The organism is Shewanella sp. Shew256, assembly GCF_002196695.1.
Taxonomy (GTDB): Bacteria; Pseudomonadota; Gammaproteobacteria; order Enterobacterales; family Shewanellaceae; genus Shewanella; species Shewanella mangrovisoli.
Window position 1 is genome coordinate 57,672 of sequence record NZ_NAJR01000003.1, and the last position, 115,343, is coordinate 173,014.

Consider the following 115,343-nt stretch of genomic DNA (forward strand, 5'->3'; position numbering starts at 1 on the left):
AACACCAGCTCACCTTACTCGATAGCTACGCCAATCACAGACTACTGATAGACACAGTAGCGGCAAGCTATCAGCGCTGTAAACAAATTGAAGCCGAACTCAAACAATTAGAAGCCTCACAGCAGGAACGTATCGCCCGTAAACAACTGGTGCAATATCAAGTTGAAGAGTTAGATGAGTTTGATCTCAAGGTCGGTGAATTTGAAGAGATTGAACAGGAACACAAACGCCTAGCAAACGGCACCGAGTTGGTTGATAGCTGCCAAGCCAGCCTGTTTTTGCTCACCGATGGCGAAGAAAGCAATATCGAGTCACTACTGAATAAAGCCGTTGGCCTTGCAGAGAATTTGCAAAGCTATGATCCCGCATTAACCAATGTCAGCACCATGCTGAACGAAGCGCTAATTCAAGTGCAAGAGAGCGCTGGCGAATTGCAGCACTACCTAAGTAAACTTGAACTCGACCCCGCGCATTTTGCCTATTTAGAGGAAAGGCTCTCTAAAGCCATGCAACTGGCCCGTAAGCACCATGTTAGCCCAGACAAATTAGCCGAGCATCATCTCGCCCTCAAGTCAGAACTCACCACACTCGATGATGATGAAAATAAGCTAGAAGATATCCAACGCCAAGTGGAGGCCAGTAAAGTGGCCTACCTCACTAACGCGCAAAAGCTGAGTCAGAGCCGCGCCCGTTATGCGAAAGAGTTGGATAAGTTGGTGACTCAATCCATTCACGAACTCAATATGCCTAAGGGGAAGTTCACCATTGAAGTGAATTTCAACCCAGAAATCATGTCGATGAATGGCAGCGATAATATAGAGTTTATGGTCACCACCAACCCAGGCCAGCCGTTACAACCTATATCTAGGGTTGCCTCAGGCGGCGAATTGTCACGTATTGGCCTTGGTATTCAAGTCATTACCGCGAAAAAGGTTGCCACTCCGACACTCATTTTCGACGAGGTGGATGTTGGGATCTCAGGTCCCACAGCAGCTGTGGTTGGACGTATGCTACGTAGCCTTGGCGAATCGACCCAAGTGCTGTGCGTGACCCATTTACCGCAAGTTGCTGGTAATGGCCATCAACATATGTTTGTGAATAAATTCAACAAGGCGGGAAGTACTGAAACCACTATGACGCCTTTAGATAGGGAACAACGTATCCAAGAGCTCGCCAGATTACTCGGTGGCGATACGATTACCACCAACACCTTAGCCAATGCACGGGAGTTATTACAGTAGTCATTCGCTTAATCCTGTAAATAAAGATGTACACATAATGAAGGTTCTGAGAGAGCCTTCATTTTTATTGTGCAGAATAATTATCCAAGCTAAAGCATAAATAATATTGATTTTAGAATACGTTAGAATATTCAAACAACCTAATATCTAAATACTAGAGACCAAATACCCTATGATGATAAAAATCACCCTTAGTGAAGGGTGAATGAATAAATTTTTATATAAATAGGCATGATTATAAAAAAATATTCGAAAACACTATCGTGGATTAAGGTAACTACATGATATTTAATTATTAACTTTAGTTAGATTATTATCGGCTAGATTGCAAATTTAATAGCGATAATTAATATTACCGTATGAGCCCTATTTTCCTAGACTTAATTACCTCTCAGGTCAATAGGAGTTTTAGCATGCCTTTCCAGCATATTCTCGCGGCGGTGGATGAATCAGTTCCCCCCAACGCGGTTCTAAAAAAGTCCGTCGTATTGGCCAGGAAATGCCACGCATCGTTAACTATCCTAAAAGTGAAACGAACCCACAATTTTAATCTTAATCTGTTATTTCATAGAGATAAGTCTAAGATAATGCCTGATGACAGGCGAAAGCCTATCTTGGCCTATCCCGATAAACAATATCCAATCCGTATAAAGGAATGCCTTTCCCATTCAATTCATAATGCAATCGTCAATGAATGTAGCCAGTTAGATTACGACCTCATCATCGTCAGTCATAAATTCTATCCACCTTTCTTCAGTGAATTTTTAATTGCAGATGAATGGCAATTACTGAGATTGCCTAATATTCCGGTGATGTTTGTCGATCTTGAAGATTGGCACGAAAATGGTCACGTACTCACCGCCCTTGAACTAGACAATGAAAATACCAGTCACCTTGAGTTTAATGAAACGCTGATAGAAGAAAGTAAACGGATTGCAACCTTATTATCTAATGATCTGCACTTAATTAACAGTTACTTGCCCGATCCCTTCTATATGAGCTTTAATCAACAGCCACAAGAACAACTCTGTGAACGGGACAAATATAAGGCAAGACTCACCACAGTGGCACGGCAGCATAATCTCAACACACGCAACTTACACATTGAAGAAGGCTTGCCCGAAGATACGATTGCCAAGGAAGCACGTAGACTCAACGTCAATATGCTGGTGATGGGCAGCGCCGAACGCAAAGGCATGTTGAGCGCATTCAAAGGTAATGCGGCGCGAAATATCATTAACAAACTGCGAACCGACCTCTTTATTGTCAAACCGAGACATCCGCATTAAAGCATCAATACAAACAAAAGCCGCCTTTAGTCTTCACTAAAGGCGGCTTAATTAACACAAAACTACTTTTGTTAATGGATAAAAGCCGCCAGGGCCTGCACACCAATAAGCGCAAAAATGCCAGCTAATACATCGTCGATCATAATGCCAAAGCCACCTTCGACCTTGGCATCGAGCCAACGGATTGGCCAAGGTTTGATGATGTCAAAGAGACGAAACAGCACAAAACCAACGACTAACCAGAGCACTCCGGCTGGCGCGGCAATCATAGTGATTAATAGACCCGCCACTTCATCCCAAACGATTGCACCATGGTCATGTACGCCCATGTCCTTAGCCGCCTTATCGCAGATATAAATCCCCGCGAGTATGCATACTAAGGTCACGGCTAAATACCAACTCAAGGGCAATTGCGCCAATAACAAATAGAGCGGAACTGCCGCTAAGGTACCAAAAGTGCCGGGCGCCTTTGCCGCTAAACCGCTGCCAAAGCCTAATGCTAAAAAATGGATCGGATTTTTAAGAGACAGGCGCGACAGCGCATGATCTTGGGATAACAACTTCATTAAAAATGCTCAAAACCATGATATGGCGGCGTAAACGGCTCACCATTGAGTTGCAATTTAAGTTTACTGCCCGCGCAAATTTGCCCAACCCGCACAAACTTAGTCCCAGCGTGGCTCAGTGCTGTTTCTAACGCACCTTTTTGCGCCTCTGGCACGGTAAAGAGCAGCTCATAATCCTCGCCCCCCGTTAGCGCATAACCTAAGGCATGCTCTTCACTCACGGTATCTTGCATGGCGCGGGACAACGGAATCGTGCCCACATCCACGACCGCGCCTACCTGCGATGCTTTGAGGATATGGCCAATGTCGGAGATAAAACCGTCGGATAAGTCGATGGCACTGGATGCCAAAGACCGTAACGATTGACCCGCTAACACTCGAGGCGTCGGACGATAATGGCGATTGATTAAGAACTCTTTATGCTCCGCACGCGCATGCTGCACGCCACGGATCAAATCCAGCCCTAATGCCGAATCGCCTAGCGTACCGGTCACATAAATCCAGTCACCCGCTTTTGCACCGTGGCGAGTCAAAGCCTTACCCTGCGGCACTTGTCCATGCACGGTAATGTTAATGGCTCTAGGGCCGCGGGTAGTATCGCCACCAATAAGGGCAATACCATAGTATTCAGCTGCTTCGAAGAGTCCCTCACTAAAGCCACTCAGCCAGGCTTCGTTAACCTCTGGCAAAGTAAGCGCAAGCGTCATCCACGCAGGCTCAGCACCCATAGCGGCTAAATCGGAAAGATTCACGGCTAAGGCTTTGTAACCTAAGGCTTGAGGGGGAATATCGGGGAAGAAGTGAACGTTTTCGACTAAGGTATCGCAGGAGATGGCGATCGACTTGTTTTCGGCGGGCTGCACTAGGGCGCAATCGTCGCCAATACTCAGTTTGACATCACGGCGCGTGGGACCGCGGTGATTGAAATAACATTCAATAAGTTGGAATTCTTTCACTGTACAGTTTGGCGCGACTCACATCGGCCACCTTTGTTAGCAATGAAAAACGGCATCCTAAGATACCGTTTGTCCTTATTACTTACGTGCAACCAGTTTGTCGAGTAATCCATTAACAAACTTATGGCTTTCATCCGCACCGAAAGCTTTAGCCAGTTCAATCGCCTCGTTAATCGCGACTTTGAACGGCACATCTTTACGGAAAGTCAGCTCATAGGCCGCTAAGCGAACTATGGCCTTCTCCACTGGCGACACCTCATCAATGGGGCGGTCTAAGTGTGGAATGAACAACTCATCCAGTTGGGTTTTCTTAGTTGCTACGCCTGCAAATAGCTCACGAAAATAAGCTATATCTACACCGTCGAGGCTTTGTTCAGTTAAAAACTCATGCTCGACATCGGCAATATTATTCCCGCTTAGTTGCCATGAATAAATGGCTTGTACGGCTAAACGGCGGGCCTTGCGGCGCTCAGAAGGCTTCATTATTTTTCCTACTATTACAACTGTTGTTCTAGCTGTTGCAGAACATTGACCATTTCAAGCAAGCTTAGTGCAGCTTCGCCGCCCTTGTTACCTGCTTTAGTACCTGAACGCTCAATGGCTTGTTCAATGGTATCTGTCGTCAATACACCGAAGGCAACGGGCAGATCGAACTCTAATGCGATTTGAGCTAGACCTTTGTTACATTCACCTGCAACAAAATCAAAATGAGGGGTACCACCACGGATCACAGCACCAAGTGCGATGATACCGTCAAACTTACCACTTGCGGCAACACGACGTGCAGCCAGCGGTAACTCAACCGCACCAGGTACACGGACGACAGTGATGTTTTCATCACTGACTTGGCCAAAACGTTTCAGCGTGTCAAGTGCACCTTCAAGCAGGCTCTCAACTAAAAAGCTGTTAAAACGCGAAATTACAATCGCAACTTTGGCATTCTTCGCTTCGATATTACCTTGAACTACGTTCATTTTCTTACCTAATTTAGCTAAAGCACCCGGCTTGGGCGAAAAGTGGCGACATGATACCACAGTCAATCGCCCACAGCCCTATGCAAATTATACAAATGATTAATTTTACCTTAGTGCAACGTCTAACAAGCTCGGCCTGTTACTCCGCTACGTATTCCGTCACTTCAAGCCCAAAGCCAGAGAGCGAGTGATAACGCTTAGGCGAACTTAAGAGACGCATTTTGGTTACCCCAAGGCTGGCAAGGATTTGCGAACCTACACCCACGCGGCGTGAAGTGCCTTGCCATTTTGCAGAGGCTGGCGCTTGACCTTGATCTTCTGCTTCAAAGGCTTTGACTTTAGAGAGAATTTCACAGGTATGCTCTTGATTGCCCAGTAGCACCAACACTCCACCTTCGGCAGAAATGCGCTCCATGGCTTTTTCAAGCGGCCAGCTACGCTGCTGATCGCGCTCCGAGTGGAGTAAATCGTTGAAGGTATTTTGTAAATGTACGCGCACTAAGCAATCCGGTTTCACCTCGCCCTTCACTAAGGCAAAGTGCAGTTGATTGTCGATAGTGTCCCTAAAGGTCACCATATCGAACTCACCAAAGCGGGTTGGCAGTTTACATTTGGCTTCGCGCACGACTGTGGTTTCTTTGGTGTTACGGTATTCGATAAGCGCCGCAATAGTGCCGATTTTAATCCCATGTAATTCAGAGAAAATCTCTAAATCGGGGCGACGAGCCATAGTGCCGTCTTCATTGAGGATCTCAACAATCACCCCCGATGGCTCAAGCCCAGCTAAACGGGCTAAATCACAGCCCGCTTCAGTGTGACCTGCGCGGGTTAACACGCCGCCGTCCTGCGCCATTAATGGGAAGATATGACCAGGTTGTACTAAATCCGATGCCTTGGCATCTTTAGCCACGGCCGCTTTAACCGTTACGGCGCGATCGTGGGCCGAAATCCCGGTGGTTACGCCTTCTGCCGCTTCAATCGATACCGTAAAGTTAGTCGAGAACTGCGCATTGTTGTTAGTCACCATCAAGGGCAGGTTTAACTGCTGGCAACGGGCCTTAGTCATCGTTTGGCAGATGAGTCCACGACCGTATTTCGCCATAAAGTTAATCGCTTCTGGCGTCACCAGCTCGGCCGCCATAATCAGGTCGCCTTCGTTTTCTCTGTCTTCGTCATCCATCAAAATAACCATTTTGCCTTGACGAATATCCTCGATGATCTCTTCTATACTGTGCAGCGCCATTGTAGGACCTTTATGATTTTACAGTTGTTATGAAATTCTATACCTAAGTGAGCTAAGTGCCAGTGCCCTAACGCACAAAGCCAGCACGGGCTAACATTTCCATGGTCACCCCGCCTTGGGTTTCTTTAGTGTCAAAGCGCATTAAACGCTCTAAATAGCGGGCGATTAAATCCACTTCAATATTCACCTTATCACCGGCTTTTAAATCCACCAGTGTGGTTTCACCCGCCGTATGAGGCACTATGGTTAAACGAAAACGGTATCCATCGACCTCGTTTACCGTGAGGCTCACACCATCGATGGTGATAGAACCTTTATGGGCGATATAGCGAGCTAGCTCCGCAGGCGCCGCTAACCAAAACTCAATCGCTTGACCACGAGCAAGACGCTGCTCTACGGTGGCAATGCCATCCACATGGCCGCTCACCATGTGCCCGCCGAGGCGAGTTGTCGGGGTAACGGCTTTTTCAAGATTAACCTTGGTGCCCACTTTATAGTTAGCAAAGCCTGTGAGACTGACAGTTTCAGCCGACACATCCGCCACATAGCCATCGGCTAATTGCTGAACCACAGTCAAACACACACCATTGGTGGCGATACTGTCGCCTAAACGCACATCGCTTAAATCCAGTTTGCCACTGGCGACCGTTAAACGAATATCATCGCCCTTACGTTCAAGTTTTCGCAGCGTGCCAACGGCCTCAATAATCCCAGTAAACATGGTTAACTCACTTATTCGCTAAAGATGAATTGGACGTGAGCCGCAAGGTGAAACGCGTATCCGCGCCCACTTTACGCTCATCGACCAGTTTGAGGGTCGGAATATCGGCCATCATTTGATAATCGGGTAATTCGAGTAGATTACGTCCTTGTGCGCCAAGGATTTTCATCGCTTGATACAGCACTAACTCATCGGCTAATCCCGCGCCGATAAAGGCACCCGCTACGGTCGCGCCCGCTTCGATAAGCACCTGATTACAGCTTTTGCCTAAATAGCTTAAGAGTGCGGGCAGTGAGATTCGACCATCAATCGCCGGTAATTGAAGACAAGTCACATAGGCGGGCAACTGCGCCACAAAGGCTGGCGAGTAGGGCTCTGTTGAGACTAATAAAATCGGCGATTCAATCGCAAGTAAGGCAGCCGTAATCGGCATGCGGCAACGACTATCTAAAACCACTCGCAGCGGTTGTAAAATCTGCGCTTCATTCAATTGCGAGTTAAGACTGCCAAGCTCTGAGTAGCGCACATTGAGCGAAGGGGCATCAGTCAGTACGGTTTCAATCCCAGTGACCAGTGCGCAGGCGCGTAAACGTAAGCGCTGCACATCGCGGCGAGCTTCGGGGCCTGTAATCCACTTAGAGACACCGTTGGATAATGCGGTTTTACCATCGAGACTCGCGGCAAGCTTTACCGTTACCCAAGGTAGACCCGACTCCATGCGTTTCATAAAACCAAGATTTAAAGCATAAGCTTCGTCACGATGTAAGCCGACATCCACTTGAATGCCCGCGTCGCGCAGCATTTGAATACCGCGACCACCGACCTGCGGATTGGGATCTTCAACCGCCACCACCACTCGTTTTACACCTATGTTGATCAGCGCCAAGGCACAGGGCGGTGTGCGGCCATAATGGCTGCAAGGCTCTAAGGTGACATAGGCGGTCGCGCCACGGGCAAGCTCGCCAGCCATGCGCAGTGCATGCACCTCGGCGTGGGGCTCGCCGGCTTTTTGATGATAACCTTCGCCGACAATGTGATTATCTTTTACGATAACGCAGCCCACACTGGGATTGGGGCGAGTGGTATAAAATCCTTTGCGAGCCAGTTGTATGGCTCGGCTCATCATCTGGTTATCGAGTTCTGACCAATTCATATAAACCCTATGAAATCTTGAGGAAGCGTGCCCGAATGCGCTCATAACGAGGCGCTAACCTAAGCACTAACCTAAGATAACCCACGTTACTTTTGCAGTTTCGCAATCGCCTCACCAAATTCGGAGACGTCTTCAAAGGCGCGATAAACCGAGGCAAAACGAATATAGGCAACCTTATCTAGGCTCATTAACTGTTCCATCATCAAGTTACCTATCATCTCGGATGGCACTTCACGCTCGCCAGTAGCCCGCAGCGTTGACTTGATTTTACTTAAGGCCTGCTCAATTTCATCCATAGACACGGGGCGCTTTTCGACCGCGCGTAACATACCTGCTTGCAGCTTTTCTTCATCGAAGGGTTGGCGCGTGCCATCGCGTTTAATCACCCGTGGCATAACTAATTCAGCCCCTTCGAAGGTAGTAAATCTTTCGTGGCATTCGGTGCATTCTCGACGACGACGCACTTGATGGCCTTCCGCCACTAATCGGGAATCGATCACTTTAGTATCTGTCGCGCTGCAAAATGGACAATGCATTGAGCCTCCTGCCGTGAATGGAATAAAGCCTATGGCTTTCGCTGTTTCTCGCTTAAACCGAGCGGGTTTAAGTCTAAGATTTTAGCAATAAAAATGGCCGCTTAATGCGGCCATGGGATTTTATCCTATTTATCGGCTGAGGTTAACCACCTAAGAGTGACACCCTAAGCAGTTGTGAACTCAGCCGTCATATTCAGATAAATTAACGAATTAACCGTAAACAGGGAAACGGGCGCACAGTGCCAATACTTGGCCTTTTACGCGCTCGATGACTGCTGGGTTGTGGGCATCGTCGAGGATGTCACAGATCCAACCGGTTAACTCTTTCGCTTCAGCTTCTTTAAAGCCACGGCGAGTGATCGCAGGCGTACCGATACGCACACCAGAGGTCACGAATGGAGAACGTGGATCGTTTGGCACAGAGTTTTTGTTTACTGTGATGTTCGCGCTACCTAAAGCGGCATCGGCTTCTTTACCCGTCAGGTCGCGACCGATTAAGTCCACCAGCATTAAGTGGTTGTCAGTACCGCCAGAAACGATCTTGTAACCGCGCTCTAAGAACACTTCAACCATAGCTTTAGCGTTCTTAACCACTTGTTGTTGGTAAGCTTTGAACTCTGGCTCTAAAGCTTCTTTGAAGGCTACCGCTTTACCCGCGATAACGTGCATCAAAGGACCGCCTTGACCGCCTGGGAATACCGCAGAGTTCAGCTTCTTGTATAGCTCCTCATCATCGGCAGCAGACAGAATGATACCGCCACGAGGACCGGCTAAGGTCTTGTGAGTGGTTGACGTCACAACGTGTGCGTGTGGCACTGGGTTTGGATAAACACCAGCGGCGATAAGACCCGCAACGTGCGCCATGTCGACAAACAGGTAAGCACCGATTTTGTCTGCAATTTCGCGCATTCTTGCCCAGTCAACGATGCCTGAGTAAGCAGAGAAACCACCGATCATCATCTTAGGCTTATGTTCAACCGCCAGACGTTCCATTTCGTCATAGTCGATTTTGCCTGATTCATCGATGCCGTAAGGAATGATGTTGTACAGTCTACCGGAGAAGTTTACAGGTGAACCGTGGGTCAAGTGACCACCGTGAGCAAGGTTCATACCTAAAACGGTATCGCCTGGTTTTAACAATGCCATGTAAACGGCGCTGTTTGCTTGAGAACCTGAATGAGGTTGTACGTTTGCGTAGGTCGCACCAAACAGTTGTTTTGCACGCTCAATCGCTAAGGTTTCAACTACGTCCACATATTCACAACCACCGTAGTAACGCTTGCCAGGATAACCTTCGGCGTACTTGTTGGTTAATTGTGAACCTTGCGCTTGCATCACGCGTGGACTGGTGTAGTTTTCAGAAGCAATCAGCTCAATATGCTCTTCTTGACGCAGAGTTTCGTTCTGAATTGCGTTGAACAGTTCCGGATCATAATCTGCGATATTCATATCTTTTTTCAGCATTGCTTACTCCAGCTGCCAATTCTTGTAGGTAGGGTTGCGCGGTATTCTACTCGTAACTAGCCGACAATCCCAGTCTCTGAAACATGAAAATCCTACAGTTTTACCTTGAACTCGCCTCAATGCCGAGTTGAGTTCGGCGCGCAATCGAGTAGAATTAGCCGCATCATTAGTCACTTATAGATGCAGAAAAATGGCTCAGTTTGTTTACAGCATGCTGCGGGTGGGCAAGGTTGTTCCTCCTAAGAAGCAGATCCTTAAAGACATTTCCTTAAGCTTTTTCCCCGGCGCTAAGATCGGTGTATTAGGTCTTAACGGTTCAGGTAAATCCACCCTACTGCGCATCATGGCCGGTATCGATACCGAAATTGAGGGTGAAGCGCGCCCAATGCCAGGGTTGAAGATTGGTTACCTGCCGCAAGAACCGAAACTCGATCCGACGCAAACCGTGCGTGAAGCGATTGAAGAAGCGGTTTCTGAAGCCAAAAATGCCCTCAAACGTTTAGACGAAGTCTATGCGGCTTACGCCGATCCCGATGCGGACTTTGACGCGCTTGCCAAAGAGCAAGGTGAACTCGAAGCCATCATTCAGGCGCAGGACGCCCACAATTTAGACAACATCCTCGAGCGTGCGGCGAACGCCCTGCGTCTGCCAGATTGGGACGAGAAGATTGAAGTCTTATCGGGTGGTGAGCGCCGCCGTGTGGCGATTTGTCGTCTGCTGCTGGAAAAGCCAGAGATGCTGCTGCTCGACGAACCCACCAACCACTTGGACGCCGAATCAGTCGCTTGGCTCGAACACTTCCTGCAGGAATACTCGGGCACCGTGGTGGCGATTACCCACGACCGTTACTTCCTCGACAATGCCGCGGGCTGGATTTTAGAACTTGACCGTGGTGAGGGTATCCCATGGGAAGGTAACTACTCTTCATGGCTTGAGCAAAAAGATGCCCGTTTGAAGCAGGAATCTGCCGCAGAAAGCGCGCGTCAAAAGACCATTGCGAAAGAATTAGAATGGGTTCGCCAAGGTGCGAAAGGCCGTCAGTCTAAGGGCAAAGCCCGTATGGCGCGCTTCGAAGAGCTGAATACCTCTGATTACCAAAAACGTAACGAAACCAACGAGCTGTTTATTCCGCCCGGACCGCGTTTAGGTGACAAAGTTATCGAAGTGAATAACTTAACTAAGTCTTACGGTGACCGCGTGCTGATCGATAACCTGTCGTTCTCCATTCCTAAGGGCGCGATCGTCGGTATTATCGGTGCTAACGGCGCGGGTAAATCGACCCTGTTCCGCATGCTGTCTGGCAGCGAGCAGCCAGATAGCGGCACCATAGAGCTGGGTGAAACCGTGCAATTAGCGTCAGTTGAACAGTTCCGTGACTCAATGAATGACAAGAACACCATTTGGCAAGAAATTTCCGGTGGTCAAGACATCATGCGTATCAACAACATGGAAATCCCAAGCCGCGCCTATGTGGGCCGCTTCAACTTCCGTGGCGCGGATCAACAGAAGGTTATCGGCACTCTGTCGGGCGGTGAACGTAACCGTGTTCACTTAGCTAAACTGCTGCAAGCTGGCGGTAACGTACTGCTCCTCGACGAACCTACCAACGACTTAGACGTTGAAACCTTGCGCGCACTGGAGGAAGCCATCCTCGAATTCCCAGGTTGTGCCATGGTGATTTCGCATGACCGTTGGTTCTTAGACCGTATCGCGACCCATATTCTAGACTACCGCGACGAAGGCCAAGTGAACTTCTACGAAGGTAACTACACCGAATACTCGGCGTGGTTGAAGAACACCTACGGCGCCGATGTGGTTGAGCCACACCGCTTAAAATACAAGCGTATGACCAAGTAAGCGCAATCGTTTACAGGTACATAAAAAGCCCCGCAATTGCGGGGCTTTTCTTTAAATGCACAAAAAGTTAAGCCTACTAATCCTGCTCCTGAATCGCTTTCACATCACCATCGCGGTCAATCACATCGACCTGAAAATAACGCACACGCACGGTTGCTGGTTTTTCTTGCCCTGTCTGCGTCAACTCACTCTCCAGTAGTCGCACAAAGCTGGCATCTGGTTTTTTAATTCCGCCAACGGTGACCCGCACTATCCATTGACTCGCCTCCTCCTCAATCCCAACTTTAATCAACCGCATATTGGGGAACTTGAGTAACTGCTCACTCACAATGCGAGTCACTTTGCTCTCATACAATTGCCTTGCTACCACATTATGCAGATTCACGCTGAGGGCAATGACTAAAATAACCAGCAGTATCAATGTAATGAAGTTACGTTTCAGCAACTCCCACAGTGAGCTTTTTTGCCAAAAATAAAATCCATGAAAACCGTTCAACCACAGCACTACGGAGGACACAAATTGGATGGCGACTATGTTGGTAAACGTCAGTAAGAAGGCTCCTCGGGCGAGTTCAAAATTCCCATGACCTAGCAGTATCGCCGAGGCACACAGGGGTGGCACTAATGCGGTAGCAATCGCCACCCCCACAAAGGAAGTACTTAACCTCGGCGAAATGGTCGCATAGGCACCTGCCGCACCGCCCGCAAACGCGACCATTAAATCGAGAAAGTTCGGTGCCGTTCTCGCCATGATCTCCGGCGTGATAGGTATATCGGAATGCAGAAAGCCAATTAAAAAGGCGGTGAAATAAACCAGAATACTCCCCACGATCAAACTCTTAATGGCATGGCGAACTAAGAGTTTTTCCCCTTCGACCAGCCCTAATGCCAAGCCTAAAATGGGGGAAAACAGCATAGCGACAATCATGGCACCAATGACCACGGCGGCGCTGTTGGCCAAGAGTCCGTAGCTGGCGATGATAGCCGCTAGGGTGTTCATCGCCAAAAAGGGCACATCGAGCTGGGCATTGACGCGAATATTCGCGCGGGTAATTTCTTTGTGATCTTTAATATCTTCGCTCATATCATCTGCTCAGCAAGGGAGGATGGGACCTAAGTTGCACATTTAAAACAAAAATATCCCAACCAATATAGCTGAACAGAAAATAGCCGCAATGGGGTTTAAGCGTCTGACGCAAAATATAAATCGAAGGAAGGAGTTAAGGCTGAATAACGATTCCAAAGTGACGTTAACCGAGGGACAAAGTCGAATGAACAACGCAACCCAGTCGCCGCTATCTCATAGAGATGCAAATACAAGTTGCAAGTCGCGCATTCAAGATCACGCCCTTAAATTGCCCAGTTAAAATGCTCCACTAACATATCCATCATCACCCTTAAGGCGGGCTGCATATGCTTGCGGGATTGATACACCCCGTACACTCCTAGGGACTGAGGTTTAAATTCCCGCAGCAATGGCACTAATGCTCCCGAATCGAGGTGCGGTTTTGCCGCCCACAGGGGCTGCATGGCAATTCCCTCCCCCGCCAAGGTGGCATTTAACACCACCATAGAGTCATTGGCACTTAGGTTGCCCTTCACGGGAATATTAAATATCTGCCCGGCTTCCTGCGTTGGCGTCGCCTTCGCGGTGGCATGCGTTTGAGTGAATCGCCACATCACATCGCCAAAATAGGAATAGGTCAGGCAGTTATGCCGGGTTAAATCTTCGGGATGCGTGATGGCCGAATAGCTGGCAAGATAACTCGGTGCCGCACATACCACAGACTCACACTCGCCTAAACGTCTTGCGATAAGCGTAGGGTCGAGTTCGTTGGTGATTCGAATGGCAAGATCGATTCGTTCAGCCACTAAATCAACGGTTTGACTCGACACATGAAAGTTCACACTCGCCTGCGGGTATTTGGCCAAATATGGACGCACGACGGTGGGAAGGAGTAAATGCGCCATAAATTGCGAGCAGCTGATCCGCAATAATCCTCTGGGCTGGGCACTCTGAGCATGACTGACGGCGGGCACTTCCTGCGCTAGCTCAAGCAAGCGCTGACAATAATCGAGCACTTGCTCCCCCGCACTGGTCAAGCTCAAACGTCTTGTGGAGCGGTGCAATAAACGGGCGCCCGACCACTCCTCCATCTCGGCCAAGTAACGGGTCACCATGGAGCGCGACATATCTAACGCCTCGGCGGCGCCAATCATGCTCCCCCGTTCGACAATAGTCACAAACACCTTTGCCGCTTCGAGTCTATCCATGGTTATTCTCCCTTGTGGATTAGCTTGCACTAGATATTCGGCTTTTAACGCCAATTCAACCGAATTATGCAACAAACAAGCGCAATTTTCCGTGTTTATCTAACGTTTTTTGCAACCTAAACTAAGCTCACTTTTGCAGCAGTGCAAATCACCGAATGCCAATTTGAATGAATAAGTGAGAACTGAAATGACACTATTGAATAACCTAAGCTTGGCCAGCTTCAAACCCCAATTCGCCGCGGCAATGCTGGTGGCGGGGATGGCTACGGCGCAGGCCGCACCTTTGCAAGTGAGCCATTTTAATCCGGGTGAAAACAGCATCTTTGCAGTGTCTTCCAGTTTTATCAGTGGCGAGCATGAAATGATGTTGGTCGATGCTCAGTTCCAAAAAAATGATGCCCAAACCTTAGTGAATACCATTAAGGCCAGCGGTAAAAAACTTACCTTGGTGTATATCAGCCACAGCGATCCAGACTTTTACTTTGGATTGGATGTGATTAAGCAAAACTTTCCCGAGGTAGAAATCGTCGCCACCCAAACCACAGTCGATGATATTAAAGCCTCGATGGAGGGCAAGCTCGCCTACTGGGGACCAATTTTAAAGGACAATGCACCGAGCCAATTAGTGCTGCCTAAGGTGGTCACCACCAATAGCTTTAGTATCGACGGTGAACAAGTGCTGATTGAAGGTCTAGAGGATGCTCACCCTAAGCATACCTTCCTGTGGGTACCTTCGGCGAAGACCATCACTGGCGGCGTTGAAGTATTTGATAACACGCATGTTTGGATAGCTGATACCCAGAGTATCGAGTCTCGTAAGGCTTGGTTAGCCCATTTGGATAAAATGAGCGCCCTCTCCCCCGAAACGGTGATCCCAGGCCATTATCTTGGCAAGGCAAGATTTGATCAGCGCGCGATTAGCTTTACCCGCGACTATATTCATGCCTTTGAAAATGCGGCTAAAACAGCAAAAAATTCTGCGGACCTAATTGCCAAAATGCTCGCACTCTACCCACAAATCCCCAGCGATGTGGGCCTTGAGATCAGCGCCAAAGTGATTATGGGTGAAATGCGCTGGCCCATGTAAGCGCATCGGGGCATGGTATTCCTTGCCCCATTCACTCTGATGTAAGCCTCGGTTAGCACTCAAGCAAAAACCAAAGTTCAGTTCAGCTCGTTTTATAGGAAGTCCCCATGAATACCACTGAAAATCCACCAGCCGTTTTACATGCCATTATCGACCCTCTGTGCGGTTGGAGTTATGCGGCCGCACCGCTGTTTGATGCCGCTGCCGCTGCCGGATTTAGCATCAAACTCCACGCGGGCGGCATGCTCACAGGCCCAAGACGCAAACAGATTGATAATCAATGGCGCGACTATGTGATACCCCATGATCAACGTATTGCCGCGCTAACCGGACAAGCCTTTGGTGAAAATTACTACGAAGGCCTATTGCGTGACACGAGTATCCTATTGGATTCGGCGCCGCCCATCAGGGCGTTACTCGCCGTGGCTGCCTTAGGAGGCGATGATTTAGCCTACTTACATGCGCTGCAGCTAGCCCATTATCGCGATGGCAAGTGCGCAAGCGATGAAAATAACCTGCATCTTTTAGCGGAAAAATTGGTAATAGATGGCGCTGCCTTCGCCCGGGAATACGCCGCAAATGAAGAAGCCCTTTATCAACATATCGTCGCTTCGCGGGCATTAATGAATCAGCTCGGCGCCCAAGGGTTTCCCTCTGTGGCGCTAGAGACCGATGAAGGCCACTTAAAGCTTATCAATCACAGCCGCTTTTACGGTCAACCTTCGAAGTGGCTTGAATATCTGAAAGAGCAGCTATCCTAATCGGCAGCGTTCTTATCAAGTTGGTAATTAAAAGCATACGCCTTAGGAAGTTTACTACCTAAGGCGTCATATTTTAGTCCTGAGCACAAAGCGATTATCTAAGTATCTTTAAAGACTTAGCTAATCGGTTAACCTTGATTTTCAGGAGCAAGCTCGGCTTGCTTGGCCTCTTCGAGGGTAAAACTCTCCGTCTTTTTCACACATTCCAGCACCGTCTTAACATAGAGCGCTATCGGCTTATCCTGCGGTAAACGGGGTAATTTTGTTCCGGGTAAAGACAGTTGATACTGCTCGACTTTAGATTCAAACCAGGAGAAACGCATCAGCTTAAATCCTTGATTCGTTTCTAAATAGCATTTGTAATCCTGTCGTTTCTCTTTTTCTGCCGCCATCGCATGCCATTGAAGCCCCCATAACAGCAACAGACAAACGGCACCATATTTCATCATTAAGCTATCACTCATGTTAATTTGCTAAGGCTTTACATCATTGATCTACGTAGTAGTAAATCTTACGTGCTTTGGGCCAACTACCAATACACTTAGGATTACCGCTCTCGCAGGTCGCCTCCTCGGGTACAGCCTTACCAACCCCAATCAAAAACATATCCTGCGTGGGAGCCTTAGCATTGGGATCATCGGGCTGTGCAGCAGGGGGAACGACCAATTGCGGTGTATCCAAAACCAGTTCACCGGCATACAAGAAATCGGTTCTGTAACCATTTGTCCCCTTCTGTAAATTTCTCTTATGAAGAAATCCCCTGCCCGAACTCAAACATTGGCCCGCCAAAGCATCACTGCCAGGTGCAAAGCTAGTAAACTGAACAGCACCCCCAACTATGATTGCAGACGAAAGGCTCTTTTGACCTTTCAGAGGGAACTGATAGTACCACCCCCGTTTTTTGCTAAAGGCTATTTCACTAGCTTGATCCTGTGGTGCGGCAGCAGTCACATCGTATAAGTCACTTAAAGTTAAGGCGCTCGGCACAGGCTTTTGATTAGGTTTACCTTGGAATGATTGGGTCACAACATTCCTATCTTGCAAGGCAAAAAACATATCCGAGCGAGACACATCGTTAGGCTTCGCCCTATGACCGCTGCCTACAACTACGGCATCGTAGGGAATATTCTGCTTAGTCACTGTCTTGGTCGATTTCCCATTCACCACCTGAGTTAACTCGAAAGTATTAGTGATAATGGTCTGCGCGACCGTAGGGCCGGAGAAGAATCGTCTGTCACTTGCCACCGAACTCCTATCCCCTAATACGGCAAATTTAAATCCCGACCAAGTCGAGGTATTTGCAGAAGGCATATCCATTCGCCACACATTCCCTTGGGTGTCTGTGGCATAGATCCTATCCGTTCTACCATCGCCATTACCGTCTAACACGGCAACACTGCTCGGAATACTATTCGCAATCCCAGGCAGTTGGGTATTGGCGCCACTGCCACCAAATTGATGAATTAATGCGCCCGTTTCGGCATCGACAATAAACACGCCTCGGCCTTGGCTATCGTCGCTGCCAATCTCGGCGCCATCCTTAGTCGCAGGGGAATATCCCGCCCCGAAGATAAGCACGGGTTTATCCCCAGTGGCACTCGGAATCGTGGTGACGACAGGCGTCGACCAGGATTGACCTAACTCACCCATTCCCGGTGAGCTGGCATCAATCCTCCACATAAAACTAGGATTATCGGGGGAAGTGATATCGAGGGCATAATAAGCATTTCCCCCACGGCGCATCCCCACAAACACCCACGCTTTTTCAATACGTTTGCCCTGCATTTTGGTGTAAGCGACTGGCGAGCCATCAATGCCGTATACCGAGTGTACGCCCGTTGGTGCATTCGCCTTCAGATCGCGAAAATTCGGCAGCAACTCATAGGGGATAAAACCCCAAGTCTCAGACACGCTATCGCCTTCATCCTTGAACATATGCAGGAGCCCATGGTTAGTCCCCACGATAATCCGAATATCGGGCTGATCTTCAGAGCCAAAATTGAGTGCTAAAGGTTTGGAATGTAAAGCATCCCCCATAATATCGGCGCGCCAATTGGGGGTTGCGCCACTCGCGGCACTGAGGTCCTGATTCTTGTCATTATCGACATCGATGCCCTTGGCCCAATCAAAATGCTCGCTAAGCTCAGTTTCATCGACCCCCATATACAAGGCCAAACGTGCATCGCCCCCCGCTTTGCGAGAAGCATTAGACAGGGTAAACGGGCTTAATCCCGTGCCTAAATTACTGTACAAGGTGCGACTACTCGCCTGCTGCATTGCACCTAGCACGCCACCCCGCTTCACATCATTACCATCGCCACTCGCACCACACTCTTCGGCCGAGGTCCAATAGGAGCAGGCCTCGGCTTTGATGTTGCCATCTTCGCCTATCGCATTGTTACCTTTGCTATCGACAACATCACCACTGCTGGTCACCTTAAATTTCTTGATATTGCCTAACCATCTCGGCCCTTTGTTCGGCAAGAACATAGAGTAATAAGCAGAATCAAAGGTTTGCGTTCGGTTAAAGTTATTACTTGCCACCGAGGGCGAGGTAAAGCTGGCATTTTTTTCGAGGATATTGTTTAAAGCCGTTTGTAATGAAGAGCGTAACTTACTGGCATCGGTCGCATCGAAATACTTACCTCCGCCATTTTCGGCGGTCTGCTTAAGTAAATGTTCGGCACTGGCCGCACCTTCACTAAAGCCGATGGTAAAGGTTCTAACGGTTTGCTTACCCGCAGAATGAGGATTGACGTCTTCGTTTCTCATCCAGCCCGAAAGCGCACTAAGGTAACTGACAGGGCTTGAGGTATGTTTTCCCACACCTTTAGTTAACTGTTCAACCAAACCATCGGCCGCGTTATCCAACGTGGGTTCACCGTCGGTGATATAGATAATATAGGCTTCGTTTTGGCAACGTTTGAAGGGCGAGTTATAATTATTGGTCCCCACGACTAATGCTTCGGGATCGGTAAAAGGGTTTCTTTTCGCTTGGTAAGTCCCTTGATAGCGCCCCCACTGATCGTAATAATGGTAATCGCTATCGTCGTCACCAAAATACTGACTCTGCCCGCCAAAATAGCGGTACGCCTCATAGAGGGTTTCGCATAAGGGGGTATTTTGAGCGTAGTTAATATCATTGATCCCTTTGAGCAGATCAATTTTAGCGGCAGCGGACATGGGCTTAATCCCAGAGATAATCCGCCCACCGTCACGCTGCCCATCATAGGGGCCATTCATGTTGAAAATCGCTAGACCAAAATCCACACCCGGCGTGGTTAGAATCACACTTTCAATCGCATCTTTAGCCAAGGCCAGTCGCGTTTTATTGACCCTAGTTTTAGGACCATGCAGCCAGTTTAAGTAATCTTCGGTATAGACGGTAACCACTTTACCAGTACCAAACGCGGTTTTTTCCGCCTTAGCCTTGGCCGCGGACTTTACACTGTCTGACGAGCTAATACTGGCTTTAGTGTAACGAACCGGTTTGCTCGCCGTCCCTAGGCTATCCACGGGTAAACCTTGGGCTTCGCCTGTAGCGTTACCGAACTTGTTTTCCTGAATATCCTCAAAACAATCGACGGCGGAAATGGAACTCCCGTTAAGCTCTGAAAACTCTCTCCAAGACCCCGAGCTTCCCGAAAAACCATATTCTCTAAAGAATCCCGTAAAGGTGCCATAACGATTCAGATATTCCCATGAGCTTTCGCAGCCATTGAGCGCCCCTTTGAACTTACGTTTTTCCCGCCCTGAACTAGGGTTGGGCGCAGCCGCGTTTTCCGATGAGCCTCGGCTATAGAATAAATTACCCGATTGGGCATAGTTTACTGCGCGCTTATTCTCGTAGGGCGCCTCGACATCATAGGCGAGACTGCTCATGCTGCCCGAGTTATCGAAAATAATCAGCACCTGCGGACGTGAGCCATTACGGGCCGACGCTTCGAAAACATAAAGCTCAGTATCATCGGCGTGAGTCGGCGCCATAAATAAGCTGGCCGCACTCACAATTAAACTCGACAGAATAAGAGAAATGACGGACGTTAACGTATGGCGAACGTTTTGAGGTCGAGTGTTAAGGGATATCAGTGAAGAAGCACGAGTAATAGAGGATACCAACCGATTATGTGGCTGGCATTTGAATAAAAACGGAATCATACGGTATGCATATCTGTTATTTAGATAAAAATAAAAACACTTTCACCTAGGATTTAATAAATTAAATCGCACGATTTAAAATAGAAAAGCAAAAATTACCGAATGAAGCACAGTAAAATCATACCATTAGGTGATACTCGTGACTTTTACCACTATCAACACTTATTTGGCAATAAATAAACAAAAATATTTAAACCTCAACACAAATATCCACATATCAGCGTTAATCAAACATTGTAACCCAATCAACTAAGTGGAATAAATCGATATGAACAGGTTTAAAAATAACCGTATACAGCACGATTAAAATAACGATGTAAATTTAAATAGAATATTTATTTAAATGGTTTTGATAAAAATAAATTCACTCTCATTTAAAACGCAGTATTCAATATAAACTCTCAAGTTCTCTTTGAGATAAGCATGACTTTCAATCGCTTACCCATGAACAGATCCCCTCTTGATGACTCTTGCCGCATTCAATTATTAACATTATGCTAACCAGCCCTAAATAGGTGACGTAAAACAATAATAAGGAACATCGAATGCGCATACTCTCCGAATCAGGCCTACCCCATGCCAACAGCCCATCGCGGGATGTGTGTTCGTCCGTGTCACCTAAAAAGCGCAGCAATATCGCCGCTCGAGGAGTTTTATTCTCACTGCTCAGTTTTTTTTCCGTTGCCAGTTACAGTGCAGAGCCAAACTCCCCAGTCACCGATGGCCCCTATGTGTTTCTCGACCAAGGAAAAGAAAACACTGCCTACTGGATCTGCCAGAGTGAGTTAAAACAAACTCCTATCGCAAACAATCAATTGGCTCGCCCCAATGATTGCGGCAACTTGCCACAACCTTTACGCCATAACGCAGCCCCTCAGGTTGAAGCCGACACTTATACCCATGCGGGTAAAATTGTGGCCCTGAGCGATGTGCATGGCCAATTTGACGTGATGATTAATTTGCTTAAAGCCCACAAGATTATTGATGAAAATAATCATTGGGCCTTTGGTGATGGCCATATGGTGATGACAGGCGATATGTTCGACCGCGGTCATCAAGTCAACGAAGTTCTGTGGTTTTTATATGAGTTAGATAAGGAGGCGCAAGCCGCCGGCGGTCGATTACATTTACTTATGGGTAACCACGAGCAAATGGTGTTTCGCGGCGACTTACGCTATATCAATGAGCGTTACAAAACCTCAGCCGAATTGCTTAATCGCAGCTATGATGCGCTCTACAATAAAGACACCGAAATTGGCCGTTGGCTTCGCAGTAAAAACACGCTAGTGAAGATCAACAATCTGTTATTTATGCACGGTGGAATAAGCCCTGAGTGGGTCGAACGTAAACTCAATATCAGCGATGCCAACCAGTTATTTCGCCAGCATTTAGACGATAAAAAAGAAGAGCTAAAACAAAACGATCTGCTGAACTTCCTGTTTTTCACCAACGGCCCGACTTGGTACCGAGGCTACTTTAAAGACGCACTTAGCGAGCAAGAGATTGACCAAATCCTTAACTACTTTAAGGTTGACCATATCATAGTCGGCCACACCTCGCAGGATCGGGTTCTTGGGCTTTACCATAATAAAATCATTGCGATAGATAGCAGCATAAAGAATGGTCAATCTGGCGAGCTATTGCTGATAGACAAAGATAAACTTACCCGTGGCCTCTATCAGGGTGAGCAAGTACAACTTTAAGCCATGAGTACAACATTAAAGGATTAAGGGCTTATGGCATTTCCCCATAAGCCCTATTTTTTCGAGGCGATGATTCGACTAAATATCTATTTTTCGCTGTCGTTATGGATAGTGATCACCATACTTATCACCATTGCTATTGCCATAGTTAGCACCACTGCTGTTGTTATAGAGCTCACCATAATGACAACCACACAAAATTCCCACTCAAGATTCAAACAGCCCCTATACTCAGCAAAGTGACGCTTTATTTTAAGGGACGAGTATGAACCTCAAGTCGCTAATCAAGATTAGCCTTGTATTGCAGCTCTTAGGATTCTCCGCACCCAGTTTAGCGGGACGAGAGTTAACACTGGTCGCGACTAACTACCCTCCCTTTTATACCAGTGAGTTACCCGACCAAGGCGGCGTCGCGCTTGTGGTCAAAGAAGCCTTTAAACGTCGCGGCTACAATGCCAGTGTCAAATTCTATCCCTTCGCGCGGGCAGCCTTGCTTGTTAAAACTGGCCAAGCCGATGGCATTATTGGCCTTTGGTATCGCAAAGAACGTGAGCAATGGGCACACTATTCCGATCCCATCCAGGCAGTCCAAATTGTGTTCTATAAACGCAAGGATAATCCGTTAAGTTTTAGTCAATTAACTGAACTAAAGCCCTTCACCATAGGCATTGGCCGCGGCTATGCCAATCCGCCCGAGATAGCTGCAGCGGGGTTAACCACAGAGGAAGGTAATTCTGATGAGATGAATCTTAAGAAATTATTTCTAAAACGCATCGACTTAGTCTTAATAGGTCACAACCTTGCTGAGTATTTAACCAAACAACATGGCGATGAATATACCGATGCCTTCGAGCAGGTTGGTGATCCTATCGCGACTGAAGTATTTCATTTAGGGGTTTCCTTGGCCGTTAGCGATCAAACAACCTTAGTGGCAGAATTTAACAAAGGCCTTGAATCAATGAAGAAAGATGGCCGTTTAGCCGCGATTTTAAGCCGATTCCCTCAACTTCTATCTACTTCAGATCCGATAGAAAAAATACGAACACAAGCACATCCTTAGCCCGATAACTAGGCTATTTTAGCCACGCCCACACAGCCAGAAAAATTGTTGGCCGTCTTTTCGACAAAAACACAATTTCTTTCACTTTCGTGCGCTTAACTTTACAAAGTTTTACTCACCTGATGACGGTTATTCACTAGAATAGCGCCATTAGTGCGATCGCCTCTTAACCGTCTTTGTGCGAGATAATTATTCCAATGAAAAAAACCATAATAGCCATTGCCTTAATTGCTGCGGTTGCCACCGCTGTGAGTTTTAGTGATGTACTGCAGGCGGCCAAACCCGAAAGCGCGCCCCATTTAATGCGCACTGTACCTGTGGTCACAGGAGAAGTGGTTGAACATCCGCTGGCACAATCGATTTCACTCATAGGTAAACTCGCCGCCGATCTCGCCGTGGTTATCGCGCCGCAAGTCACTGGTAAAATTAAGCAAATCGCCGTTACCTCGAATCAGGCGGTCAAAAAAGGCCAACTGCTGATCGAACTCGATGATATGAAAGCCCAGGCCGCAGTGGCCGAAGCCAATGCCTTTTTAAATGATGAAACCCGTAAACTCAGGGAATTTGAAAAACTCATCAGCCGCAACGCCATCACCCAAACTGAAATCGATGCGCAAAAGGCCAGCGTCGATATCGCCAGAGCCCGACTCGCCTCGGCGCAGGCGGATTTACATTACCATTCACTAATCGCCCCCTTTGCTGGCAAAACCGGCCTGATTAACTTCAGCGAAGGTAAAATGGTGAGCATTGGCACTGAGCTGATGACCTTGGATGACTTATCCAGCATGCGACTCGACCTACAAGTGCCCGAGCATTTTCTGTCACAGCTGAGCATTGGTATGCCCGTCTCGGCGACCAGCCGCGCCTGGCCGGGGGAAACCTTTATCGGCAAAGTGGTCGCCATCGATCCCCGCGTCAATGAAGAAACCTTAAACCTGAAGATCCGCGTGCAATTTGAAAACGCGAAAAACCGTTTAAAGCCCGGCATGATGATGTCATCGACCATCACCTTCCCGCCCATTTCCGCCCCGATTGTGCCAGTGCAAGCCTTAGAATATTCAGGTACTAAGCGCTATGTGTATGTGGTGGGTGAGGACCATATCGCCCATCGCACAGAAGTGATTTTAGGTGCCCGCGTGGGTGACCAAGTGCTTATCGATTCGGGCCTTAAGATTGGCGACAAAGTGGTAGTACAAGGGCTAGTGAACATGCGCGATGGCTTAAAGATCAATGAAGTGGTGCTAGAAGCTAAAAACGATGCTAACCGTCCAGCAGCCAAGTCAGACGTCAACACAGCGGAGACGAAATAATGTGGCTGTCCGATGTATCCGTTAAGCGCCCCGTCGTCGCGATCGTTTTAAGCTTATTGCTGTGTGTCTTTGGTTTAGTGTCCTTCACTAAACTGTCGGTGCGGGAAATGCCCGATGTCGAAAGCCCAGTAGTGACCGTCAGTACCAGCTACTCCGGCGCTTCCGCCGCGATTATGGAAAGCCAGATCACTAAGACCCTCGAAGATGAACTCACGGGGATCAGTGGTATCGATGAAATCACCTCAACAACCCGTAACGGCAGCTCGCGGATCACAGTGAAATTCCTCCTCGGTTGGAACTTAACCGAAGGCGTAAGTGATGTGCGTGACGCCGTGGCCCGCGCCCAGCGCCGCCTGCCCGAAGATGCCAACGATCCTGTGGTCTCTAAGGACAATGGCTCAGGCGAACCCTCTGTCTATGTCAACTTAAGCTCCAGCGTGATGGACAGAACTCAGCTGACCGATTACGCCCAGCGCGTATTAGAAGACAGATTTAGCCTCATCAGCGGCGTGAGTTCCATCAGCATCTCGGGCGGTCTGTACAAGGTGATGTACGTTAAGCTCAGACCCGAGCAAATGGCGGGACGCAATGTCACAGTCACCGACATTATTAACGCACTGCGTAAAGAAAACGTCGAAACCCCGGGCGGTCAAGTACGTAACGATACCACTGTGATGTCGGTGCGCACCAAGAGACTCTATTACACCCCGAAGGATTTTGACTATTTAGTGGTACGCACCGCCAGCGATGGCACGCCTATTTATCTTAAGGATGTGGCGGATGTGGCCGTTGGCGCCCAGAACGAAAACTCCACCTTTAAGAGCGATGGTATCGTTAACTTAAGCTTAGGCGTCATCACTCAGTCCGATGCGAACCCTTTGATTGTGGCGCAGGAAGTCCATAAAGAAGTCGATAGAATTCAAGACTTTCTCCCCGAAGGCACAAGCCTAGTGGTGGACTTTGACTCGACCGTCTTTATCGACCGCTCAATTAACGAGGTATACAACACCCTCTATGTCACTGGCGCCCTCGTAGTATTAGTGCTGTATATCTTTATCGGCCAAGCCAGAGCGACCCTTATCCCAGCGGTAACAGTACCAGTGTCGTTGATCTCGGCCTTTATTGCCGCCAATATGTTTGGCTACTCGATTAACCTCTTGACGCTGATGGCATTAATTCTCGCCATCGGTCTTGTTGTTGACGATGCCATCGTCGTGGTAGAGAACATCTTCCACCACATTGAGCGCGGTGAAGAGCCGCTACTCGCCGCTTACAAAGGCACGCGGGAAGTAGGCTTTGCGGTTGTGGCCACCACCGCCGTGTTAGTCATGGTGTTCCTGCCGATTTCCTTTATGGAGGGTATGGTCGGCTTACTCTTTACCGAGTTCTCTGTGATGCTGGCAGTATCCGTGCTGTTTTCCTCACTTATCGCCCTGACGCTGACGCCAGTACTGAGTAGCAAACTGCTCAAGGCCAATGTTAAACCGAACCGTTTTAACCGTTTTGTCGACAGTGGTTTTGCCCGCATGGAAAAGGTTTACCGTGTTGGCGTAACCCATGCCATTCGTTTTAGATGGTTAGCACCACTGGTGATCCTCGCCTGCGTTGGCGGCAGTGCCTGGTTAATGCAGCAAGTGCCCTCACAGTTAGCACCGCAGGAAGACCGCGGCGTACTGTTCGCCTTCGTAAAAGGTGCCGAAGGCACCAGCTATAACCGTATGACGGCAAACATGGACATAGTCGAAGACCGACTAATGCCCCTGCTCGGCCAAGGTGTGTTACGTTCTTTTAGCGTGCAAGCCCCCGCCTTCGGTGGCCGCGCTGGCGATCAAACTGGCTTTGTGATCATGCAGTTAGAGGATTGGGAGCATCGCCATGTCACGGCGCAGCAAGCCCTTGGCATTATCAGCAACGCCTTAAAAGACATTCCCGACGTGATGGTTCGCCCTATGATGCCAGGCTTTAGGGGTCAATCGAGTGAGCCAGTACAATTCGTGCTGGGCGGCTCAGATTACGCCGAGCTGTTTAAATGGGCACAGGTGTTAAAAGAAGAAGCGAACGCCAGCCCTATGATGGAAGGCGCGGATTTAGACTATGCCGAAACCACACCAGAGCTTATCGTTACCGTCGATAAAGAACGGGCGGCAGAGCTTGGGATCAGTGTCGATGAAGTCTCACAAACCTTAGAAGTGATGCTCGGCGGTCGTAAAGAAACCACCTATGTAGACCGAGGCGAAGAGTACGATGTGTATCTGCGCGGCGATGAAAACAGCTTTAACAACGTCGGCGATTTGAGCCAAATCTATATGCGCTCGGCCAAGGGTGAATTAGTGACGCTCGATACCCTAACCCATATCGAAGAAGTCGCATCGGCACAAAAACTTAGCCATACCAATAAGCAAAAATCGATCACCCTTAAGGCCAACATCAGTAAAGGCTACACCTTGGGCGAAGCCTTGAAGTTTTTGGATAATAAGGCCATTGAGTTATTACCTAAGGATATTTCCATCGGTTATACCGGCGAATCTAAGGACTTTAAAGAAAACCAGAGCAGCATTTTAATCGTGTTCGGTTTAGCACTCCTAGTGGCTTATCTGGTACTGGCGGCGCAATTTGAAAGCTTTATCAACCCCTTAGTGGTGATGTTTACCGTGCCTATGGGGGTATTCGGTGGTTTCCTCGGCCTGTTGGTCACCAGTCAAGGTATTAACATCTATAGCCAGATTGGGATGATCATGTTGATTGGTATGGTGACTAAAAACGGTATCTTAATCGTCGAGTTTGCTAACCAATTGCGTGACCGCGGTTTAGCCCTAGACAAAGCCATTATCGACGCCTCGACTCGTCGCTTACGCCCCATTCTGATGACAGCCTTCACCACTTTGGTAGGTGCTGTGCCGCTGATTTTCTCATCGGGCGCGGGCTCTGAGAGTCGGATTGCCGTAGGTACTGTAGTGTTCTTCGGCATGGCCTTCGCTACCTTTGTAACCCTGTTCGTGATCCCGGCCATGTACCGTTTAATCTCGGCCGCGACCCATTCACCGGGTTATGTTGAGGCCAAACTCGAGGCAGCCATCAAAGCTCAAGAATTAGCGGCGCAAGAGGCGGCGAAACAACAGGAACCCACTGCCAAAGCATAGCGATACAGTAAAGCGAAACGGCATAGGATGTTTGTTAAAACCATAAAGCCAAGGGAATCACCCTTGGCTTTTTATTTACGCTCGAGACGACTTCCCTCTTAGCACTGTCCTGCCTGCCAAACCCGCATATCCAAGCCCAACACATAGCAGTGCAGCTAAGGTAATCACGCCACCAAGATGACTTACCATGCCCGCACAGCCTAAACCTAGCCCCAACAGAATGTAATAAAACAGTCCAAATAGTGCACCAGCAGAACCTGCATAAGCGCGGTAGTTTGCCAGCGCCGAGCTTAGGATATTGGGAATTGCGATCCCATAAGCAATCACAATCAACAGCATGGGTAGTAAGAAGTAAACATTGTTCAAGCCAATATCAGTCGATTGGATGAGCCAAATACCGAGTCCTCCGAATAGTGCAATAAAACTTGCTAACCGCACTAATAACGCACTGGAGTAACCTCTGCCCAGTAATAGTTTATTAAAATAACTGCCAAGGAATGCGCCAAAGCCCAATAACAACCCACTCATCCCGAAGGCAAGCGTAGACAACCCTTGCGCCTCAAACATAAATGGCGCCAATGAAAAGTAGCTAAACCACATCAAGTTAAATGAGGCCACCAGCAAAGTGTTTTTAATTATCCCGCTGTCGGTAAGCATCTTAATAGCTAACTCAACTATCGCGATTTTTTGGGTATGTGTTGGCCTCGTTTCGGGCAAAGATTTTACCGACAAAAACAACAACACAATGGCAGAAACCATCAGGGCGACAAACACCCCTTGATATCCCCAATAAGCACTGAGGATGCTCCCCAATAGCAATCCGATAATCGGGCTGATCCCAAGAGACATGCCCATCACCGAAAAGACTTTCGCGAGTTCCGCCCCGCTGTAACTATCACGCATCATGGTTTGAGTGATGACAGAACCCACTGCTGCACCAAAGGCCGATAATACTCGAGCGAACAACAACAGGGTAAAGTCGCTAATCATCAACGCGCATGCGGAACCAATGGCATAACAGACTAAGCCCGCAAGCATGGCATTGCGGCGACCAATGATGTCGGCTAAACGACCCCAGCAAAATACGCCTATAGCAAAGGCGATAAAGTACACAGATAAAGTCTGCGAGGCGCTGGCAACAGATACCGCAAAATTTTCTGCAATATTAGGTAAAGCCGGGCTATAGATGGTTTCCATAATTTGCGGAAACATCATCAAGAGCACGCACAGCCAGAGTGGTGGTTTTATTTTCATGATTTTTATCTACGTTTTAGCTTTCAGGGTTAACCGATAAACCAAAACGGCGCTCCATACTTGTCAAAGAGGGCGCAGTATAGATAGGATCCCCAAGTGACAATTAACGACACTTAGACAAAAAACATCAAAAATAAGACAACATGGCCTTTATTCAACCCGAGCAGCAATTTAATCCCGATGCCTTAGACAACCTAGTGATCGGCATTGCCGCAGAAATGGGCGAGCATGACTCAGGCGTACATCAGCATCGCAAGGCTCAGCTGCTCTACTCATCGGCGGGATGTATGCGGTTTAACTTAGCCGACACTCAAGTCGTGTTGCCACCAACCCGTGCTGCTTGGCTGCCTGCAGGCGTGGTACACCAAGTCACAATGCGCAATGTTGTAGCCTATCGTTCACTCTACTTTGAGCCTGAAACCGTGGCGTCTTTGCCGGATAACGTCACGATTTTCCATGTGGATCCGTTACTCAAGGCGTTAATCGACACTATGTCCTTCTGGCCTTGGGACAAGCCCAGACACAGCCAGCACAATGCTTTTGCCCTGCTGATTGAAGAGTTACTCCATGCGGATGCACAGAATTTAAGCTTACCCCTGCCCAAGGATAAACGGCTGCAAACTTGGCTTAACCAATTGCAACAACAGCAAAAAATACCCGCCAGTCTGAAGGACATGGCCATTGACATTGGCGCCAGCGAACGCACCATCAGCCGTATTTTTAGCAACGAAACGGGCATGGCTTATCAGGCGTGGCGGCAGCAATGGCGTTTACTGTCGGCCATTGAACAGTTAGCTGCGGGCGTCTCGGTGGCGCAGGTAGGGTTTAATTTACAGTTTTCTAGCGACAGCGCCTTTATCAGCTTTTTTAAACAATATACAGGCACCACACCGGCACAATACTTCAGATAATCAATCCTTTAACCTAACTAAATCCGTTAATCGCAGCGACACACGGTAATTCCCGATTAGACCCATTGCCGTTTTGTCTGCTCGCGCCATTAGCCGCCTTGCTGTGCTATAGTGCGAACAGTATTCCAGCTGATAGCCATAACTTATCCTTTGAAAAAAATCGCCCTCTTTGTCGACGTGCAAAACATCTACTACACCTGCCGTGAGGCCTATCAGCGCCAGTTTAACTATCGCAAACTCTGGCAACAGTTAAGCGCGCAGGGTGAGATTGTCAGCGCCATTGCCTATGCCATTCATCGCGGGGACGATGGCCAGTTAAAGTTTCAAGATGCGCTGAGACATATAGGTTTTGAGCTAAAGCTTAAACCTTTTATTCAGCGCAGTGATGGTTCGGCGAAGGGTGATTGGGATGTGGGCATCACCATAGATGTTCTGGAAATGGCGCCCGAGGTGGATACTGTAATACTGCTGTCTGGCGATGGGGACTTTGCCCTCTTGCTCGATAAGATAAGGCAAAAATACGCCGTCGAGGCTGAGGTGTATGGCGTGCCCTCCCTCACCGCAAAATCTCTGATGGAGGCGGCCAGCTGCTTTAATCCGATAGAAGAGTCATTGTTACGTTAATGCCTGTATATCCCCAGCATTAACTGCATCACCCACACGAACGAGTTAGCAAGCCGTTACTGATACGTCACCTCGGAATACATGGGCGCAAGGCGCTTCAGCAGCGCATTGCGGGTCGATGTTGAAATATGCAGTTCCTTCATCGATTCAATCAAATGCCCGACTAAAGCATCAAAATCGGCCTGAGTGATATTCAAACCTTTATGGCTGTCTGCCATGTTTTCGCCTTGATAGACGCAGCCACCATCCGTGACAGCACACAAATGTTCGATAAGACGCTCGCGAAAGACAGCAATATCCGTTTCATCGAAGTGGTGCACAATGCGGGGATCCCGCGCGATACGCGCAAGCAAGCCATCAACGATATCCGAAACGCCCGAATCACCACCGAGGGCCTGATACAGGGTTGTAGGACTGGCGTTCGCACTAGATACTGGGGTGTTAGGATCAGATTGGGCGCAGCCAGCAAGTAAAACTGTCGAGATTGAAAGAGCTGTGATTAAAAGGGCTGTGGTTAAAAATGCTTTGGTTAAAAGTGCCGTGGTAAAGCGTACCGTGGCGAAAGAGAGAAACTTGCGTAAATGACTCATAGCGCGCCCTCCAGCGACAGATACCAGCCCTGCTGATGCTCAAAACCCGCAATGCTGCCTAAATCGGCATAGGCTGTGACCACTGACAGATGCTTATCGATAAACCAAGCTAAAAATATGTCCTGCCAATCATCCTCTCGAGCAAATCCCAGTTCGTTCGGTTTTTGACGATATTCAATACCCAGTGCCAGATTATCGGTGAGCAGTATCGCAGCCGAGGCTTCCAACATAAAGTGGTAATCATTACTGGCCTCAGTGCCAAACCCTAATAAGCCAGTTTGATTGGCTTTGGTCGCGCGCACTGTGGCATTGAGTAACAAATTACGACCCGCTACCGTATCAAAAAACACTTTACTGGCAGCGACATACACATCTAAACCCCAATCATTCCGCGCCCCAACCACCTGAGGAAGGCTAAAGTCATCCACTTTTTTATACTGTACGCCCAAGGTGATTTGTGGCATGGAGGTATATAACAACTCGCCGGCAAGCTTGTATTTGAACCCCACTATATCCTGGCCAAGCTCGCCGCCCAGAGTATCCAAATCAAAGGTTTGCCTTGCCAAACTGAGCTCAAACCGATTGTCATAACTTAACGAGGCGCCCATCACTTTTAGCGTAAAATCATCGACATAAACACCCGTGCCCATGGCCGTTGCCGACCACTCATCACTACTGCCATAACCGTTGATCACGGCCCAAGGCACTATGCCACCGCCGGCACAGCCCTCGATCATTGACGCGCCGCCAGTGGCGATCACACGGCTACCCTCAGCCACAACTGGCGCAATGCCCCCTAACCAAAGCGGGCAAAACAGACAAAGCAGCGCCCTAGCATAGCGCCGAGTCGATAAGCTCAACTTCATTGTGTTCATGGACATACTCACTCAATACGCGATTGGTTGCATTAGAGGGCGATGATGACGCCTGACACCATTCGGCGTTTTCTTATTTGCTGCTACTGTTAAATGCTTCAAACCATTGGTCAAACTCAGCCGCTTTTAACGGCTTGGAATACACATAGCCCTGGATCAGATCGCAGTTGAGATGACGAAGAATATCAACACCTTCTCGCTCTTCAACACCTTCAGCCACAACGCTAAAGCCGAGGCCATGGATCAATTGAATGCTGGTATTGACTATCATGGCATCCTGACTGTTCAAGTGCATATTCTGGATAAAGCTACGATCAATCTTCACTTCATCAACAGGTAATAGTTTCAAATACGCCAGTGATGAATGTCCGGTGCCAAAATCATCAATCGCAACCGAGACGCCCATATCGCGGAATCGTTGCAAGACCCCCACAACGGTTTGCGCATCTTTCATTACGGCGCCTTCGGTGACCTCGATGCAGAGTGCACCGGGTTGCAGATGATTGTCCTTTAACAAGTTGGCAATTTGATTTGGTAAACGTGTATCCAGTAAATCGTGGGCAGACAGGTTAATCGCCAACTTCAGCGCTAGGCCCTGCTGCTGCCATGTCACCAACTGTTTGATGGCCTGCTTCAATACCCATTGGCTGACAATATCAATGTTGCCAGAGTTTTCAGCGAGTTGAATAAATTCATCCGGCGGGATAAAACCCAGAGTAGGATGTTGCCAGCGGATAAGTGCTTCGGCACCAGTACATTGATTGAGCGGCAAATTAACCTTGGGCTGAAACACCAAATAGAGCTGGTCCTGCGCCAAACCGATAGGCAAATCACGGATAAGTGTGAGTTCTCGCTGGTACTTTTCATCGTCGCCCTCACGATAACTAACGATTCGCAGTTCCTGAAGGCAGGCCTGGTTGAGGGCAATTTCGGCGCGGCGCAGCAACACATCAATGTCGGCACCATTGCCATCAATTTCGAGCAGCCCTGCTCGCACCGTCAGCGAAATATTGGAACCTTGGATAGGAAAGGGAGCTTCTAGCATATCCAAGGATTTCAGTAATTGATCGCCCCCAATCCCTTGGCGATACAAGAGCAAAAACGAATCGCCATCCAATCGTGCCAGCATATCGGCTGTGGGCGCCAGCTGTTCCAAACGGCGGGCAAACAGCAGCAACAAGCTATCGGCGTTAGCAAAACCGATAATGTCGTTGATATGGCGAAAATGCTTGATATCCAGCAATACGATGGTGCCGGAGAGATCTTGGTTAAGATCGGTTAAATGCTGTTTTGCCGCGAAACGATTCAGCAAGCCTGTCAAACTGTCGTGGCGCGACTGATACAGTAAATCCTTTTCGCGCGCCTCAATATCCTCCCGCATCAAAGACAAACTGTTGGCCAATACCCGCAATTCCGCAGGCGCCCCCTGAATGCTCTCAGGCTGCACCCCCTGACCAATTTTACGGGCATATTGCACCAATCGATGAACGGGCTCGGTCAAACTACCCGACAACCAAATGGCAATGGCAATCGCCAATGCCAGCGTCAACGCAAAGATCAGTAGCATGTTATTGCGTAAATGCAGATAACTTTGCTGCCACTTGAGGTTTGACTGGTGCAGCAGCGCCAACTGGCGACCATTATGCTCATACAGCTTGATTGCCATGGATAAATAGTCCGCAGGAATATACTCGCTGGGCATAGTTAACAGGCTGGGGAATCGGTTTTTCTGCGCAAGCACACTCTGTTGTTCGGCGCTGGATAAGGTGGAGGCGATTTCAGTCCGGCCATTGGTCTGATTAACAAAGCTAACATCAATCCCTGTGATGGCTTTGGCTTGGCTAGCCACTTTTTCATCTAACAAAAAGCCCATACCAACCCAGGCTATCAGAGTTGGCGCCTTGACTGGTTGAAGAACAAACTGATAACTCGCATGGTCAAAATCGAGAATCGCCAAGGCATTGGTATTGCTGGTGGCCAGTTCAAATAGGGATTGAATATCATCCTGCGTAAGCCCTGGCAGGCTTGAGGTTAACAGTTCCCCCTTGGGTGACAATAATATGGCTGCATCAGCACCGATACGGGCACCATGATTGGATAATACCGACTCTATCGTTTCTTGCTCTCTTGTCGCAATCGCGCGCTTAAAACCAAAATCGGCGCTGAGCACAGATAAGCTTTGACTGAGTTGAGCACCGCGATTTGACAACACTTCGAGAAACACATTCGCGCCGATTTCAAGGCTCTTTTGTTGCTGTAAAAAGTTATCTCTCTGTGTTGCCGTCAACACTGAAAATGCCGTGGCTAACTGCACTAGGGTCAGCACAGTAAAGAAAACTAAAATCAGTCGAGCACGGAAACTATTTAGTATCGAAGGACCCAAACCCCGATGGCGGAGCTGAAGGTTTTGCCTGACGCTCGACATCCAATGCCAGCTTGAGTGTTTGAGTCTCTGCAGCCAAATTGAGGTCCTTAGGCTCAGAAATGGCCTTCTGCCATGGATGCCAAAGTTTGACTTTATAATGACCGGCTGTAAGTGCCTTGAATTGGATCTCTCCTTTTTCGTTCGCCACCGCCACAATGGGGCTATCTGCAACATAAATAAAGGCTTGCATATAATCGTGAATATTGCAGCCAAGCGCCACTAGGCCAGGTTTATCAAACAGAATCGGCGCTTCGGCTTTACCCACATAGAGTTTCAACTCGAACGGCTTGGCCTCGGAAAAGGAATACACATGGTGGCGGGTACGATCCAGATTAGGAAAATCTACTTTTGATCCTCTAGGAACTGCCAGCACAAAGGGGATAAAGGTACGGTTTTTTTGTGACATTTCATAATGATCAGTAATGGTCGTTTTATCGGGCATCACATCAGGGATAAGTTCCACAACCGCATCGGCCAGCGCCACTTGTTGCGAGTCTACCACCTGAATCTGGAGGTCTGCGGCCATACTCTGGGGCACCACCATACAGACTAACAAGGTAAATACAGCGCGATTTAATATCATTGGTTACCCCAAACGAAAGGTGACGGCAAGAGAGCAGCAAGACATAGGCATATCTAGTCATACGATATCAGTATAGGATTTGGATCTGCGTGGTGTTGAATATCATTCATTTACCGAAAATCCGCCCCAATCTAGCAGAATTTAAACTGGAGTAAGACTTATCGGCCCAACGGCCTTTGTGCTAACGGGCAGCAGAAAGATGAAAACACCACACTTAAATATTGCTAAAGCACCGACAGTGAGTAATCTAGAGTCACCATTTGCTCAGCTTTATAACTTGATGTCCTCATACTCTTGTGTCGAGAGTTGGTAAAAATTATCGGCATCCGCTAGCAACACATCATAAACATTCGAGTCCAACTTACCTTGTTGAACCATAGGCAACATAATCTCCAGCACCTCACTTAAGGACATTGAACCTCGATAAGGCCGCTTTTGGGTTAAGGCTTGAAACACATCGACAATTGCGAGGATGCGCGAGGGTAAATCTAACTGTTCTGGTCCTTTTCTAAAGGGGTAGCCCGAACCATCGAGACGCTCATGATGGTTTGAGGCCCACTCACCAATCACAGACTTAGGAAAAAAGCTCTTTAAGGTGTGGTCGGTATCGACGGTGTGACGCTTCATAATTGAGTATTCTTCCCTAGTTAGCTTGCCTTCCTTATGGAGTAATAAATCAGGGGTTTTGAGCTTACCAACATCGTGTAATAGCCCGGCCACATACAATAACTCGGCATCGGTATCCGATATGCCACAATCCTTAGCGACCAGTTTTGCCAGCAGTGCGACCTTGTCCGAATGATGAAAAGTAAAGGGACTCTTGGCATCGACAATCCGCGCCAGAAATCTTGATATCTGTTTAACGCCTTCGAGATCCAACTGTTTGTCGTACAGTTGATTCGCTTCAAACTCGAGGGCCATTTGCTCAATATGGGCAGCCTCCATGTTGTACCAAAAACCGTCTTTGCTGACTAATTGGCACATGGCCGCCACCATATTAGGCTCAAACAGCACGCCACTGTGGGCTAGCAAATTATCCGCAACTAACCCCTCATGGAGGGTGATTAGCTCTTGATGACAACCATGGGTATAGCGTGCCCGCAGAAAATCGGTCCGATCGGCCAGAAATACCAATGCAGCAAGGTCAAGATCAAACTCTGAGATTGCCGTGGTTTGCAACTCTAGCCAAGGGGTATGGTGATAAAGCACTGTGAGGGCAAAGACATCTAAGATAGGACACTTCATTAATGCCTCATACCCACGGCGGCTGTGGGAAGTGGCATCTTCTGGCTGCATTAATTTGAGTAGGCGGAGATGTTCCTCTGAGGAAGACACGCCGCAGTCATGGATAAGCCCCGCAAAATAGGCAAACTGCTTCTTTTCATCTGACCAGCCCAGCACATTAGCGCATTCGTAGGCCATATAGGCCACTCTATGTCCATGGTGTAAATCATCCACACCAACAAAATCCAATGCCGTCGCCACGGCTAACAGCGCATGCCGAACATCAATTTTGATGCTGATTTCCTGGGGCTGAAAAGCATTCATCGCATTTTCCTAATTTAATGCACTGATCTAACTATAGTTACTCCGTTGATATTTACCCGCGAAAATAAAAAAAGACCTGCAAATGCAGGTCTTTTAAGAGATAACAGATTGAACTAGAGGAACTATTGCGCCGTTAATGCTTCCACTTTGCGACGACCGCGTTTAGCGAGGGCATAGTAAAATAGCGGCGTCAGGATTAAGCCAAACAACGTCACCCCTATCATACCGGCAAATACCGCGACGCCCATGGCTTGACGCATTTCAGCGCCCGCTCCGGTTGAGAACACCATGGGTACCACCCCCATGATAAAGGCGATAGAGGTCATCAAGATGGGGCGTAAACGTAAGCGCGCCGCCTCGAGAATCGACTCCATGACTTCCATACCATGGTCTTGTTTTTCTTTGGCAAATTCCACAATCAAAATCGCGTTCTTGGTCGCTAAGCCCACGAGGACGATAAGACCAATCTGGGTGAAAATATTATTATCACCGCCATAAATAAGCACACCACTGAGCGCTGAGAGTAAGGTCATTGGAATGATTAAGATAATCGCCAATGGCAAACTCAAACTCTCGTACTGCGCCGCCAGCACCATAAATACCAGCAGGATCACCAGAGGGAACACTAACAAGCCTGTGTTACCGGCGAGGATCTGCTGATAGGTCAGCTCAGTCCACTCGTAGGTCATGCCTATCGGCAAAGTCTCGGCGAGGATTTTCTCAATCGCCGCCTGCGCTTGGCCCGAACTCACACCGGGTGCTGGGCCACCGTTAATCTCAGCCGTAGTGAAACCGTTATAGTGCATCACGCGATCGGGCCCCGCGCTCTGGCTCACATTGATAAAGGAGCCGAGTGGGATCATATCGCCATTCACATTAGGCACTTTTAGCTGACTGATCTGCTGCGGGCTTTGACGAAATGCTTCGTCGGCCTGCATATTCACCTGATAGGTCCGACCGAAACGATTGAAGTCGTTGACATAGGTCGAGCCCATATAGGTTTGTAATGTCTGGAAAATTTGATCGAGCGACACTGCCTGCTGTTTCGCTTTAGTCCGATCGATATCCAGTTCAAGTTGTGGCACGTTCACTTGATAGCTAGAGAAAATCCCCGCTAATTGTGGATCGGCCCACGCCTTGTACATCACTTGTTGGGTCACCTGATACAAGGCCTCATAACCAAGGTTGGCTCTGTCTTGAATTTGCAGACGGAACCCTCCAATAGTGCCGAGGCCTTGCACAGGTGGCGGCGGGAAGATGGCAATAAACGCATCCTGAATACCAGCAAACTGCTGATTTAATTGGCCAGCAATCGCATTCGCCGACAGATCAGGACTCTTACGTAACTCAAAATCATCTAGGGCAACGAACACTACGCCCGAGTTAGGACTATTGGTAAAACCGTTGATACTCAGACCGGGGAAGGCAATAGAGTGCGCCACACCGGGGTGATTTAAGGCAATCTCGGACATTTTCTTGATCACCGCATCGGTACGCTCGAGTGAGGCCGCATCCGGTAATTGGGCAAATGCCACCAAATACTGTTTATCCTGTCCTGGCACATAGCCCGTTGGGGTATTTACAAATTGCACGCCCGTAAGCGCAACCATCCCCAGATACACCAGTCCGATAATGCCGCCAAAACGGATCACCTTACGTACTAAATAGCCATAACCTTCTGAGGCACGGTTGAATAAGCGATTGAATGGCGTAAATAACCAGCCACCAAACAGCTTATCCATTAACCGTGTGAGCGCATCCTTAGGCGCATCATGACCCTTGAGTAACAACGCCGATAACGCTGGGCTCAAGGTGAGCGAGTTAATGGCCGAAATAAAGGTCGAAATCGTGATAGTCAGCGCAAACTGCTTATAAAACTGCCCCGTTAATCCGCTCATAAAGGCGGTAGGAATAAACACCGCGGCCAACACTAAGGTGGTTGCCACAATCGGCCCAGTCACTTCCTTCATGGCTTTTTGTGTTGCGGCAATTGGGCTTAAACCCGAAGCGATATTTCGCTCCACGTTTTCTACCACTACGATGGCATCGTCGACCACAATCCCGATGGCCAGCACCAGACCAAACAGCGACAGCGCATTAAGCGAGAAGCCCATTAAGTGCATAAAGGCGAAGGTACCCACCAAAGACACAGGCACGGCCACCAGCGGAATAATCGAGGCACGCCAAGTTTGCAGGAACAGCACCACCACGAGTACCACTAAGAGCACGGCTTCGAGCAGGGTTTTCACTACCGCATGGATAGAGCCACGAACAAACACGGTCGGATCGTACACAATCTCGTATTGCAGCCCTTCGGGGAAAGACTTCGCCAGTCTTGCCATTTCGGCGCGCACATCGTCGGAGATTTGAATCGCATTCGAGCCCGATGCTTGGAACACAGGAATCGCGACCGCATCCTTGTTATCCAGCAATGACCGCAGCGCATAGCTAGTTGCACCGAGTTCGACGCGCGCCACATCCTTAAGACGGATCACTTCACCGTTTTGACCGACCTTGATGATAATGTCTTCGAATTCTGACAGTTCGGTCAGACGACCCTTAACGTTAATCAAGAGTTGGAAGTCGGCATTACCACTAGGCTGCGCCCCTAAACTGCCCGCTGCCGCTTGTTGGTTTTGCTCACGTACGGCGGCAATAATTTCAGCTGGCGACATGCCAAGCGCCGAGACCTTATTCGGGTCAAGCCAGATCCGCAGACTATATTCGCCCGCACCGAATAAACGCACAGCGCCCACGCCTTTGATACGTGCTAACTCATCTTTTACGTTTAATGCCGCATAGTTAGACAAATACAGCATGTCATAACGGTTATCCGGCGACAGTAAATGCACCACCATGGTTAAATCGGGGGATGATTTTTCGGTCACAATCCCGAGGCGTTGAACCTCCTGCGGCAAACGTGGCATAGCACGGTCAACCCGGCTCTGCACTTGAGTTTGCGCCCTGTCCACATCGGTGCCAATGGCAAAGGTGATGGTCAAGGTCATGCGCCCATCGGATGTCGCCTGCGATGACATATACAGCATGTCTTCAACGCCGTTGATTTCCTGCTCTAAGGGCGAGGCAACCGTTTCGGCGATGACTTTAGGGTTCGCGCCAGGGTAGTTGGCGGTCACCACGACTGTCGGCGGCACCACTTCAGGGTATTCGGTAATGGGTAATTGCCAGACAGCAATCGCCCCTGTGATAAAAAATAGCAGCGAGAGAACGGCTGCAAATATCGGTCTTTTAATAAAAAACTGCGACAACATTCTGTTGGATTCCTTAACCGCGGCTCGCTACTTCAACGTCTGGGGTGGTGATATTTTCTTGATGTTTATCAAGCAGTAATTGAGCTTGACGAAGCGCATCTAGCTGCTCGCTATCGGCCATATCGACTAGGTGTGGCTCAATTTGCATCTTAGGACGAACCCTTTGCATGCCATTGACAACGATCTTGTCGTTTGCCGCTAAACCTTGCTTAACAATGCGTAAACCTTGAACTTTTTCACCCAGGGTGACGCCGCGGTACTCCACAGTGCCATCGTTTGCCACCACTAAGACGAACTTGTTGTTCAGATCCGTGCCCACGGCTTTATCGTCGATTAAGATGCCGTCGTAAGCGCCGCTACCGGCGGTACGTAATCTGGCGAATAGACCTGGGAGCAAGCTGTTGTCTTCATTGCTAAACGTGGCGCGTACTCGAATAGTGCCCGTCTGTCTGTCCATCGAGTTATCGACAAAATCCACTAGGCCTATGTGTTGATATTCGCGCTCGTTAGCCAGCGCCATATACACGGGATTGTCGCCAGCACGAGGGTCTTTACGCTTTTTCTCGGCGGTTAACTTGACGTATTTCAGATAGGTTTGCTCATCCACATCGAAGTAGGCATACATGCTGGCGGTCGACACTAAGCTAGTTAACACACTCTGCCCCGCAGACACATAGTTACCCGCAGTGACATTGGCGTAGGAGGCACGGCCATCAATCGGCGCGCGCACTTGGGTGTAATCTAAGTCCAGCTCGGCGCGCAGCAGCGCCGCTTTCACAGAAGCCACGGCCGCCGTGGTTTGGCGTTTGTTAGACTCACGGGTATCGAGTAATTCGGCCGATACCGCCTTTTGGGCAAAGAGTTTGCGGGCACGTTCTAAGTCGTTAGTGGCCAGTTGCTCAGCAGAGAGCGCGCTAGCAAGATCTGCTCTTAACCGGGCCACTTCCGCTTCGAACACACTCGCATCGATATGGAATAGCACATCGCCTTTTTTCACTAAGGCGCCTTCTTTAAAGTTTACCGACGCGATATAGCCAGACACCCGTGGCACTAAGGTCACACTCTCTGGCGCCTGCAAACGACCGGTAAATTCATCCCACTCGGTAACGCGCTCATGCAATACCTGCGCAACATCGACCTTAGGTGCACCCGGTGCTTGCCCCTGCTGGGCTTCGGGTTCACCACAGGCCGAAAGGACAAAAGCCGCCACGGCAGTCAACATCAATATCCGTAAAGGTTGGTTACTTTTCATCTTACAATCCTCATGTGGCAGGCATTTATCTCGTTTAAGACAGAATCAGTGATGGGCACTCGATCAAAACCAATAAATACCGACTGGTAAAAAATATTATGTACTGGACGGTAATATATAGTGTAAAATGACCCTGTCAACAGATTTTTGTACCGATGAGTATTTAATTTTTTGTGACAGCATGATAAACATGTAGTTAAGCCTTTGAGGTTATTAGCCACGGCGAACGTGCTATGTGGGCTTGAATGGACGATATATTTTGGTGAGTTACTCACCTAACCCGCAGACAGCAGGCAAGAGTGGCTGGACATGAACTAAACCCATGTCTATCCTAGGGGCAATTGAGAATTGAGGAGCCTAATGATGTCAACCGTCACCCAGACGCCCTGCGTAGGTCGCCCACGAGCCTTCGACGCCGACGATGCATTGGCCAAAGCCTTGGAAGTCTTCTGGCAAAAAGGTTTTGAAGGTACATCGTTAACCGATCTAACTCAGGCCATGGGCATCAACAAACCCAGCCTTTATGCCGCCTTTGGTAACAAAGAGCAGCTGTTTCTAAAAGCGATCGAGTTATACGAGCAGCGCCCCTGTGCGTTTTTCTATCCTTCGCTTGAAAAAGAAACCGCCTATCAAGTGGTTGAGGCCATGCTCTATGGTGCTGCATCCTCCTTAGTGGATGAGAGTCACCCCCAAGGTTGCTTGATAGTACAAGGCGCCCTCGCCTGTAGCGAAGCAGGACAAGCGATTAAAGATACCCTGATTACCCGCCGCCGTGATGGTGAGCAGGCTTTATGCGAACGTCTACAAAGAGCAAAGGATGAAGGCGATTTACCCGCAGATGCCGATCCGCTGCTGCTGTCTCGATACATAGGCACAGTGCTGCAAGGCATGGCAGTGCAAGCCACTAATGGCATTTGTCCGGGAGAGCTTCGTAAAGTCGCCGAGCTAGTGTTAGCTAACTTTCCGAAGAATAACGCCTGATAGCACAATTAGCATATGACCATTAACATAAACCCCAGTGAACACTGGGGTTTATGCTTTTAAGCCGCTATCGAAATTAATCTTGAGATTAGTGCTGAACTTGGTGGGTGACTAAACTTGGACGCAGCAGATTGTCGTGGACGGGACAACGGTTACACACAGTATCTAAAAACTCGTTCTTTTCTGCGTCGGTTAAGTCGGCGTCTATGCTGGCGTTGATGGCTATTTCCTTAAAGCCTACAGGGTCGTCCGAGGGCTGACCTAATAATCCCGCCGAATTCATCACGGCTCTCACATGCACATCAAACTGGCGAATGGTGATATTACGTTCACGCGCAACCATCTTGGCAATCGCCGAAATACAGCCACCAAGCGAAAATAATAACGTTTCTAAAGGGTTAGCTCCCTCATTACTGGCACTGGGTTGGTCGATGACCAGCAAATGCTCACGTATCTGCGCCGTAACCTTCCAACCGCTTCCCATATGTGTGGTGACTTCTACTACTTTTTCAGCCATGACGAACTCCATTAGTTTTTATTCAATCAGATTATTCTAATAATTAAAAAACCGAAAGTCACAACCTAAGATCACAGTTTTATGGCACAAAGAGTTTCGTCATAGGCAACACAAGCCGTATCACAAATCGCAAAATGATTAGGTTCGTAATTCGCTCTTGTGGTATAAATTTCCATTAGGAATAGGATGATACGGAAATATGATGCGTGTTTGCAGCCCAACAAGGAATGAATTTCAGCGAGTCATGAAGCTCCCGCTGACGTTATTATTCGCCACATTTCTGCAAATCGCCTCTGTCGGTTATAACCTATCGTTCGCCCAAGAAAGCCAAAACCTGCCAGTGCAGTCCTCATCCCAAAGCATTACTTTAGCCGCAGAAGACAGCTGGCCCCCCTTTGCCAATCAGTTTGGCCAAGGGATTTCCCATCGCCTGATCGCAGCTGCATTCAAGCAATCTCAAGTTGAAGTCAACAGCCTAGTTGTACCCTATAGCCGAGCCTTGATGATGGCCGAGAAAGGCGCCGTTGATGGGGTCTTTAACGTCACCCGCGAGGCGAGTACCGAGCAACGTTTTGTGTTTGGTAACACTCCGCTATTTGTGGCAAAAGCGTCTTTTTATCAACGTAAACAGCGCCCGCTCATCGCCGCTAATAAATGGGAACTGCCGAAAGGCACTGTGATAGGCGTGATAAAAAGCTATGAATACGGCGATGAGTTTCCCGAGCTAGTGAAAAAGCGCCAGTTAAATGTTGTCACCGTCGCCAACCAACAGCAACTAATCAACTTACTGATGATTGGCCGAATCGATGCGGCGGTGATGTTCGACTTAGTCGCTCAAGAAAACCTGCAAAAGATGGGCGTCAGTGATGATGTGGTCTCAGCCTTTAATAACCACAGCAGCGAGATTTATCTGGCTTTTTCGAAGGAAAACCCCAAAGCCGCGCAACTCGCTAAAGAGCTAGACCGAGGCTTAACCCAATTAAAAGCCAATGGCCAGTACCAACAGCTCGTTAGCGCTAAGTAACCTTTCAACCTGCTATTAGCTGCCTTGGGTACGGATAATCTCTTGATTCACCCAATGTAGCAGCTGCTTAATTGCTTTCGATAGGATCTGATTCTGCCGCACGATATAACCCAAACTGGTGCTCGGAAATTGTGGTAATGGAGTGACTTTACTCTTTAAGTGCTTCTTAGTGTAAATCGAAAACTCAGGCACAATCGCCACCCCAAAACCCGCCTCGGCCCAGTCGATTTGTGCGTCCACACTGCCGACTTCCATGATCCTATACCTTGGTAGATTTAATGAGGGCAATGCGGGATCCAGCAACTCGCGGGTACGAGTATCATGGCCGAGCAGGATCAACGTCGGCCGCTCCGCCAGTGGCATATCGTCACTTCCTCGACTCTGTTGCCACAACTCTAAATTATCCCCAAGGGCACACCATTTGATTTGCTGTAACTCGGTAAAATGCAGCGGCTGACTCTCCTTTTGCGCGATCACAAAGCCTAAATCCGCCTCGGCATTAGTGACCAATTCCGAAGCTTGGGATGACGTCGTATTCAGCAGGGAAAAATCAATCCCAGGAAATTCCGCTTTAAATAGCTGAAATGGCTGAATGAGCAGCAAACGCGAAATAATATCGCTGGCCGCAATAGTCAAGGTGCCTTGACTGAGATCGTTGATGGCATTGAGATCCGCCTGACACACTTGCAGTTCCATCAAGGTCTTCTGGCTGCTCTCGAGCAAACGAAACCCCGCCTGAGTTAGTCTAAACGGATTGCGCTCAATCAGCTTAACTCGAGTGTTCTGCTCCAATTGCTTGATATGCAAGCTGACATTAGGCTGGGTCATATGCAGCGCTGCTGCCGCCTTACCGAAGTGCTTACACTCGGCTAAGGTCACGAAGGTCTTTAACCAATGAAGTTCGAGCATCGCATTCATCTCCATCCATCAATTCAGCTCATACTATGATATATGATTTCCTTATCACGACGATAACTATAATTAATTTCTCTTATTCATTAAGCAGGTCTAGCATAACCGCTTAATTCCTGTGGAGATGATGTTATGCCGTCTATCGTAGTTGTTGGTGCAAATTGGGGTGATGAAGGCAAAGGCCGCATCGTAGATTATTTAGCCGCTGATGCTGCAGCAAGTGTCCGCTTTCAAGGCGGTAACAACGCGGGCCATACGGTCGTCAACGACTTTGGCACCTTTAAATTACACCAATTACCTAGCGGTATTTTCAATCCAAACTGCGTCGCAGTACTTGGCCCAGGCATGGTGATCAGCCCTGAAAAACTCAGTGTTGAAATCGCCGAAGTCGAAGCGGCAGGCATTGAAGTTAAACTATGCATTTCTGACCGTGCGACCCTGTGCTTACCTATCCATGCACTGGAAGATACCTTAGAAGAACAACGTTTAGGCGATCTGGCCTATGGTTCAACCCGTCAAGGGATTGCCCCAGCCTACGGCGACCGCGTGATGAAGAAAGGTATTCTGGTTGGCTGGTTAAACCAACCCGAAGTGCTGCAAGAACGCATTCAATTTATGCTCGACTGGAAACTGCCCCAGTTAAAAGCACTGTACCCAAGCTGTGACTTTAGCCAAACGGCCGCCGAAATGACCCAATGGTTATTGGAAGTGACTGCGCCATGGCGTCCATTTATTTGCAACGTCACCGAGCCATTAAAAGCCTTACAAAAACAAGATGCTAACTTGTTATTTGAAGCGCAATTAGGCGCGGGTCGTGACTTGATTTACGGCGAGTATCCTTACACTACTTCTTCTAACGTGACGGCGGCTTTCGCAGGTCTGGGTAGTGGTTTACCGGCTCTGCGCCCAGAGCGTGTAATTGCCGTAGCTAAAGCCTTCAGCTCATCTGTCGGTACTGGCACCTTAGTTACTGCGATGGAAGAGCAGGATGATTTCCGTAAAAACGCCAATGAGTTCGGCGCAACCACGGGTCGTCCACGTGATATGGGTTACTTCGATGCGGTTGCAACACGTAACGGTGTTGAACTGCAAGCAGCGACTGAAATCGCCCTGACTAAGATTGACTGCCTGACTGGCATGAAAGATCTTAAGATTTGTGTTGCCTACGAAGGTGAACACACTGAAAACCCGATTTGGCCACAGACTGCGGCATTAAGCCCAGTGTATGAGCAAATGGAAAGCTGGAGCGAAGACATCACTGGCTGTCGCACCTTTGAAAGCCTGCCAAAGGCAGCACAACATTATGTTGAGCGCATCGAAGCTCTGATGGGCGTACGTGTGAGCATGGTGTCTGTAGGACCTGAACGCGATCAGATGATCATTCGCTAAGCGATAGGCTTAAGCCACCGATTACCCTACAAAAAAGCCATATCCGTTTCGGCGGATATGGCTTTTTACTTGTGTCACCTTGAACATCTCAACCCTAACCACAGGATTTACCCACATCTTGGGTTTTGTTTAGCCCGACAAACCGCTAGACTGCGCTCAACCCAAATACTTCATCTCGAAAACGCCATGCCACAATTTAGCCCAAGTTATTCTTTCCCTGTGCAAATTTATTATGAAGATACGGATTTTTCTGGCGTGGTGTATCACCCGAACTTTTTGAAATACTTCGAGCGCGCCCGTGAACATGTGATTGGTGCCGAGCGCTTACGCGACCTTTGGCAACAGCAGCAATTGGGTTTTGCGGTATATCGCAGCGACATGTTGTGCCACGAAGGAGTGGAGTTTGCCGATATCATCGATATCCGCACTAAGTTCTACTTTGAGAGTAAATATCGTACGGTCTGGCATCAGGAAATTTGGCGCCCAAATGGTAAAAAACCTGCAGTCACCGCCACCATTGAAATGGTATGTATGAATCAGGCGCGGCAACTTGCGCCTATGCCAGCGGACCTAATTGCCCAATTAAGCCAAGGGATGTAAAGATAAGTCTAGGGATGTGAGCCATTAACGCAGAGCATCTCTGGCGTTGGCCGCAGATGATTCCAGTTCATTTCAAGCTCTGCCGCCCGCATAGGTTTGGCATAAACCATCCCTTGAATACGGTCGACGCCCATATTTACTAACATATCGTGGACGTCGAGAGTTTCTACACCTTCAACCGTCACCTCATAGCCGAGCTTTTTGGCAATATTAATACTGGCCTCAAGGATATATTCCGAAGGTTTATTCGGCTCAAGATCCCGAAGAAAGGCTTTATCGATTTTGACTTCATTGGCGGGTAAATGCTTTAAATACGCCAGCGATGAATGGCCAGTACCAAAATCATCGATTGCCAATTTAATCCCCAAACGGCGGATTCTCTCTAGGGTATCCACGGCCTTATTTAAATCGGCCATCAGAGTGCTCTCGGTGATCTCTATCATTAAGCATTCTGGCGGTAATTTATAATGCTCAAGGCGAGCAGCAATATCCTGAGGCAAGGTTTCACTGTCGAGATCTCGAGTCGAGAGATTAAGCGCCACACACACAGATACCCCGGCCGTGCGCCATTTTACCTGCTGCTGCAACACTTGCTCCAGCGCCCAATGGCTGACTAAATCGATCATCCCCGCATATTCTGCCAGCGGTATAAACTCACCCGGTGAAATAAAGCCTAATTCTTCATGCTCCCAACGGATCAAAGCCTCTACCTGAGTACAAGCGCCCGTGTGAATATCCTGCTTGGGCTGATACACCATATACAGATGATTCCGCTGTAAGCCACTGGGGAGGCTGTCGATAATCTTAAGCTCCCTCAATTGGCGGATATCATCATTCTCGCTATAACAGGCGATGGCACTGCGAGTCGCACGGGCTTTTTTAAGGGCAAGATCTAGCCTTCTGAGCATATTGCTGACATCGGCATGGTGCTTAGCAAGTTGCAGGCAACCAATCTGCATCCGCACACTGACGGGGGTATCTTTAATCTTAAAGGGCACCTGTAATCGGCCGCGTAAATGTAGCAATTGTTCTTCTGACAGACTTTGCTCGTAATAGAGGAAAAACTCATCACCGTTTAGGCGGGCTATCAACTTAGGCTTAAGGCTTAAGCTAGTTAGGCGGTCGGCAAATTGTTTAAGCAGAATATCGCCAAACACAAAGCCAAAGAGATCATTCACATAGCGAAAGCGATAAATATCGATAAGCACTAAAGTGCCTTGGGTGATGGGCATTAATGCGGTGAGTGAACGTTTAAGCCCAACACGATTATTCAGTCCTGTGAGTTTGTCCTTGCCCATGCCGGCGGGCAGCGCCGCGAGCATCTCGTTTAAGGAATGGTAAAGCGGCGCAAACTCTTGCGGCACAATGGGAATATTAAGGGGGCGGCGTTCTATCTTTTGTTGATCGAGCTGCGGGCATAATTGCGCCAAAAATCGCTGCTGTAATCGCAGCGCTTGGTATCTTGCCAGTAATATATACAGCACGGCTATCAAGACGATAACCAGTGCTAAACCGATAAACCCCAAAATAATCATATTCAGGCCTCAATCTTACCACGTAAGCTTAACCACCATTCCTTCCTGAGTCAGAGCAAGAATGGCTTCCCTCTAGGCCTGACGACTACTGGTAACTTTCTTTGATTGAATGGAATTTATCCATAAATTCATCACTAGCTAAATCATTTGCCGAGACGGGTAATCCACGACCAACAAAGACGTCCATCCGTTGCTCGAAATCGGCACCGGCACGGAGCTCACCAGTGTAGAAAGCAGCGGCACGGATAAAGTCTAAGTAGGTCACATGGTCTGGCAGATAAGGTAAATCCGCCCAACGCTCAACCACTTCCATCACCTCTGGCGCAAAATCCCAACTCTTCAATACCGCACGCCCTAATGGGCCTTGCATTTTACGAACTAAGGAGCGCAATTGATCAATACTGGTGAATAACTCAGGATGGGCTTCGGCTTCGGTCAAAACTGGTAACGCACCAATATTATGGACTAATCCCGCCAATGTCAGCGTATCTAAATTGAGCTGACCGGGACGACGCTTATTGTACATCTGCAACATAGCGCAGGCCGCGGCTGTCACATCGATAGAAGTGCGCCACACTTCATCCATCACTTCCCACACCATTTCATTGGTAGAAATAAATAGCTGCTCCATGGCAACAGAGGTCGCAATACTCTTGATTTGGATGAGGCCAATTCGAGACACAGCACTACTAATACTCTCGGCGGGAATACCACGGCTATATAAGGCACTGTTGGCCACTTTAATGATACGCGCAGAGATTGCGGCGTCTTGACCTATCACTTCACCCACTTGCTTTAGGCTCGCATCGGAGCGACTCACCACTTCCTGCACCCGCATGGCCACTTCGGGCAGGGTTGGCAACACTAAGGCATCATCTTTTAATTTTTTGAGTAATCCGACTAACAGTAGATGTTCAGTAGACATCTTCGCTCCCATCAATCTGCAAACATAAATCTTCAATAGTTGGAGTATATCAGTTGGCTATCATTTGATGGGCAGAAAAAAGCAACAGACGTTAATTATTTGTATGACACTGTTATCAATTTCATCTAAAGCGCGCCAACTTATTGCTTTAACGCTTAAGCCATAGTCGACTAAAAACCATCAAAATAAATCCGGCTAGATAGCATAAACAAACCATACACCCCGAGGTAAGAACCTGCGCCATCATAAGGCTTCTAGGTATATTCGTAAAATGCGAACTATACCTAATCTTAGACGAGGTGATTTGCATAACCCTACTTTGATTGTGTAAAATGCCGCCCCCGCGCACTGCGCCTCTATCTACCAACCAATTCGAGAGTCATTATGTTTAAACCTGAGTTGTTATCTCCCGCTGGGACGCTGAAAAACATGCGTTACGCTTTTGCCTATGGTGCAGATGCCGTGTATGCCGGCCAGCCGAGATATAGCCTTAGGGTTCGTAATAACGACTTTAAAATGGAAAACCTTGCCACAGGTATCGAAGAAGCCCATGCGCTGGGTAAAAAGCTTTATGTGGTGAGTAACATTGCTCCCCACAACGCTAAGCTCAAAACCTATATCAAAGATATGGAGCCCGTGGTGGCGATGAAGCCCGATGCGCTGATCATGTCAGACCCAGGCCTTATCATGATGGTGCGTGAGGCTTTCCCTGAACAGGTGGTGCATTTATCGGTGCAAGCCAACGCCATTAACTGGGCGTCGGTCAAATTCTGGCAGACCCAAGGCATTAAACGGGTGATTTTATCCCGTGAATTGTCCTTGGATGAAATCGAAGAAATCCGCCAGCGTTGCCCCGATATCGAGTTAGAAGTGTTTGTCCACGGCGCCCTGTGTATGGCCTACTCGGGTCGTTGTTTGCTGTCGGGTTATATCAATAAGCGCGATCCAAACCAAGGTACTTGCACTAACGCCTGCCGCTGGAAATACGATGTGCACGAAGCGCAGCAAACTGACTCGGGCGATATCATTGCCACACCAAATGCAGTGCAAATCGAGACGCCAACCTTAGGCGCGGGTCCTGCGACCGACCAAATCTTCCTGCTGCAAGAAGCCAATCGCCCCGGCGAATATATGCCAGCGTTTGAAGATGAGCACGGCACTTATATCATGAACTCTAAGGACTTACGTGCAATCCAACACGTTGAGCGTTTGGCGAAAATGGGCATCGATTCGCTGAAGATCGAAGGCCGTACTAAGTCCTTCTACTATGTGGCCCGTACCGCCCAGCTATACCGTCAGGCCATCGACGATGCCGCCTCAGGCAAGAGCTTCGATCGCAGCTTAATGAACCAACTCGAAGGCTTAGCGCACCGCGGCTATACCGAAGGTTTCTTACGTCGCCACGTACATGATGAATATCAAAACTACGACTATGGCTACTCGGTCAGCGATACCCAACAATTTGTGGGTGAATTAACCGGTAAACGTAATCTGGCAGGCCTTGCCGAAATCGAAGTGAAGAACAAATTCTCTGTTGGCGATAGCGTTGAATTAATGACGCCACAGGGCAATATCAGCCTCACCATCGAACAACTCGAGAACCGCAAAGCCGAATCGGTTGAAGCGGGATTAGGTTCGGGCCATACCGTTTACTTGCCCGTGCCGAAAGAGGTTGATCTGAACCACGGCATTTTACTGCGTAACCTGCCCCAAGGTCAGGATACCCGCAACCCACACGAAGCAGGCTAAGGTATGGCATTACTGATCGACGACAGCTGCATCAATTGCGACATGTGTGAACCTGAATGTCCGAATCAGGCCATCACCATGGGGGAAGAAATCTATGAAATCGACCCAGACCGCTGCACCGAATGCGTAGGCCATTACGATAAGCCGACCTGCGTCTCCGTCTGTCCGATTGATTGTATTGACCCAGACCCTAACCGCGTCGAGTCCCACGATGAGCTGTTGGTCAAATTTGCCATACTCACGCAAAAAATTTGAGTGAGCATCGCGTCCTAGCTAAACAAAAAGCCCCGCAATGTCAGCGGGGCTTTTTGTTTATCGGTTGGTTACAGCCAAGATAGCATTAACTCAAACTCGGGGATTTGGCCAAAATCACCGTCGGTTTTGCCTCAAGCTGCAAACGCACAATGGTATCGGCCAGCTTTTCAACGCTTAAGCGAATGGGTGTCGGCAGGCTGGCAAATTCGATACTCAGCAGTAGATTTTTCACCTCAAGCCCTAACTCGGTATCGCCTTCGATGCTCAGCTTGCGTTGGAAAAACAGCGTATCAGGGTCTTCTTTTGCCGCGGCGACCAATAATAGCTCGGCGGAATTGGCACTAAAGCTGACCTGGGCATCGGTCAGTTCACGCACCTGCCAGCGGCCATCGAAACTCACTTCAAAATACAGATTTAAATCTTCAACCCGAATCGCAACCCACTTACCCGCCAAAAAATCTAACTCGCCATCTTCGGCCTGTGGCGCTAGCAACTGCATTAGGAGTTGACTAAGCACCTTAGCCTTGAGGCTAAAGGGCACTTTGGAAAGTGGTAAGCGGATCAGCTTTGGGGTGAGTTCAAGCAGTTGTTTTGCGAGGTTTGCTGAAAAAACAGCGGACATAATCAGTTACCTAAGGATAAAAAACACTATATCTCCCAGTTTACCGAGATTTTATGATCTTAAACCTGTTTTAAATCAATTCACCGCCAATCAATCTTCCCTACACTCTGCCCCTGTTATTTTATCGGGAGCACCATTATGGAGTTGTTGTGTCCAGCAGGAAACCTGGCCTCGCTAAAGTCGGCGCTGCAGGCCGGAGCCGATGCTGTCTACCTTGGGTTAAAGGATGATACCAATGCACGTTCATTCGCGGGCTTAAACTTCACCCCCGCAAAATTACAGGAAGCCGCCGAGCTGACCCATCAGCGGAGCAAAAAAATCTTCCTCACCTTGAATACCTTTCCTAAGCCGAATGAGGAACACCGCTGGTATCAAGCCATCGACTTGGCGGCCAGCATTGGCGTCGATGCCTTAATCGTCGCCGATCTGTCGCTACTCGACTATGCCCATAGGCAATATCCGCAAATTCCGCTGCATTTATCGGTACAGGCCAGCGCCACCAACTTGGGCGCACTGAGCTTTTATAAAGAGGCTTTTAATATCGCGCGGGTGGTGTTACCCAGAGTGCTGTCGATAAAACAAGTGCGCGATTTAGCTAAGGTCAGCCCAGTCGATTTAGAGGTCTTTGCCTTTGGTAGTCTGTGCATCATGGCCGAAGGCCGCTGCCACTTATCCTCCTATGTTACTGGCCAATCGCCAAACACTGGCGGTTCTTGCTCCCCGGCGAAACACGTGCGCTGGCAGGAACAGGGCCAAGACAGGCTGACTCGCCTCAACGAGGTGTTAATTGATAAATCAGGGCTCGATGAGCAAATGGGCTACCCAGTCGTCTGTAAGGGCCGTTATCTCACCCAAGACGATGATAAACCGCAATATCTGCTCGAGTCCCCCACCAGTTTAAATACCCTTAGCTTGCTGCCAGAGCTTGCCAAGGCGGGCATAGTGTCACTTAAGATTGAGGGGCGGCAGCGCAGCCCTGCCTATGTAGAGCAAGTGACTAAAGTTTGGCGTCAAGCGATTGACACTTATCTTAATCATCCAGATAAATTCCAGACGCAGGCCCATTGGGAGCAAGCCCTCGCCAAAGTCTCCGAAGGCCAAATTACCACCTTAGGCGCCTACGAGCGTGACTGGCAATAGCCCTAGCGATAACCACGAAGAAGAAACGATTATGAAAATTTCCCTCGGCCCACTGCTCTATTGCTGGGAAAAACAGCAGGTCATCGACTTTTACCAGCAGGTGGCCAATAGTCAGATCCCATTAGTTTATCTGGGTGAAGCCGTTTGTAGCCGTCGACGCGAACTCAAGTTTGGCAACTATCTCGAACTGGCTAAAATGCTTAAATCTGCGGGTAAAGAGGTGGTGCTGTCGACGCTCGCCCTTATCGAAGCGCCCTCTGAATACACTGAGCTGAAACGTCAGGTCGACAATGGCGAGTTTAGCATTGAGGCCAACGACATGGCGGCCGTGTATCTTGCCAAGGAGCACAAGCTGCCTTTTGTCTGCGGCGCCAGCATCAACAACTACAACCGCGCCAGTTTAGATATTTTGCAGCGCTTTGATATGCAGCGCTTTGTGATGCCAGTAGAACTGTCGAAGACTTGGCTTAGCCAAGTGGTAGAAAACAAGCCAGCATTCGAAGTCGAAGTGCTTGGCCATGGCTATTTGCCACTCGCCCACTCGGCGCGCTGCTTTACCGCTAGGCATCAACACTTGTCGAAGGACAGCTGCGAAACCGTTTGCCGCCAATACAGCAAGGGCTTACTGGCGCAGACACAAGAGGCGCAACCTTTGCTCAGGTTAAACGGCATCCAAACCCAGTCGGCCAGCTGTGTCGATTTACGCAGCGAAATCAATGAAATGCTAAAGATGGGCGTCGATGTGTTTCGGGTTTCGCCCAGCAGCTTAGCCTGTCTCACTAAGGCCGATGCACTGGTTGAGGCGTTAAAGAGTGGGGCAACGGACGCTCAGTTTCCTCTTAGCGATGAGCACTGTAACGGTTACTGGTTTGGCGAAGCGGGACTGAAATCCTTAGGCTGATAGCTTTATGGGTTAATCACTACAATCACTCACTCGGGAGCAGGCTCTTGAGCGAGTGATTGTGGGGTGAACAGCAGCGCCGCCGTCCAACTTAATAAACTCCCAAGCGCAATCCACTCCAGCAATGCTGGCCACCACAAATCGGGCCTAGGCAGTTGCAACACCATTTCTTGATAGAAAGGCCTGTCCCCCTCGGTTAAGCCCAGCTCTAATAGGGGGGCGTAGAGAAAGGTCATCATGCTCAGCAATACCACAAGCGCTAACAATAGCGTCCAAGGTTGTCGCCTTTGTGAATTAAGGCCAGCCCACAGCAGATAACAGATGGCACTCGAACTGCCGAAGTAAAAAAACCATTTCAGGGCGAGGATATGCAGGTGATACACATTGACCGGAAACAATCCCACGCAGGCCAAGGCTAAAAACGTTAGCGCCAGCGCGCAGTAAAAGGGATAGCCCCAAAAACCACTTACGGTTTGCAAGGATGAAAGGCAGTAGAAAACAATGCTTAAACTGCCAAAAAACAAGCCGCCATTGAGTACCACAGCAAGAGCGGAATGCCCATAGGTCCCCAATTCACTCAAGGTATGATTCAAAAAGTTGAAGGCTCGAGTCTCGGTCTGATCGAAGCCTAACACCGCCACGCCTATCCCGAGCAATAATCCAAAAATACCAAGAAAACCAAACTTAGTGGCGAGCGAAAAACCTCTTGTCGCGACATTCATTTTTGTAACAGTCATGGATAATTTAGCTAAACAAAAGTAGTACTAACTTACATGGAATTGAAAAGAATTAAAGCGGCGTTCATCCTCTTTAGGAGAAATATTTTATTTCACCACTATTTACGCTTATTTAGTCACTTGCGCGCAGCGCCCGCCCTTAGTCAATATTCAATTTGAAATATGCAAATACAGACTCAAAAACGCATAAAAATGCACAACTCATTCAGCAACACTGAGCTTATTGTCGGCGATAACGTCGCCATTACAATTCGCGTTAACTGCTTCACATTGCGTGGTGAGCAACTAGAGCGCTATTGCCATTAACGGATAAATAAACCGCAAAAGCGGAATATTCGAAGAATCTAAGGGAAAATTTTGTACAAAATCCCCCATGGCCGCTAACAATATCAAGAATAAAACAACTCGATAAACCCGCTGCAACACTCAAATTTAATTGCATGATTTAGTTATCAAAACATCTAGCTTACGCTAAACATCCGCCAAAATAAGCATTCAGAAATAGCCCAAATAACTATGCTATTTTGCTGCTTATCTCAAACAAATTTCCGAATCGTTTTACATAGCGGCGCTAAGCGAGTAATCTTCCCCCTTCTCGATTTTGAGTTGAATGAAAATGCACCTAACATCCGCCTAACATGCGGCTTTGAGGGGCAATTTGTTCAAGTTTATTTGTGCGACTCGTACTTTTAAGGTGTACACCATTGGCTACTGAACATAAAAACCGCAACATTAAGACGATACTCACCTTTATCGTCCCTTCGCTGATCGGTCTGCTACTGTTTATGACCCCTATCAGCTACAACGATGCGATTACTATTCCCATCGCAATCATCTCTAAAGCACTGCAAAGCGTGTTAAGCGATGTATTAACCTTAATCGTGACTGTGATTGTTGTCGCCATGGCCTTGGCCTCTGTGTTGACTAAGTTACTCAAACCTAAGTTTGTGCTGAACAATCACTTCCTCAATGGTTTACTCAACATCAGCCCACTATGGCTTGCGACGCGCGTCGTCGGCGCCGTCTTTATTGTGCTGACCTACTTTGGCATTGGCCCCGAAGCCATTAACTCTTCAAGCACTGGTGCCTTAGTACTGAACGATTTGTTACCTGTACTCTTCTCGGTGTTTATCTTCGCCGGTATGTTACTGCCGCTGCTGTTAAACTTCGGTCTATTAGAGCTCTTTGGCACCCTGCTGACCAAGGTAATGCGCCCCGTGTTTAACCTGCCAGGTCGCAGCGCCATCGACTGTATGGCCTCTTGGTTAGGTGATGGTAGCGTTGGGATTTTGCTGACCAGCAAGCAATACGAAGCGCGTTTTTACACCCAAAGGGAAGCAGCGGTTATCGGTACTACCTTCTCGGCGGTGTCAATTACCTTCAGCTTAGTGGTGATCTCTCAGGTGAAGTTGGAGCAAATGTTTGTGCCCTTCTACCTAACCGTATGTTTAGCGGGTTTTGCGGCGGCCGTGATTGTGCCTAAGCTGCCACCACTGTCGTGGAAAAAAGATAACTATATCGACGATACGCCACGTCAACCCGACGATGAGATGATCCCCGCTGGACACGGCGCACTCTCTTGGGGCTTTGATAAAGCGCTTGAGAAAGCCGCTAGTGCTGGTGGTGTCAAAGCCGTTTTAAATGAAGGCGTTAAAAACGTTATCGATATGGTATTTGGCATTATCCCAGTGGTAATGGCCATTGGTACTACGGCGCTGATCATCGCCGAGCATACGCCTATTTTCAATTACTTAGGTATGCCGTTTATTCCGTTACTGGAACTGCTGCATATCCCAGAAGCCACCGAAGCCTCTAAAACTATCGTTGTTGGCTTTGCCGATATGTTTATCCCGTCGATTTTAGCCAGCTCTATCGAATCGGATATGACCCGCTTTGTGATTGCCGCCTTATCAGTAACCCAGCTGATTTACATGAGTGAAGTAGGCGCACTGCTGATTGGCAGTAAGATCCCAGTGAATTTTGTTGAGCTATTCGTGGTGTTCGTACTGCGCACCTTAGTCACTCTGCCAGTGATTGCCGGCGTGGCTCACCTGCTGTTCTAAGCGCAACATCACCTTAAATATCAAGGGGAGTCAGATTTAACTGACTCCCCTTTTTTGTATCACTTATAAATGCATTCATTAACGAACTCATACACAAACAAGCAGTTTTGATTACTTCGTTGAGTGTGGGTTAGTGGTACAAACTCCACTCGTTACCATATAACTCAGTTTTACAGAAAGTCATTTAGAATTTCTGAATACTACTGCTGAAGGATAAAGCTTGGCCGTTTAATTCTTTAAGTGCTGGCTTTGGGTGAGCCATGGCATTCTCTCACCGACACGCAGCAAGTCCATCCTTGGATGCTCGACCGCCCCGTCCGTGGGGCGGACGGTCGTCTCGCTAATCGCCATGACTCACCCGTTTAACATCGGTATAGCCTGTTTGTTTTAAAGCAGATATGTAACTTGATCTGATCCAGCAATAGTGGACACTTTGTATCATTACTAAAACTTGGCCAATTGGCTCATGATAACAAGTAACCTGTCTTAGCGCTGTGGCGCGGAATGGGGCAACTGATTCCAATATAACTTTAAGTCTAGCTTGCTCGTCGAGATTGCCGAGAAGTGACCACCGTCATTGTTACCGCACCTAAAAGCAATATTGCACTCATGACGAAAGCACTTTGCCATCCAAGACTATCAAACATGATCCCACCTATTGTAGAACCAATGGCTATCGAAAGCTGAATTACTGCCACCATAAGCCCTCCGCCAGCCTCCGAATCATCCGGCAACGTCCGTGAAATCCATGTCCACCATCCTGTTGGTGCAGCTGTTGCGAGTAGCCCCCACAAACTTAAAAGAGCGGCAACAGTCAAAATGCTACCGCTAAACAAAAGCAATGCACTAGCAATAGCTGCCATAAGCAAAGGGAGTAGTGCCAAAGTCTGATAAAATCTCGCATTCAGAAATTTAGAAACTATCACCGTTCCGGTAAATCCAGCTGCACCAATTGCAAACAAGATTAAAGAGAGCTCAGTAGTATTTACCCTTGTGACGTTCTCCAGAAATGGGCGTATATACGTAAATAACGCAAACTGTCCCATAAAGAATAACCCGCAGGCCAGCATACCTGTTGATACTACAGAAAACTTGAACAGAGCAAAAACAGAGACTCGCTCATTCCGGTTAATCTCGTTTTTCATATCCGGCAGACTAAAGTGTTGCCAGATAAAAACGACAATCGCAATTGGCACCAGACTCCAAAAGGCACCACGCCAGCCAATAGTTGTCCCTAAATAACTACCAATTGGTGCGGCGATAACCGTTGCCAGTGCATTACCACCATTAAATATTGCTAGTGCACGTGGAACCATACTTGGAGGCACTAGCCTAATCGCGGTTGCCGCCGACATTGACCAAAATCCACCAATCACTACTCCAATCATGGCGCGACCTAACATATAAACGGGATAACTCGAAGACATCGCCACAACGACTCCTGAAATGGCCATCAGAACGGTCAAACCAAGCAAAAGATATTTTCGATTAAGTTCTCCTGCAATATTGGATATGGTCAGACTGGTCAAAACAGCAAAAACACCAGAAATAGTGATCCCTTGGCCAGCCAATCCTTCGGTGACGTTCAAATCTGCGGCAATCGGCGTAAGCAGACTGACGGGCAAAAACTCTGATGCAATAAGCACAAAAATGCAGAGTGTCATAGAAAACACGCCACTCCAGTGTGCATCGGTCATATGGCGAGACTTATTAAAACTCAGTGCAGACATGTTTATTTTCTCTGAATGTGCGGCGGACCGTACGAGGACGCAACTCATGGTTTAGCGAGCAGTAAAGTTGATATGATGTAAACTTCTCAGGCACGCTTCGAGTCACATCACGCCGATTAAGACAGATATAAAAATCACCTCCTTATGAGAGGTGACTTTTATCTAAATGTTGAAGCTGAAACTTATTTCAAGTTGTTTTTGAAAAACTGTTCGAACTTTATAAATGGAATTTTGCCTGCAACGTTATCGTATAAATCGACATGGTTAGCCCCTGGCACAACGACGAGTTCTTTTTCTTTGCTACCGACAGCGTCGAAAGCATCCTCTGCGAAATAGCGAGAGTGGGCATTTTCACCAGTCACAATTAGCGTAGGAATGGTGATTTCGTTTGCATAACTCAGCAAAGGCATGTTCATAAATGAAAGCGGCATCGTCGCATTCCAAGCGCCAGTGGAGTTCACTGAACGCTCATGAAAACCACGTGGCACTCGATAATAATCAAAAAACTCTTTCAATACTGGATGTGGATCTGCTGACAAGGTTTCTGGCAATATGCGATCTGACGCAAATACATTAGCGTTTTCGTCGACATAGAGATCATGTCCACCCGGCGCGAAAGTACCGTTCTCTGCATCTCTCCAGCGTTGTGCGTTCAAATACTGTAATACTGCTTTGCGGTCGGCAGTTGTATAGCGGTCTTTGCCATCACCCACACCATGGCCCATTGCTCGGCTCATGTCATACATAACACTGGTAGCCACGGCCTTAACACGAGTATCCATCGCTGCGTCGTTTAGTGCCATACCGCCCCAACCACAAATACCTAGCAAGCCAATACGTTGGCGGTCCACTTCATTTTGCAACCCTAAAAAATCTACAGCGGCACTGAAATCCTCGGTGTTGATATCTGGCGAGGCAAGATTACGTGGTGCTCCACCACTTTCACCCGTGTATGATGGATCAAACGCTAATGTCACGAATCCTGCTTCAGCCAACGTTTGTGCATATAGCCCACTGGACTGTTCCTTAACTGCGCCAAATGGACCACTAATAGCAATCGCCGCGAGTTTTTGAACATTACGCTCTTTTGGCATGTAGAGATCGCCTACTAAAGTGATCCCATAGCGATTCGTGAAACTCACCTTTCTGTGTTCGACTTTATCGCTCTGGGCAAATGTTTTATCCCACTTTTCGACCATCGAAACTGGTACATTCGGATTGAGTGTTGCGGCATTACTCATAATAGATACTCCACTTAATGTTGCAGTTAGCAGAATGACTGGTATAGCAGTAGTCAGTTTTTTGGTGAAAGTTTCCATAAATATCTTCCTTAAAACGTCATTGGAGCAGCTTTCATATGGACAAGATTGCAGAACTTTTAAACAATTGGGGCCATTATACTTAGCAAAAAACGCGATGATTAGAGGGTGTTTTTTGCTATGATTAATATTATTTTGTTATGAATATGATTTACCAATCGGTGGAGTAAAAGGCAAAAACGATGGCTAAACGGGAAAACTACAATGAGCTATTTCTGTTTATGGCAGTGGTACAGGAAGGTAGCTTTACCGCAGCAGCGAAAAGGCTTGGGATGGCTCAATCTGGTATCAGCCGTTCACTCAGAGAGCTTGAACAACGACTAGGTTTGCAACTCTTGGTTCGCACCACGCGAAAATTATCTCTCACGCAGGCAGGTGAACAACTCTATCAAACAGTGCAGTCCGGATTTAAGGCTTTAGATACTGGACTCGCAACACTAGCCGACTATCGTAATACTCCGTCCGGAACAGTACGTATCAATGCCAGTCAGCACGCAATTGATAAAGTTCTGCTCCCGAAGTTAGCAATAATTAAACAACGTTATCCTGACATCAGGATTGAGCTAATCAGTGAAAATCGGTTTGTTGATATTATTGCCGAAAGATTTGACGCGGGGGTGCGCTTAGGCCCTGAAGTGGGAAGCGGTATGGTTGCAGTGCGGATCACTCCCGACATGGAAATGGCTGTAGTCGGCACGCCTGAGCATTTTCGCCGTTACGGTTTTCCCCAAACCCCTGCGGATTTGGCCTTGCACCCCTGCATCGCTTATCAACTTGGTGGTGGAAACATCTATGCTTGGGAACTTAATGAAAATGGTAATGCGGTGACCCACAAGCCCCAAGGTCAATGGGTTTTTGCTGACAGCTTCATGGAAGCAAAAGCAGCGAGGCTGGGGTTAGGATTGGCATATGTCCCTGTGGAATTAGTCACCGAAGACATAGAACAGGGGTCGCTTATACGAGCATTACAACGTTACAGCCTACGGATGGATGGTTCATTCCTTTATTATCCTCATCGTAATGTCTCACCAGCGTTACGAGCGATAATTGATATTTTGAAAATTTGAAAAGTTTTGACGAAATTTTATTCGGTGGTAACAAGCGCTCTTAAAAATAGTTGCTACTAATCCCACACTCCAATTAAATGACAGTAACTCCCCATTTTGGCATTACAAAAACTTGGTCAACAAGCATTGTTCGATACCTGTCATTGAACAACACCGAAACACGCTTTGGGGCAATATCTTTTAGCCAGATGAACAGTTCAATGGTCGTAAAGATTGTCATTGTTGCAACTGTGACCGTTGGCGGCATGGATGCCGCCATCGAGCCTATAGGGACATATTCACGGCGTGTCACTGGGGAAACAATGACAATTCATCCTGCACACCTGACGACAAACTTATCTCGTATTGGGGCAAAAAGCTTTTAGCCAATGAACAGTTCAATGGTCGTTAAGATTGCCATTGTTGCAACTGTGACAGCTGGCAGCAGATGCCGCCGTCGAGCCTATAGGGATACTTCTAATTAAATAGAGAGGTGACAGGTTAACACCCGACTAATCCACCTTGTTGTCATCTGCATGTCACTTAAGCTTCATCATTCAGTCAAAGCTCGTCACTAACCTCTAAGGCAGTCAACAGCCGCATAGGGTGAATATGAGATGACTGGAGCTAATTACAGGGGACTTGATCGCACGCTTATCGACGCACTTAAGACTCCCCGTAACTCTTCCCGTAACACTCCTTCCAACTCCTCCGACAATGCTCCATCCAGTGTTAACACTACTTCCTTCTCAACATCACATATTGCCAACGCCGCAAATAACCAAGCCATCACAGTCAACGCCCTCTGGTTATCGGATATCCATCTAGGTTGTAAGGATTGCAAAGCCGACTACCTGTTAAACCTATTAAATACCGTGCGTTGCCAGCACTTGTATCTGGTCGGCGATATTGTGGACTTATGGGCGCTCAAACGCCGCCTGCACTGGCCCGAGAGCCACAATAAGGTATTGCAAAAGCTGATTGAACTGGCACAAAACGGCACTCAGGTGATGTACCTGCCGGGTAACCACGATGAGTTAATCAAGCCCTATGCCGAACTGACACTGCTGAATATCAAAATTGCTCGCCAACATATTCATCAGGGCATTGGCGGCCACAAACTGTTAATGCTGCATGGCGATCAGTTCGATGCCGATGTTTGCGTTGGGCGCTTCTACGCCATCTTGGGCGATCACCTCTACGACTTGTTGCTGTTCCTCAACCGTAATCTCCATCGCCTGCGTGAGCGTTTAGGCTACCCGTATTGGTCACTCGCCAGCTATATCAAATCCCGCGTTGGCAAGGCACAAACGGCTATCGCCCGTTTCCGCCAAGCCGTGGTGAATTATGCGCAGCACTACGATGTGGATGGTGTGATCTGCGGCCATATCCACCAGCCAGAGCTATCGATTCGCCCTCGAGATAACCAATACACCACGCCGGATAAGCGCCAGATAATCTATGCCAATGATGGCGACTGGGTCGAAAACTGCAGCCTGATCACCGAAACCTTAAGTGGGGAATTACAGCTCTGCCGCTGGAACGAGCAAAGCGTAAACCTCGATATTCTGAGCAGTATTGTGCTGGCGCAAACGCCGCCCAAAGCGCCTGTTAACACACCGAAACCTATTCCACAAACTGCCACACACAGCCCAAAACAAGCAGAAATCCAACCAAGGGATGTCGCCTAATCATGAATCCATTAACTCCTCATACCCCAAATGCTGAATCATTAAGCCCTAACACATTAAGCGCCAATGCTTTAACGCAAAACACAGCCACTGGATTGGCGGCCATGCCACAGCCCGCCTTAAAAGCCAGTTCGATGATCTTTACCGTCGATAATGTGGTGGAGCAAAACCTGCCCGCCCTCAAGGACAAACCTTGGTTAGCCAAGCCAACTAAGGCCATGCTGCGTTACCTGTTGAATGAAAAACAATGTAACGAGATAGCCAATCAGTTTGCCTATCTGCAAGGGGTCGATTTTGTCGAGCAAGTGCTCGCCAGCTTCGATTTTAGTTTTACCGTGCCCGCCAACGAGGTCGAAAATATACCCTGCGAGGGCCGCGTGGTGATCTTCGCCAATCATCCGATTGGCTCCCTCGATGCCCTCGCCCTGATTAAACTGGTCAGCGAAATTCGCCCCGATATCAAGGTTGTGGCGAACGAGCTCCTGATGGCACTCGAGCCTTTGCATTCTATCCTGCTGCCAGTGCGTAATATGACGGGCGGCACGCCGAAACAGCACCTCGAAAAAATCCACCAGCATCTGCGTAATGAAGGCGCGGTACTGATTTTCCCGTCGGGAGAAGTATCTCGCCTGCGCCCGAATGGCGTACGCGATACCCAGTGGCACTCAGGCTTTTTAAAGATGGCGATTTCCTGTAATGCGCCGCTGCTGCCAATCTTTTTGGATGCCAAAAACTCCGCCACCTTCTACGGCGCCTCGATGATTTACAAACCCTTAGCCACATTGCTACTGGTCAAGGAGATGTTTAAACAGGCTAAGCGCAATATGCCTATTCGCATCGGCGAGCTTATCCCGAATGAAGCCGTGCGCTCGATGGATTTTCCGCTAAAGACCAAGATAAAACTGCTGAAGAATCATCTGTATCGCATCGGTAAAGATAAAGACCCGCTGTTTATCACCCAAAGCGCCATCGCTCACCCTGAGTCGCGCCGAGATCTGCAAGCCGCGCTGCAACAATGTGAACTCCTCGGCGAAACCCAAGATAACAAGCTGATTTATTTGTATCAGCATCAAGACAGCAACCCCATCATGCGCGAAATTGGTCGCCTGCGGGAAATCGCCTTTCGCGCCGTCGGTGAAGGCACGGGCAAGCGCCGCGATATCGATAAATACGATTCCTACTACCAACATCTGGTGTTGTGGGATAAAGAGCAGTTTGAAATTGTCGGCGCCTATCGTTTCGCCAGCGGCGAGCAAGTGCTAAATCGCTACGGCGACAACGCCCTCTACAGCCAATCCCTGTTCCAATATGCCGACGGCTTTATGCCCTTCGTCAAACAAGGCTTAGAACTTGGCCGCAGCTTTGTGCAGCCCAAATATTGGGGCAAACGCAGTCTCGACTACCTCTGGTTTGGCATTGGCGCCTTCCTCGCTAAACATCCCGAATATCGCTACCTGTTTGGCCCAGTGTCCATCAGCAATCAACTGCCTGGCAGCGCGCGGGAGATGTTAGTGCATTTCTACTCCAAGGAGTTTGCGCCAGCACAGCAGCTGGCGGTGTCCATGTCGCCCTTTGGGCTATCCAAGCAGCGCAAGTTGCAGTTGGATGAACTCTATTCGGGCGAGGATTACCCAAGCCACTTTAAGCAACTCAAACAAATGCTGGCGAGTATGGGCGCCGCGGTACCAACCCTATACAAGCAGTATGGCGAGCTGTGTAAGCAGGATGGGGTGAAGTTTCTCGCCTTCGGGATCGATGCCGATTTCGGCGATTGTGTCGATGGCTTAGTCTTGGTCGATACCCATAAACTCAAAGGGAAAAAGTACCAGCGTTATATCGGCGCCCATTTACCCGAGGACTTACGCAACCCCTTGATGGCGGAGGATGAAACCGAGGAGCAGGATTAGGCCTGTTCATGTCTAAGATATTGGCTAAATAAACATCGGTCTGTTATAAGTATCTGTAATACAGTGCATTAACGATACACGTCCTAGAAAGGGGTTTATCATGCCGATCATTATCGCCGATATTATGCGTACCCGAGTCGTCACGGTCGAAATGGACGATCGTTTAACCGTGGCGAAGGAGATTTTCGAACAGGCAAACTTCCACCATCTGCTGGTGGTGGATGAATATAAACTCGAAGGCGTATTGTCGGAGCGCGACTTGCTGCGTGCCATCAGCCCGAATCTGGGTAGCAGTGCCGAAACCGCTAAGGATCTCGAGACCCTACAAAAACGCGTCCATCAGGTGATGACCCGTAATCCTGTTACCGTTGCGCCGCATGTGTCGCTCGATGCTGCGACGCACACCCTGCTGGAACACAATATTGGCTGTTTGCCCGTGCTCGATAATGGCGATTTGGTCGGGATAGTGACTTGGAAGGATTTACTGCGAGCCTATTGTGAACACAATGAGGTCAATGAAAGCGAGTGCTAACGGCACTCGCTGTCGACTTTATAAACTAGATTGCCCAGCCGCCCATATAGAAGGCCACAAGGCCCAGCGTAATGGCGAGCACGCCTAACTTAAGCTGACGGATTTCACCGCTAAAAATGCGGCCAACCACTAAGGTCACAAAGCCAAGCATAATACCCGTCACAATGTTACAGCTGAGGATGATAAATACGGCGCAGGTTAATCCCGCCATCGCATCGACCTTGTCGTTAAAGTCCAGCTTAGTCACATTGCTGAGCATCAACAGCCCCACATACATCAGCGCAGGCGCCGTGGCATAGGCAGGCACTAAATAGCTAAGCGGCGCTAAAAACACCATCAGCAGGAATAATCCACCCACTATGGTCGCGGTTAAACCTGTCTTACCGCCCGCCGCCGTACCCGCCGCCGATTCGATATACACCGCCGCAGGGGCGCCACCAACGATACCCGCAAACATGCTGCTGACAGAATCTGACGTTAATGCCTTGCCACCGCCGACGATATTATCGTCTTTATCCAGCAGATTAGCTTGCCCCGCTACCGCGCGGATAGTGCCAGTGGCATCAAAAATCGCCGTCATCACCAGCGCCAGTACAATCGGTAATACCACAGGATTCAAGGCGCCCATAATATCCATTTGACCAATCAGCGAGTGCTCAGAGGTAAAATCAGGCACGGCGAAGAAGCCTTGGAATGTCACGCTTGGATCAAACACTAAACCGAACAGGGATAGGCCAATAATCACCAGTAAAATCCCGCCGGGTACGCCGCGACGCTCTAAACCGATAGTGGCCGCTAAGCCCAGCACGGTAGCGATAACAGGCAAGCTGTTAATGTCGCCTAACTTCACTGGCAGACCCGCGTCGTTGGCCACAATCAACTGCACACTGTTAGTGGCAATTAAGAGTAAAAACAAGCCAATACCTATACCTGTACCATGGGCAATCCCCTTGGGTAGGTTAGTCAGCACCCATTGACGCACGCCCGTGACACTCACAACGGTAAAAATCACGCCCATCCAAAAGATGGCGCCTAAGGTCACAGGGATACTCATGCCCTGACCTAACACTAAACCGAAGGCGGTAAAGGCGGTGAGTGAAATCGCACAACCAATAGCCATGGGGAGATTTGCCCAGAGTCCCATCAGCAGTGAGCCAAAGGAGGCGATTAAACAGGTAGCGACGAACACGGCGCCGGGATCGAATCCCGCTTTGCCTAACATATTGGGTACCACAATCACTGAGTACACCATAGCGAGGAAGGTGGTTAACCCTGCAATCACTTCTTGGCGAACTGTGCTACCACGTTGTTGAATTGAAAAAAAACGGTCCAGAAACGAACCTGAGGGTACGGCTGTTGAACTCAATTGCTCAGACATATCTTGTTATACCTTGTGATCTCTTAAAATAGGGTCGATACCAATTGGCTTAACCATTGGCGACGCTGGCTGCGGCAGATTAGAGCCCCAAATCCAATGACTTGGGTGAGAGATCCACATCATTCTCCTACATCGGGAAAAATCCATGATCTGCAAGCAGTGACGCTTTGCATCGTTAAAATGGCTTCAACGACACAAACGCAGCCTTTGTTGGGCGCGGATAATACTGTAAACGCCGCCAGATAGCTAAGACCTCGCCTGCACTTCAGTAAATAATTAGCGAAAAAATTCAAAATCAGTGTTTAAAAAAACGCCTAAACCGCATGACAAACTGCCGAGTTCGATCACAGAAATACAATTAACTCTCTGTCAGTAAAAGCAAAACTTATTGGCTTTTAAAATTTTCATAATTTTTCATATATTGTCAAAGCCCATTCATCCCAGCAGGCAAGTCCATTCACATCTGCCCTTTATAGTGCTCCCATCAAAAATCGCTTTCGAACGGAGCTCTTCCCAATGACAAAGCCCACCATGCAAACATCGGATAAGTCCACACGCAGCAATGAGTTAAAGGCGCTGGGATTCATCATTTTCATACTCTTTCCCGCACTGACGGTCGCGGGGATCAGTCTCTACGGTTTCATCATTTGGATGATCCAAGCCTTCGGCGGCGTTGTCGGCCACTAATTCACTGATACATTGAGGACGCTATTATGAAGTGGTTAATCAACCTCTGGCGCACACTAAACAAACCCACAAAAGCTCTCACCTTAGGCGCTGTCAGCATCAGTGCTTTTATCATGGGCATCATCTTCTGGGGCGGATTTAACACCGCACTGGAAGCCACCAACACCGAAGCCTTCTGTATTAGCTGCCACAGTATGGAAAGCAAGCCTTACCAAGAGTTGCAGGAAACTGTGCATTGGTCGAATCACTCTGGCGTGCGCGCCACCTGCCCCGACTGTCACGTGCCCCACAACTGGAGCCGTAAGATTGCCCGTAAGATGGAAGCTTCCCACGATGTCTGGGGCTGGTTATTCAACACGGTCAACACCCCTGAAAAATTTGAAGCTAAACGCCTCGAAATGGCGAGCCGCGAATGGAAACGTTTCGATCGCGACAATTCTCTGGCCTGTAAAAACTGCCACAACTACAACTCGATCAAGTGGGAAAGCATGTCACCACTGGCGCAAAAACAGATGAAACGCGCCGCCGAAATCGACCAAAGCTGTATCGATTGCCACAAAGGCATTGCCCACCATTTACCTGAAATGGGCACGGCCCGCGCACCCGAACTCATCGCCGAAGTCGGCGCTGGCGTCAGCTCAGTCGAAACCAACCAAACCTACTACAGCGCCCTGACTAAGCCACTGTTCTTTAGTGAAAAAGGTGACGTTGAAGCCGGTACTTTAAACGTTGCGACTAAAGTAAAAGTGCTCGAAACCCAAGGTAAGCGTATCAAAATTGGTATCGATGGCTGGCGTAAGAAAATCGGCGCAGGCCGCGTGATCTACATGGACTTTGGCGTAAACATTCTGTCGGCGCAGTTAAGCAAAGATGCAGCCGAAACCGAAGGTGTTATCCAAACCTTTGAAGAGAAAGAAGACCCAATGACAGGCCTGAAATGGCAACGGGTAGAAGCCCAAATCTGGACCGATAAGGATTACCTGCTCACCGAGCTGCAACCACTCTGGGGCTATGCCCGCGACACGTTCCGCTCAAGCTGTAGTGTGTGCCACACCCAGCCAGATGAAGCGCATTTCGATGCCAATACCTGGCCAGGCATGTTCCAAGGCATGTTGGCCTTCGTGAACATGGACCAAGACACCCAAGCGCTGGTGCAGAAATACCTGCAGGAACATTCGTCAACCTTCGTGAAAAAAGAGCACTAATTCGGGAGTAATACCATGAATAGAAGAGACTTTTTAAAAGGCTTAGCCTCAACCTCTTTCGTTGCTTTAGGTGGCAGCTCAGTGTTAGCGCCCTTAAACGCGCTGGCCAGCACGGGCTTAAATGAAGACGAATGGCTGACCACGGGCTCGCACTTCGGCGCCTTTAAAATCAAACGTAAAAACGGTGTGATTGCCGAGGTCAAAGCCTTCGATTTAGATAAATATCCAACGGACATGATTAACGGTATCCGCGGCATGGTCTACAACCCATCTCGCGTGCGTTACCCTATGGTTCGCTTAGACTTTTTACTTAAAGGCCATAAGAGCAATACCCAGCAACGGGGGGATTTCCGCTTCGTTCGCGTGACCTGGGATAAAGCATTAAAACTGTTTAAACACTCACTTGATGAAGTCCAAACCAAGTACGGTCCATCGGGCTTACACGCGGGCCAAACCGGTTGGCGCGCAACGGGGCAACTGCATTCCAGCACCAGCCATATGCAGCGTGCGGTAGGAATGCACGGCAACTATGTGAAGAAAATCGGTGACTACTCCACCGGGGCCGGCCAAACCATTCTGCCCTATGTGTTAGGTTCAACCGAAGTGTATGCCCAAGGCACCTCTTGGCCGCTGATCTTAGAAAACAGCAACACTATCGTGCTCTGGTCGAACGATCCTTACAAAAACCTGCAAGTGGGTTGGAACGCCGAAACCCATGAGGCCTTCGCTTACCTCGCGCAGCTAAAAGAGAAGGTCAAACAGGGTAAGATCCGCGTGATCAGTATCGACCCTGTGGTCACCAAAACCCAGGCTTACCTTGGCTGTGAACAGTTATATGTGAACCCACAGACTGACGTGACGCTGATGCTGGCCATCGCCCATGAGATGATCACCCAAAAACTTTACGATGATAAATTCATCCAAGGCTACAGCTTAGGCTTTGAAGAGTTTGTGCCTTACGTGATGGGCACTAAAGATGGTATCGCTAAAACTCCAGAGTGGGCGGCGCCAATCTGTGGGGTTGAGCCACACATCATCCGCGATCTGGCGAAAACCTTAGTGAAGGGCCGCACCCAAATCATGATGGGTTGGTGTATTCAACGCCAACAACACGGTGAACAACCTTACTGGATGGCCGCGGTGCTCGCGACCATGATAGGCCAAATTGGTTTGCCCGGCGGCGGCATCAGCTATGGTCACCACTACTCCAGTATTGGTGTGCCTGCGACAAATGCGGCGGCGCCCGGCGCCTTCCCGCGTAACTTAGACGAGAACCAAAAACCCCTGTTCGATAGCACCGACTTTAAAGGCGCGAGCAGTACGATTCCCGTCGCCCGTTGGATTGATGCGATCCTCGAACCTGGCAAAACCATTGATGCCAACGGTTCGAAAGTGGTGTATCCCGATATTAAGATGATGATTTTCTCGGGTAATAACCCATGGAATCACCATCAAGACCGTAACCACATGAAGCAAGCCTTCCATAAGCTGGAATGCGTGGTCACTATCGATGTGAACTGGACGGCGACTTGCCGCTTCTCCGACATAGTGCTGCCCGCCTGCACCACCTATGAGCGCAACGATATCGACGTATACGGCGCCTATGCTAACCGCGGTATTTTGGCGATGCAGAAGATGGTCGAGCCGCTGTTTGAAAGTTTGTCAGACTTTGAAATCTTCACTCGCTTTGCCGCATTGATGGGTAAAGAGAAAGAATACACCCGCAATATGAGCGAAATGGAGTGGATAGAAACCCTCTATAACGAGTGTAAAGCCGCGAACGCGGGTAAGTATGAGATGCCAGATTTTGCCACCTTCTGGAAGCAAGGTTATGTGCACTTTGGTGATGGCGAGCTGTGGACACGCCACGCCGACTTTAGAAATGATCCTGAAATCAATCCATTAGGTACGCCTTCTGGCTTGATTGAAATCTTCAGCCGTAAAATTGAACAGTTCGGTTATGACGACTGCCAAGGCCATCCAATTTGGATGGAAAAAGCCGAGCGTAGCCATGGCGGCCCAGGTTCGGACAAATATCCTGTGTGGCTACAATCTTGCCACCCGGATAAACGTCTGCACTCACAGATGTGTGAGTCGAAGGAATACCGCGAAACCTACACAGTCAACGGCCGCGAGCCCATCTACATCAGCCCTGTGGATGCCAAAGCGCGCGGCATTAAAGATGGCGATATAGTGCGCGTCTTTAACGACCGTGGCCAACTGTTAGCGGGCGCAGTGGTATCGGATCGCTTCCCTAAAGGTGTAGTGCGAATTCATGAAGGCGCATGGTATGGCCCTGTGGGTAAAGATGGCAGCGTCGAAGGCGGCGCCGAAATCGGTGCCCTGTGTAGCTATGGCGACCCGAATACTCTGACCTTAGACATTGGCACCTCGAAGTTGGCTCAAGCCTGCTCAGCCTATACTTGTCTGGTCGAGTTTGAGAAATACCAAGGCAAAGTCCCTAAGGTCAGCTCCTTCGATGGTCCTATCGAAGTCGAAATCTAACCGAGCCCACAAGACGATGCGCCTAGTCAACTAGGCGCATTCCACTGTTAATCTTGAGGAACATGCGATGAGCAACGTCGATATCAATCATGCCAGAGCCTTAGTGTATCAACTGCTGTCTTCTCTGTTTGCCCGTGAAATTGATGAGCCGCGCCTTAAGCAACTCACCAGTGAGCAAGCGCAGCAATTCTGGACACAACTGGGTTATGCGCCCGAGTTTACTGCACCAGTCGCCAGCATACAGAAGGTGCTGAATGGCTTAACGAGCGATGAAGCCTTGCTCGAACTTGCCGCCGATTATTGCGGTTTATTCCTTGTAGGCACAAAGCACAGCGCCTCGCCCTATGCCAGCCTGTACTTGAGCCCCGAGGAAGAACCCTTGCTATTTGGGCAGCAGCATCAACAAATGAGCGAGTTTTTACACCAGAGTAAACTGCAAGTGCAGAGTCACTTCCCTGAACCTGCCGATCACTTAGCCGTGATCCTCGCCTATATGGGGCACTTAGCTTGCCACAGTGAAGATGCCGCCCAGTTAAGCTTTCTAAATGCCTGTATAGACTCATGGTTATCAAAGTTTGTCGCCAAGGTCATTGAGTGTGATAGCAAGCACAGCAATGGCTTTTACAGCGCTCTCGCCACACTCACTCTCGCTTGGGTGCAGCAAGATAAACAGCAGTTAGAACAAGCAATGCATTGATCGCCACCAGCCTAAAGCCCGAGTAGCGTTAAACCCAAGTAGCGTTAAACCCAAGTAGCGTTAAACCAGAGTAGCATTAAGACTCAAGGTGATGGCTCATGTCCCTCCCTAGAATAAATGAACAAAAGCGGCTCCCATGGGAGCCGCTTTTTTATTCCTCGATTTGCATTAGTTAGGCAGAAATACGAGCTGAAAAGGACGACTCACTTATAGAGTTAACCTCTTTTCGCGAATCCTTTGTTGCTAATCCCGTGCAGCTAATCCAGTGTTGCTATCCCTGTGTTGCAAGCCACTGCTCAAGCGCTGTTATCGACGCCTGCCAGCAGGCGGTTAATTCAGTGACCGCCTTGCTATCCAATGCATTTTCCCCTGTGGTGTTGAGTGTTTTCTCCCACTGCTGACAACACACGGTCAGTGCTTTTAGCCCCATGCTGGCACTGCTGCCCTTAAGCGCGTGCAATAGTTTTGCGCCTTCGCTGAAATGCGCCACAGAGCTTAGCGCCGAGAGTCGCTCAATTTGCTCGGCACTGGAGGTTCGATAGAGCGTCAACATATCACTCACGGCTTTCACGCCTAAGACCTCGACATCTTGCTGTAACTGGTTAAGATCTAACAAGGTTTCAGCTTGATGGTTCTGGCGAGTAGGTTCTGCCTTATTCGGCGATGACTCATACGATGAGGCTGGTATTGAAGCAGGCACACGCGCAACACCTAACCATTCTGTCAGGGTTTGCAGGCTCAAGGGTTTAGCTAATACAGTATCAAACCCCGCCTCCCGATAGAGGCTAAGGTCCTCCGTCTGCATCTGCGCGGTAAAGGCGGCAAACTTCACCTTGTCATTGGCGAATAACGCCTTTAACTGGGGTAATAGGGTGAGTCCAGAGCCATCACTCAGTTGGATATCGAGCATCACGGCATCGAATGCCTTATCGCCACTCACATGCGCCAGCGCCTGCTGACAACTGACAGCTAAGCTGGAACTGTGGCCCAAATGCGCCAAAAATCCCTGCGCGACCATGGCATTGACCTTGTTGTCTTCAATCACTAACACCCGCAGGGGATTAACCCGTTTTTGCACATGAGTTTGCGTATCCAATGCCTTGTCACACAGGGTAAAGCTCAGCTCAAAACCAAATTCACTGCCCTTGCCTGGCTCGCTCTTGACCCAAATGCCAGGCCCCTGTGCATCCATCAGTTCAACTAACTGTTTGCAGATGGCAAGCCCTAAGTCTGTCCCACGGCTGCGCCCCTGATTAGGCAATACGCAGTAAGGCATAAATAATTGCTCGCGCACCTCGGGGGCAATCCCCACTCCGGTATCGGCCACCACAAAGGCTAACTTATCGCCTCGAACGCTGACATTGAGACTCACGCCGCCTTCGGGGGTGAATTTAATGCCGTTACCAATCAAGTTAAACAGCACTTGTCTCAACTTAGGGCCATCAATCTGAATACACGCGGGTAACTGGGGGCGATTCAGCCTTAGGCTCAATCCCGCCAAATTGGCGCCCGCCACCATGATCGCCAGCACTTCATCGAGCAGGGCATTGATATCCGTTGGCCGCGGCTCATTGGTTAAATTGCCCTGCTCGAGGCGAGAGAAGTCGAGAATATCGCTCAGCACGGTTTGCAGCAGCGTGCCGCTGTATTGCGACAGCGCGAGCATCTGTTGCTGTGCTGGCGGTAATTGGCTATGGCCGAGCAAGGTGAGCGTCCCGAGTAAGCCATTGAGCGGGGTGCGAATTTCATGGCTCATGGTCGCCAAGAATTGGGATTTTGCCTGACTCGCCTCCTCGGCAACGATTCTTGCCTTAGCGTGGCCTTTGGCCTCCGCATCGAGGCGCAGGTTGGCTTCGGCCAATTCCTGCGTGCGCGTGGCCACGGTTTGTTCGAGGGCCTTTTTATGCTCGGTCAGCTCATCGGCGACCTGGCGTAAATCCGTCTGCAATTTCAGGTTATGGGCGGTTTTTCGCTTAAATGCCTCGATAGCATTGGCCATGGCGGTCAATTCATCGTCGCCGTGGGCATCGAGGCTCACATTGGTGTCTCCTAAACTTAAGCGCGACATGGCTTCGGTTGCCTGATTTAACCTCAAGGCAATGCCGCGATAGATCACCCGATAAACCACAACAGCTATGATAACCAACATTAATATGCCCGTGCCCCACAGCCCCAAGCGGGCGTAAGACAACTGCATTAAGTAATCACTTCGCGCCAGCTCAGCCCGCTGCTGCTGTTGATTAAGCGCACTGTCCACCCGCGTATTGAGGCTATAGAGTTTTTCCGCTAACTCCTGCTGCTGACGCTGTTGGCGCTGCAGGCTTTGGCTCAGTTCTCGCTGTAATTTAATGATTTTTGGGGTATGGAGAAGAATAGCCAGCTCCGCCTTTAGCGCATTGAGCCTGCCGGGGTCGCGGATAAGCTCAGCCACTGTGGTGAGCGCCATTAAATCGATTCCCACCTCTGCCGCTGGCGCCTCAGTGGTCGCCAGCTCGATAGCCGTCCCTTGTTTTGGATAATCTGGATGATTTGGATGATTTGGATGATTCTGCGCCATGGGGTGCGCTGGTGCAGTGCTGGCAAAGGTGGCCAATAAACGGGGAACACTCAATTGCAGTTCGGACTGTAGTTCGGATGCCTCAAATAACTGACTGAGCAGCGCAATTTGATGCACTAACTTGAGTGCGCGGTTGAGCTGCTCCTGCACATCTAACTCTCGCTCAATCACATCATCGAGCAATTGGCCACTGCGTTTATCCCCCGCCATATCCGGATAGGCTTGGCTGAGTTTTGCCAAAATCGCCGACTCGACAACCGCCAATTCGGATTGTAATAATTCAGAGGCACGGCCTGCGGCAACCGATAATTCGCGAGCTCTGAGCTGTAACTCATCGCCTAAGGTAATGCGCTGGCCGACACTCTTACCCAATAAGGTTAATTGCTCGATGATTTGCCCAGCTAATACGGATAGATGATTATCTTCGTTCACATCCAGAGTTAGTAACACTTTGATGCTATTTAACATTGTGGCGCTTTCAAGGCTGAGCTTACGGCCGATAAATTCCCGCTGCCGCTCATCCTCAACTTGGCCTAACTGGGTCACGCCATCGGATAAGGCATTAGAGGCCTGCACTAATTGGCGCGCGGCTTGAGAGGCGGGTAAGGATTCTTCATACAGGTAACTGTCGGCCTGTTTGAGCCAATGCAAACTCAGGCTACCTAAGCTAACCAGTAGCAACAGCAATACCCCAAGCACGCCGAAGGCGAGCATGAGTCTGCCGGTTAAACTACTTCGCGATAAAGATAAAGGCGCCACACTTGTTCCTTCTGTTACAATGCCTTCGAGATAATCACTGTGGATGATACGAGACAATGGGAAAATTTTGGCAAGCTTTGCTCACACTCACCACTTTTGGCCTGTTATGTTTACCTGCAGCAAGCGCCAACAGCCAAACTTGGCCATTAGAGCAACGCCATCCCTTTAATGCCAAAATTCAACAGGCGCAGGCGCTTGATTATCATCCCCTGAGTAAGGCACAACAGGCTTGGCGCATTTGTGCCTTAGTGCCTCATCTTAAGGACGCCTATTGGATTGGCATCGACTACGGCCTGATCCAACAGGCGAAACACTTAGGTGTGTCGCTGGATCTGTTCGAAGCTGGCAGCTACTACCATCAAGATAAACAGCTCGAGCAATTAAGCGCCTGCATGAAGGGAGATTACGACGCGATTTTGCTTGGCGCCGTGAGCCCCAATCTGCTCGAACATTTCTCTGAGCCATTAACCAAACCCGTGCTCGCCCTAGTCAATAAACTCAATGCAGAGCAAGTGCAGACCCATATCGGCGTTAACTGGTATCAAATGGGACTAAGCGCGGGCAATTTTATTAAGGCAGATGCCAAGGCGCATTCGCCCAGCCAGCCGACTACCTTGGCCCTCTTAGCCGGCCCCGAAAACCTAGGTGGTACCGATTTAGTCGAACAAGGCATTCGCCATGCCCTTGAGGGCAGCAATGTCAGCATCAGTGCGATTCAGCATGCCGATAACAATCGCAATCTCTACCGCGACCAATTACAGATACTGCTTAAGGCTCAGCGCCCCAACTATATTCTTGGTAGCGCGGTGGCGATAGAAGCCGCCGTCAGCACCCTCAAACAAAAACAGCTGACGCAAGACATCAAGCTGGTGAGCAGTTACTTATCCCCAGCGATTCTGCGCGGCTTGAAGCGACAAAAAGTGGTATACAGCAATGATGACTTGGTCGTGTTACAGGGCAAACTCGCCATCGATGTCACGGTAAAACAACTCGAAGGCACCGCACCTTTTGGCGATATAGGTCCCGCTATCGTTGAGCGCACGACCACACCAAATACCCTATTAGATCTTAGCGTTAGCCTCGCAGAAGCGGATTTTTATCCCCTGTATCAAGTGCGCCCCTGAGCGCTTTACATAGCGATTAACTCAGCGCTCAACACAATATTTTAGTTAGAGATTAGTCATCCACCTTAGCGGCAAACAAATAGCCCTCACCATGGACAGTGACAAAGAGTTCGGGATTAAGCTTATTACGCAGGCGGCGGATGATGACATCTATGGTTCTGTCATTCACATCCTGATTGCGATGACTGGTTTGCTGCATTAAGCGCTCGCGGGAAAGTACCTGCTGCGGATGCAAAGCAAAGGCGGTTAATAACTCAAACTCGGCCTTAGTGAGCTTGATAAGCTCATCCCCTTGGCGCAGCTTACGGCTGTTTAATTCAAGCCGATAACCTTCAAAACTCATCACATCATCGGGCTCGGATAATTCCTGCACCAACGCTTGTTCGGCTTGTTTTACCAGAGAAATCCGCCACAGTAGGTTTTTAACCCTAACCAATAGCTCCCGCAGCTCGAAGGGCTTAGTCACATAATCATCGGCGCCCATCTCGAGACCAACGATTTTATCAATTGATTCATCACGGCCCGAGACTAAGATAATCCCCACATGGGAGCGGCTACGTAACTCACGGGTTAAACTTAAGCCATCTACCCCGGGCAGGTTAATGTCTAACATAATTAAATCAATATGTTGACGATTAAACTCGTGCCACATCTGCTCGCCATCGGCCGCCTCGACAACGCGGTAACCTTCTTTTTCAAAATACCCTTTCAATCGAGCACGAATCACCGCTTCATCATCGACAACGAGCACACTATAGGCCATGTTCTACATCTCTTATTTTGCTTAACTGAATTATTCATACTTTTTCATATTTGCATATGAGGAAAAGGTAAAATATGCGATCTCCGTTACTTTCTGGCACAAAAAACTGCCGAACTTTTACAGTAACATCAATATGACATATGCTTAGGCATATTGATTGGGGTGAGCACTAACAAACTATGAACAATAAAGAAGTCGTGATTGATGAAAGACGAAAGTTCTCGCGGATCCTCTTTGCCGCTAGCGCATCGGTACACCAAGGTGATAAACAGTGGCAAACCACCATACTCGACCTCAGCCTAAATGGTGCTCTGGTGGACGAACCTGCCGGATTTAGCCATACGGATGCGCCTATCACCCTCAGTTTTACCCTACCGGGCTCGGATATTGAGCTACAAATGGAGACCGAGTTAGTGCATCAACGCAACCAACAACTGGGGCTCAAGTGTAAATTTATCGATGTTGACAGCATCAGCCACCTCAAACGCATCGTTGAGCTGAATCTCGGCGATGCGTCGATACTGAATCGTGAATTGGCGCTATTTATCGAGAAACACAACAGCGCCGATTGAGCGGAAAAGTTGAGTGTGACACAGGCTGCACCGCCGAAAAACCCATAAAAAAAACAGCGCCATTGGGCGCTGTTTTTGTTTTGATGATTATATCGCTTCGAGGGCTTCGGATAATTTTGCCACGCCCACCACTTCCATACCTGCGGGCGGCTTTTTTGGCACATTGGCACGGGGCACAATCGCCCGCTTAAAGCCATGTTTGGCGGCTTCGACGAGGCGTTCTTGGCCATTTGGCACAGGACGAATTTCCCCGGATAACCCCACTTCACCAAACACCACTAAATCGCTCGGTAAAATATCGCCACGGAAACTCGACACCATGGCCAGCAGCAAGGTTAAGTCGGCACTGGTTTCCGTCACTTTAACCCCGCCAACGACGTTCACAAACACGTCCTGATCCGACATTTGTAAACCACCATGGCGATGCATCACCGCCAGTAACATGGCTAAACGGTTTGCATCCATCCCCACAGCGACGCGGCGCGGGTTCGACATGGCCGAATTGTCCACCAGCACCTGAAGTTCTACCAGCAGCGGACGCGTGCCTTCCCACACCACCATGACTAAGGAGCCCGAGGATTCCTCTTCACCGCGGGAAAGGAAAATCGCCGAAGGGTTAGCCACTTCCTTCAAACCACGCTCAGTCATGGCGAATACGCCTAACTCGTTAATCGCCCCGAAACGGTTCTTGTGGGAACGCAAGGTGCGATAACGGCTGTCGCTATCCCCTTCAAACATCACGGAACAATCGATACAGTGCTCGAGCACTTTAGGCCCAGCAAGGCTACCGTCTTTGGTGACATGGCCGACCATGATCACGGCAATGCCGTTTTGCTTGGCAAAGCGAGTTAAATAGGAGGCCGATTCACGCACCTGCGACACACTGCCGGGGCTCGATGCCACATCGCTCATGTGCATGACTTGAATAGAGTCTACGACGATGACTTTTGGCGATTCTTGCAGGGCGACTTCGCAGATCTGCTCCACACTGGTCTCGGATAACATTCGCAGTTTATTGGTTGGCAACCCTAAACGATGGGCGCGCATAGCGACTTGCTGCAGGGACTCTTCCCCCGTCACATAAAGTGCAGGCATTTGCTCGGCTAAATGGCACAGGGTTTGGAGTAACAATGTACTCTTACCGGCACCGGGATGACCGCCAATCAGAATCGCTGAGCCTGGCACTATGCCGCCCCCGAGCACGCGGTCGAGCTCGCCAAAATGGCTCACAATTCGTGGTAAAGCATTGAGGTCAATTTGGTCTAAGGTTTTGACTTCGCTACTGCCCGCACCGGCATAACCCGCAAACTTAGTTCCCCGTCCGGGCGAGGCGGCGCCTAAGCGCACTTCGGTTATCGTATTCCACTCCTGACAAGCACTGCATTGCCCTTGCCAGCGTGGAAAATCCTGTCCACACTCATTGCACACGTACGCGGTTTTATTCTTTGCCATAACTTATTAAAATCTGTATAAAATCAATTTAAGTAACTGTGAATACTGCCGACATTAGACTAACACAGCACGGCATAAAATCAGCATTAGAAAAGACCCTACATGAGTTTAGATAACCATAATGCACTCATAGAACAGCTCAAGCCGCTACTAATGGAACCGAATTTCCAAGAGATTTTTCAGCAGCTGACTGCCGATGAAAACAATTCGACCCGTTTTCTGTTGAAAATGGAGTTGAATCGTTTGGCTTCGCCCTGCACCCGGATTATCGATCTTAGGGATAAGTCTGAGTTGCCCTGCACCGAAGTCATGCTCGGCCAGCAGCGCCATTTTCTCGATGAGCCCGCTAAGCATAGCCTGCAAGCGGCTATGTCTTTATACCGCAATAAGTACACCTTAGGTGTGTATGAATACGTCATCAATGCCCATCAACAGCGGCGACAAAAACTGCGTCAGGTGACACAACAACCGGATGGTGTCGAACCCGAACCTTTTATGGTGCCCGGTGTGGTGCTCGGCAGTTATTTCAACCGCGCAGAAGAGCGGATGAATTACAGTATTCGCATAGCGGTGTCGCAACCCGGGCGAACCGAAATGCCGGGGATCACCGTCGATTTATCGGTTGGCGGTGCACGTATTCGCTTGGCGGCGAATCATCCCTTCGACCTCGACAAGCCCCTCAAGGTCAAACTGCTCGAGCTTAGTGAAGAATATTACTACCCCGATTTACAACTCGGGGTCGATTATCAGATTGTCGATAGCCAAACCAATGGTGAATTCATTTGGTTACGCTTACGCCGGATTGGTGGCACGGATGCCCTAGGTGAAATGCTGGGCAACTTAATCCGAGGCTACAAGCTCCGTTATAAACTGGATGTGAATGATGTCCTAGTGACGGCCTCTGGTCTGGGGTTCGAGCGCCATTACCTACCGCATCTGCCGCATTTGCCTTTGTTTCTCAGTCAGCAGTCCCAATCCATCAGCCATATGCTGCTGAGCCGCGACAATCAGCAGATAGTGCATTATTTTCAGGATGAGAATGATATCAGCCAGTTACCCGCCATGCTGACGCCAGCAAGGCTCTCGGCGCTGGTCAATCATCCCGAAAATCCCGATTACGGATTGTTTTTTAGCTTTACCTACAACGCCCAAGGCTCACTGTATTTTTACTCGGCCACCTTAGCCGAATTAAAAGCCAAGGGCATGACGTCGTTATTCTTAGGTTTTGCCTCAACGAAACCGAGCTGGCGTATTTTCAAACTCATCCCAGATAAGATTTACCATGCGAAAGGTTATCGCCGTGCGACCTTACCGGGGGATGATGCTAAGTACAGCCCGCTGGTGGAGCTGCAATTGTCCCAGTTCAGCCATATGCTGCAACTAATAGATCTTACCAATGAGGATGAAAGGGCTAGCTACAAGGCCTGGCAGGACGATAGCAATGCCAATGCGCTCAAAGCCTTTGGCCAACAGCGCCTAACGGCACACCAAATCAAGCCGGTTTCGATGCAATTTAGTGAGCGTCGACAGGAAGCGCGTTTTGCCTTCAAAACCTTAGTCAATGTGTCACAGGGAGCCCTGAAAGCGACGGGGATAAGCTTAGATATTTCTGGCCGAGGCATGCAGCTGACTCTGGATAATCCGACTGAGTTTGCGACCAACAAGCCAATAATGATCAGTTTGCCTAAGTTGCAGACCATTGCCGGTAAGACTCAGCTGGATAATTTACCCTACCGCCTAGTGCGTACCCGTAAAAATGGCGTGACACTGCATTTAGCCGCAGTGATGGGCCATACGCCCCATGTTGGCGTGGAGTTTTTAAATAAACTGATCGCCCATAACCGTGAAAAACTCGAACAGCTAACAGAGAACAACAGCGAGATAAAAGAGCTGGCCGATGGTTTGAAAAACATTCTGTTGCGCGAGCTGCATTCGGTCCCCTACTTTGTTGAAAAAACAACAAAATCGGCACAGGTCGCCTGTTTAGGGGTCAGCACTGAGCATGATGAGATCAGCGATATTTTTGCCGCTGGCTCCTCGGATACCCTGCAATATAATCTCGCGCCGCTACTAAAAGATGGATTCTTTAAACGGGATATTCTCGATCCTATCCGCCAAATGAAGCCGCAGCAGGATATGGATTTTATTGAGGTATTTATCCAATTGACCCGCCAGTCCCGCGGTCAATTCCATTTAAAATGTGTTCCCGCCACCGAGCTTGGGGATGCACAGGCCAAAATCGCCTTTATCAACCAAAGTAAATTGGCGGGACGCTTTATGGCGCTGCGGATTTACCGTGGTGCGACCGAGAAACCGGATATGGGTTATCTGCGCCGCGAATTGGAATACATCAATATCCACGCCAACCACAGGGCGAAACAACTCGAGGAACAACTCTGGCGGATTATCGGTGTAGGTGAGCTACTCGATATCACCCAAGAGGTGGAGCTGCGCTACCCTGCGCTGCAAAAATAAGCGAGGGCGCATCGCCCTAGTCTTTTAACACTGCCAATTCAAACCCGAGATACCAATCGCGGATCATGGGAAAATGGTCACCCATTGCATCCAGATGGGTCAGCATATCCGCATGGCCATAATCGTGTTTAAAGCCGTTAGCTTTTGAGAGCAGAGTGTATTTTACTTGGCGAAAACCACACTCAGAGATCATATCGGCGACATCTTCGGGATGCCCGAGCACAGTATCGTTTTGCCCGGCAATAAACCACGCGACGGGCCAGTTAGCCGCCTTCGCCGCCTTACCATAATCGAAGCCATCATCATGGTCGAGCCACTCTCCACGCACCCAATCTATGCTTTGAGTTAACGATGCGCGGCTCTCGTTATCCATACCGACACGCAGCTTATCGGCGGCGAGATACCCCTGCCCCACGGCTAAACTCGGGGCGAGACGATTCCAAAACACATCGACCATCAACCATTTTTTAAAGGACTTCACTCGAATCGTGCGTTTACTGCCAAAGGTCAGCAGCGACCGCACACTCTGCTGTAATTCGGGATATCGCGCTAAGGCGCTCGCCATCAAGACGCCGCCCCAAGAATGCGCGCACCAATGCAGCTGCGATGGTGCTGGTTTCCCCTGCTCCTGACAAAGCTGTTGATGCATATTCAAAATATGCTGCTGCACTAATGGCAGTTGCTCACGGATCACCTCCCCTTGCCCCAGAGTAAAGCCACGCGCAATTTTGGGTAGACTCAAACCTCTGCCCGCCGTATCCAGCACATACACCACAAAGCCCGCCTGAGCGAGAAAACATCCTAAGCCTCGGCCACTTTGGCTGTAAAATACCCGGCCATTGGACATGGCACCATGTAACATCAAGATCGGAGGCTTCGAAAAATCCGGATTAGTAGGCAATAACTGGCGCAGATGCAGCTGTCCATCTCGGTACGGAATATAGAAGGAAGTTTGTGCGGGCGTTGGGGCCGAATGTTGGAATGCTGGGGAAGTCAAAGTCAGTCGCTGGTAGTCCATTAATGAACACTAAACTACCAGCTAAACATCAAAAAACAAGAGTCATTACTCTAATGTTAACGACTCGGATGTTGAGGATGAATTAAAACTGCAGTAGATAAGGCAATACCCGCAGATCTAAACTGCGGATCCGCGCATCAGCCGCTGCCGCAAGTTTAGGCTTAGCATGGAAGGCAATCCCAAAGTCCGCCGCCTGAACCATAGGGATATCGTTGGCACCGTCACCGATGGCGACACGCTGCCCAGCAGGGATCTGCCAGTCTTGGCTACAACGGTTAACTACATCGGCCTTAAACTGGGCATCGACGACTTTCCCCGTGACGGTTCCCGCAAGCTTGCCGTCCGCAATCACTAATTCATTGGCAAAGGCCGCGTCTAAATTCAACAGCTGTTTTAAGTGGCCAACAAACGGCGTAAAACCGCCTGACGCGACAACCAAACGCCAATGGTGCGACTTAAGCTCAGTTATCATGGCCTCAAGGCCTGACATCAGTGGCAAAGTGTCACACAAGGTTTGAATAATCTTGGCATCGGCACCCTGAAGCTGGGCGACCCTTTGGCGCAAACTCTGCTCGAAATCGAGCTCGCCCTGCATGGCGCGCTCAGTGATTGCCGCCACTAGCTCGCCGACCCCTGCCATAGCGGCAAGTTCATCAATACATTCAATTTGGATCGCGGTAGAATCCATGTCCATCACCAGTAAACCGGGCTCGCTCAGTTTAGGTAATGGGCCACAAATAAGGTGTAACTCCACCTTCGATGGACAAGTGGCTAACAGCTCGGCACTTGGCTCCACGGGAAGCGCTAATTCAACACAATGCAGCGCTACTTGACGGCGAATAGATGCTATGGAGAGCGAAGTTAATTTAAGGCTTTTAGCCAGAGAAACAATCCAAGCCGCTAATGAGTCTTCAATGCTTAAATCTTCGTAAATCAGACGCATAGCAAATCCACTCTGGGATGGCCGCGTAGACGATTCCTGATAAGCCTCGAAACTGAGCCCCTGATATTCAAAGCGAGGTGAAGGGCTAGCAGCTAACCATACAAACAGCGCATTTTGGTTCAAGCTTTCCATAGGACTCGTGTTCTCCAACTATCGGGCTTACTCAGAATCAATTATGATTAGGCAAGCGCTCTAACTATTAAGGGTCAAAGTGTTATATCTTAAAGGGCTAAAGAAAAGCCATAAAATCAGTAGACTGCTCCAAATCGCCATCGCCTTGACCTTGATGGTCGGCTTAGTGCAATTGTGGCAGACAAGCCTACTACAAGGTCAGCTGCTTCTAAAGTCCCAAACGCAAAAGATGGCCAGATTACTGGTGCAACAAACGGCCTACAGCGCAGCGCCCGCCCTGCAATTGCAAAACGATGAACAGCTCCAATGGCTGGCCAGCGCCTTAGTCGAAGATCCTAAGGTGATGTCGGCGGCTATTTTCAGCGACCAAGGTATACGCTTAGCCTTCGCCCAAAGCCTGACCAATGAAGCCTTAGATCCCGAATCAGACGACATGAGTTTGCTCCTAAGCAAATATCCGCCCTATGTCGAACCCGTGATCCAAGATGGAAAAAATTTAGGCTATGTCGAGGTTAGACTCGATACCAAACTATTTTTTAATGAAATCAAAGAGGCGCATAACCTGAATATGGAACAGCAGCAAATGATGCTGCTGGTTGCCGGCCTTATCGGCATGTTGTTATCACGTGCCTTGTCCTTTAAGCGCGCCGATTTTGACCGACGTCGTACCCGCGCCAAATTGCGTAAAAACCCTAAGAAAAATAAAGCCATAAAAGCAGCAGAGGAACCTTCGCCCGCAAATAATCAAGATACGCAGCAAGATGCTGTTATCGCAAGTGGCACTGAGGCTCAGCAAAAGCCAACAGAAAGCAAAGCAGCAACAGACCTCGATACTCAGCCCTTGGATAAATCAGCAGCAGGTAAAGCGCCAAATGAAGACAGCAATGAAGCCATTGCCGAACCTAAAGCAAGGAAAACCAAAACAAGCGCAGAAACAAAAGCTGTGCTTGCGCCAGAACTCGTAGCATCAGAGAAAGCGCTTGATGTGAAGCCAGAGCTTAAACCAGAGATCAAACCTGAGCTTAAATCAGAGAAAGATACTAAGGATAAGTCATCATCTGAGTCTACGTCTCTGTCTCAGTCTAAAGCGGATACCAAGGAACAGACGACCCAAGCGACAGCTTCAACAACTGAGCCGCAAAGCTCAACGCCAGCGCCGAATAAACCTAAGGTTAAATCGGTGCGCCGAGTCAAAACCAATGCGGCCAAATCCACCGCGGAGAAAGCCCCGGCACAACCGAGCGATTTAGATACCGATTCTACGGGTTAATCGAGGCGTATCTGCTCAAACTGAAGCATCTTGGGTTTAGCGCCGCCTTGCAAAATTATCCATCTAAGATTCAGAAACACAGCTAAGCCGATTGAACGTGAAGATACAAGGCAATAAAAAAGGGTTCGCAGTGCGAACCCTTTTTTTATAACGAAATTAGCCACAGATTACAGCGTAATTGCTGCGTCTAATGTCATCACGATCATATCGTTGAATGTGGTTTGACGCTCATCAGAAGTGGTTTTTTCGCCAGTACGGATATGGTCAGATACAGTTACCACACACAGTGCACGGGCACCGAATTCATGGGCAACACCGTATAAACCAGCGGCTTCCATTTCTACGCCTAACACGCCCATTTTTTCCATCACGTCAAACATTTGTGGATCAGGAGTGTAGAACAAGTCGGCAGAGAAAACGTTACCAACACGGATCTTAGTGCCTTTCACTTTGGCAGATTCGATCACGGCATTCATCAGCTCGTAGTTCGCGATAGCTGCGAAATCTTGGCCTTTGAAACGTAAACGGTTAACTTGAGAATCGGTACAAGCACCCATGCCGATGATCACGTCGCGCACTTTAACGTCAGTGCTGATCGCGCCACAAGTACCCACGCGGATCAGGTTCTTAACGCCGTAGTCTTTAATTAATTCAGTTGCATAGATTGAGCATGAAGGAATACCCATGCCTGAACCCATAACAGAAATACGTTTACCTTTGTAAGTACCGGTAAAACCTAGCATGTTTCGAACGTCAGTCACTTGCTCAACATTTTCTAAGAATGTTTCAGCAATATATTTTGCACGTAATGGATCGCCTGGAAACAGAACTGTCTCAGCGAATGCGCCCTCTACAGCATTAATGTGTGGTGTTGCCATCGAAATAACCCCTGTTTATTTTATTAAGACTTAAGTCTTTGTTTACTGGCGGCCCAATGTTGACCGCCAAATTGAGATCTTGCACGTTTACTTAGATAAACGACTCACCGTATTCCATCGGCTCAAGCTTGAAGTAGCTTGCGATAGATTGGCCGATATCGGCGAAACTGTTACGGCGACCGAGTGAACCGGCTTTCAGCCCTGCGCCATAGGCCAATACAGGCACATATTCACGGGTATGGTCAGTACCTTGCCATGTTGGGTCGCAACCATGGTCAGCGGTGAGGATTAACAGATCGTCCTCATCCAGCAGCGCGAGCATTTCAGGTAAACGCGAGTCGAAATACTCTAGCCCTTTCGCATAACCTGCTACATCACGGCGGTGACCATAGTGGGAGTCAAAATCAACAAAGTTAGTGAATACAATAGTATTTTCACCCGCTGATTTCACTTCGGCTAACGTCGCATCAAATAGCGCTTCTAAACCGTTTGCCTTCACCTTTTTGGTGATGCCACAGTAAGCGTAAATATCGGCAATCTTGCCCACACTCACCACTTCACCACCGGCAGCTTTTAACTTATCTAACACTGTCTTCGCTGGCGGCTCGAGGGAGTAATCCTTACGGTTACCAGTACGAGCAAAGTCGCTTGGGCCAGTGCCATCGAATGGACGCGCAATCACGCGGCCAATGTTGTAAGGCTCTAACTCTTCACGGGCGATTTCGCAAAGACGATATAAATTCTCTAAACCAAATGTGCCTTCATGACAGGCGATCTGGAATACCGAATCCGCCGAGGTGTAAAAAATCGGCTTGCCAGAACGCATATGTTCTTCGCCTAATTCTTCCAGAATCGTAGTACCAGAAGCATGGCAGTTGCCTAAAAAGCCATCGAGTCCCGCACGGGCGAGAATCTTATCTGTCAGCTCTTTAGGGAACGAGTTTTGGTGCTCGCTGAAATAGCCCCAGTCGAACAATACGGGCACACCCGCCATTTCCCAGTGACCGCTTGGAGTATCTTTGCCCGAACTTAATTCCTGAGCGTGGCCATAGGCACCAATCAGCTCAACATTGTCCGCAAAGCCTGGCGCAAACGCCCCCGTGCTTTCCATCGCGGCATGGGCCAAACCTAAACGCGCCAAGTTTGGCAGCGTTAACGGACCTTCACGGCCGATATCGGCTTTACCTTCGGCACACGCTTTAGCGATATGGCCAAAAGTGTCAGAACCTAGATCCCCAAACTTGGCGGCGTCACCTGCTGCGCCCACGCCAAAGGAATCCAACATCATTATAACTGTACGTTTCATAATTCTTCCTTAAAGATCCGCTGCTCGGATATAAGCATAGATCTCAGGTGTTTTTTCTGGAGCGACTTCATCAATACGAATCGCTTTTTTCACGGCTTCTTCTGCCTGAGCAAAAGCATCTTCGGATTGCGCGTGGATAACGGCAATCGGCGTAGAAGCATCAATCTTATCGCCAAGGGCACAGACTTGCGTCAGACCGACACTGTAGTCGAGTGCATCACCAGGCTTGCGACGACCACCACCTAAGGTAACTACGGCTAAACCGAGTTCACGGGTGTCCATGCTGTGGGCATAACCTTGGGTATCAGCAAAGACAGGGCGAATAATTTGCGATTGCGGTAAGTATTTACTGTAGTTTTCGACAAAATCGACTGGACCACCGAGGCCTGAAACCATCTTGCCAAAGATCTCGGCAGCGCGGCCGTTATCTAATACGCGGTTTAACTTGGCACGGGCATCCGCTTCATCGGTGGCGAGGCCACCTAGGAGTAACATCTCGGCGCAAAGTCCCATAGTCACAGCATATAGACGAGGATTACGGTAAGCACCGGTTAAGAAGTCGATGGCTTCCTTCACTTCAACCGCATTACCCGCACATGAGGCTAATACTTGGTTCATGTCAGTGAGTAAGGCCGTCGTTTTAGTGCCTGCGCCATTGGCTACCGCTGCAATGCTGCGAGCAAGCTCCTCAGAGGCTTCGTAGGTTGGCATAAATGCGCCGCTACCGACTTTGACGTCCATCGCCAATGCATCGAGACTACAAGCTAATTTCTTAGAGAGAATAGAGGCGGTAATGAGGGAAATGGATTCGACGGTCGCGGTATTGTCACGGATGGAGTAGAAACGTTTATCGGCGGGAACCAGGTCGCCAGTTTGGCCGATAATCGCCACACCAACGTCTTTAACTACTTTGCGGAACAATTCACTCGAAGGTTCGGTTTGATAACCGGGAATAGCGTCGAACTTATCGAGCGTACCGCCTGTGTGTCCGAGTCCGCGACCCGAAATCATCGGCACATAACCACCGCAAGCCGCAGCCATGGGACCGAGCATCAGACTAATCACATCACCGACACCACCTGTGCTGTGCTTATCGACGATGGGACCATTGAGGTTTAACGCGTCCCAATTGAGCACAGTGCCAGAATCGCGCATTGCCGTGGTCAAAGCGATTCTTTCATCCATATTCATGTCATTAAAGTACACAGCCATGCCCAATGCGGCGATCTGACCTTCCGACACTGCATTGGTGGTTATGCCCTTAACGAAGAACTGGATCTCTTCGGTACTCAAGGCTAAACCATTGCGTTTCTTACGTATAATTTCTTGGGCTAGAAACATGATACTGCCTCCAAGCTAAATACTAATACAACATATCCGTTATTTAGCTTTGCAATGAAACATCAAAACTGTAGCAATATTACAATTACATGCTATCGAAGTTTTGATGTTTCCAACTAGATTTAGGTCACACTTAATTAGTTTCGATATACGATTTTGGTATTAATCGAGATGCAATGTTCGATTAATAGCCTTGAGTCGGCTTAGGCGCATCGGCTAATTCTAATGTGTGTAACAAGCTGTTGAGTAAGCTTGAAGCACCAAATCTAAAGGTACGTGGAGAGACCCAATCAGCACCGAGAATACGCTCAGCCACACCTAAAAACTCAGCAGCTTGAGCAGCATCACGTACGCCGCCAGCAGGCTTAAAGCCCACTTTGGTGTTCTTTTCACTGATCACAGTCAGCATGATTTCAGCCGCTTCAAGGGTCGCGTTAACTGGCACTTTACCGGTAGAAGTCTTGATGAAATCAGCACCCGCATCGATAGACAGTTCAGAGGCGCGGCGGATAAGCGCAGGATCGGCTAATACACCCGATTCGATGATCACTTTCAGTAATACATCGCCACAGGCTTCTTTACAGGCTTTGACTAACTCGTAACCGACACTTTCGTTACCTTCCATCAGCGCGCGGTAAGGGAATACCACGTCGACTTCATCCGCGCCATAGGCAACCGCGGCACGGGTTTCTAATACCGCAATCGCAATATCATCGTTACCGTGTGGGAAGTTAGTTACTGTCGCGATTTGAATGTCTTCAGCGCCCAGCTCATCGAGGGTCTTACGTGCGATAGGAATGAAGCGAGGATAGATACAGATGGCAGCAGTATTACCCGCTGGCGTCACGGCTTTGTGACACAGGTCGATCACCTTCTGATCGGTATCGTCATCGTTTAAGGTGGTTAAATCCATAAGTTCGATGGCGCGTTGTGCTGCTTTTTTTAAATCAGTCATAATAGCTCTCCAAAGTAAAAAACAAATAAATAGAAATCAGTCGCTTATACGCAACGCTCAGAGCTGGCATTATTTTGATTATTTTTATATGGCCGGGCCTTCAGGCGATGCCGAGTAATTTGTGTAGGGCAAATTACATTTTATTAGGTATTCAATCTTGCCTATGCATAACACATACGCATCCTGACACTTAAATGAACTATAAGTGATCACGACTTGAATCCTTGAAGACCGGAAGAGAGGATACGAATAATGTCTTGTTCCTACTTTTCCGCGAAAAATCCGTTTTAGCGCGAGAAAAACACAAACCTTTATATAAACGCACTGCTCAAATTATAAATGGGTTTAGATAAAGATTCATGACACATAAAAGATGGAGCCGCCATCGCGGCTCCAACGGCTCTTACAAGAAATTAGAACTTGTAAGTAGCTGACAGGTAGTGAGACCAACCTGTTGATTCTAGTCCAAAAGTACCACCATCTTTAAGTAGGTAAACATCTTTGAAGCCTTTCAGGCCATAGCCCAGAGCGTAACGATCTGAGTGCCAGTATAGACCGAAGAAAATGTTACCACCGTTGGAAGTGAAAGTTGTATTTTGATAAACGCCATTCTCATCGTAAGCATTTACCTTATCAGCACCAAATTGGTAATCGATATAACCTTGGAATGACAGGAAGCTCTTGTTATCGAAGAAGTAGAAAGGCTTGAACCAGTTAGCAGAGAATTGGTAACCGTTCCACTCTTTCGCGTTCATGTCGTAGTAACCGTACAGGTTCATACCTGTTTTGCCTAACCAAGGCACGTTTACGTCAGCACCAATACCCCAGAATGTGGAGTTCACACCAGTGCCATCACCATCGTTAACTAAACCATCCCAGTTAAACAGAGTAGAGAAGTAAACTTCTTGGATTGGACCGAAAGATAAATCTTTACCGGTTAATGCATCAATAGAAACACGTGGAGCAAACTTCATGAACAGTTTGCTTTTGCCGCTTCCAGGGTTCTTGTCACCGTTGCTGCTTGATTGGTTTGCTAAGTTGAATACGTCAACATAACCATACAGATCGAAAATACCTGAACGGCCGCCGAATTCCATTTCTAAGTAGTCGTGCTGGTCACCAGATGCTGGGTTCTCTGGCTTTTCGCCAATAGAGTACATAGCGTTGAACTGCATCCACTTGTAGTCAGAACCGTGAAGGTCAGAACGGTCTGCAGCAAATGCGTTACCAGACATTGCAGCTACTGCTGTAGCAGCTAAAGCTAAAGTTTTAACGTTTTTCATCATCAACCCCATTATTTTGTTTGCTACCGTCAAGGGTAGCGTTCTTTTTGTGGCGCTCGCATTCTACCTCGATTAAAAAAAATCTCAATAATCTGGCGTAAAATCACGAACACAAAATTCTTAATTGTGAACAAAGTCGCGACTTATTGTTTACGACTAATTAACTTAACCGTACGTCACGACTGTTAAGACAGCATCACAGCTAAAGTCTAGTTGTAATCTGACCTATACAATCGGAGAAACTATTCACTACAGGAATCACTATTGGAAAATGGTTGAATTAACTTAGGTCCCGCCCTGCATGGTCAGGACCCAGTTAGTGGGGAGCATCTCCCCTACATGTCTATGCTTAGATAGCTAAGAACAGACCTGCAATTGTTGCACTCATTAAGTTAGCTAATGAACCGGCGATAACAGCACGGATACCTAACTTAGCTAAATCATGACGACGGTTAGGAGCCATAGCACCTAAACCACCCAGCAGAATCGCGATAGAAGACAAGTTAGCGAAACCACACAGTGCAAACGAAATAATCGCTTTAGTTCTGTCAGTCATTGCTAAACCAGTGTCAGCAACGATCATACCGCCATCAGCGATATCTTTTAGGTATGGAGCAAAGTTCAGGTAAGCAACGAATTCGTTAACAACGATCTTCTGACCGATGAAAGAACCAGCAACCAGCGCTTCGTTCCAAGGTACACCGATTAAGAAAGCTAAAGGCATGAAGATGTAACCAAGGATCAGTTCCAGTGTTAAACCTTCAACACCAAACCAACCGCCTACACCACCGATGATACCGTTGATCATAGCGATCAAACCAACGAAGGCTAACAGCATTGCACCTACGTTTAACGCTAAGTGCATACCAGATGAAGCACCCGCAGCAGCAGCGTCTAATACGTTAGCTGGCTTATCAGGATCTTCTGGTAATTCATCCATATCGTTTTTAGCAACTTCAGTCTCTGGGTGCATCAGTTTAGCCATTAATAGACCACCTGGTGCCGCCATGAATGACGCAGCAACTAAGTACTCAATAGGCACGCCCATTTGCGCGTAACCAGCCAGTACTGAACCTGCGATAGAAGCTAAACCACCCACCATGATCGCAAACAGTTCTGATTGAGTCATAGTTGGAATGAATGGACGAACCACTAACGGCGCTTCGGTTTGACCAACGAAGATGTTAGCAGTCGCAGACATAGATTCAGTACGGCTTGTGCCTAATGCTTTTTGCAGACCACCACCGATGATACGGATGATCCACTGCATGATGCCTAAGTAGTACAGAACGGCGATCAGAGAAGAGAAGAACACGATAACTGGCAACACGTTTACCGCGAAGATAAAGCCAAGTTTGAAGTTAGCTAAATCACCGAACAGGAAGCCGATACCGTTTTGTGCGTAACCGATAACGCTAGAAACCGCGTCAGACACACTTTTCAGGATATCTTTACCGACAGGAACGTACAGTACAAAACCACCGAAGGCGGCCTGGATGGCTAATGCACCACCCACAGTACGCAAGTTAATTGCTTTTTTGTTATTCGATAGGAGGAAACCTATCGCAAGTAGGACGACCACCCCTACTAAGCTCATCAATATATTCATTAACCATCACCCTATTGTTAACACTTTTTAATTATGTTGTTAATCAACCTATTTCCGAGTCAGATTATACCCGAGAGAAAGTCGAAAATCGTCGTTTTGATCAAAATTTTGGAGTTTAATTTCAACCGCTTAGAGCAAAATGCTATTGCGACCTACACCTGTTTAACCAAAAACAACTAAAGGTCAAACAGTTGCATTGCATTCGACACCAAGTGTTCTGATATTAGAACACTAGATTTTTTTTGCAAAGTTGCAATTTTGTCTATAAAAAGTACAGCGTTAGCGGGTTGGTTCCGTTTTTCTGTAACATTTAACGGGGTCATGGCAGGAGAATCAGTCTCAAGTAGGAAGCTTTCTAGCGGCAGTTCACTGACGGTTTTAAGCAGTTTTTTCGCATTGGGATTCATAATTAAACCGCCAATGCCGAGTTTAAAACCTAGCTTAGTGTATTCAAGGGCGATATCGGGGCTACCAGAAAAGGCGTGGATTACGCCACCTCTTGGAAGTTTATGACGCTTTAAATGGAACAATACCTCTTGGTGAGCTTTGACCGCATGGACGATAACGGGCAAGTTCAACTCATGGGCAAGTGTTAGCTGCGCATCGAAAAAAGCTAACTGTTTGCTCCAATTATCAGCATAAAGTTTGTCTAAACCGCATTCACCAATGGCAACAAAACGGGGACATTCTCGTAACTGAGAAACGTGAAATGTTAATTCAGAGATTGCCTTATCAACATCTTCGGGGCAAAACCAAGGGTGGATCCCTAAGGCAAAATAACACTGATATTGCTCAGCAATTACCAATTGTTTTGCCCAATGCAGAGGGGAAACACCCGGGATGATCAGATTATCGATGCCCGCTTGTCGCATACGCAGCACAACCTGTTCACGGTCACTATCAAACTCTGCGAAATCGAGGTGCGCATGGGTATCTAACATCATCAATCCGTTACTCCGATTTTGTCTCTCCATGGGATGCAGCAGCCTTTTCTTGGCAATTCGGATTATTGCGGGCTAATGGCGGGTCCTCCAATCGAGGCATACAACAGCGGCGATTTTCAGGCGTCAGCCCCATCTTGTCACACCAACGAATATAGGCACGCCACGCCTGAGTTATCCAATGAATCATGTGTCATCCCCAAATTGTAGATACAAAAAAGGCGGTGAATCACCGCCTTTTACCCTAGAGTCACTGACCTGTTAGTGTTCGCGTGTTTTAGCGAACTCGATATCAGGGTATCTTTCCATCGAAAGATTTAAGTTAACCATAGTTGGCGCAATATAAGTTAAGTTATCGCCACCATCTAGCGCCAAGTTTTGGCTACATTTGCGGCGGAACTCTTCTAGCTTACGCTCATCTTTACAATAAACCCAGCGTGCGGTTGAAACGCTAATACCTTCGTAAATCGCTTCAACGTTGTACTCGCTCTTTAAGCGGCCAACAACCACTTCAAACTGCAGCACACCCACAGCACCAACGATTAAATCGTTCGAGTCTAATGGACGAAACACCTGCACAGCGCCTTCTTCAGACAACTGCACTAAGCCCTTAAGCAATTGTTTTTGCTTGAGCGGATCGCGCAGACGAATACGGCGGAACATTTCAGGTGCAAAGTTTGGTACACCGGTAAAGCGGAACTTTTCACCTTGGGTGAAAGTATCACCGATACGAATGGTCCCGTGGTTATGTAAACCAATAATATCACCAGGATATGCCACTTCGGCGCGCTCACGGTCGCCCGCCATAAAGGTCAAGGCATCACTGACGTTAACATCTTTTCCGATACGCACGTGGTGCATCTTCATGCCTTGCTCATAGCGACCCGAGCAAACACGCATAAAGGCGACACGGTCACGGTGTTTTGGATCCATGTTGGCTTGGATTTTAAACACAAAACCGGTGAACTTTTCTTCATCAGGCATGATCATCCGCGCATCGCTTTCACGGGGTAGCGGCTTTGGTGCCCACTCCACAATACCATCGAGGATATGGTCAACACCGAAGTTACCCAAAGCGGTACCAAAGAAGACTGGCGTAAGCTCGCCCTTCAAGAAGGCTTGGTGATCAAATTCGTTGGATGCCCCGCGAACCAGTTCCATTTCATCACGTAAATCAGCAGCATAACTACCAATCGCTTTATCCAGCTCAGGGTTATCGATGCCTTCAATCACGCGGCGCTCTTGAATCGTGTGCCCCATACCGCTCTGGTACAGCACCACTTCATCACGCAGAATATGGTAAACACCCTTAAACTCTTTACCGCTACCAATCGGCCAAGTGATAGGCGCACAGGCGATATTGAGTACATCCTCAACCTCATCCATCAATTCGATAGGATCGCGAATATCGCGGTCGAGTTTGTTCATAAAGGTGACGATAGGTGTATCGCGCAGACGCGTCACTTCCATCAATTTGATGGTACGGTCTTCAACACCCTTGGCCGAGTCGATAACCATCAGGCAAGAGTCAACCGCCGTCAAGGTGCGGTAAGTATCTTCCGAGAAGTCTTCGTGGCCGGGAGTGTCGAGTAGGTTAACGAGTGCACCGCCATAGGGGAACTGCATGACAGACGTAGTAATCGAAATACCACGGTCTTTTTCCATTTCCATCCAGTCAGACTTAGCGTGCTGACCCGATTTTTTGCCTTTAACGGTACCCGCTTTCTGCAGCGCGTTTCCGAATAACAGCACTTTTTCGGTAATGGTAGTTTTACCCGCGTCGGGGTGCGATATAATCGCGAAGGTGCGACGTTTATCGACCTCTACTTTATTGTCTGACATTTAACCTATGCACTCGTATCGCTAAAAAAGGCGCAAATTATAGCGCCTCAGTGCGTACTTGGCTAGGTAAAGCCCAAGATGTGTCTCGGGCGATATGGCTTATTTTGTGCCTTCGAGCAAACCTTTAACTTTTGCTAGCTCAATTCGCGCGTATCTGTGCTCAACAAAGTCATAAATATTGGTCGCAAGGGCCAGACGGAAATAATTCGCCGCCTCTTGGTACTGATTCTTGGCGATTTCGATTTTGGCGAGGTAGAAATACGCTTCACATAAACGCTCAGCATATTCTTTCGGATGGGTCAGGCCTAACTTGGCATCGGCAAAAACATGATCACGACTCTTAACACCAAGATAATAATCAACAATCACGGTTGACCAGGCATCGGCTTCCAGCCCCTTGCGGTGCTCCAGTAACTGACGTTTGGCCTCTTCGGCATTATCCTTTGACTGGATAAGGTATAACCACAGGGCGCGGTAACCATCTTTATTATCGCCGGCATAAAACGCCTGCATATCTTTTAAGGCGAGATCGTTGCGATCGCCATAATAAAGCGCGATACCGCGATTTAAGTAGGCATAATCATAGTTTGGCGACAGCTCTAATACACCATCAAACGCCTCATAGGCGCTATCGTATTCACCCTCTTGGGTGTAATAAATACCAAGGAAATTATAGGCATCGGCTAAATCGGGTTGCAGTTTAAGTGCCTGCATAAAATCGATGCGCGCCATTAAGCGTAAACCGACACTGTCGTAAATCACGCCGCGATCATAATGAAAACGTGCACGCTGCTCGTTGGTTAGCTCTACCGCCGATAAAATCTCATTCAGCTTGGCAAGGGTGACTTCGACTTTATAGTCAGGCATCACGGGGGCGATGACTAACTTACCTTCAACGTCATTTTGGTTGTCTAAGGGAGACTTAGTGGTCGCACATCCAGCCAACATCAAGCTGGCACCCGCCAGCACAGCAACAACAGCGGTTCTAATTTTAAGACTCATCCATTTCTACCTTTTTAGGTTCCCAACTAACGCAGAAGAATGTTCATGATAGCAATCCCACTTCAGGACTGCTATTGAGGAATAGCATTAAACGCAATTTTATTAAACCTAAACAAACAAAAAGGAGATCAATTGATCTCCTTTTGGTCACGTCATGTCGAAACTGACGCCGATAATGTCAGTAAAGACGATTATTCAGCAGCAGGTTCTTTAGTCTGTGCTTCTTTGATTGACAGACGTACACGGCCTTGACGATCCACTTCCATGACCTTAACAGTCACTTCTTGGTTCAGTTCAAGGTGGTCAGATACGTTAGCAACACGCTCATCGCTGATTTGCGAAATGTGCACTAAACCGTCTTTACCTGGCAGAATGTTCACGAAGGCACCGAAGTCAACGATACGGATAACTTTACCGTTGTAGATGCGACCTACTTCAACTTCTGAAGTGATTTCTTCGATACGACGGATGGCTTCACGGGTTGCATCGCCATTTGACGAAGCAATCTTCACAGTACCGTCATCTTCCAGTTCGATAGTGGTGCCAGTTTCTTCGGTCAGAGCACGAATTACCGCGCCGCCTTTACCGATAACATCACGGATCTTCTCAGGGTTGATCTTGATAGTTGTGATACGTGGAGCGTGGTCAGAGATATCATCACGATGTGAACCAATCGCTTGGTCCATTACGTTCAGGATATGTACACGTGCGCCGTAGGCTTGTTGCAGTGCAATTTCCATGATTTCTTTGGTGATACCTTCGATCTTGATGTCCATCTGCAGTGCAGTCACACCATCACGGGTACCCGCTACTTTGAAGTCCATGTCACCTAAGTGGTCTTCATCACCTAAGATGTCAGACAGAACAACGAAGTCATCGCCTTCTTTTACTAGACCCATAGCGATACCCGCTACAGAAGTCTTGATGGGTACACCCGCATCCATCAGCGCCAGAGAAGTACCACATACTGAAGCCATAGAGCTTGAACCGTTAGATTCAGTGATTTCAGAAACCACGCGAACGCTGTATGGGAACTCTTCAGCCGTTGGCATAACCGCGTTGATACCGCGCCATGCTAATTTACCGTGGCCGATTTCGCGGCGCTTAGGTGAACCCACCATACCTGTCTCACCCACAGAGTAAGGAGGGAAGTTGTAGTGCAGCATAAAGCGGTTAGTACGCTCGCCCATGATGCTATCAATCTTCTGTGCATCACGCTCAGTACCAAGAGTACAAGTTACCAGCGCTTGAGTTTCGCCACGGGTAAACAGTGCACTACCGTGAGTACGTGGTAATACGCCAGCTAATACGCTTAATGCGCGAACCATGTCTGGCTCACGACCGTCGATGCGCGGCTCACCACGGATGATGCGACCACGAACCACTTTCTTCTCTAAGCTACCGAGCAGACCGTCAACTTCACGTAAATCCACTTCTGGGTTTGCAGCCAGCAGTGCTTCTTTAGCAGCGGCTTTAACCACAGCAACTTGAGCATAACGCTCTTGTTTAACTTGAATTTGATACGCTTCAACAAAACCTGCTTCAGCTAATTCTTTAACTTGAGCAACTAAGGCTTCGTTCGCCACAGGTGCAGTCCAGTTCCACACTGGTTTGCCTGCTTCTGCTTTGAATTCGTTGATGGCTTTGACCACAACTTGTTGTTGGTCATGACCGTAAACCACAGAGCCTAACATCACTTCTTCCGGTAAGGCTTGAGCTTCTGACTCAACCATCAGTACTGCGCTTTCAGTACCAGCAACAACTAGGTTTAATTGGCTAGTCGCTAACTGTTCAACAGTTGGGTTCAGTACGTATTCGCCATTGATATAACCCACACGAGCCGCACCTAATGGACCGCTGAATGGGATACCCGAAATAGCAAGCGCAGCCGAAGTACCGATCATTGAAATAATATCCGGCTCGATTTGTGGATCGACAGATACAACAGTAATGATCACTTGAACTTCGTTTGTGAAGCCATTAGGGAAAAGAGGACGAATTGGACGGTCGATCAGGCGAGCGATTAATGTCTCATCTTCTGAAGGACGACCTTCACGCTTAAAGAAACCACCAGGAATTTTACCTGCTGCGTAGGTCTTTTCTTGATAGTTAACAGTCAGAGGAAAGAAGTCACGGCCTGCTTCAGCTTCTTTTTTACCAACAACAGTGACTAACACTGTCGTGTCACCCATGCTAGCTAAAACGGCAGCGTCTGCTTGACGTGCTATGACACCTGTTTCCAGGGTGACTGTATGTTGACCATACTCAAAACTCTTTACAATTGGATTCACGTGACCCATTCCTTAATTAATGACCTTGAATTACGCGCGTAAGTATACTGCAATTAGGAACAATAGATAAAGAGCAGATAATGATGACAAAGGTCTATCTTTTCACTAAAGTGGGTAAACGAACAAAGAGTTATGTTGTAACTTAATGTAGCAATATCCCCTATAGCGAAAACAATAATAAAGGATGAGCTGAATGACGGGTCGCTTTAAATCCCTAACTTGGAAACAAACAAATCTCGTCGTTTTTACAGCGCTTTTTTTCGCTATCGCCATCTTTATTGTTGAAATCGCCCTCGTCGTCGTCTCCACCAAGCAGCAACTCACTACCACGCAACAAGAATTACTGGATTCTGTAGAACAACCCGCCGCCAACGCCGTCTGGGCTTTAGATGATAATTTGGCGAGGCAAACCCTTGAGGGAGCGATTAAAGTAGAGCATGTGGGCTCTGCGGTAATTGAACTCGATGACGGCTCGATGTTTGTTTCCGTGAGCAATAATAAGAAGAACAACTCACAAACCTTTATCAGCCTTAGCAACAAACTCTTCGATGACTTAAAAGAAATTTCACGGCCCCTATATCGGCCCTTTTACTTTGAAGGCACACAAAAACAGCAGCTTATCGGCACGTTAACCATTTTTTACGACACGCAAGAACTCACCAATACCCTCTTTAGTCAGTTACGCTTCAGTTTTTTTGCTACCTTAGCCCGCGCGTTGCTACTCACCTTAGTGCTATCCGTGGTATTCCACCGCTTCTTAACCCAGCCGATTGCCAGGATCAGTGAAGCCATAGATAAGATTTCCCCCGATTCACCCGATGAAAACCTGCTGCCCATGTCCAATGCGCATAAGGATGACGAATTAGGCCTAGTGACATCGAAGTTTAACCAGATCCTTATTCAATTCAGTCAAACCCAATCCAAACTGCGCAAAATGGCCACCCGTGACCCATTAACAGGCCTGCCCAATCGCACCCTGTTACTCGAAACCATTGCCGTGACAATTCAGCGCTCACGGGTCCATAAAAGCAGTTTTGCTTTGATGTTTATCGACTTAGACCGTTTCAAAAATATCAATGACTCATTAGGACATGCCCTTGGCGATCAATTCCTCGCCCGTATTGCTCGTATTCTTGAGCGCGTCGTAGGCGATAAAGGGTCAGTATCACGCCTAGGTGGCGACGAATTCGTGATTCTAGCCGACTCGGTCCACTCCCCCGACCAAGCCGCCGACTTTGTCGATAAACTATTAGTGCAGCTCAATGTGCCGATTCAACTGAATGAACATGCAATTCACCCTGCGGCATCGATTGGGATTTCCATCTATCCAGAAGATGGCAACAGCGCCGAAGATCTTATCCGCCATGCCGATATCGCCATGTACAGTGCAAAGGCCGCTGGGTCGAATCAATGGGCCTTCTTTAAACAACAGATGACCGAGCGCGCGGCTGTGCGACTCCGCACCGAAGCATCACTGCATGACGCCTTGAAAAACAATGAATTTTTGCTCTACTTTCAACCCAAGTTGGATTTACAAACCGGCAAAATTACCGCCTGTGAAGCCCTGATCCGTTGGCAAAAAGATGGCCGCTTAATCAGCCCGATCTCTTTTATTCCAGTGGCGGAAGAAACTGGCATTATTATTCCGATTGGACGTTGGGTTATCGAGCAAAGCTGCCGCGTGCTGCGTGACTGGCAGAAGAAATATAACTTTGCGATACCGATTGCCATTAACGTCGCGTCACAGCAATTTGCCGATGCCAGCTTAGTGTCGGACATCAAACAGATGGCGCTGCGTTATCAAATCCAACCGGAATTGCTCGAAATTGAAATCACCGAAACTTCGTTAATGAATGACATTGAGCTGGCGATCAACAAGTTAGAGCAGCTCAAATCGGCAGGTTTTGGTATTGCCGTCGATGACTTTGGTACTGGTTACTCTTCCCTGTCTTACCTACGCCATTTGCCGATCACCACCATGAAAATCGACCGTTGCTTTGTGTCCGACTTACCAGGGGACAGCGCCATTGCCTCGACCATTTTGATGTTAGGTAAACAGTTAAATCTGACGATTGTGGCCGAAGGGATTGAAAACGAAATGCAACTCGATTGGCTCAAGCGTAACCAATGTCAAATCGGTCAAGGCTTCTACTTTAGTCAGCCGTTGCCACAGGCGGAATTTGAGGCGCTGTATATTGCCAATCAAACCGCAACCATTAGCAATATTGATGGATTACGTGGCGCTTAATACGTCGAAGAAGATAGTGTAAACACTGAATTTGAGACAATAAAAAAGGAGGCTTAGCCTCCTTTTTTACGTCAGTAAACGCGTGATTAACGACGTAAACCTAACTTTTGGATCAGCTCATTGTAACGCGCTGCTTCAGTACGCTTCAGGTAAGCTAATAACTTACGACGAGCGCTAACCATGCGTAACAGACCACGACGTGAGTGGTGATCGTGGATGTGCTCTTTGAAGTGATCTTGCAAATGGTTGATTTGAGCAGTTAACAGCGCAACTTGAACTTCAGTTGAACCAGTATCGTTTGCGCCACGGCCAAATTCAGCCAGGATCTTTGCTTTCGCTTCAGTACTTAGTGACATGTGTCTCTCCAAATATAAAATGTGAATCTCTAGCCGATCACTAACTCAGCCAGAGGGCGCGTTATTCTACCCATAATCCTTGGCGCGCGCAATAAATGCGATGGATTAATAACCCAAGATAATCAATTAAGATGCTTTAGCTTGGTCGTGGTTCACGACTAAGCGCTTAGGCGCCAATAAGCCATCTTCGTTCATCTCGCCAATGCCGACGAAACGACGCTCGCTTCCTAAGGTAATACGCACCAGTGTATCTGCAACGAGCCCAGAAACTCGTACCGCCTGACCTTGCATAAGGTAAGCTGCGCTCGCATCAGGCACATTGACCTCAGGAAAGTCAGCAACCGCCGTATCCATAGGCAGCAACAGCGTGTCCAGCAAGCTGCTTGGGTCAAGCTGCTCCTCCTGCGCCTTAGCAAATAAAGCTTCGAGCTGCTCAAGAGTGACCATTTTGTCGTAGGGATAATGGGCAACTTGAGTACGACGCAGCATTATCACATGGGCGCCACAACCGAGCATCTCACCTAAATCATCGATGATAGTGCGAATATACGTGCCCTTAGAGCAATGAATGTCTAAGGTCAGCTCATCGCCTTCTAGACCGATGAAATTCAGCTCAAAGACTGTGATTGGACGCGCCTCGCGCGGTACTTCAATCCCCTCGCGGGCATACTTATACAAAGGCTGGCCTTGGTATTTCAGCGCCGAATACATTGAGGGCACTTGCAGGGTATCGCCACGGAAATGCTCTAAGGCGGACATTAACTGCGCCTCAGTGAACTCGAGCGGACGAGTCTGCACCACTTCACCGTCGGAGTCGCTGGTATCTGTGCGTTGTCCCAGTTTTGCTGTAACAAGATAACGCTTATCCGAATCCAGTAAATGCTGCGAAAACTTAGTCGCTTCGCCTAAACACACAGGTAGCATACCCGTTGCCAAGGGATCGAGTGCTCCCGTGTGCCCTGCTTTGTTGGCATTAAAAAAGCGCTTTACCCGTTGTAATGCGAAGTTGGAGCTCATGCCAGTGGCCTTATCCAACAACACAATACCGTCGATAAAGCGGCCCTTCGAACGTCTCGCCATTACGCTTTACCTTCGGTGTCATCGGCTTCGTCGATGTCATTGTCAGTTACATCGTCAGCGCTACCAAACTGTTGCTGTTTGGCCTTATCGCTGTTGATCACTTGGCTAACAAGGTTAGACATACGCATACCTTCAACCAATGAACTGTCATACACGAAACGGATTTCAGGCATGACTCTCAGCTTCATACGACCCGCGACTAAAGTACGGATATAAGGTGCGGCTGTAATCAAGGCATTGAGCTTTTCTTGCACCAGCTCTTTGTCTTCTTCGAAGAAAGTCACAAACACTTTGGCGTAACTTAAATCGCGGGACACATCGACATCATTAACGGTTACAAAACCAATACGGGGATCTTTCATGTCGCGTTGTAACACAACAGCCAGCTCTTGCTGCAACTGCTGGGCTATACGACGTGTACGACTGAATTCTTTTGCCATAATAGAGTTACCATAGCTAATGTATTAAATTGAAAGGGCGGCTAATGCCGCCCTCTTTATCGTTACAGTGTACGTGCCACTTCGACGGTTTCGAATACTTCGATTTGGTCACCCACGCGGACATCGTTGTAGTTCTTAACACCGATACCACATTCCATGCCGTTGCGAACTTCGTTAACGTCGTCTTTAAAGCGACGTAGCGATTCGAGTTCACCTTCGAAGATCACCACGTTATCACGCAGTACGCGGATTGGTGCGCTGCGTTTGATGGTACCTTCAGTCACCATACAACCGGCGATTGCGCCCAGTTTTGGTGACTTGAACACGTCACGTACTTCAGCCAGACCGATAATCTGTTGCTTGAATTCTGGTGACAACATACCCGTCATCGCCGCTTTCACTTCATCAATCAGATTATAGATAACGCTGTAGTAACGCAGGTCAACACTTTCGCTTTCGATAGTCTTACGCGCCTGAGCATCGGCACGGACGTTAAAGCCAACCATGATAGCGTTAGAAGCCGCAGCTAAGGTCGCGTCGGTTTCGGTCAGCGCACCCACACCGCGAGCGATGATGTTCACTTTCACTTCGTCGGTAGACAGACCCATTAAGGAGTCGGTAATCGCTTCGAGTGAACCTTGAACGTCTGCCTTCAGAACGATGTTCAGTTCCTTCACTTCGCCTTCGGTCATGTTCGCGAACATGTTTTCCAGCTTAGACTTCTGCTGACGCGCTAATTTCACGTCACGGAACTTACCTTGACGGTACAGTGCTACTTCACGGGCTTTACGCTCGTCGCGAACCACAGTTGCTTCATCACCGGCTGATGGCACACCTGAAAGACCTAAGATCTCAACAGGGATAGATGGGCCCGCTTCAGTGATTGAACGACCGTTCTCATCTTTCATCGCACGGATTTTACCGTACTCTAAACCACACAGAACGATGTCGCCTTGGCGCAGTGTCCCTTCTTGAACCAGAATCGTTGCCACAGGGCCGCGACCTTTGTCCAGTTGTGATTCGATAACCACACCAGCAGCCATACCGTCACGTACCGCTTTAAGCTCTAATACTTCAGCTTGCAGCAGAATGCCTTCTAGTAGGTCGTCAACGCCAGCACCAGTCTTAGCAGATACGAAGGCGAACATGTTGTCACCGCCCCAATCTTCAGACATGACGCCGTGTTGCGCTAATTCACTCTTCACGCGGTCGATATCGGCTTCTGGTTTGTCCATCTTGTTGACGGCAACAATCAATGGCACGTTACCGGCTTTAGCGTGTTGAATCGCTTCGATGGTTTGCGGCATTACGCCGTCATCGGCAGCAACAACCAGTACAACGATGTCAGTCGCTTTAGCACCACGGGCACGCATTGCGGTAAACGCGGCGTGACCAGGGGTGTCTAAGAAAGTGATCATGCCGTTTTCGGTCTCAACATGGTATGCACCGATATGTTGAGTAATACCACCGGCCTCACCCGCTGCCACTTTCGCGCGGCGGATATAGTCGAGCAGAGACGTTTTACCGTGGTCAACGTGACCCATGATGGTCACAACTGGCGCACGAGGCTCAAGCTTAACGCCGCCCTCTTCGTCACGCTCAGACAGTACTTGTTGCTCTAATTCGTTTTCACGGATCAGTACCACCTTGTGGCCCATTTCTTCGGCAACTAACTGGGCGGTTTCTTGATCTAACACTTGGTTGATCGTCACCATTGAGCCCATCTTCATCATTTGTTTGATGATTTCAGTCGCTTTAACCGCCATTAAGTGGGCAAGTTCTGCCACAGTAACGGTTTCACCGATACGCACATCACGGGTCACTGCAGCTACAGGCTTGTTAAAGCCGTGGGCCATTGACTCTGGCGCAGTGCTGCGGTTACGCATGTGTTTTTCGCGGCCGTCACGGGCATCTTTACCACCACGTTTAGTCTTGGCGGTATTTTTGTTACGGGCACGACGACCACGTTTTTCTTCATCCATATCCGATGAATCTTCAGCAGCACGGGCTACTTTAGAGGTAGTGATATGGTGATCGCTGTAACGCTCAGCCTCTTTACGTTGACGCTCTTCTTCGTCCCAACGCTTAGAGTTTTCTTCCGCTAACAGGCGCGCTTTTTCAGCGGCTTTAGCTGCTTCTTCGTCTTGCTTACGCTTAGTCGCTTCCGCTTGAACCGCTTTTAAACGCTCAGCCTCAATGCGTGCCGCTTCCGCTTCTGGCGAAGTGTCTTTTGCAGGTTTCGCATCCGTTGCCGCTTTAGCCTTAGCTTTTGCTTCTGCATCAGCTTTCGCCTTGGCTTCCGCTTTTGCTTCAGCATCAGCTTTCGCCTTGGCTTCGGCTTCCGCTTTGGCCTTGGCTTCCGCTTCGGCTTTCGCCTTAGCTTCTGCTTCCGCTTTGGCCTTCGCTTCTTCTTCAGCTTTCAGAGCCGCTTCGCTAACATCGCGTTTAACGAAAGTACGGGTTTTACGCACTTCCACTTTAACGTCTTTAGATTGACCACCATTACCGGCCACACTCAGGGTCGATACGGTTTTACGTTGCAGTGTCATTTTGGTCGGTGCGCTTTCGCCGCCATGCTGCTTCTTCAGATAATCCAGTAACTGTTGCTTCTCAGCTTCAGACACGTTATCAGTTTGGCCTTTCTTAATTCCGGCCTGAGAGAATTGCTCAATCAGACGTTCAACACTTTTACCCACTTCCGTGGCCAATTTCTCTACGGTAGTATCTGCCATCAGTTAAATCCCCCTGTTGATCGACTTATGCTTCTTCGCCAAACCAACAGATGTTGCGGGCAGCCATGATCAGCGCACCTGCTTTTTCTTCTGTCAATTCTTCAATTTCGATCAAATCATCAATGCCTTGTTCAGCCAAGTCTTCTAGAGTCACGATACCTTTGCTTGCTAAAACATAGGCTAAGTGTCTTTCAACACCTTCAAGTGCTAATAACTCTTCACTTGGCTCCACACCATCTAGTGCTTCTTCAGAGGCGAGAGCTCGAGTTGAGATCGCCGCTTTTGCACGCTCACGTAATGCTTCAACGATATCTTCATCGAAGCCATCAATTGCCAATAGTTCAGATACCGGCACGTAAGCCACTTCTTCGAGAGAAGTAAAGCCTTCGTCAGCCAGTACTTGAGCAAAATCTTCATCTACATCCAGTGCTTCCATAAATAAGCTCTTCACCTTAGCGCTCTCGGCTTGGTGCTTCTTGTTCATGTCTTCCACTGTCATCACGTTCAGTTCCCAACCAGTCAGTTGAGTCGCTAAACGCACGTTTTGACCGTTACGGCCAATGGCTTGTGCCAGACTTTCCGCTTCAACGGCGATATCCATTGAGTGGTTGTCTTCATCAACGATGATAGAAGCCACATCGGCAGGTGCCATTGCGTTGATCACATATTGTGCTGGATTATCATCCCACAACACGATATCGACACGCTCGCCACCCAGTTCATTCGATACCGCTTGTACACGTGCACCACGCATACCCACGCAAGCACCGATTGGGTCGATACGACGGTCGTTTGACTTCACGGCGATCTTAGCGCGTGCACCTGGGTCACGCGCAGCGCCCATCACTTCAATAAGCTCATCGGCAATTTCCGGTACTTCAACACGGAACAGCTCAATCAGCATGTCTGGCTTAGTGCGGGTTAAGAATAACTGTGCGCCGCGGGCTTCTGGACGTACTGAATACAGCAGAGCACGTACGCGGTCACCAGGACGGAAAGATTCGCGTGAAATTAAATCTTCACGGAACAATACGCCATCAGCGTTGTTACCTAAGTCAACTACCACGCTTTCACGGGTCGCTTTTTTCACCACACCAGTGATCAGCTCGCCTTCTTTATCTTGGAACTGTTCAACGACTTGCGCACGCTCGGCTTCACGTACTTTTTGTACGATCACTTGCTTAGCGGTTTGGGTAGTAATACGGTCGAAGGCCACAGATTCGATCTGATCTTCGATGTAATCGCCAGGTTGGATTTCTGGGTTTTCGTAACGCGCAGCTTCCAAGGTGATTTCGCGGTATGGGTTTTCTAACGCAACACCGTTATCGTCGATAACCATCCAGCGGCGGAAAGTTTCATAGGCGCCAGTTTTACGGTCGATAGAAACACGAACGTCAATATCGCCTTCGTATTTTTTCTTGGTTGCAGTTGCCAGCGCAGTTTCTAGCGCTTCAAAAATTTTCTCGCGTGGAACGGCCTTTTCATTTGAAACCGCCTCAGCGACTAGCAGAATCTCTTTATTCATTTCGTCTTGCCTCGTTCACCTTGAAACCATCAAAACTTAGCGATGATGTTGCCTTTACGGATATTATCCAAGGCGACAACCAGCTCTTTACCATTCACATTGAGTGACAGCATTTGGCCGTCAACCTGTGTAATGGCGCCTTTTAAATTACGACTGCCCGCGACAGGCATAGTCAGTTGAAGCTTGACATCCTCACCGACATAGGCCGCATATTGTTCAGCAGTGAACAGCGGTCTATCTACACCAGGTGAAGAAACCTCTAAGGTATATTCGGTCGAAATAGGGTCTTCAACATCGAGTACAGCGCTGACTTGGCGACTTACGTTGGCACAATCTTCGATATTGATACCATTCTCACCATCAATGAACACGCGCAGGATTGAATGTTTACCCGCTTGTACATATTCAATGCCCCAAAGTTGGAAGCCTAATGCCTCCACAGGCACTTTGAGCATGTCTGCCAGTCTGGATTCTAATGTTGCCAAAATTGACCCCCGGAAAAAACAAAAAAGGGCTTAATAGCCCTAGTAAAGCGTCGTATCGGATACGACAAATCTAAAAGTCCCAGATAACAAAAAACCCCGTAATGACGAGGTTATTAGCTTCAAGAACCTGTAAACCATAACGAATTCAAATACTATTCGTTACTAGGAGCTGGTTGCGGGGGCCGGATTTGAACCGACGACCTTCGGGTTATGAGCCCGACGAGCTACCAAGCTGCTCCACCCCGCGTCAACTGTGTGCAAGTATATTGACTATCGTCTTTTCTTGCAATAACTAAGTCAGCGCTTACTTCGTCTCACTTAGCTATATTATGGTGCCGAGAGCGGGACTTGAACCCGCACGTCCGTTAGGACACAGCCACCTCAAGGCTGCGCGTCTACCAATTTCACCACCTCGGCGACACCTTTTGCTAGTCAGGAATTTTGGTTTCTGACTTTTCGGTTGCTTGATCAACTGGTCGAGTTACCTGTTCATCAGCACCTAAATTTTTCCATGCATCTTCATTTTTTGCGTGGTTTGCACTTAAGTTGCCAATCAGCAGACTTAATGTGAAAAACGCAATGGCAAGAATCGCCGTTGTACGTGTCAGGAAGTTACCTGAACCACTTGAACCGAATAAGGTACCTGATGCACCGGCGCCAAACGAGGCCCCCATGTCAGCTCCTTTACCTTGCTGGATTAAGATCAGGCCAATTAAACCTAATGCAACCAACAAGTAAACAACCACTAAAACTTCATACATATTATGCGCTCATCGCTATGGTACACAGACTTAAAAACTCGGTAGAGTTTAAACTGGCACCGCCAATCAGTCCACCATCAACATCAGGTTGGGCAAATAAATCTGCCGCATTACTCGGTGTCACACTGCCACCGTACAAAATCCTGATATTTTCTCCGATAAACGGAGACACTTCAGAGAGACGCTTGCGTATAAACGCATGTACTTCCTGTGCCTGCTCTGGTGTCGCGCTCTTACCAGTCCCTACAGCCCATAACGGCTCGTAAGCGATAATGGCGTTATCAAAAGCCATAGTGCCATTTTTCTGGATCACTATATCCAACTCTTCCGCAATCACCTCGAAGGTACGTCTTGCTTCACGTGCTGGACCCGATTCACCCACACATAAAATTGGGGTTAAACCGTGCTTTTGTGCAGCGGCGAATTTCTCCGCTACGATATTACTCGTCTCTCCGTACATACGGCGACGTTCTGAATGTCCGATAATGACATATCGACATCCGCAATCTTTAAGCATCTGGCCCGAAACTTCTCCGGTATAAGCGCCAAAGTCATGTTGACTTAAATTCTGAGCGCCCATCCTAACAAGTGAACCGTCTAACGCTTCCTTGTTTGCTTCTAGCAGTTGCCTGACGCTTTCTAGATAGATAGAAGGCGGGCATAAAACCACTTCAGCTGAATCATTTTGGAGCTTTGAGGCAAATTTCTTGAACAACTCTTGCGCTAATGCCGCACTGCCGTTCATCTTCCAATTGCCAGCTACCATAGGACGTCTGAGTGCCATCACTGTCTCCTCTGAAAGCGGCGTGAATAATAGCGAACCACTTATTAAGTTACAATAGCTAAATTCGAAATTTTTCAGATATTAGGTTGGAATGCTTACTTTTTACACGCCAAACCCTATTCTTGCTCATTAATGCAGCTAACACCTTCATTTTTAATCGGTATCAGCTGCACTCGACTAAAGATTAGTTTGATTAGCTCGCCGATTTTACCGCATCTGCAATCAAATTGGCGTGCGCTAACACAGTATTGTGATCATCACCTTCAACCATCACACGAATTAACGGTTCAGTACCGGATTTACGTAGTAATACGCGACCTCGGGCACCCAGTTGTGACTCAACCTGAGCCTGAGCGGCTTTGACTTTATCTGAGCTTAATGGATCGTGTTCGCCCTCAAAGCGCACATTCACTAACACCTGTGGCAACATCTCCATCGGGGCAGTGAGTTGCTCAAGTGTGGCATTTTGTCGACGCATTGCCGCCAACACTAATATACCCGCCACGATACCATCACCCGTCGTACCATGGTCAAGGTTAAGGATATGGCCCGAGTTTTCACCGCCGATGCGCCAATCGAGTTCTTTCAGTAACTCCATCACATAACGGTCACCCACTTTAGAGCGGGCAAAGGGAATATCTAAGGCTTGCAAGGCTAAATCGAGACCGAGGTTAGACATAAGTGTGCCGACAACACCACCACGCAGCACGCCACGGGCTTTAGCATCACAGGCCAGAATATAGAGGATTTGGTCGCCATCGATTACTTCACCGCGGCTGTTGACCATCATGATACGGTCGCCGTCACCATCAAGCGCAATCCCTAAATCGGCGCCCTCTGTCAATACGGTTTCGCAAATTTTTGCCATGGACGTGGCGCCCACTTTGTCATTGATGTTGACGCCATTGGGCTTATCACCAATGGTAATCACCTCTGCGCCTAACTCACGAAATACCGCAGGAGCAATGTGATAGGTCGCACCGTGAGCACAGTCCACGACAATTTTTAACCCTGTGAGGGTTTGATCCGCTGGGAAGTTGCCCTTGCAGTATTCAATATAACGGCCACGTGCATCTTCAATACGTGACACTTTGCCCAATAGATGTGACTCAACACACTCTAAGGGCTTTTCTAATTCGGCTTCAATTTCCAGTTCTAGGTTATCGTCGAGCTTGCTGCCATCGGTTGAGAAAAATTTAATGCCGTTATCATAGTATGGATTGTGGGATGCACTGATCACCACCCCTGCTTCGGCGCGGAAAGTGCGAGTGAGATAAGCCACAGCAGGTGTTGGCATTGGCCCCATCAACATCACATTGAGACCCGCAGCCGATAAACCCGCCTCTAAAGCAGACTCAAACATATAACCCGAAATACGGGTATCTTTACCAATAATCACTTTTTTCGTGCCGCTGCGGGATAACACCCGCCCAGCAGCCCAACCCAACTTTAATGCCAGCTCGGGAGTCATCTGGCCTGAACCTACCTTGCCACGAATACCATCGGTTCCAAAAAATTTACGTTCGCTCATATTGCCCCACAAACTTCAATGTGTCCCTTCGGTTGGGATCATAATATTAATGAAATACTTAACAAAAATAGCCTTTATAGATATGCCTGTGTCGCTTGTAACACTTTCAGCACATCGACAGTTTCAGGGACATCATGGACACGAATGATATGTGCCCCTTTCTGGGCCGCTATCATGGCGCCAGCAAGGCTCCCCGCTAGACGCTCGGAGGTCGGTCTAGCAAGGAGGTTTCCTATCATGCTCTTACGGGATAAACCTATCAATATCGGCAGCTCAAACTGCTCAAAACTATCTAACTTCGCCAGCAGTTCATAGTTGTGTTCTAAGGTTTTACCAAAGCCAAAACCCGGGTCGATTAGCAATCGCTCCCGCGGGATCCCCGCCTCGATGCAGGCTTGAATACGCTCGCGCAAAAACTCAGAAACATCGGCAACAAGGTCTTGGTATTCGGGTGCAGTTTGCATACTGCGCGGTGCGCCCTGCATGTGCATCAAACAGATGGGTACATTTAGCTGCGCCGCAGTCTCTAAAGCCCCAGGCTCCAACAATGCACGCACATCGTTGATTAAATGGGCACCAGCATTCACCGCTTGTCGCATCACTTCGGGTTTACTGGTATCGACCGAAATCCACACATCATGGTGTTTCGCGACATATTCCACCAAAGGGATAACACGGGCGAGTTCATCCTCAACCGTCACATCGGCCGCACCCGGCCTTGTCGACTCGCCGCCGATATCGATGATAAGCGCCCCTTGGGCGACCATCTCATCAGCATGTTGGCAAGCTAATTCAAAGGAGGAGAACTTTCCACCGTCGGAAAAAGAATCGGGAGTAACATTCAGAATGCCCATTACGACGGGCGAGGCTAAGGATAAGCGTTTGGTTCCAGCAATTAATTCAAACACGCATTGACTCCATTTGGGACAGCTTGCTAGCGCGTTTCATCCGTTTTCTGCGCGGTTCACTCATGTGACTGATTTATATTGAATGACAACGCAGTCAATTTTCTAGCAAGATAAAACAAGAAAACCCCTTAACGGGGTTCTCTTTCAATTAACAACCGCTACTTAACGGGTGACTCATCGGCATCTTTCAGCTCTGCCTCAACGGGAGCAGTTTTTACCACTTCGTCGACTTTAACGGCAGGTTCACCTTTGCCATTGCCTTTGTCGTTTGAACCATTGTCATCCGCTTGCCAATCGGCAGGCTGACGCACTTCACGACGGTTCATCAAATCGTCAATTTGCAGTGAGTCAATGGTTTCATACTTCATCAGCGCGTCTTTCATCGAATGCAGAATATCGATGTTATCCAGCAGAATTTGCTTAGCACGGCCATAGTTCTTATCGATAAAGGCTTTCACCTCGGCATCGATAACCGTCGCGGTTTCATCGGACATCGCCTTAGCTTTACCCATGCTGCGACCTAAGAATACTTCACCTTCTTCCTCGGCATAGAGTAATGGACCGAGTTTGTCGGAGAAGCCCCACTGGGTCACCATGTTACGGGCAATCGATGTAGCGTATTTAATGTCTTGTGAAGCGCCTGTAGACACTTTTTCGCTACCGTAGATCAGCTCTTCGGCTAAGCGACCACCGTAGGCAACCGAAATCTGGCTCTCTAACTTACGACGGCTTTGGCTAATCGCATCGGCCTCAGGTAAGAAGAAGGTCACACCCAGCGCACGACCACGCGGGATAATGGTTACCTTGTGCACAGGGTCATGCTCTGGCACTAAACAGCCCACAATCGCGTGGCCCGCTTCGTGGTATGCCGTCATTTCTTTCTCGGCTTCCGACATCACCATAGAGCGGCGCTCTGCACCCATCATGATCTTGTCTTTTGCACGCTCGAATTCTTCCATACCGACAACACGGCGGTTACCGCGCGCCGCAAACAGCGCCGCTTCGTTGACTAAGTTGGCTAAATCGGCACCAGAGAAACCTGGGGTACCGCGGGCAATCACGCTTGCTTTCACATCTTCAGAAAGTGGTACTTTACGCATATGCACTTTAAGGATTTGCTCACGACCGCGAACGTCCGGTAGACCCACAACCACTTGACGGTCGAAACGACCTGGACGCAGCAGCGCAGAGTCCAATACGTCAGGGCGGTTGGTCGCCGCAATCACGATAATCCCTTCGTTACCTTCGAAGCCGTCCATCTCAACCAGCATTTGGTTAAGAGTTTGCTCACGCTCATCATGACCGCCACCTAAGCCTGCGCCACGTTGGCGACCTACGGCATCGATTTCGTCGATGAAGATAATACAAGGAGCTGATTTCTTGGCTTGTTCGAACATGTCACGCACACGAGATGCACCGACACCGACGAACATTTCTACGAAGTCAGAACCCGAAATGGTAAAGAAAGGTACCTTTGACTCGCCAGCAATCGCTTTAGCCAGTAAGGTTTTACCTGTACCTGGTGGGCCAACCATGAGCACGCCCGTTGGAATACGGCCACCCAGTTTTTGGAATTTGGTTGGATCACGCAGATAATCGACCAGCTCTTTGACTTCTTCCTTGGCTTCATCACAGCCTGCAACGTCAGCAAAAGTGGTCTTGATTTGGTCTTCGCTCATCAGCTTGGCTTTGCTCTTGCCAAAGGACATAGCGCCTTTGCCACCGCCGCCCTGCATCTGGCGCATAAAGAAAATCCATACCCCAATCAGCAGCAACATTGGGAACCAAGAAATAAAGATCTGGGTTAAGAAACCCGATTCTTCGGCTTCTTGGCCTTTCATGGTGATGCCTTTACGGTCAAGATCGTTAATTAAATCTTGGTCATACAGTGGCATGATGGTCGTGAATTTTTCGCCCGTGCGCTTAGAACCTTCGATAGTACGTTGGTCACTTTTCACTTCAACGCTGGCGACTTGTCCATCACGAACATTGTCTAGGAACGTAGAATAATCCATCTTCTGCGATGACGAAGAAGAGGGGGAGTAACCCTGAAACACTGACATCAGCACGACGGCGATGACAACCCAGAGTATTAGATTTTTTGCCATGTCACTCAAATTACTAGACCTCATAAAGTCTTGCGATGATTAACGCTAGGGTACTACAACTTGTACCCTGTCGCCACAAGATAGACTTCACGGGAGCGTGCCCGCGACGAGTCCGGTTTACGTGTTTTTACTACTTTGAATGCGTCTTTTACCGCCTTCATATATTCGTCAAACCCCTCCCCCTGAAAGACTTTGACCGCAAAACTACCGTTAGGTGCCAATACTTGATGGCACATATCTAACGCCAGTTCGACTAAATACATGGCGCGCGGCTGATCGACACCATCGGAACCACTCATGTTGGGCGCCATATCAGACAATACAACGTCAACCTTATCCGCACCGACGCGAGTTAGCAATGCTTCGAGCACTTTCTCTTCACGAAAGTCCCCTTGCAAGAAATCCACGCCGACGATGGGATCCATTGGCAAAATATCGCAGGCGATAACTTTACCTTTATCTCCGGTCAGCTTGACGGCTATTTGAGACCAACCACCAGGAGCCGCACCTAAGTCCACCACAGTCATACCAGGGCGGATCAATTGGTCCTTCTCCTGGAGCTCCTCAAGCTTGAACGCAGCGCGAGAACGCAATCCCCGTTTCTGTGCTAGTTTGACATAATGATCATCAAAGTGTTCCTGCATCCAACGGGTGGAACTGGCCGTACGTTTTTTACCTGACATTTAAAATCCGCAACAATTGAGAGTTACACAAGGGCTATATAAGGGTAGAATAGCGGTTTTTCAACAGTAACTCAGCAAAAGTTGGTAGAAATGAACTTAACAACCAAACAAAAACAGCATTTAAAAGGTCTGGCGCACAATTTAAAGCCAGTGGTGCTGCTTGGTGCCAATGGATTGACTGAAGGTGTACTCGCTGAAATTGAAAGCGCACTCGCTTATCATGAACTGATTAAAGTGAAAGTAGCCTCTACCGATAGAGAGCTAAAAAATGCCATCGTTGATGCCATAGTACGTGAAACTCAATCTGCAAAAGTGCAACTTATTGGTCATATTCTGGTGATTTATCGTCAATCGCCTGAAATGAAAATTGCCCTGCCAAGAGCTAAGTAATTTTCCAGCCTTAAACAAAACGGCCACTCAAGCGAGTGGCCGTTTTGTTTTTAGCACTTAAGGCGTATCTGTGATGACTTGCACTTTATAATGCTCCGGCGTTAATCCCAAAAACTCGGGCAATGAAGTCCCGACCGATATCGATGAGAAAGTACCAGTTAAGATGCCGATAAACATGGCTATCGAGAATCCTTCCAACGGCCCACCGCCCATAATCCATAACGCTCCGACCGTCATTAAGGTGGTGCCCGAGGTAACCATGGTACGGGAAAAGGTCGCGACAATCGCTTGGTTATTAATTTCCTGAATAGCAAGCTTTGGCTTAGCAATCAATAACTCCCGAATCCGGTCGGCGATAATGATCGAATCGTTGAGTGAATAACCTAAAATCGCCAGCACGGCAGCGAGTACGGTTAAATTAAACTCCATCTGGGTTAATGAGAAAAAGGCGAGCACAAAAATCACGTCGTGCACCAGCGCAAATAACGCGCCGGAGGCGAGACGCCATTCGAAGCGATAACTCAAATACCCTAAGATACACAGCATGGCCACCAACAGGGCAAGACCGCCCTGCTCGGCTAACTCTTTACCCACTTGCGGGCCGACAATACTGGTGTTTAGCACTTGCACCTCACCTAGTGGCGCTAAGGTTTGCGCAATATCGACATTACTTTGTGCAGTGTCCGCATAGCGTAATACCCAACGCCCAGGCTCACTGGCCGAAATCACAGTCACCTCTTGCTGATAAGCCGCGTTCAATAAGGGTTGCAACTCGCTGCTGGTAATCCGCCTGTCGAGCTGAACCTCGGTCACCACACCGCCCGTAAAGTCTAGGCCCCAGTTAAAGCCTTTCATCCCGATGATGGTGAGTGAGGCCAGCATTAAAAAGATAGAGATAGCGCTCGATACATAACGCCATTTAGTCAGATTGATATTCTTCATAGTTATACCCTCACATGGCGGCGCGCATCACGCCCATACACTAGGTTGATTAAGGCTCTTGAGGCAAAAATACCGGTAAACATACTGGTCAACAGGCCCAAACCTAAGGTCAAGGCAAAGCCTTGGATGGGACCATTACCGATGGAATAGAGCACGACCGCGGTAATCATAGTGGTGAAGTTAGCGTCGAAAATGGTTGAGAATGCACTGTCAAAGCCAGTGTCGATAGCCAGAGCGAAGCTGCGCCCCTCTTTTAACTTATCTTTAATCCGCTCGAAGATCAGTACGTTGGTATCGACCGCCATGCCGACCGTTAACACCAGACCAGCAATGCCGGGTAAGGTCAATACCGCGCCGGGGATCAGCGCCAACAAACCAAAGAGGATCACCATGTTAGCAATCAAAGCCACATTGGCTACCCAACCAAGACGGCGATACCAGAGCGCCATAAACAGCAAGGTAATTCCCATGCCCAGACCGAGCGCAGCAAAACCGTTTTGAATATTTTCGGCGCCAAGGGTTGGGCCAATGGTGCGCTCTTCAACAATGGTCACGGGCGCCGTCATTGAGCCCGCACGTAGCAGCAAGGCTAATTGCTGCGCCTCTTGATAGGTGCCTGCGCCCGTAATTCTAAAGCGATCTCCGAGCTGTGATTGAATGGTCGCGACACTGATAATCTCTTGGGTTTGCTTAGCTTTACCCTGCTCATCCCGGCTATATTCGCTGTAGGATGTTGCCATCGGCTTGCCAATATTGGCGCGGGAGAACTCCGACATTTTTTGGCCGCCGATACGGTCGAGGTGAATGTTCACTTCGGCCATGCCCATTTCGCCAATATTGGCGCGGGCATCGACAATATGATCGCCGCCCAATACCGGCGTACGGGCCACATAAACAGGATTGCCAGATTTATCCTTCAGCACCTGCGCGTTCACTGAACCCGATTCTTTAACTTCAAAAAAGGCCAGACTTGCGGTCGCAC

At 48.5% G+C, this 115,343-nt stretch carries 94 protein-coding genes and 2 tRNA genes (2 of these 96 cut by a window edge); 34 read left to right on the forward strand and 62 right to left on the reverse strand.

Features of this window, described 5'->3' with window-relative positions:
- Both recN and B5P39_RS05970 read left to right on the forward strand, forming a co-directional pair.
- A protein-coding gene (recN, locus tag B5P39_RS05965) for a DNA repair protein RecN (protein ID WP_088210819.1) crosses the window boundary here: on the forward strand, positions 1–1,241 show its 3' portion. It extends 418 nt beyond the left edge of the window; only the last 1,241 of its 1,659 coding nucleotides appear in the window; its start codon lies off the left edge, out of view; it ends in the stop codon at positions 1,239–1,241.
- Positions 1,242–1,654: 413 nt separating this feature from the next.
- Positions 1,655–2,530 carry a universal stress protein gene (locus B5P39_RS05970; RefSeq protein ID WP_088210820.1) on the forward strand — a complete coding sequence of 292 codons (876 nt, stop codon included), beginning with the start codon at positions 1,655–1,657 and terminating at the stop codon, positions 2,528–2,530.
- Positions 2,531–2,601: 71 nt separating this feature from the next.
- On the opposite strand, the gene B5P39_RS05975 is transcribed toward B5P39_RS05970, so the two are convergent.
- The 9 genes from B5P39_RS05975 to glyA all read right to left on the reverse strand — a co-directional run bounded on the left by B5P39_RS05975 (position 2,602) and on the right by glyA (position 10,143).
- Positions 2,602–3,096: a phosphatidylglycerophosphatase A family protein gene (locus B5P39_RS05975; RefSeq protein ID WP_088210821.1), complete on the reverse strand. Its 495-nt coding sequence runs from the start codon at positions 3,094–3,096 to the stop codon at positions 2,602–2,604.
- The gene (gene thiL / locus B5P39_RS05980; protein WP_011716204.1) at positions 3,096–4,052 is read right to left on the reverse strand and encodes a thiamine-phosphate kinase; all 957 of its coding nucleotides are present in this window, start codon (positions 4,050–4,052) and stop codon (positions 3,096–3,098) included. The genes B5P39_RS05975 and thiL overlap by 1 nt, the downstream gene beginning before the upstream one ends.
- 78 nt (positions 4,053–4,130) lie before the next feature.
- On the reverse strand, positions 4,131–4,535 hold the full coding sequence (gene nusB, locus B5P39_RS05985; protein ID WP_088210822.1) for a transcription antitermination factor NusB: 405 nt from the start codon (positions 4,533–4,535) through the stop codon (positions 4,131–4,133).
- Positions 4,536–4,549: 14 nt separating this feature from the next.
- Positions 4,550–5,026, reverse strand: a complete 477-nt coding sequence (ribH, locus tag B5P39_RS05990; protein WP_011073313.1) for a 6,7-dimethyl-8-ribityllumazine synthase — start codon at positions 5,024–5,026, stop codon at positions 4,550–4,552.
- Positions 5,027–5,165: 139 nt separating this feature from the next.
- Positions 5,166–6,269, reverse strand: a complete 1,104-nt coding sequence (gene ribBA, locus B5P39_RS05995; RefSeq protein WP_011716202.1) for a bifunctional 3,4-dihydroxy-2-butanone-4-phosphate synthase/GTP cyclohydrolase II — start codon at positions 6,267–6,269, stop codon at positions 5,166–5,168.
- A 67-nt stretch (positions 6,270–6,336) separates the two neighbouring features.
- Positions 6,337–6,990, reverse strand: coding sequence for a riboflavin synthase (locus B5P39_RS06000; RefSeq protein WP_088210823.1), 654 nt, complete (start codon positions 6,988–6,990; stop codon positions 6,337–6,339).
- A 7-nt stretch (positions 6,991–6,997) separates the two neighbouring features.
- Positions 6,998–8,143, reverse strand: coding sequence for a bifunctional diaminohydroxyphosphoribosylaminopyrimidine deaminase/5-amino-6-(5-phosphoribosylamino)uracil reductase RibD (ribD, locus tag B5P39_RS06005; RefSeq protein WP_088210824.1), 1,146 nt, complete (start codon positions 8,141–8,143; stop codon positions 6,998–7,000).
- A gap of 86 nt (positions 8,144–8,229) precedes the next feature.
- Entirely contained in the window at positions 8,230–8,679 is a 450-nt protein-coding gene (gene nrdR / locus B5P39_RS06010; protein WP_011073317.1) for a transcriptional regulator NrdR, read from the reverse strand.
- Positions 8,680–8,889: 210 nt separating this feature from the next.
- Positions 8,890–10,143 (reverse strand): serine hydroxymethyltransferase, encoded by a 1,254-nt coding sequence (gene glyA, locus B5P39_RS06015; RefSeq protein WP_011625551.1) that lies wholly within the window; start codon positions 10,141–10,143, stop codon positions 8,890–8,892.
- A gap of 190 nt (positions 10,144–10,333) precedes the next feature.
- Between glyA and ettA the strand changes: the two genes are divergently transcribed.
- Positions 10,334–12,001: an energy-dependent translational throttle protein EttA gene (gene ettA, locus B5P39_RS06020; RefSeq protein WP_088210825.1), complete on the forward strand. Its 1,668-nt coding sequence runs from the start codon at positions 10,334–10,336 to the stop codon at positions 11,999–12,001.
- Between the two features lie 76 nt (positions 12,002–12,077).
- Here ettA and B5P39_RS06025 read toward each other — a convergent pair whose 3' ends face one another.
- Both B5P39_RS06025 and B5P39_RS06030 read right to left on the reverse strand, forming a co-directional pair.
- The gene (locus tag B5P39_RS06025; RefSeq protein ID WP_088210826.1) at positions 12,078–13,085 is read right to left on the reverse strand and encodes a TIGR00341 family protein; all 1,008 of its coding nucleotides are present in this window, start codon (positions 13,083–13,085) and stop codon (positions 12,078–12,080) included.
- 266 nt (positions 13,086–13,351) lie between these two features.
- Positions 13,352–14,275 (reverse strand): LysR family transcriptional regulator, encoded by a 924-nt coding sequence (locus B5P39_RS06030; protein ID WP_088210827.1) that lies wholly within the window; start codon positions 14,273–14,275, stop codon positions 13,352–13,354.
- A gap of 187 nt (positions 14,276–14,462) precedes the next feature.
- On the opposite strand from B5P39_RS06030, the gene B5P39_RS06035 reads away from it, so the two are divergent.
- On the forward strand, positions 14,463–15,362 hold the full coding sequence (locus B5P39_RS06035) for an MBL fold metallo-hydrolase (RefSeq protein WP_088210828.1): 900 nt from the start codon (positions 14,463–14,465) through the stop codon (positions 15,360–15,362).
- Positions 15,363–15,469: 107 nt separating this feature from the next.
- On the forward strand, positions 15,470–16,123 hold the full coding sequence (locus tag B5P39_RS06040) for a DsbA family protein (protein WP_088210829.1): 654 nt from the start codon (positions 15,470–15,472) through the stop codon (positions 16,121–16,123).
- Between the two features lie 128 nt (positions 16,124–16,251).
- Here B5P39_RS06040 and B5P39_RS06045 read toward each other — a convergent pair whose 3' ends face one another.
- The gene (locus B5P39_RS06045; RefSeq protein WP_088210830.1) at positions 16,252–16,587 is read right to left on the reverse strand and encodes a TapY2 family type IVa secretion system protein; all 336 of its coding nucleotides are present in this window, start codon (positions 16,585–16,587) and stop codon (positions 16,252–16,254) included.
- A 22-nt stretch (positions 16,588–16,609) separates the two neighbouring features.
- Positions 16,610–20,281: a PilC/PilY family type IV pilus protein gene (locus B5P39_RS06050; RefSeq protein ID WP_088210831.1), complete on the reverse strand. Its 3,672-nt coding sequence runs from the start codon at positions 20,279–20,281 to the stop codon at positions 16,610–16,612.
- A 545-nt stretch (positions 20,282–20,826) separates the two neighbouring features.
- Here B5P39_RS06050 and B5P39_RS06055 point away from each other — a divergent pair.
- From B5P39_RS06055 to B5P39_RS06075, 4 genes are all read left to right on the forward strand, one after another.
- On the forward strand, positions 20,827–21,984 hold the full coding sequence (locus B5P39_RS06055) for a metallophosphoesterase (protein WP_088210832.1): 1,158 nt from the start codon (positions 20,827–20,829) through the stop codon (positions 21,982–21,984).
- Between the two features lie 265 nt (positions 21,985–22,249).
- Entirely contained in the window at positions 22,250–23,044 is a 795-nt protein-coding gene (locus tag B5P39_RS06065) for a substrate-binding periplasmic protein (protein WP_088210834.1), read from the forward strand.
- Between the two features lie 197 nt (positions 23,045–23,241).
- Complete coding sequence (locus B5P39_RS06070; protein WP_088210835.1) at positions 23,242–24,354, forward strand: efflux RND transporter periplasmic adaptor subunit; 1,113 nt, start codon at positions 23,242–23,244, stop codon at positions 24,352–24,354.
- Positions 24,354–27,494, forward strand: coding sequence for a multidrug efflux RND transporter permease subunit (locus B5P39_RS06075; protein ID WP_088210836.1), 3,141 nt, complete (start codon positions 24,354–24,356; stop codon positions 27,492–27,494). Before B5P39_RS06070 ends, B5P39_RS06075 begins: the two co-directional genes overlap by 1 nt.
- A 75-nt stretch (positions 27,495–27,569) precedes the next feature.
- On the opposite strand, the gene B5P39_RS06080 is transcribed toward B5P39_RS06075, so the two are convergent.
- Complete coding sequence (locus B5P39_RS06080) at positions 27,570–28,748, reverse strand: multidrug effflux MFS transporter (protein WP_088210837.1); 1,179 nt, start codon at positions 28,746–28,748, stop codon at positions 27,570–27,572.
- 143 nt (positions 28,749–28,891) lie between these two features.
- Here B5P39_RS06080 and B5P39_RS06085 point away from each other — a divergent pair, with 143 nt between their 5' ends.
- Together B5P39_RS06085 and B5P39_RS06090 are read left to right on the forward strand one after the other, a co-directional pair.
- Complete coding sequence (locus tag B5P39_RS06085; RefSeq protein WP_088210838.1) at positions 28,892–29,659, forward strand: AraC family transcriptional regulator; 768 nt, start codon at positions 28,892–28,894, stop codon at positions 29,657–29,659.
- A 150-nt stretch (positions 29,660–29,809) separates the two neighbouring features.
- Complete coding sequence (locus B5P39_RS06090; RefSeq protein WP_088210839.1) at positions 29,810–30,283, forward strand: LabA-like NYN domain-containing protein; 474 nt, start codon at positions 29,810–29,812, stop codon at positions 30,281–30,283.
- 56 nt (positions 30,284–30,339) lie between these two features.
- Here B5P39_RS06090 and B5P39_RS06095 read toward each other — a convergent pair whose 3' ends face one another.
- The 7 genes from B5P39_RS06095 to B5P39_RS06125 form a co-directional block, all read right to left on the reverse strand.
- Positions 30,340–30,873, reverse strand: coding sequence for a group I truncated hemoglobin (locus B5P39_RS06095; RefSeq protein WP_254915716.1), 534 nt, complete (start codon positions 30,871–30,873; stop codon positions 30,340–30,342).
- Complete coding sequence (locus B5P39_RS06100; protein WP_088210840.1) at positions 30,870–31,748, reverse strand: DUF3034 family protein; 879 nt, start codon at positions 31,746–31,748, stop codon at positions 30,870–30,872. The genes B5P39_RS06095 and B5P39_RS06100 overlap by 4 nt, the downstream gene beginning before the upstream one ends.
- 73 nt (positions 31,749–31,821) lie before the next feature.
- On the reverse strand, positions 31,822–34,119 hold the full coding sequence (locus tag B5P39_RS06105; RefSeq protein WP_088211126.1) for a bifunctional diguanylate cyclase/phosphodiesterase: 2,298 nt from the start codon (positions 34,117–34,119) through the stop codon (positions 31,822–31,824).
- Positions 34,109–34,756: a methylamine utilization protein gene (locus B5P39_RS06110; RefSeq protein ID WP_088210841.1), complete on the reverse strand. Its 648-nt coding sequence runs from the start codon at positions 34,754–34,756 to the stop codon at positions 34,109–34,111. The genes B5P39_RS06105 and B5P39_RS06110 overlap by 11 nt, the downstream gene beginning before the upstream one ends.
- A 270-nt stretch (positions 34,757–35,026) precedes the next feature.
- Entirely contained in the window at positions 35,027–36,304 is a 1,278-nt protein-coding gene (locus tag B5P39_RS06115; protein WP_088210842.1) for an HD-GYP domain-containing protein, read from the reverse strand.
- A gap of 122 nt (positions 36,305–36,426) precedes the next feature.
- Positions 36,427–39,576 carry an efflux RND transporter permease subunit gene (locus B5P39_RS06120; protein WP_088210843.1) on the reverse strand — a complete coding sequence of 1,050 codons (3,150 nt, stop codon included), beginning with the start codon at positions 39,574–39,576 and terminating at the stop codon, positions 36,427–36,429.
- Positions 39,577–39,589: 13 nt separating this feature from the next.
- Positions 39,590–40,828 carry an efflux RND transporter periplasmic adaptor subunit gene (locus B5P39_RS06125; protein WP_088210844.1) on the reverse strand — a complete coding sequence of 413 codons (1,239 nt, stop codon included), beginning with the start codon at positions 40,826–40,828 and terminating at the stop codon, positions 39,590–39,592.
- Positions 40,829–41,188: 360 nt separating this feature from the next.
- Between B5P39_RS06125 and B5P39_RS06130 the strand changes: the two genes are divergently transcribed.
- Complete coding sequence (locus B5P39_RS06130; protein ID WP_088210845.1) at positions 41,189–41,809, forward strand: TetR/AcrR family transcriptional regulator; 621 nt, start codon at positions 41,189–41,191, stop codon at positions 41,807–41,809.
- An 88-nt stretch (positions 41,810–41,897) separates the two neighbouring features.
- Here the strand turns inward: B5P39_RS06130 and B5P39_RS06135 are convergent, their stop codons facing one another.
- Positions 41,898–42,326, reverse strand: a complete 429-nt coding sequence (locus tag B5P39_RS06135; protein ID WP_088210846.1) for an OsmC family protein — start codon at positions 42,324–42,326, stop codon at positions 41,898–41,900.
- A gap of 244 nt (positions 42,327–42,570) precedes the next feature.
- Here B5P39_RS06135 and B5P39_RS06140 point away from each other — a divergent pair, with 244 nt between their 5' ends.
- Positions 42,571–43,350 (forward strand): substrate-binding periplasmic protein, encoded by a 780-nt coding sequence (locus B5P39_RS06140; protein ID WP_441347605.1) that lies wholly within the window; start codon positions 42,571–42,573, stop codon positions 43,348–43,350.
- Positions 43,351–43,365: 15 nt separating this feature from the next.
- On the opposite strand, the gene B5P39_RS06145 is transcribed toward B5P39_RS06140, so the two are convergent.
- Entirely contained in the window at positions 43,366–44,259 is an 894-nt protein-coding gene (locus tag B5P39_RS06145; RefSeq protein WP_088211128.1) for a LysR family transcriptional regulator, read from the reverse strand.
- A 135-nt stretch (positions 44,260–44,394) separates the two neighbouring features.
- On the opposite strand from B5P39_RS06145, the gene B5P39_RS06150 reads away from it, so the two are divergent.
- Positions 44,395–45,651, forward strand: coding sequence for an adenylosuccinate synthase (locus B5P39_RS06150; RefSeq protein WP_088210847.1), 1,257 nt, complete (start codon positions 44,395–44,397; stop codon positions 45,649–45,651).
- Between the two features lie 186 nt (positions 45,652–45,837).
- Positions 45,838–46,251, forward strand: coding sequence for a thioesterase family protein (locus tag B5P39_RS06155; protein ID WP_088210848.1), 414 nt, complete (start codon positions 45,838–45,840; stop codon positions 46,249–46,251).
- An 8-nt stretch (positions 46,252–46,259) separates the two neighbouring features.
- Here the strand turns inward: B5P39_RS06155 and B5P39_RS06160 are convergent, their stop codons facing one another.
- The gene (locus B5P39_RS06160) at positions 46,260–47,786 is read right to left on the reverse strand and encodes a putative bifunctional diguanylate cyclase/phosphodiesterase (RefSeq protein WP_088210849.1); all 1,527 of its coding nucleotides are present in this window, start codon (positions 47,784–47,786) and stop codon (positions 46,260–46,262) included.
- 85 nt (positions 47,787–47,871) lie between these two features.
- The gene (locus B5P39_RS06165; RefSeq protein WP_088210850.1) at positions 47,872–48,711 is read right to left on the reverse strand and encodes an HDOD domain-containing protein; all 840 of its coding nucleotides are present in this window, start codon (positions 48,709–48,711) and stop codon (positions 47,872–47,874) included.
- Positions 48,712–49,095: 384 nt separating this feature from the next.
- Here B5P39_RS06165 and trhP point away from each other — a divergent pair, with 384 nt between their 5' ends.
- Complete coding sequence (gene trhP, locus B5P39_RS06170; RefSeq protein WP_023266720.1) at positions 49,096–50,460, forward strand: prephenate-dependent tRNA uridine(34) hydroxylase TrhP; 1,365 nt, start codon at positions 49,096–49,098, stop codon at positions 50,458–50,460.
- A 3-nt stretch (positions 50,461–50,463) separates the two neighbouring features.
- Positions 50,464–50,715: a YfhL family 4Fe-4S dicluster ferredoxin gene (locus B5P39_RS06175; RefSeq protein WP_011621854.1), complete on the forward strand. Its 252-nt coding sequence runs from the start codon at positions 50,464–50,466 to the stop codon at positions 50,713–50,715.
- Between the two features lie 85 nt (positions 50,716–50,800).
- Here the strand turns inward: B5P39_RS06175 and ubiT are convergent, their stop codons facing one another.
- Positions 50,801–51,337 (reverse strand): ubiquinone anaerobic biosynthesis accessory factor UbiT, encoded by a 537-nt coding sequence (gene ubiT, locus B5P39_RS06180; protein ID WP_088210851.1) that lies wholly within the window; start codon positions 51,335–51,337, stop codon positions 50,801–50,803.
- Between the two features lie 138 nt (positions 51,338–51,475).
- Between ubiT and ubiU the strand changes: the two genes are divergently transcribed.
- Together ubiU and B5P39_RS06190 are read left to right on the forward strand one after the other, a co-directional pair.
- The gene (gene ubiU, locus B5P39_RS06185; RefSeq protein WP_088210852.1) at positions 51,476–52,477 is read left to right on the forward strand and encodes a ubiquinone anaerobic biosynthesis protein UbiU; all 1,002 of its coding nucleotides are present in this window, start codon (positions 51,476–51,478) and stop codon (positions 52,475–52,477) included.
- 31 nt (positions 52,478–52,508) lie between these two features.
- On the forward strand, positions 52,509–53,378 hold the full coding sequence (locus B5P39_RS06190) for a U32 family peptidase (protein WP_088211129.1): 870 nt from the start codon (positions 52,509–52,511) through the stop codon (positions 53,376–53,378).
- 29 nt (positions 53,379–53,407) lie between these two features.
- Here the strand turns inward: B5P39_RS06190 and B5P39_RS06195 are convergent, their stop codons facing one another.
- Entirely contained in the window at positions 53,408–54,115 is a 708-nt protein-coding gene (locus B5P39_RS06195) for a hypothetical protein (protein WP_088210853.1), read from the reverse strand.
- Positions 54,116–54,819: 704 nt separating this feature from the next.
- Between B5P39_RS06195 and B5P39_RS06200 the strand changes: the two genes are divergently transcribed.
- Complete coding sequence (locus tag B5P39_RS06200; protein WP_023266715.1) at positions 54,820–56,178, forward strand: YjiH family protein; 1,359 nt, start codon at positions 54,820–54,822, stop codon at positions 56,176–56,178.
- A 536-nt stretch (positions 56,179–56,714) separates the two neighbouring features.
- On the opposite strand, the gene B5P39_RS06205 is transcribed toward B5P39_RS06200, so the two are convergent.
- Entirely contained in the window at positions 56,715–57,908 is a 1,194-nt protein-coding gene (locus tag B5P39_RS06205; RefSeq protein WP_088210854.1) for an MFS transporter, read from the reverse strand.
- Between the two features lie 182 nt (positions 57,909–58,090).
- Complete coding sequence (locus B5P39_RS06210; RefSeq protein WP_088210855.1) at positions 58,091–59,227, reverse strand: alpha/beta hydrolase; 1,137 nt, start codon at positions 59,225–59,227, stop codon at positions 58,091–58,093.
- A gap of 182 nt (positions 59,228–59,409) precedes the next feature.
- Between B5P39_RS06210 and B5P39_RS06215 the strand changes: the two genes are divergently transcribed.
- The 4 genes from B5P39_RS06215 to B5P39_RS06230 all read left to right on the forward strand — a co-directional run bounded on the left by B5P39_RS06215 (position 59,410) and on the right by B5P39_RS06230 (position 64,403).
- Positions 59,410–60,294, forward strand: a complete 885-nt coding sequence (locus B5P39_RS06215; RefSeq protein ID WP_088210856.1) for a LysR family transcriptional regulator — start codon at positions 59,410–59,412, stop codon at positions 60,292–60,294.
- A gap of 596 nt (positions 60,295–60,890) precedes the next feature.
- Positions 60,891–61,964, forward strand: a complete 1,074-nt coding sequence (locus tag B5P39_RS06220; RefSeq protein ID WP_088210857.1) for a UDP-2,3-diacylglucosamine diphosphatase — start codon at positions 60,891–60,893, stop codon at positions 61,962–61,964.
- 2 nt (positions 61,965–61,966) lie between these two features.
- Positions 61,967–63,871: a lysophospholipid acyltransferase family protein gene (locus B5P39_RS06225; protein ID WP_088210858.1), complete on the forward strand. Its 1,905-nt coding sequence runs from the start codon at positions 61,967–61,969 to the stop codon at positions 63,869–63,871.
- Between the two features lie 100 nt (positions 63,872–63,971).
- The gene (locus tag B5P39_RS06230; RefSeq protein WP_011716167.1) at positions 63,972–64,403 is read left to right on the forward strand and encodes a CBS domain-containing protein; all 432 of its coding nucleotides are present in this window, start codon (positions 63,972–63,974) and stop codon (positions 64,401–64,403) included.
- Between the two features lie 25 nt (positions 64,404–64,428).
- On the opposite strand, the gene B5P39_RS06235 is transcribed toward B5P39_RS06230, so the two are convergent.
- On the reverse strand, positions 64,429–65,781 hold the full coding sequence (locus B5P39_RS06235; protein WP_088210859.1) for an NCS2 family permease: 1,353 nt from the start codon (positions 65,779–65,781) through the stop codon (positions 64,429–64,431).
- A gap of 516 nt (positions 65,782–66,297) precedes the next feature.
- Between B5P39_RS06235 and torE the strand changes: the two genes are divergently transcribed.
- The 4 genes from torE to torD all read left to right on the forward strand — a co-directional run bounded on the left by torE (position 66,298) and on the right by torD (position 70,875).
- Positions 66,298–66,468 (forward strand): trimethylamine N-oxide reductase system protein TorE, encoded by a 171-nt coding sequence (gene torE, locus B5P39_RS06240; protein ID WP_011716165.1) that lies wholly within the window; start codon positions 66,298–66,300, stop codon positions 66,466–66,468.
- Positions 66,469–66,494: 26 nt separating this feature from the next.
- On the forward strand, positions 66,495–67,673 hold the full coding sequence (gene torC, locus B5P39_RS06245) for a pentaheme c-type cytochrome TorC (protein WP_011716164.1): 1,179 nt from the start codon (positions 66,495–66,497) through the stop codon (positions 67,671–67,673).
- Between the two features lie 15 nt (positions 67,674–67,688).
- Positions 67,689–70,178, forward strand: coding sequence for a trimethylamine-N-oxide reductase TorA (gene torA, locus B5P39_RS06250; RefSeq protein ID WP_088210860.1), 2,490 nt, complete (start codon positions 67,689–67,691; stop codon positions 70,176–70,178).
- A gap of 67 nt (positions 70,179–70,245) precedes the next feature.
- Positions 70,246–70,875, forward strand: coding sequence for a molecular chaperone TorD (gene torD, locus B5P39_RS06255; protein ID WP_088210861.1), 630 nt, complete (start codon positions 70,246–70,248; stop codon positions 70,873–70,875).
- A gap of 271 nt (positions 70,876–71,146) precedes the next feature.
- Here torD and torS read toward each other — a convergent pair whose 3' ends face one another.
- Positions 71,147–74,191, reverse strand: coding sequence for a TMAO reductase system sensor histidine kinase/response regulator TorS (gene torS / locus B5P39_RS06260; protein WP_088210862.1), 3,045 nt, complete (start codon positions 74,189–74,191; stop codon positions 71,147–71,149).
- 56 nt (positions 74,192–74,247) lie between these two features.
- Here torS and torT point away from each other — a divergent pair, with 56 nt between their 5' ends.
- Positions 74,248–75,315, forward strand: a complete 1,068-nt coding sequence (gene torT / locus B5P39_RS06265; protein ID WP_088210863.1) for a TMAO reductase system periplasmic protein TorT — start codon at positions 74,248–74,250, stop codon at positions 75,313–75,315.
- 52 nt (positions 75,316–75,367) lie between these two features.
- Here torT and torR read toward each other — a convergent pair whose 3' ends face one another.
- On the reverse strand, positions 75,368–76,078 hold the full coding sequence (gene torR, locus B5P39_RS06270; protein WP_088210864.1) for a two-component system response regulator TorR: 711 nt from the start codon (positions 76,076–76,078) through the stop codon (positions 75,368–75,370).
- Between the two features lie 200 nt (positions 76,079–76,278).
- Here torR and B5P39_RS06275 point away from each other — a divergent pair, with 200 nt between their 5' ends.
- A complete protein-coding gene (locus tag B5P39_RS06275) occupies positions 76,279–76,650 on the forward strand; it encodes a PilZ domain-containing protein (protein ID WP_041412950.1) in 372 nt (123 codons plus the stop codon).
- A gap of 87 nt (positions 76,651–76,737) precedes the next feature.
- On the opposite strand, the gene radA is transcribed toward B5P39_RS06275, so the two are convergent.
- Positions 76,738–78,102 (reverse strand): DNA repair protein RadA, encoded by a 1,365-nt coding sequence (radA, locus tag B5P39_RS06280; protein ID WP_011621836.1) that lies wholly within the window; start codon positions 78,100–78,102, stop codon positions 76,738–76,740.
- A gap of 102 nt (positions 78,103–78,204) precedes the next feature.
- Between radA and B5P39_RS06285 the strand changes: the two genes are divergently transcribed.
- On the forward strand, positions 78,205–80,577 hold the full coding sequence (locus B5P39_RS06285; protein WP_088210865.1) for a PilZ domain-containing protein: 2,373 nt from the start codon (positions 78,205–78,207) through the stop codon (positions 80,575–80,577).
- A gap of 16 nt (positions 80,578–80,593) precedes the next feature.
- Here B5P39_RS06285 and B5P39_RS06290 read toward each other — a convergent pair whose 3' ends face one another.
- Positions 80,594–81,595 (reverse strand): alpha/beta fold hydrolase, encoded by a 1,002-nt coding sequence (locus B5P39_RS06290; protein ID WP_088210866.1) that lies wholly within the window; start codon positions 81,593–81,595, stop codon positions 80,594–80,596.
- A gap of 82 nt (positions 81,596–81,677) precedes the next feature.
- Positions 81,678–82,670 (reverse strand): phosphoserine phosphatase SerB, encoded by a 993-nt coding sequence (serB, locus tag B5P39_RS06295; RefSeq protein WP_088210867.1) that lies wholly within the window; start codon positions 82,668–82,670, stop codon positions 81,678–81,680.
- Positions 82,671–82,749: 79 nt separating this feature from the next.
- Between serB and B5P39_RS06300 the strand changes: the two genes are divergently transcribed.
- On the forward strand, positions 82,750–83,940 hold the full coding sequence (locus B5P39_RS06300) for an AhpA/YtjB family protein (RefSeq protein WP_088210868.1): 1,191 nt from the start codon (positions 82,750–82,752) through the stop codon (positions 83,938–83,940).
- A gap of 167 nt (positions 83,941–84,107) precedes the next feature.
- Here the strand turns inward: B5P39_RS06300 and deoD are convergent, their stop codons facing one another.
- The 11 genes from deoD to pnp all read right to left on the reverse strand — a co-directional run bounded on the left by deoD (position 84,108) and on the right by pnp (position 97,388).
- Entirely contained in the window at positions 84,108–84,818 is a 711-nt protein-coding gene (deoD, locus tag B5P39_RS06305) for a purine-nucleoside phosphorylase (RefSeq protein WP_011621831.1), read from the reverse strand.
- Positions 84,819–84,909: 91 nt separating this feature from the next.
- Positions 84,910–86,124 carry a phosphopentomutase gene (locus tag B5P39_RS06310; protein ID WP_055647280.1) on the reverse strand — a complete coding sequence of 405 codons (1,215 nt, stop codon included), beginning with the start codon at positions 86,122–86,124 and terminating at the stop codon, positions 84,910–84,912.
- Between the two features lie 9 nt (positions 86,125–86,133).
- Positions 86,134–87,465 (reverse strand): thymidine phosphorylase, encoded by a 1,332-nt coding sequence (deoA, locus tag B5P39_RS06315; protein WP_055647281.1) that lies wholly within the window; start codon positions 87,463–87,465, stop codon positions 86,134–86,136.
- A 184-nt stretch (positions 87,466–87,649) separates the two neighbouring features.
- On the reverse strand, positions 87,650–88,420 hold the full coding sequence (deoC, locus tag B5P39_RS06320; protein WP_011716152.1) for a deoxyribose-phosphate aldolase: 771 nt from the start codon (positions 88,418–88,420) through the stop codon (positions 87,650–87,652).
- A gap of 413 nt (positions 88,421–88,833) precedes the next feature.
- Positions 88,834–89,703: a nucleoside-specific channel-forming Tsx family protein gene (locus B5P39_RS06325; RefSeq protein ID WP_088210869.1), complete on the reverse strand. Its 870-nt coding sequence runs from the start codon at positions 89,701–89,703 to the stop codon at positions 88,834–88,836.
- 349 nt (positions 89,704–90,052) lie between these two features.
- Positions 90,053–91,312 (reverse strand): NupC/NupG family nucleoside CNT transporter, encoded by a 1,260-nt coding sequence (locus B5P39_RS06330; protein WP_011716150.1) that lies wholly within the window; start codon positions 91,310–91,312, stop codon positions 90,053–90,055.
- A gap of 176 nt (positions 91,313–91,488) precedes the next feature.
- Positions 91,489–92,253, reverse strand: a complete 765-nt coding sequence (locus B5P39_RS06335; RefSeq protein WP_176399883.1) for a TatD family hydrolase — start codon at positions 92,251–92,253, stop codon at positions 91,489–91,491.
- 10 nt (positions 92,254–92,263) lie between these two features.
- Entirely contained in the window at positions 92,264–92,443 is a 180-nt protein-coding gene (locus B5P39_RS06340) for a hypothetical protein (protein WP_088210871.1), read from the reverse strand.
- Positions 92,444–92,514: 71 nt separating this feature from the next.
- A complete protein-coding gene (gene prfC, locus B5P39_RS06345) occupies positions 92,515–94,095 on the reverse strand; it encodes a peptide chain release factor 3 (RefSeq protein ID WP_011716148.1) in 1,581 nt (526 codons plus the stop codon).
- A 99-nt stretch (positions 94,096–94,194) separates the two neighbouring features.
- Complete coding sequence (gene nlpI / locus B5P39_RS06350) at positions 94,195–95,097, reverse strand: lipoprotein NlpI (protein WP_088210872.1); 903 nt, start codon at positions 95,095–95,097, stop codon at positions 94,195–94,197.
- Positions 95,098–95,288: 191 nt separating this feature from the next.
- A complete protein-coding gene (gene pnp / locus B5P39_RS06355; protein WP_088210873.1) occupies positions 95,289–97,388 on the reverse strand; it encodes a polyribonucleotide nucleotidyltransferase in 2,100 nt (699 codons plus the stop codon).
- A 193-nt stretch (positions 97,389–97,581) separates the two neighbouring features.
- Here pnp and B5P39_RS06360 point away from each other — a divergent pair, with 193 nt between their 5' ends.
- A complete protein-coding gene (locus B5P39_RS06360) occupies positions 97,582–99,636 on the forward strand; it encodes a putative bifunctional diguanylate cyclase/phosphodiesterase (protein WP_088210874.1) in 2,055 nt (684 codons plus the stop codon).
- A gap of 86 nt (positions 99,637–99,722) precedes the next feature.
- Here the strand turns inward: B5P39_RS06360 and rpsO are convergent, their stop codons facing one another.
- The 14 genes from rpsO to rlmE all read right to left on the reverse strand — a co-directional run bounded on the left by rpsO (position 99,723) and on the right by rlmE (position 113,029).
- Positions 99,723–99,992 carry a 30S ribosomal protein S15 gene (rpsO, locus tag B5P39_RS06365; RefSeq protein WP_011621820.1) on the reverse strand — a complete coding sequence of 90 codons (270 nt, stop codon included), beginning with the start codon at positions 99,990–99,992 and terminating at the stop codon, positions 99,723–99,725.
- 126 nt (positions 99,993–100,118) lie between these two features.
- A complete protein-coding gene (gene truB / locus B5P39_RS06370; protein ID WP_088210875.1) occupies positions 100,119–101,072 on the reverse strand; it encodes a tRNA pseudouridine(55) synthase TruB in 954 nt (317 codons plus the stop codon).
- A complete protein-coding gene (gene rbfA / locus B5P39_RS06375) occupies positions 101,072–101,512 on the reverse strand; it encodes a 30S ribosome-binding factor RbfA (protein WP_088210876.1) in 441 nt (146 codons plus the stop codon). The genes truB and rbfA overlap by 1 nt, the downstream gene beginning before the upstream one ends.
- 62 nt (positions 101,513–101,574) lie before the next feature.
- Entirely contained in the window at positions 101,575–104,244 is a 2,670-nt protein-coding gene (gene infB, locus B5P39_RS06380; protein WP_088210877.1) for a translation initiation factor IF-2, read from the reverse strand.
- 25 nt (positions 104,245–104,269) lie between these two features.
- Positions 104,270–105,769 (reverse strand): transcription termination factor NusA, encoded by a 1,500-nt coding sequence (gene nusA, locus B5P39_RS06385; RefSeq protein WP_088210878.1) that lies wholly within the window; start codon positions 105,767–105,769, stop codon positions 104,270–104,272.
- Between the two features lie 29 nt (positions 105,770–105,798).
- The gene (gene rimP / locus B5P39_RS06390; protein ID WP_011716141.1) at positions 105,799–106,254 is read right to left on the reverse strand and encodes a ribosome maturation factor RimP; all 456 of its coding nucleotides are present in this window, start codon (positions 106,252–106,254) and stop codon (positions 105,799–105,801) included.
- Positions 106,255–106,424: 170 nt separating this feature from the next.
- A tRNA-Met gene (locus B5P39_RS06395) sits at positions 106,425–106,501 on the reverse strand.
- A gap of 83 nt (positions 106,502–106,584) precedes the next feature.
- A tRNA-Leu gene (locus tag B5P39_RS06400) sits at positions 106,585–106,671 on the reverse strand.
- A gap of 11 nt (positions 106,672–106,682) precedes the next feature.
- The gene (secG, locus tag B5P39_RS06405; protein WP_088210879.1) at positions 106,683–107,015 is read right to left on the reverse strand and encodes a preprotein translocase subunit SecG; all 333 of its coding nucleotides are present in this window, start codon (positions 107,013–107,015) and stop codon (positions 106,683–106,685) included.
- A gap of 1 nt (position 107,016) precedes the next feature.
- On the reverse strand, positions 107,017–107,799 hold the full coding sequence (gene tpiA / locus B5P39_RS06410; RefSeq protein ID WP_011071430.1) for a triose-phosphate isomerase: 783 nt from the start codon (positions 107,797–107,799) through the stop codon (positions 107,017–107,019).
- Positions 107,800–107,992: 193 nt separating this feature from the next.
- Complete coding sequence (gene glmM, locus B5P39_RS06415; protein ID WP_023268278.1) at positions 107,993–109,330, reverse strand: phosphoglucosamine mutase; 1,338 nt, start codon at positions 109,328–109,330, stop codon at positions 107,993–107,995.
- Between the two features lie 74 nt (positions 109,331–109,404).
- Positions 109,405–110,238: a dihydropteroate synthase gene (gene folP / locus B5P39_RS06420; RefSeq protein ID WP_088210880.1), complete on the reverse strand. Its 834-nt coding sequence runs from the start codon at positions 110,236–110,238 to the stop codon at positions 109,405–109,407.
- A gap of 158 nt (positions 110,239–110,396) precedes the next feature.
- Positions 110,397–112,370: an ATP-dependent zinc metalloprotease FtsH gene (gene ftsH / locus B5P39_RS06425; protein WP_164717925.1), complete on the reverse strand. Its 1,974-nt coding sequence runs from the start codon at positions 112,368–112,370 to the stop codon at positions 110,397–110,399.
- A gap of 29 nt (positions 112,371–112,399) precedes the next feature.
- Positions 112,400–113,029, reverse strand: a complete 630-nt coding sequence (rlmE, locus tag B5P39_RS06430) for a 23S rRNA (uridine(2552)-2'-O)-methyltransferase RlmE (protein ID WP_011621809.1) — start codon at positions 113,027–113,029, stop codon at positions 112,400–112,402.
- A gap of 90 nt (positions 113,030–113,119) precedes the next feature.
- On the opposite strand from rlmE, the gene yhbY reads away from it, so the two are divergent.
- Complete coding sequence (gene yhbY, locus B5P39_RS06435) at positions 113,120–113,419, forward strand: ribosome assembly RNA-binding protein YhbY (protein ID WP_011716136.1); 300 nt, start codon at positions 113,120–113,122, stop codon at positions 113,417–113,419.
- A 57-nt stretch (positions 113,420–113,476) separates the two neighbouring features.
- Here yhbY and secF read toward each other — a convergent pair whose 3' ends face one another.
- Entirely contained in the window at positions 113,477–114,361 is an 885-nt protein-coding gene (gene secF / locus B5P39_RS06440) for a protein translocase subunit SecF (protein ID WP_011716135.1), read from the reverse strand.
- 2 nt (positions 114,362–114,363) lie between these two features.
- Positions 114,364–115,343 carry the 3' portion of a protein translocase subunit SecD gene (gene secD, locus B5P39_RS06445; protein WP_088210881.1) on the reverse strand. Its footprint extends 895 nt past the window's final position, so the window shows 980 of its 1,875 coding nt (coding positions 896–1,875); the start codon falls outside the window, past its right edge; it ends in the stop codon at positions 114,364–114,366.

Excerpts from the sequence above, each read along its gene's own strand:
- B5P39_RS06215 (WP_088210856.1), top strand. The coding sequence starts at position 59,410 with ATGGCTAAACGGGAAAACTACAATGAGCTATTTCTGTTTATGGCAGTG.
- B5P39_RS06135 (WP_088210846.1), bottom strand. The coding sequence starts at position 42,326 with ATGGCTGAAAAAGTAGTAGAAGTCACCACACATATGGGAAGCGGTTGG.
- B5P39_RS06110 (WP_088210841.1), bottom strand. The coding sequence starts at position 34,756 with ATGATATTAAATCGCGCTGTATTTACCTTGTTAGTCTGTATGGTGGTG.
- B5P39_RS06035 (WP_088210828.1), top strand. The coding sequence starts at position 14,463 with ATGACACTATTGAATAACCTAAGCTTGGCCAGCTTCAAACCCCAATTC.
- B5P39_RS06000 (WP_088210823.1), bottom strand. The coding sequence starts at position 6,990 with ATGTTTACTGGGATTATTGAGGCCGTTGGCACGCTGCGAAAACTTGAA.
- ubiT (WP_088210851.1), bottom strand. The coding sequence starts at position 51,337 with ATGTCCGCTGTTTTTTCAGCAAACCTCGCAAAACAACTGCTTGAACTC.
- torE (WP_011716165.1), top strand. The coding sequence starts at position 66,298 with ATGACAAAGCCCACCATGCAAACATCGGATAAGTCCACACGCAGCAAT.
- B5P39_RS06160 (WP_088210849.1), bottom strand. The coding sequence starts at position 47,786 with ATGATTATTTTGGGGTTTATCGGTTTAGCACTGGTTATCGTCTTGATA.
- B5P39_RS06190 (WP_088211129.1), top strand. The coding sequence starts at position 52,509 with ATGAAAATTTCCCTCGGCCCACTGCTCTATTGCTGGGAAAAACAGCAG.
- B5P39_RS06055 (WP_088210832.1), top strand. The coding sequence starts at position 20,827 with ATGCGCATACTCTCCGAATCAGGCCTACCCCATGCCAACAGCCCATCG.
- B5P39_RS06340 (WP_088210871.1), bottom strand. The coding sequence starts at position 92,443 with ATGATTCATTGGATAACTCAGGCGTGGCGTGCCTATATTCGTTGGTGT.
- deoC (WP_011716152.1), bottom strand. The coding sequence starts at position 88,420 with ATGACTGATTTAAAAAAAGCAGCACAACGCGCCATCGAACTTATGGAT.
- torT (WP_088210863.1), top strand. The coding sequence starts at position 74,248 with ATGGGAAAATTTTGGCAAGCTTTGCTCACACTCACCACTTTTGGCCTG.
- B5P39_RS06335 (WP_176399883.1), bottom strand. The coding sequence starts at position 92,253 with ATGTTAGATACCCATGCGCACCTCGATTTCGCAGAGTTTGATAGTGAC.
- nusB (WP_088210822.1), bottom strand. The coding sequence starts at position 4,535 with ATGAAGCCTTCTGAGCGCCGCAAGGCCCGCCGTTTAGCCGTACAAGCC.
- B5P39_RS06080 (WP_088210837.1), bottom strand. The coding sequence starts at position 28,748 with ATGAAAATAAAACCACCACTCTGGCTGTGCGTGCTCTTGATGATGTTT.
- rpsO (WP_011621820.1), bottom strand. The coding sequence starts at position 99,992 with ATGTCACTAAGTACTGAAGCGAAAGCAAAGATCCTGGCTGAATTTGGC.
- nrdR (WP_011073317.1), bottom strand. The coding sequence starts at position 8,679 with ATGCATTGTCCATTTTGCAGCGCGACAGATACTAAAGTGATCGATTCC.
- ftsH (WP_164717925.1), bottom strand. The coding sequence starts at position 112,370 with ATGAGGTCTAGTAATTTGAGTGACATGGCAAAAAATCTAATACTCTGG.
- B5P39_RS06195 (WP_088210853.1), bottom strand. The coding sequence starts at position 54,115 with ATGACTGTTACAAAAATGAATGTCGCGACAAGAGGTTTTTCGCTCGCC.
- B5P39_RS06360 (WP_088210874.1), top strand. The coding sequence starts at position 97,582 with ATGACGGGTCGCTTTAAATCCCTAACTTGGAAACAAACAAATCTCGTC.
- B5P39_RS06235 (WP_088210859.1), bottom strand. The coding sequence starts at position 65,781 with ATGTCTGAGCAATTGAGTTCAACAGCCGTACCCTCAGGTTCGTTTCTG.
- torR (WP_088210864.1), bottom strand. The coding sequence starts at position 76,078 with ATGGCCTATAGTGTGCTCGTTGTCGATGATGAAGCGGTGATTCGTGCT.
- B5P39_RS06310 (WP_055647280.1), bottom strand. The coding sequence starts at position 86,124 with ATGAAACGTACAGTTATAATGATGTTGGATTCCTTTGGCGTGGGCGCA.
- serB (WP_088210867.1), bottom strand. The coding sequence starts at position 82,670 with ATGGAAAGCTTGAACCAAAATGCGCTGTTTGTATGGTTAGCTGCTAGC.
- B5P39_RS06175 (WP_011621854.1), top strand. The coding sequence starts at position 50,464 with ATGGCATTACTGATCGACGACAGCTGCATCAATTGCGACATGTGTGAA.
- ettA (WP_088210825.1), top strand. The coding sequence starts at position 10,334 with ATGGCTCAGTTTGTTTACAGCATGCTGCGGGTGGGCAAGGTTGTTCCT.
- B5P39_RS06045 (WP_088210830.1), bottom strand. The coding sequence starts at position 16,587 with ATGAGTGATAGCTTAATGATGAAATATGGTGCCGTTTGTCTGTTGCTG.
- B5P39_RS06030 (WP_088210827.1), bottom strand. The coding sequence starts at position 14,275 with ATGGATAGACTCGAAGCGGCAAAGGTGTTTGTGACTATTGTCGAACGG.
- ubiU (WP_088210852.1), top strand. The coding sequence starts at position 51,476 with ATGGAGTTGTTGTGTCCAGCAGGAAACCTGGCCTCGCTAAAGTCGGCG.
- B5P39_RS06125 (WP_088210844.1), bottom strand. The coding sequence starts at position 40,828 with ATGAAAAGTAACCAACCTTTACGGATATTGATGTTGACTGCCGTGGCG.
- rlmE (WP_011621809.1), bottom strand. The coding sequence starts at position 113,029 with ATGTCAGGTAAAAAACGTACGGCCAGTTCCACCCGTTGGATGCAGGAA.
- deoA (WP_055647281.1), bottom strand. The coding sequence starts at position 87,465 with ATGTTTCTAGCCCAAGAAATTATACGTAAGAAACGCAATGGTTTAGCC.
- B5P39_RS06330 (WP_011716150.1), bottom strand. The coding sequence starts at position 91,312 with ATGAATATATTGATGAGCTTAGTAGGGGTGGTCGTCCTACTTGCGATA.
- yhbY (WP_011716136.1), top strand. The coding sequence starts at position 113,120 with ATGAACTTAACAACCAAACAAAAACAGCATTTAAAAGGTCTGGCGCAC.
- torA (WP_088210860.1), top strand. The coding sequence starts at position 67,689 with ATGAATAGAAGAGACTTTTTAAAAGGCTTAGCCTCAACCTCTTTCGTT.
- B5P39_RS06290 (WP_088210866.1), bottom strand. The coding sequence starts at position 81,595 with ATGGACTACCAGCGACTGACTTTGACTTCCCCAGCATTCCAACATTCG.
- prfC (WP_011716148.1), bottom strand. The coding sequence starts at position 94,095 with ATGTCAGACAATAAAGTAGAGGTCGATAAACGTCGCACCTTCGCGATT.
- torC (WP_011716164.1), top strand. The coding sequence starts at position 66,495 with ATGAAGTGGTTAATCAACCTCTGGCGCACACTAAACAAACCCACAAAA.
- ribD (WP_088210824.1), bottom strand. The coding sequence starts at position 8,143 with ATGAATTGGTCAGAACTCGATAACCAGATGATGAGCCGAGCCATACAA.
- B5P39_RS06065 (WP_088210834.1), top strand. The coding sequence starts at position 22,250 with ATGAACCTCAAGTCGCTAATCAAGATTAGCCTTGTATTGCAGCTCTTA.
- B5P39_RS06050 (WP_088210831.1), bottom strand. The coding sequence starts at position 20,281 with ATGATTCCGTTTTTATTCAAATGCCAGCCACATAATCGGTTGGTATCC.
- B5P39_RS06285 (WP_088210865.1), top strand. The coding sequence starts at position 78,205 with ATGAGTTTAGATAACCATAATGCACTCATAGAACAGCTCAAGCCGCTA.
- B5P39_RS06115 (WP_088210842.1), bottom strand. The coding sequence starts at position 36,304 with ATGAATGCTTTTCAGCCCCAGGAAATCAGCATCAAAATTGATGTTCGG.
- B5P39_RS06155 (WP_088210848.1), top strand. The coding sequence starts at position 45,838 with ATGCCACAATTTAGCCCAAGTTATTCTTTCCCTGTGCAAATTTATTAT.
- trhP (WP_023266720.1), top strand. The coding sequence starts at position 49,096 with ATGTTTAAACCTGAGTTGTTATCTCCCGCTGGGACGCTGAAAAACATG.
- B5P39_RS06075 (WP_088210836.1), top strand. The coding sequence starts at position 24,354 with ATGTGGCTGTCCGATGTATCCGTTAAGCGCCCCGTCGTCGCGATCGTT.
- B5P39_RS06150 (WP_088210847.1), top strand. The coding sequence starts at position 44,395 with ATGCCGTCTATCGTAGTTGTTGGTGCAAATTGGGGTGATGAAGGCAAA.
- B5P39_RS06220 (WP_088210857.1), top strand. The coding sequence starts at position 60,891 with ATGACTGGAGCTAATTACAGGGGACTTGATCGCACGCTTATCGACGCA.
- nusA (WP_088210878.1), bottom strand. The coding sequence starts at position 105,769 with ATGAATAAAGAGATTCTGCTAGTCGCTGAGGCGGTTTCAAATGAAAAG.
- B5P39_RS06085 (WP_088210838.1), top strand. The coding sequence starts at position 28,892 with ATGGCCTTTATTCAACCCGAGCAGCAATTTAATCCCGATGCCTTAGAC.
- secG (WP_088210879.1), bottom strand. The coding sequence starts at position 107,015 with ATGTATGAAGTTTTAGTGGTTGTTTACTTGTTGGTTGCATTAGGTTTA.
- B5P39_RS06145 (WP_088211128.1), bottom strand. The coding sequence starts at position 44,259 with ATGCTCGAACTTCATTGGTTAAAGACCTTCGTGACCTTAGCCGAGTGT.
- B5P39_RS06100 (WP_088210840.1), bottom strand. The coding sequence starts at position 31,748 with ATGAACACAATGAAGTTGAGCTTATCGACTCGGCGCTATGCTAGGGCG.
- B5P39_RS06325 (WP_088210869.1), bottom strand. The coding sequence starts at position 89,703 with ATGAAAAACGTTAAAACTTTAGCTTTAGCTGCTACAGCAGTAGCTGCA.
- secF (WP_011716135.1), bottom strand. The coding sequence starts at position 114,361 with ATGAAGAATATCAATCTGACTAAATGGCGTTATGTATCGAGCGCTATC.
- B5P39_RS06165 (WP_088210850.1), bottom strand. The coding sequence starts at position 48,711 with ATGTCTACTGAACATCTACTGTTAGTCGGATTACTCAAAAAATTAAAA.
- B5P39_RS06120 (WP_088210843.1), bottom strand. The coding sequence starts at position 39,576 with ATGTTGTCGCAGTTTTTTATTAAAAGACCGATATTTGCAGCCGTTCTC.
- B5P39_RS06205 (WP_088210854.1), bottom strand. The coding sequence starts at position 57,908 with ATGTCTGCACTGAGTTTTAATAAGTCTCGCCATATGACCGATGCACAC.
- B5P39_RS06070 (WP_088210835.1), top strand. The coding sequence starts at position 23,242 with ATGAAAAAAACCATAATAGCCATTGCCTTAATTGCTGCGGTTGCCACC.
- ribBA (WP_011716202.1), bottom strand. The coding sequence starts at position 6,269 with ATGGCGCTGCACAGTATAGAAGAGATCATCGAGGATATTCGTCAAGGC.
- torD (WP_088210861.1), top strand. The coding sequence starts at position 70,246 with ATGAGCAACGTCGATATCAATCATGCCAGAGCCTTAGTGTATCAACTG.
- truB (WP_088210875.1), bottom strand. The coding sequence starts at position 101,072 with ATGGCGAGACGTTCGAAGGGCCGCTTTATCGACGGTATTGTGTTGTTG.
- glmM (WP_023268278.1), bottom strand. The coding sequence starts at position 109,330 with ATGAGCGAACGTAAATTTTTTGGAACCGATGGTATTCGTGGCAAGGTA.
- infB (WP_088210877.1), bottom strand. The coding sequence starts at position 104,244 with ATGGCAGATACTACCGTAGAGAAATTGGCCACGGAAGTGGGTAAAAGT.
- nlpI (WP_088210872.1), bottom strand. The coding sequence starts at position 95,097 with ATGAGTCTTAAAATTAGAACCGCTGTTGTTGCTGTGCTGGCGGGTGCC.
- glyA (WP_011625551.1), bottom strand. The coding sequence starts at position 10,143 with ATGCTGAAAAAAGATATGAATATCGCAGATTATGATCCGGAACTGTTC.
- B5P39_RS06095 (WP_254915716.1), bottom strand. The coding sequence starts at position 30,873 with ATGAGTCATTTACGCAAGTTTCTCTCTTTCGCCACGGTACGCTTTACC.
- B5P39_RS05970 (WP_088210820.1), top strand. The coding sequence starts at position 1,655 with ATGCCTTTCCAGCATATTCTCGCGGCGGTGGATGAATCAGTTCCCCCC.
- B5P39_RS06230 (WP_011716167.1), top strand. The coding sequence starts at position 63,972 with ATGCCGATCATTATCGCCGATATTATGCGTACCCGAGTCGTCACGGTC.
- B5P39_RS06210 (WP_088210855.1), bottom strand. The coding sequence starts at position 59,227 with ATGGAAACTTTCACCAAAAAACTGACTACTGCTATACCAGTCATTCTG.
- ribH (WP_011073313.1), bottom strand. The coding sequence starts at position 5,026 with ATGAACGTAGTTCAAGGTAATATCGAAGCGAAGAATGCCAAAGTTGCG.
- deoD (WP_011621831.1), bottom strand. The coding sequence starts at position 84,818 with ATGGCAACACCACACATTAATGCTGTAGAGGGCGCATTCGCTGAGACA.
- B5P39_RS06225 (WP_088210858.1), top strand. The coding sequence starts at position 61,967 with ATGAATCCATTAACTCCTCATACCCCAAATGCTGAATCATTAAGCCCT.
- B5P39_RS06130 (WP_088210845.1), top strand. The coding sequence starts at position 41,189 with ATGATGTCAACCGTCACCCAGACGCCCTGCGTAGGTCGCCCACGAGCC.
- tpiA (WP_011071430.1), bottom strand. The coding sequence starts at position 107,799 with ATGGCACTCAGACGTCCTATGGTAGCTGGCAATTGGAAGATGAACGGC.
- B5P39_RS06025 (WP_088210826.1), bottom strand. The coding sequence starts at position 13,085 with ATGAGCGAAGATATTAAAGATCACAAAGAAATTACCCGCGCGAATATT.
- B5P39_RS06140 (WP_441347605.1), top strand. The coding sequence starts at position 42,571 with ATGAAGCTCCCGCTGACGTTATTATTCGCCACATTTCTGCAAATCGCC.
- rbfA (WP_088210876.1), bottom strand. The coding sequence starts at position 101,512 with ATGGCAAAAGAATTCAGTCGTACACGTCGTATAGCCCAGCAGTTGCAG.
- radA (WP_011621836.1), bottom strand. The coding sequence starts at position 78,102 with ATGGCAAAGAATAAAACCGCGTACGTGTGCAATGAGTGTGGACAGGAT.
- B5P39_RS05975 (WP_088210821.1), bottom strand. The coding sequence starts at position 3,096 with ATGAAGTTGTTATCCCAAGATCATGCGCTGTCGCGCCTGTCTCTTAAA.
- B5P39_RS06040 (WP_088210829.1), top strand. The coding sequence starts at position 15,470 with ATGAATACCACTGAAAATCCACCAGCCGTTTTACATGCCATTATCGAC.